The organism is Ruegeria sediminis (assembly GCF_005938215.1).
Taxonomy (GTDB): domain Bacteria; phylum Pseudomonadota; class Alphaproteobacteria; order Rhodobacterales; family Rhodobacteraceae; genus Ruegeria; species Ruegeria sediminis.
The window spans coordinates 1-115343 of record NZ_VCPD01000003.1 but is presented as its reverse complement, the minus strand read 5'-3'; the positions used below and the strand labels follow the sequence as shown (position 1 = coordinate 115343).

Genomic DNA, 115343 nt, shown 5'->3' with positions numbered 1-115343 from the left:
GTCGGCGACTCGGTCGTCGTCACCCTGATCCGCGCCTGCGGCTCGTGCCCGTCCTGCGCCGGAGGCAAGCCGACGATCTGCGAAACCCCCTATGACACGGTCAAGGGGCCGCTGCGCACCGCCGATGGCGGGCCGCTGGAACAGGCAATGGCCTGCGGCGCCTTTGCGGAAAAGGTGGTCGTCAGCCATCGCCAGATCGTGAAGATCCCAGACACCATGGCCAAGGACGTGGCGAGCCTGCTGTCCTGCGGCGTGATCACCGGCGTCGGCGCGGCGGTCAACGCGGCGGGCCTGCGCCCGGGACAGGACGTGGTGGTGATCGGCGCGGGCGGCGTCGGGCTGAACGCGATCCAGGGCGCGCGGCTGGCCGGGGCGCGCCGCATCGTGGCGGTGGACATGACCGAGGAAAAGCTGGAGATCGCCAAGGAGTTCGGCGCCACCCACGGCGTGCTTGCGACGGCGAAAGAGCCGTGGAAGGCGTCCTACAAGGCGCTTGGCGGGCGCGGCGCCGATGCGGTGCTGATCACCGTCGGCGCCATCCCGGCCTACGAGCAGGCGCCGCGATACCTGGGCCGCGGCGGCAAGGCGATCATGATCGGCATGCCCCATTCCGGCGCGCAGGCGAGCTATGAGCCGGTGATACTGGCCGCCATCGGCCAGGGGCTGATCGGGTCCAAGATGGGCGACGTGGTGATCCAGCGCGACATCCCGTGGATGATCGACCTTTACCAGCAGGGCCGCCTGAAACTGGACGAGCTGATCTCGGGCCGCTGGACGCTGGAGCAGATCAACGAGGCGATCGAGGACACCAAGACCGGCAGCGCCAAGCGCAACGTGATCCTGTTCGATCGCGGCGCGGCGGCCGGGTGATCGCGGAACGGAGGACTACGGATGAAACTGCAGGATCTCGACATCATCGTCACCGCGCCGCCCGCACCGGGCTGGGGCGGGCGCTACTGGATACTGGTCAAGGTGACGACAGATACCGGCATCACCGGCTGGGGCGAATGTTATGCCTCGTCGGTGGGACCGGAAGCGATGAAACATGTGATCCGCGACGTGTTCGAGCGGCACATGGCGGGCGAGAACCCCGAGAACATCGAGCTGATGTTCCGCCGCGCCTATTCCAGCGGCTTCACCCAGCGACCCGACCTGACGGTCATGGGCGCGTTTTCCGGGCTTGAGATCGCCTGCTGGGACATTCTGGGCAAGGACCGCGGCCGCCCGGTTCATGCGCTGATCGGCGGGCGGATGAATGACCGCATCCGCGCCTACACCTACCTCTACCCGCTGCCGCAGCACAACCTGAACGACTTCTGGACCTCGGCCGAGCAGGCCGGGGAATGCGCGGCCGAGATGGTCCGGCAGGGCTATACGGCGGTCAAGTTCGACCCCGCCGGCCCCTACACGATCCGCGGCGGCCACATGCCGGCGATGACCGACATCTCGCTCTCGGTCGCTTTCTGCAAGGCGATCCGCGAGGCGGTGGGCGACAAGGCCGACCTGCTGTTCGGCACGCACGGCCAGTTCAACACCGCCGGCGCCATCCGGCTGGGCCAGGCGCTGGAGCCCTACTCGCCCCTCTGGTTCGAGGAGCCCACGCCGCCCGACATGATCGAGGACATGGCCCGCGTCGCCCGCAACGTCCGCATCCCCGTCGCCACCGGCGAACGGATGACCACCAAGGCCGAGTTCGGGGCGGTCCTGCGCGCCGGTGCGGCGGAAATCCTGCAGCCCGCGCTGGGCCGCGCCGGCGGCATCTGGGAGATGAAGAAGGTCGCCGCGATGGCCGAGGTGTTCAACGCCCAGATGGCGCCGCATCTCTATGCCGGACCGGTCGAATGGACCGCCAACATCCATCTGGCGGCGTCGATCCCGAACATCCTGCTGCTGGAAAGCATCGAAACCCAGTTCCACGACCAGCTCATCAAGGGGTCGATCCGGGTCGAGGGCGGGTTCGTCACCCCGCCGGACGCCCCCGGCCTGGGCATCGAGGTGGACGAGGAGCTGGCCCGCGCGCATCCCTACACCGGCGACGGGCTGCATCTGCAGATGCAGGAAGCGCCCTGCGACTACGTGAACGGAAACGCTTTCCAGGGGGGCGCACCGGCACGGGAGGGGTGACATCACAGGCGGATCTGGGGCATATTTGTACCTACCCTGAGTTGCAAACGAGTGAACCGTGACGAGTCAACCGACTGTTTTCCAATCATTGTCGCCCGCCACCGCCGACGACATGAAGCGCAGCGCCTGCGAGGCCGCGGCCTTTCTCAAGACGCTTGCGCATGAAGGCCGGCTGATGATCCTGTGCCATCTCGGCGGCGGAGAAAAATCGGTCGGAGAACTGGAAAGCCTGCTGGACATGCGGCAGGCGGCGGTCAGCCAGATGCTGGCGCGGCTGCGCGAGGAAGGGCTGGTCAGCACCCGGCGCGAGGGCAAGACGATCTACTATTCGCTGACCGACGGAAGGGCCGCCGAAGTGATCGAGTTGCTGTACCGGCAGTTCTGCAGCCCGGAAATGTGACCGGCGTCAGTTCGACACGTAGCCCGCGACGACCTGCAGCAGCTTGAACGCCGTCGCGGCGTCGTTTTCCACCACCGCCAGGAATTCCTCTTCGCCGATGCGCAGGCAGGTCAGGTCGGTTTCGGCGATCATGCTCAGCGCCCTCGGTTCCTTGCGGATCAGGCCCAGCTCGCCCACCAGCGTGCCCGGCCCGACTCGGGCCACCAGTTGGTCCTCTTCGTCCTCCTTGGGCAGGTACAGCCCGGCCTCGCCCTCGATGATCATGTAGGCGCCGTCGGTCGGCTGATCGTCCTTGAGGAACACCACCTCGCCCGCCTTGGCGTTGTACCAACGCGCGCCGAAGGCCAGGAGCCGCAGCTGCCGCCGGTCCAACCCCGAAAACAGCGGCGTCTGTTCCAGCGACCGCAACTTGCGTGCCAGGTCGGCCGAGGCGGCGCTGTCTTCCTCGAATTCCATGGGAGCCTCCTCGCTCACGATCCTGCCCTGCCGGATCTCGATGTGCAAATCGAAGGCCTCGGGGGCCTGGAACTGATCGTTTATGTAGATCACCGTGGTGTCCGGCAGCAATTCGCGCAGGTTCTTGTAGACCGCGACCTGGGTCTTCATGTCGAAGCTGGCGAGCGCGGAATCCAGGATCAGGATGTCGGGCTTCTTGATCGTCGCGCGGGTGAAGGACAGGGGTTCCGCGAAGACGGCGGGCAGGTTCTGGCCGCCCAGCGCGACCGGCACGTCGTAGATCAGTTCGACCACGTAGGGACGCGCGCCCTGTTCCGACAGGATGTTGACAATGAGCTTGCGCAATTCGTCGGTGCGGGCGCCGCCGACCTGGCTGACCTTGCCGAAAAGCGCGTTTTCGAGAACCGTCAGCCCGGGCGCGAAATCGCCGGGCTCAAGCGGCGCGAAGACATCGTGCAGGCTTTCCAGCAGCTTCTTGGAATGGCTGTGGCGCAGTTCGAGTATCCGGCACTTGAGCTGGGCGGAGAAGGCCGGCCCGATCTGTTCGGCCGAAATCACGAAGGGCACGGCCAGGAAGCTGGCCAGTTCGGTGTCGTCCAGCGCGGAAGCGCCCTCGCTGCGGGTCTTCTCGACCAGTTCGACGGCTGTCTCGTAGGTCTTGGCCTCGAGTCCCAGCTTACGGAACAGCGGGTGATCGGTGCCGTCCAGGCCGAAGATCTGCCGCAGCATGTCGATCACGTCGCGGGTCAGGCCAACCAAAGTCTCGTCCAGCCCCAGTTCCCGCAACTGCGCCAGAAACACGGTCTGCTTCGCCAGCAGCTCCTGCGTCACCGGCACGCGCGGCGTGGCGAAGAGCAGGTTTTCCGCCACCGGCAGCGCGGGGTTGTAGGTGTCCCAGTCGAAGATGTAGGCCTGCTTGTCGAGACCGGCCTTGCGCACCTCGTCCTGCACCAGCGGGCGCAGTTCGACCAGCTTGGCGGCCAGTTGCGGATACTTGTCGGCGTCGAAGACCTGATCCGCGCCGCGCCGCAACAGCGCGGCCCCCGAGCCCATGCCCTCGATCAGGCGCAGCCACCAGTTGCGCAACTCCGACACGTCCTCGAAGCCGGCGAGCGAAGGGTCGAGCCATTCGGCGTGGAACGGGTCGGAACTGTTGCCCGCGCGCAGGGTCTCGTGGAAGAACGGGTCGTCGGGCGGCTCTTGCAACGGCTTGTAGCGCATCGGCATCATCACGTTGTCGCCCAGGGTGCCCTGGAACATCACGGGGCGCGAGCTTGCATAGCCGATCCGCGAGGCAAGGACGGCCTGATGCACGCCGGACAGGTCGGTTTCCCCGATCCTCACCTTGCCGGCACTGGGCAGAACCTCGCGCCGCAGCAGGTCGGCAATGGCGCGGCGGTCTTCCTCGCTGGGGGCGGAAATGCCGATCATGCCGCCGCCGGGCAGCGTGATGTCGAGATCGTCAAGCACATGGTTGCCGTCGGCGTCGCGCACCGAGACGTGGTCCAGCACGATGTCGCCGTTCAGGCGCGGGCGTTCCTTGGGCTCGCCCTCGAACAGCGCATCGTCGATCATGCCGGGCGGCGCGAAGCGTTCGATCACCACGTCCCACCGCAGCGACATGTCCTGCGTCTGGTTGTAATAGGCGAGCAGTTCCTTCCACGGCGAGCTGAGATCCTTGTAAGCCGCCAGCGCCGCCACCAAGGCCCCCAGCGAAACCTGTCCGCGCAGCACCAGAAAGCCGCCGACCGAATAGAACAGGAAGGGCGTCAGCTGCGAGATGAAGTTGTTGAGGAACTTCATGAAGAACTTTTTCTGGTAGATGTCGAAGCGGATGTCGAACAGCCGGCCCAGCTGATGCGACACCATCGCGCTGCGATAGCGCCAGCCGGCATTGCCGCGCAGCGTCGATGCCCCGGCCGCGTTCTCGCCGATCTGGGCCGCCAGGACCCGCACCTCTTGAATGCGCTTCTTGTTGAGCAGGTTGATCTGGCGCTGCAGTTTCGGGATCAGCCACGCCTGCAGCGGAATCAGCGCCACCGCCGCCAACCCGAACCAGACGCTTTGCAGAAACAGGAAGGACAGGATCGTCAGCATCTGCCCGGCCTGCAGCACCGGCTGGCTCAGCGCGTCGCCCATCAGCCCGCCCATCGGTTCGCTTTCGGCGGTCACCATCGAGACCAGCTCGCCCTGGCTGACCCGTTCGAAATAGGGCTGCGGAAACCGCAGGATGCGGCTGATCAGCTGGTAGCGGAACCGGCGCAGCATCCTTTCGCTGAGGACGCCCTTCATCGTGTTGATGCGCATCTTCATCAGCCCGTGCGCGAGCACGGCCAGAAGGAAGGCGAAGCAGAGGATCATCAGGAAGGTGGTCCGGTCGAGCGAATAGCCCAGAACCTCGACGGTCGCGCTGGTGGCGCCGATCGCGTCGTTGATGATCCGCTTGGGCAGTTCCAGCGTCAGGTACAGCAGCGGAAACAGCGTCGACGTCACCGCCAGCAGGATCAGTTGATCGCGTTTCGAGTATTTCCAGATGAAGCGGAAAATCGTGCGTTCGATAGGACCGGCCCCTAATGATTAACCTTGTTGAACCATCCTGCATTTCCGCCACGGATCTTCGCGGTATTCAGGTTATCGCATCCGTGTCGCGCGAGGCAAATGGAATCCCCGTGTGCGGTTCTTCGCGCTGTGTGACCAAGTTCATTTGCGCCAAGCGAAATATCCCCCTAGTCTGAACCCAGGACGATATCGGGAGGAACGCCTTGCCTGCACCGCTTGGCACCGTATTTCTGTTGCTCTGCCTGTTGCAGATCAAGCATATGTTTGCCGATTACTACTTGCAGACCCCCAAGATGTTGGCGGGCCGCGGCGAGTATTTCCACGTTGGCCGGGCGCAGCACGCCGGCGTGCACGTGATCGGATCGGCCCTCGTCTTCCTGATCGTCGGAACGCCGCTGCTGTTCATCCTGGTGATCGGCGTGCTGGAATGGGTGATCCATTTCAACATCGATTTCGCCAAGGCCCACTATTCCGACAAGAAGCAGTTGCAGCCCAATCAGGCCGCCTTCTGGCGGGCGGCGGGGCTGGACCAGCTGCTGCACAACCTGACCTACATCGCCATGGCCTGGGCCTGGCTCGTATTCGCGCAATAGGCGGGCGCGGCTTTCAGAGTTCGACGGGGCGGTTGCGCTTGATCGTCCGCAGCACGACGTTTGTCTGGGCGCTGGCGACGGCGGGCAGCCGGAACAGGAACCCTTCGAGAAACCGGTTGTAGGCGGTCAGGTCGGCGCAGAGCACGCGCAGGTGGTAATCCGCCTGCCCCGTCGTCGCGTAGCATTCCTGTACCTCGGCGCAGTTCTCGACGGCTCGAATGAACTCGACGATCCCGTCCGGGTCATGGCGGGTCAGGTGGACATGCACGATCGCCTGGAATTGCAGGCCCATCGCCGAGGGGCTGACCACCGCGCCGTACCTTTCGATCACCCCCGCCTCTTCCAGGCTGCGCACCCGCCGCCAGAGCGCCGACGGAGACATGCCGACCGCCTCGGCCAGATCGGCGTTCGAGATTCGGCTGTCCTGCTGCAGCAGGGTCAGGATGCGGCGGTCGCGTGCGTCCAGCTGGATGGTACCGGTCAAGATTTCCCTCCGACGGTCTGATTCTGGTCATTTTCACCACGAACGTGCTGCGCCGCAACCCAAATTGGATCCATTTTCCAAACTGGCCGGTTTAAAGTTCCGCTTCAGACGCGCGCACGAAAAGGATTGACCAGATGACCCGCCATTCCTCCGAGTTCAAGACCTACCAGTTGGAGGATCGCTACCTTCTCGACCAGGGCCGGGTGTTCCTGACCGGAACGCAGGCGCTTGCCCGGATCATGATGGACCAGGCCCGCCGCGACCGCGAGGCCGGGCTGAACACCGCGGGCTTCGTCTCGGGCTATCGCGGCTCGCCGCTGGGCGGTCTGGACCTGGAGTTGTGGCGGGCGCGGGAGCGGCTGAAGGAGGACCGGATCACCTTCATGCCCGCGGTGAACGAGGACCTCGGCGCGACCGCCGTGCTGGGCGCGCAGCAGGCCTCGCTGGACCCGCATTGCGAGGTCGAGGGCGTGTTTTCGATGTGGTACGGCAAGGGGCCGGGGGTGGACCGCTCGGGCGATGCGCTGAAACATGGCAACGCCTATGGCTCGGCGCCGAAGGGCGGCGTTCTGGTGGTTGCGGGCGACGACCACGGTTGCGTCAGCTCGTCCATGCCGCACCAGTCGGACGTGGCCTTCATGACGTGGTTCATGCCGACGCTGAACCCGGCCTCGGTCGAGGAATACCTGGAATTCGGCGAATACGGCTTTGCGCTGTCGCGCTTTTCCGGCACCTGGGTCGGGTTCAAGGCGATTTCGGAAACCGTCGAAAGCGCGCGTTCGGTCGATCTGCGCCCGGACCGCCCCTTCACCCTGCCCGAGATCGACCTGCCTGCTGGCGGGTTGCACGTGCGGTCGGCCGACCTGCCCTCGCCCGAGATCGAGACCCGCATCCAGCACAAGCTGCGCGCCGTGCGCGCCTTTGCCGAGGCCAACCCGATCGACCGGCGCATCTACGGCATCGACAAGGCCAAGTTCGGTTTCGTCACCACCGGCAAGGGCCACCTGGACCTGATGGAGGCGCTGCGCCTGCTGGGTCTGGACGAGGCCAAGTGCCGCGAGCTGGGCATCGACATCTACAAGGTCGGCATGGTCTGGCCGCTGGCCCGCCGCAACGCGCTGCGCTTCGTGCGCGGCAAGGCCGAGGTGCTGGTCGTCGAGGAAAAGCGCGGCATCATCGAAAGCCAGTTCAAGGAATATTTCTACGACTGGCCCGGCGACAAGCCGCACAAGATGGTCGGCAAATACGACAGCCACGGCGAGCCGCTGATCCCGTGGACCGGCGAACTCAGCCCGCTGATGCTGGCCCCGATCGTGGCGGCGCGGCTGGACAAGTTCTTCCCCGAGGAAGGTCTGCCCGCCAAAGCCAAGGCTTTGACCGATCACCCGCCGCAGCTGATCAACGTGCCCGGCGCGACGCGGACCCCCTATTTCTGCTCGGGCTGCCCGCACAACACCTCGACCAAGGTGCCCGAAGGCTCGATGGCGGCCAGCGGCATCGGCTGTCACGTCATGGCGTCGTGGATGGACCGGCAGACGGTCGGATATGCCCAGATGGGCGGCGAGGGCGTGCCGCATGTGGTGGCGTCGAAATTCAACGGCGGCAAGCACATCTTCCAGAATCTCGGAGAGGGAACCTGGTACCATTCCGGCTCGCTGGCGATCCGGCAGGCCGTCGCCGCCGGCACCAACATCACCTACAAGATCCTCTACAACGACGCCGTGGCGATGACCGGGGGTCAGCCGGTGGACGGGCCGATCAGCGTCTCGGGCATCGCCCAGACCTGCCGCGCCGAGGGGGTCGAGCGGATCGCCGTCGTCTCGGACGACATCTCGAAGTTTCATCATGCGGATTTCCCATCGCAGACCTCGTTCCACGATCGGGCGGAACTGGACGCGGTGCAGCGGGAGATGCGCGAGATCCCGGGCGTCACCGTCCTGATCTATGAACAGACCTGCGCCACGGAAAAGCGCCGCCGCCGCAAGCGCGGCACGATGATGGACCCCAAGCGGTTCGTCTGGATCAACGATCTGGTCTGCGAAGGCTGCGGCGACTGCTCGGTCGAGTCGAACTGCCTGAGCGTCGAGCCGCGCGAGACGCCGTTCGGACGCAAGCGCAAGATCAACCTGTCCACCTGCAACAAGGACTATTCCTGCCTGAACGGCTTTTGCCCCAGCTTCGTCACCGTCGAGGGCGCCACCCGGCGCAAGCGCGCGGTCAAGCTGAACCTGGACACGCTCGAGGCCGGCCTGCCGACCCCGGAGCAGCCGTCGCTGGCCGAGCCGTTCGACCTGCTGGTCACCGGCGTGGGCGGCACCGGCGTCGTCACCGTCGGCGCGCTGATCACCATGGCGGCGCATCTCGAGGGCAAGGGGTCCTCGGTTCTGGATTTCACCGGCTTCGCGCAGAAATTCGGCACCGTTCTCAGCTACATCCGCCTTGGCACCGCGCCCGAGGCGCTGTACCAGGTGCGGATCGATCAGGGCGCGGCGGATGCGGTGATCGGTTGCGACGTGGTGGTCAGCTCGGCGCCCAAGGCCTCGGCCCACTACCGAAAGGGCACGCAGGTCGTGTTGAACCGCGCCGAGATGCCGACCGGCGATCTGGTGCTGCGCCGCGACGCGCAGCTGAAGGTCGATGAGCGCGAAGAGGCCATCGCACGCGCCGTAGGCCGCGAGAACGTGACCGGCTTCGATGCGAACGCCGCCGCCGAGGCGCTGATGGGCGACGCCGTGTTCGCCAATGTCATGATGCTGGGCTATGCTTGGCAGAAAGGGCTGGTGCCGGTGTCCGACGCGGCCCTGGGGCAGGCGATCCTGCTCAACGGAGTCGCGGTCGAGAAGAACCGGCTGGCCTTCGCCATCGGCCGCTGCATGGCCGCCGACCCGGCGCGGTTGGACGGGTACAGGGACCCGCGGCCGGAAGCGGAAACGCTGGACCAGATGATCGCCCGGCGCGCCGAATTCCTGACCGGGTATCAGGACGCGGCCTATGCCCGGCGCTACACCGACCGCATCGCCGCCTTCCGCGCCGCCCTGCCGGACGCGCCCGAAGATCTGGTCCGCACCGCAGCGCGCAACCTGTTCAAGCTGATGGCCTACAAGGACGAGTTCGAGGTGGCACGCCTGATGACCGGCGACGCCTTTGCCAAGGAGCTGGCGGAGCAGTTCGAAGGCGACTTCCGGATCAAGTACCACATGGCGCCGCCGGTCCTGAACTGGCGCAAGGATGCCCGCGGCCGTCCGGCCAAACGCGCCTTCGGAGCATGGCTGCGGCCCGTGCTGGGCAATCTGGCCCGGTTCCGGTCGATGCGCGGTTCGGCCCTGAACCCGTTCGGATATCACGGCGAGGCACGGATGCACCGCCAAACCCTTGCCTGGTACGAGGCGCTGCTGGACCGCGCGCAGCAGGAGTTCACCGCCGACAGTCAGGAAAAATGGCTGGCCGCTCTTGCCGCTGCGAACGAGATCCGCGGCTATGGCCCGGTTCGGGAAGAGGCCGTGAAAAAGACCCGCGCGAGCGTGGAAAAGGCCCTGTCCTAACCCAGGACCGAGAAGCTGCTTTCCTCGTTGACGGGCCGTTTGCGGGAATAGAAGCCCGCGTCGATGGTGCGCCCGATATAGGGCAGGTCGAATTGCAGGGGCCGGGCGTCGTGATCGGCCCCGCCCTCGCAATAGGCCACCAGCGCGGCCATCAGCTTGCCGGCGATGGGCGCGTTCTTGTACTGGTTGCCGCTAGTGCCGCAGGCCATGTAGAACCCCGGCAGGCTGGACTTGTCGTAGATCGGGATCCAGTCGGTCGAGGCGTCGTAAAGGTCGACGACGCCACGCATTCTGGACGGGATGCCCAGGGACGGCACCCGTTGCGCATAGCGCATCGCCTGCGTCGTCCACTGGTCGGTGAAGTCGCGGTCGTAGTGCATGTCGTCCTCGCACCATTGATGCGGGTCGCATTCGGGGTCTTCCGAGCCGATCAGGATGTGGTTGCCGTGCTCGGGCCGGCAATAGCAGGCGATGTCGCTGTCCGAGACGATGGTGCCCAGCGTCTCGAAATCGAAGCCTTCGGGCGCGGGGACATGCACCACCTCTTGCCGCAGCGGGCGGGTTTCGATGGTCATGTCGTCCAGCACCCCGGCCATGCGGTTGATGATCGATGATCCCGGCCCCGCCACGTTGATGACCACCAGCGCACGGATCTCCTCGCCCGAGGCCAGCTTCACGCCCTGCACGCGGCCATCGGCCTGCAGTATTTCGACAACCTCGGCCCCGGTCCGGACCGCGGCGCCATGCCGTTTCGCGGCGTCCAGCAGGTTCTGCGCCGACAGCGCCGGATCGGTGACGTATCCGGCCTGCGGCCAGAAGACCGCGCCTCCCATCCGCCTGCCGTTCGGCTTGCCGAAATCAGGATCGTCGAGGCGTTTCGCCGGGGCGAAACTGTCGAGCGCGTAGATCGGCAGGCGGTCCTGAACCTGTTCGGCGGACCATTCCTCGTACGGGCAGTTCAACTCGGCGCTGTATTTCATGTGTTTTTCGAGATGCCCGTTCGCCTCGGTCTTCATGACCAGGCAGCCGGTCTGGCGGAACTGCGCCAGATCCGCGTCCTTGGGCAGCCCCAGGTAATCGGCCCAGTCGTGCCAGTAGTGATAGCCCTCCCAAGCGAAGGCGGTGCCGTCGAAGGTGGAATAGTGCATCCGGATGATCGCGCAGGACCCGGCGGTCGAGCCGTGGCCCACCTGCGCGTTCCGGTCCAGCGACAGGGTCTTCCATCCCGCCTTGGCCATTTCAAAGGCGATGGCGGCACCGATCACGCCGGTCCCGATGATGATTGCGTCCGGATTGCTCATGTCGCCTCTCCTTCCCAGAACCGTCTGGCGTAGGCGCTGAATTCCTCGATCTCTTCGGCGCGCGCCTCGACGCCGGTGAAAACCAGCAGGTAATAGGGCAGCAGCTTGAGCCGGAACTTCACCGGCTCGTTCAGCTGCGCCAGATCGTACCCGATCTGCATGTAATACAGCACGCGGGCGCGGGTCACCGCCTCGACCTCCTCGTAGCCGTAGCGCATGAACATGGCCTGCAGCGCCTCGAGGCGGTGGGCGTCGGACTGGTCCAGCATCCGCCGCACCTTGCCGGACCGGCGCGCCCAGTCGCGCACCGCGAAATCCAGCGCGGTGTCGAAGAGGCCGGAATTGACCACGCAGCGATGCACGTTGCAGACCGCCGCGGTGATCGTGTCCGCCGGCGTCTCGGCCTGCGCGATCAGCGCGGCGGTGTTGGTCGCCTGCCAGCGCGCCAGCAGCGCATCGAGCAGTTCCTGGCGCGACTTGAAGTACCAGTAGAAGGACGAGCGCGACACCGCCATGCGTTCGGCCAGGTTCAGCACCTTGACCTGCTCGACCCCGTCCGAGATCAGCACGTCCATCGCCACGTTCAGCCAATCGTCGCGGGTGACCTTGACGTTGCCCACCAGGGGTTCTGCATCCGGGTCGTCGCGGTGAAGGATGGGTTTGGTGCTCACGCGTTCCTCATTTTCAGCTTTCCGGCGGCGCGCCGCCTTCGGCGGTTCGCCGCGCGATGTAGTCCCGCAGCCCGTCGATCCGGTCAGGGTCGTGCGCGGGCGGCTCGAAATTGGCGACGATGTTCTGCCAGATGCCCGTGGCCCGGTGATTGGCGTCGAAGGCGCCGCGCTCGGTCCAGGTGCCGAAATTCGACCAGTCGCCCACGAGCGGTTCGTAGAATTGCGTCTGGTACCGCTCCATCGTGTGCGCCGCCCCGAAGAAATGTCCCGAAGGCGCCACTTCGCGCAGCGCGTCCAGCGCGATGTCCGCGTCGGTGGCGGGGGTTCCGGCGCATAGCTCGGCCACCATCTGCAGCACTTCCAGATCGGTGATGATCTTTTCGAAGGACACGGTCAGCCCGCCTTCGAGCCACCCGGCCGAGTGGATGATCACGCTCGCCCCCGCCAGCAGGCAGCCCCAGAGGCCGAACTGGCTTTCGTTGGCGGCCTGTGCGTCGTTGATGTTGGCGGCGCTGCCGCCGGCGCACCGCCAGGGCAGGCCCAGCTTGCGGGCCAGCTGCCCGGCGACCAGCGAGGCGGTGAAATGTTCCGGCGTGCCGAAGGCGGGCGCGCCCGATTTCATGTCCACGTTGCTGGTGAAGGTGCCGTAGCAGACCGGCGCGCCCGGCCGGGCCAGCTGCGTCAGGGTGATCGCCGCCAGCGCCTCGGCATGGCTCAGCGTCATGGCCCCGGCCACCGTGATCGGGGCCATCGCCCCCATCAGCGTGAACGGCGTCACGATCGACATCTGCCCGGCCCGGGCAAAGTCGATCAGCCCCTGCGCCATCGGCATGTCGATCACCCGCGGCGAGTTGGTGTTGATGATGGTGTAGCACCAGGACTGGGCGTGGAACTCGTCATCCGACAAGCCGCGGAAGTCGCGGATCATCTCGAACCCGTCCCGCACCTGCGGCGTGCCGCGGGAATAGACGAAGGGCACCTTGTCGCTTTGCGTCAGCACCGCCTCGGTCATCGCGTAGTGGCGCAGGTGCATGGGTATGTCCTGCGGCTCGACCAGGGGCGGCACCATGTGCAGCACGTCGAAGGACTGGGTGATCTGCACCATCTCGCGGAAATCGCCCAGCGTTCCCGGGCGGCGTCCGCGCACCAGATCGGTGGCGTGCGGCGCACCGGCGCCGGGCTGGAACACCAGCCGGCCAAGCTCCAGCAGGATGTCCTTGTCGGGGCGCGCGCCCTTGACCGTGAAGGATGGCGGCGCGGATGCCAGCGCCGCCTCGACCGTCTCGCGCCCGATATGGACCATCTCGCCCTCGACCCGCGCACCGCCCTGCCGGAACAGCTTGCGGGCCTCGGGCAGAAGCACCTTGATCCCGATCTCCTCGAGCACCGTCAGAGACGCCTGGTGCAGCGCCTCGATCCGGTCTTCGGTGAAGGCGTTCATGGCGGGGAACGGGTTGCGCAGATCGTGGTAGTTCACCTTGCGCCGCGGCGCGTCGGCGGCGCCTGTGCGCCCCCGCCGCCCGCGCCTTTCGATCCGTGTCATGCCCGCATCGCCTTTCCCTCCGGATCGTGGGGCGACGGCGCGATCACCCGCGCCGGGCGCTCGACCCCGACGACGTGAACCGACAATTCGGTGCCCACGGCGGCCTTGTCGCGATCGACCAGCGCCATCGCCAGCGACTTGCCGGTATAGTGCCCGTACCCGCCGGAGGTGACGAACCCGACGCGTTCACCATTGGCCCAGACCGGCTCGTAGCCGCTGGCATCGGCGTCCAGCGCGTCCACCTCGAGCGTGACCTGGATCTGGTCCGGGCCGTTGCCGTCGCGCTCGGCCAGGGCCGCCTGCTTGCCGACGAAATCCTTGTCCCAGTCGATCCAGCGATCCATGCCGGTCATGCCGGGGGTATAGAGCTGGGTGAACTCGGCGGACCAGATGCCGAAACTTTTCTCCAGGCGGGTCGAGAGCATGGCGTTGAAGCCGCATTCGCGGATGCCGACATCGGCCCCGGCGTCCAGCAGCATCCGGCGCAGCTTGACATGATCGCCCATGCGGCAGTTGATCTCGTATCCCTTTTCGCCGGTGACCGACATGCGCGCGACGCGGGCGCGTACGAGGCCGATGTCGAAATCTCCGCAGCCCATGAATTTCAGGCCCGAGATGTCCTGCTCGGCCAGCTTTTCGACCACCGCCTGCGATTTCGGGCCGACCACGGCGAAGCCGCAATATTCCTCGCCCAGATCGCGGATGCTGACGCCCTCCATCATGTGATCGTCGAACCAGCGCATGTGCCAGGCGCGCAGGTAGTAGCTGCCCATGATCCACCACGTGTCGTCGCCCCAGTTGAGCACGGTCAGGTCGCCCTTGAGACGCCCGGTCTCGGCCAGCATCGGCGCCAGCCTGGCGCGGCCCGTTGCGGGTAGCCTGGAGGCCATGATGCGGTCGAGCCAGGTCTCGGCATTGGGGCCGGTCACCTCGTAGCGGGAGAAGCCGGTGATGTCCAACAGGCCGGCGCCTTCGCGGATCACCTTGCATTCCTCGGCCACGATGTCGTGGGCGTTGGAACGCTTGAGCGTCGGCGTTTCCTCGAACCCCTTGGGCGCGAAGTAGAGCGGCACCTCGAGATCCCAGCTGACGCCCCATTTGCACCCGGCCTCGGTCATCGCATCATGCGCCGGGGCCATCTTGAGCGGACGGCCGGCGGGCAGCTGTTCGTTGGGATAGGTCATCACGAAGCGGCGCGAATAGAACTGGCCGGTGGTCTCGCGGATGTAGCGTTTGTTTTCCGCGTACTTGCCGTAGCGCGCCACGTCCATCGGCCAGGCGTCGGCCTCGGGCTCGCCGTGGATCATCCATTCGGCCAGCGTCTTGCCGACGCCGCCGCCCTGCAGGAACCCCGCCATGACCGCGCAGGCGCACCAGTAGCCGCGCTTGCCGGGGACCGGACCCACCAGCGGATTGCCGTCGGGCGAGAAGGTGAAGGCGCCGTTGACCCAGGTCTTGATGCCGACGTCCTGGATCGACGGGTAGCGTTCGAAGCCCAGCGTCAGTTCGTTTTCGATCCGGTCGAGCTGTTCCTGGAACAGTTCCTCGCCATAGTTCCACGGTGCGCCGTCCATCGCCCAATGCTCGTGGTTGACCTCGTAGATGCCGACCAGAATGCCCTTCTGGTCCTGGCGCATGTAGGTGAAGCCTTCCAGATCGACGGTCATCGGCATCTCGAAATCCGCCGCGGCGACTTCGGGCACGGTGTCGGTGATCAGGTAGTGATGCTTGAGCGGCGAGACCGGAAGCTCGATCCCGGCCATGCGGCCCACCTGCTTGGCCCAGAGGCCGGCGGCATTGACCACATGTTCGCAGGTGATCGTGCCCTTGTCGGTGACGACCTGCCAGCCATCGGCGGTCTGGATCAGATCCTCGACCTTGGTGTCCTCGTAATATTCCGCGCCGCGTTTCCTGGCGGCCGTTGCATAGGCCTGCACGGTGCCGGTGGTGTCGATATAGCCTTCGCGGTCGGCCCACATGGCGCCCAGCACACCGTCGGTGGACATGATCGGGCAGCGTTTCTGCGCCTCTTGCGGGGTCAGAAGCTCGCAGTCGTCGATGCCGATCGACTGGAAGATGCGGTAATTCGCCTGCAGCCATTCCCAGCGTTCGGGCGTCCCGGCCAGCGTCAGCCCGCCCGTCATGTGCAGCCCGATGTTCTGGCCCGACTCCTTCTCGATCTCGCTCAGCAGGTCGATGGTATAGGCCTGCAGCGCCGCCATGTTCGGATCGGCATTCAGGGCGTGGATCCCGCCGGCGGCATGCCAGGACGATCCCGACGCCAACCGCCGCCGTTCCAGCATGACCACATCGGTCCAGCCGAACTTGGCCAGATGATACAGAACCGAGGTGCCGACCACGCCACCGCCGATGACCACAACGCGATAATGGGATTTCATCCGTTCCTCCTAGGATGGCTCGGAGGGGACGCTAAATCCGCTGGTCACATCTGTCTAGACATAATTGTACATTGCTGCGGCGCAGCTTGGCCGGGCGCGGTTACAGGTTGGCGCTGGGGCGTTCCCGGATGGCCTCGAACCAGCCCCTGGTGGCGGTGTTTTCTTCGGGAATGCGCAGTTTTACGACACGGGCGAAGTCCACGAACACGAAGGTCGAGATATCCGCCAGGGTGAAGTGATCGCAGGCGACATGGGCGCTTTCCCGCAACCGGTCCTCGAGCAGCTGGAAAAACCGCCTGGCGCGATCGAGGCCGCGCTCTGCCAGTTCGGGCACCTGTTCATAATTCACCGGCCCCGGAATCGCCCGGTCCTTGAAGGCCGGGTGCGCGTTGCGCAGGGCCTCGGCGATCGGCGCCCCGCCCTGCTGCTCGACGATGGCGTTCCACATCAGGACCAGGCCCTTTTCGTCGGGCGTGCGGCCCATCAGCGGCGGTTCGGGAAAGCGCGCCTCGAGATAGGCCGCGATGCCCATGTTCTCGGTCAGAACCGTGCCTTCCTCGGTCACCAGAACCGGAATGGTCGCGCGCGGGTTGACCGCCCGGAACCCATCGTCCAACTGCTCGCCCTTGGCGATCGAGATGTCGCGCGTTTCGATCTTTAGCTCCTTTTCCGCAATGAACATCCGCGCGCGGCGGGGGTTGGGGGCGGTCGAGCAGTCGTAGAACAGCATTTCCGGGGCCTTTCCTGTGAACCTGCCGCAAGGTTATGCCCGTTGCGGCAGCCCTGACGAGTCCCCGGCCGCTTGACCTTGCGGCAGAACCGCCGGCCCGGTGCGATGGCCCGTCAGCGGCGATAGACGAAGCAGCGCCCTTCGACGGCGCCTTCGGGCACGGGCAACTCGGTCAGCGTGTCGAAATACATCCGGTCGCTCGACACCATCAGCCCCCCCGTCGCCAGAAGCGGTTCGACCAGGGGCGAGATCAGACGGGCGAAGGCGTCGTTCTTTTCCAGATTGTGCCCGCCGAGATCGGCATGGATCAGGCTGGCCGAGGGTCCGAAGCGGTCCAGCGACGCGGGCAGCGTTTCCCGGACGTCGCCGAGGATCAGCATCTCGTCCGGCGGGGTGGAGTCGGGATGCGACGCCATCTTGCGCTCGAACACGTGGATCGGCCGGCCCGAAATCCGCTGGCGCATGTGGTGGTAGGTCCGCCCGTTGCCCAGCCCCAGTTCGAAGACCGGGCCGGTCATCGCGGCCGTTTCGGCAATCGCGAAATCGAGGCAGGCGCGCTGCGACACCATCCGGTCGATGAACAGATCGAGGCGGCTTTGATCGTCGGACACTGGTGGATTCTCCTTCAGAAAAAACGGCTGCCGGATCGTGGCCGGCCCCGCACTCATGCCAAATCCTCAAGAACTTGTGTAGTCACGGAAGGAGGAATTTCATGATTTCCGCGACGTTTAGACCGAAGAACGGGTTTGACTAGACGGGTCCCGGCAGGTGAAACTGCCACTAAAAATCAGGGAGTTCCGAAGACCGATGTCGACCCACGGCCAGCCGGGTGGAAAGCCCGCATGACGCCCCTATTGTCCGTCAAAGATCTGAGCATCGGCTTTGGCGGGGCGGAGCCCGTCGTGCAGGACGTCAATTTTGACGTGATGCCCGGCCAAACGCTTGCTTTGGTGGGCGAATCCGGCTCGGGCAAGACCATCACCTGCCGCGCGGTCCTGCGCATCCTGCCGCGCACAGCGCAGTTCCGCAGCGGCGTGATCACCTTTTCCGGCGAAGACGGGCAGCTGGTTCTGTCGCAACTGACCGAGCGGCAGATGCGGAACGTCCGGGGCGACAGCATCTCGATGATCTTCCAGGAACCGATGCGGTCGCTGTCGCCGCTGCACAAGATCGGCAACCAGGTCAGCGAGGTTCTGTGGCTGCACGGCGGGGTTTCGGAACGGCAGGCCAGGCGCACGGTACTGGAACAGTTCGACCGGGTCGGGTTTCCGGATCCCGAACGGGCCTACGATTCCTACCCGTTCGAGTTGTCGGGCGGTATGCGCCAGCGGGCGATGATCGCCATGGCGATGGTGTCGAAACCCGAACTGCTGATCGCGGACGAGCCGACGACGGCGCTGGACGTCACCACCCAGGCGCAGGTTCTGGGGCTGATCAAGGACCTGCAGCAGGAAACCGGCATGGCGCTGATCCTGGTGACGCACGATCTGGGCGTGGTGGCCAACATGGCCGAACAGGTCGTGGTGATGCACAAGGGGCGCGTGATGGAATCGGGTCCGGCCCACCTGATCCTCGAAGAACCGGCGCATCCCTACACGCAGCAGCTTTTCAACGCCGCCCCGGCCATCCCCGATCAGCAGACCGTCGGGCTGCCAATGCCGGCGGAAGACCTGATCCTCGACATGCGGCAGGTCTCGAAGACCTACACGATGCGCTCGGGCCGGGGGTGGAAGGCGGAAAAGCTGATCTACGCCTGCCGCGGCGTCGACTTCAAGCTGGCGCGCGGCAAGACCCTGGCCATCGTCGGCGAAAGCGGCTCGGGCAAGACCACCGCCGCCCGCATCGCGCTGGGGGCCGAGCCGCCCGACCCCGGCGGCGAAGTCCTGTTCTGGGCCGACCCGGATGCCAAGCCGACCACGGTGCACAAGATGACCAAGGCCGAGCGTACGGCCTTTCAGCGGCAGGCGCAGATGGTGTTCCAGGATCCCTACAGTTCGCTCAGCCCCAGGATGCGCATCCAGGACGCCATGACCGAACCGCTCGAGATACACGGGATCGGCACCCCGGCCGAACAGCGCGACCAGGCGGCCGCGATGCTGCAGCGCGTGGGGCTGAACGCCGACATGCTCAAACGCTACCCGCACGCCTTCTCGGGCGGGCAGCGCCAGCGCCTGTCGATCGCCCGTGCGATGATGCTGGACCCGAGCCTCATCGTCTGCGACGAGCCCACCTCGGCGCTCGACGTGTCGGTGCAGGATCAGATCCTGACCCTGCTGGAAGACCTGCAGGACGGCCACAACCTGTCCTATCTCTTCATCTCGCACGACCTGGCCGTCGTCGCCCGCATCGCGGACGAGGTCGCGGTGATGCGGCAGGGCCTCGTCGTCGAGCAGGGGCCGCCGGACACGCTGTTCTACAACCCTCAACATCCCTACACGAAAGCGCTGATCGCCGCGCAGCCGGAACCCGACATCAATCGCCCGATAAACCTGAAACTGGTGGCTTTGGGCGCGGGATCGCCGGACAGTTGGTCCGAAGCCTTTCGTTTCACCGACTCCATGATACCCTCACTCGTGGAGCTGGAACCTGGCCATAAGGTACGTTGTCATGTTTAAGACCACCCGCAAATCCATTCTCCTCGCCGTCTCGATGGCCCTGGCGGCCACGATGGCGGCCGGATCCGAGCCGTTGCCTCCCCTGCAGGAAAGCAGCTTCTGGAAACAGGAAGTCGACCTGGGCCACCTGCCCCCGGTGGCCGAACGGATTCCCGAGAACCCGCTGGTCGTCGACCTTGCCGCCAAGGGGCGCGAATTCGGCAATCAGGGCGGCACGCTGCGCACGATGGTCACCCGGTCCAAAGACATCCGGCAGATGGTGGTCTACGGCTACGCGCGGCTGGTGGGCTACAACGAGAACTATGAACTGGTCCCCGACCTGCTGGCCGACTACGAGAACGAGGACAACAGGAAATTCACCCTGCAGCTTCGCAAGGGACACAAGTGGTCCGACGGATCGCCCTTCACCTCGGCCGATTTCGAATACTGGTGGAAGGACGTCGCCAACAACGATCTGCTCAGCCCCACCGGCCCGCCCGATTTCCTGCGGGTGAACGGCGAACTGCCCGAGGTCTCGTTCCCGGACGAGACCACCGTCATCTTCGAGTGGAAAGAGCCCAATCCGAACTTCCTGCAGAGCCTGGCGCAGGCCCGCCCGCCGTTCATCTACCGGCCGGCTGCCTTCCTGAAGCAGTACCACGCCGACTATGCCGACACCGAGGAACTGAAGGCGCTTGTCGACGATGCCCGCGTCAAAAGCTGGGCCGCGCTGCACAACAAGCTCGACAACATGTACAAATACGACAACCACGAGCTGCCCACGCTGCAGCCGTGGCTGAACGCGAGCTCGGGCAAGAAGATCCGTCACAACTTCGTCCGCAACCCCTACTACCACCGCATCGACGCCAAGGGCGTTCAGCTGCCCTATATCGACATCGTCGAGATGGAGATCGTGGCGCCCGGCCTGGTGGCCGCCAAATCCAATGCCGGCGAGGCCGATCTGCAGGGGCGCGGGCTGGATTTCCGCGACGCTTCGATCCTGAAAAAGGGCGAGGCCCAGGGCGGCTACAAGACCTATCTCTGGGACACCGGCGTCGCCTCGCAGATCGCGATCTATCCGAACCTGAACTATTCCGACGACGCCTGGCGCGAAGTCCTGCGGGATGTCCGCGTCCGCCGGGCGCTGTCGCTGGCGATCGATCGCGACACGATCAACCAGGCGCTCTACTTCAAGCTGGGCAAACCGGGGGCGATGACCGTCCTGCCGTCTTCGCCCTTTTTCGACGAAAAGAACCTCAAAGCCTGGTCCGACTATGACGTGGAACAGGCCAACAGGCTGCTGGACGAGGCGGGGCTAGAAAAGCGCGGCGGCGACGGCATCCGGCTGCTGCCGGACGGACGGCCGATGGAGCTGATCATCGAGACCGCGGGCGAGCGGCAGGAAGTTGAAAACGCCCTGCAGATCGTGACCGACAACTGGCGCGACATCGGCGTCAAGCTGGTCATGCGCCCGCTCGACCGCGACATCCTGCGCAACCGGGTCTTTGCCGGCAACACAATGGCGTCGGTCTGGTTCGGTTGGGACAACGGCATCCCGCAGGTCTATACCTCGCCGGCCTATCTGGCGCCGACCGACCAGGTCTTTCTGGCATGGCCGAAATGGGGTCAGCACTACCAGACAGGCGGTGACGCCGGCGAGGCGCCGGACATGCCCGAAGCGCAGCGCCTGATGGAACTGGCGCATGCCTGGGACACGGCGACCACCGACGAAGAGCGGTCGGCCGCCTGGAAGGAGATGCTTGCGATCCACGCCGATCAGATCTTCGGCATCGGCATTCTGGCCGGCGCTCCGCAGCCCATCGTGGTCTCGAACCGGCTGCGCAACGTGCCTGAAAAGGGCATCTGGGCGTGGGATCCGGGGGCGCATTTCGGGATACACCGCATCGACGAGTTCTTCTTTGCCGACTGACGGGGGCAGTTGAATGCTACTGCTGCGCTACACGGCCTATCGCCTGTTCACCATGCTGCTCACGCTGCTGGTGGTGTCGGCGATGGTCTTCGTGATCATCAACCTGCCGCCCGGCGACTATCTGAGCAACCAGATCGCCGAGTTGCAGGCCTCGGGCCAGTCGGCCGGCGTGGCAAAGGCCGAGTTCCTGCGCAAGGAATACGCGCTCGACAGCCCGTTGTGGGAACAGTACATGATCTGGATGGGGTTCATGCCGGGGCCCCACGGGTTTTCCGGCCTGATCCAGGGCAATTTCGGATGGTCCTTCGAATTCGACCGCCCCGTCTCGGAAATCGTCGGCGAAAGCCTGTGGCTGACGGTGGTGGTGAACCTCGCCGCGGTCCTGTTCGTCTACGCGGTTGCGCTGCCGCTGGGCGTGCTTGCCGCCGCCCGGTCGCGGACCTGGGTCGACTATACTTCGGCCTTCATCGGCTATCTCGGGCTGGCGACGCCGAACTTTCTGCTGGCGCTGATCCTGTTCTACTACGGGCACCGCTATTTCGACATTCCCATCGGCGGCCTGATGGACCCCCGGTTCGAGGGACAGCCGTTGACCTGGGACAAGATGAAGTCGATCCTGGTTCACCTGATCGTGCCGACCTTCGTCATCGGCACGTCGGGCGCCTCGGCGATGATGCAGCGGCTGCGTGCAAACATGCTGGACGAGTTGGGCAAGCCCTATGTGGAGACCGCGATCGCCAAGGGCATGTCGCCCTCGCGCATGTTGGCGAAATACCCGCTGCGCGTGGCCTTCAACCCTTTCGTGGCCGATATCGGCAACCTGCTGCCGTCGATGGTCTCGGGCTCGGTTCTGGTGTCGGTGGTGCTGGGTCTGCAGACCATCGGCCCCACCCTGCTGACCGCGCTCAAGACGCAGGATCAGTTCCTGTCCGGCTTCGTGCTGATGTTCGTCGCCCTGCTTACGCTCGTGGGCACCATGATTTCCGATGTGCTGCTGGTCATGCTTGATCCGCGCATCCGCTACGAGGGGCGCGAGACATGACCAAACTGCCCGATGGCCGCTACGTCGACGACGCCCCCTATGACCCGCAGGCTTCGATCCAGCAACTCGAACGCCGTGATCTGGATGCGCCGAACTGGCTGCTGGTCTGGCGCAAGTTCAAGACACACAAGCTGGGCCTGGTCTCGGGCATCTTCCTGCTGATCGCCTATGGTCTGATCCCGTTCGCCGGGTTCATCGCGCCCTACGGACCCAACGAGCGGTTCTCGGACCATCTCTATTCGCCGCCGCAGTCGATCAAGTTCTTCCACGAGGGCGAGTTCCTGGGCCCCTTCGTCTATCCGATGACCTCGGAGGCCAACCTGGAAACCTTTCAGTGGGAGTTCAAACCGGACACGTCGCGCCCATTGAGGCTGAAGTTCTTCTGCGAAGGCAGCACCTACCAGCTGGCCGGGTTCATCGAGTCGAACCGCCACCTGTTCTGCGCGCATGACGACGCGACGATCTTCATCATGGGCTCCGACCGCCTGGGCCGGGACGTGTTCAGCCGCGTTTCCTACGGGGCGCAGCTGTCGCTGACGGTGGGCCTGATCGGCATCACGGTCTCGTTCATTCTGGGCATCTTCTTCGGCAGCGTCGCCGGCTATTTCGGCGGCAAGATCGACTGGGTGATCAACCGCGTGATCGAGATCCTGCGGTCGCTGCCGGAACTGCCTCTGTGGCTGGCGCTGTCGGCGGCGGTGCCGTCGAACTGGAGCCCGGTCGCGGTGTTCTTCATCATCTCGGTGATCCTCGGGATCCTGGACTGGCCCGGCCTCGCGCGGTCGGTGCGGGCCAAGTTCCTGTCCCTGCGCGAAGAGGAATACGTGCGGGCGGCCGAGATGATGGGCGCGACCTCGGGGCGGGTGATCCGCAAGCACCTGCTGCCCAACTTCATGTCGCACCTGATCGCCTCGGCGACGCTGTCGATCCCGGCGATGATCCTGGGGGAAACCGCGCTCAGCTTCCTCGGTCTCGGCCTGCGCGCCCCGGCGGTCAGCTGGGGGGTGATGCTGAACGACGCCCAGAACCTCGCCTCGATCGAGATCTACCCGTGGACGGCGATCCCGATGCTGCCGATCATCATCGTGGTTCTGGCCTTCAACTTCCTTGGCGACGGGTTGCGCGACAGCCTCGACCCCTATCAGCAATGAGCCTGCTGACCGGACTTGCCGATACCGGCGCCTTTCGCGTGACGGGCTCGGGCCACCGGCCCAGCGCCTTCGCCGTGTCGGAACTGGCCACCGCGTCCTTCGCGGCGGTCGGGCAGCAGATGGCGGCGCTGATGGCGGCGCTCGGCCTGGTTCAGGAACCGCCCGAGGTGACGGTCGATCATCGCCTCGCCTCGCTCTGGTATGGCTTTTCCTTCCGGCCCGACGGATGGGACATGCCGAACCTGTGGGACCCGATCGCCGGGGACTATCCGACCGCGGACGGCTGGATCAGGCTGCACACGAACCTGCCACATCACCGCGCGGCCGCCTTGCGCGTGCTCAAGACCGATGCCGATCGCGCGGCGGTGGCAAAGGCCGTCGCCGGCTGGCGGTCCAATGCGCTTGAGACTGCCATCGTCGCGGAAGGCGGCGTCGCCGCGGCGATGCGCAGCCAGGCCGAGTGGCAGGCGCATCCGCAGGGGCAGGCGGTGGCGGCGGATCCGCTGATCGGCTGGCGCGCGCCGCGCCGCGTCGAACTGAGGCACCGCGCAGACGCGACGCCCGAGCGCCCGCTGACCGGGCTGCGGGTTCTGGACCTGACGCGGGTTCTGGCCGGTCCGGTCTCGACCCGCACGCTTGCCGGATTCGGGGCGGAGGTGCTGCGGATCGACCCGCCCGGATGGGACGAGCCGGGCGTGATACCCGACATTTCCCTTGGCAAGCGGTGCGCCTATCTGGATCTGCGCGCGCCGGAGGGGCTGGGCCGGCTGAAGGACCTGCTGGCACAGGCCGACGTGCTGGTCCACGGCTATCGTCCCGGTGCGCTCGACGGGCTGGGGCTGGACCGCGCCACCCGCGACGCCATCGCGCCGAACCGGATCGAGGTCACGCTGAACGCCTATGGCTGGCAGGGACCCTGGGCCGGGCGGCGCGGGTTCGACAGCCTGGTGCAGATGAGCGCGGGAATCGCCGATGCCGGGCGGATCTGGGCCGGGGCCGACAAGCCCACGCCGCTGCCGGTGCAGGCGCTGGATCACGCGACCGGGTATCTGATGGCGGCGGCGGTTCTGTCCGCGATGACGCGGGCGGCCAGAGGGTTGGAGATCGCGGACGCGCATCTGTCGCTGGCCCGGACTGCCGAGTTGCTGGCCGGCCTGGAGATGTCCGCCGACGGGGACGAGATCCTGGCCGCGGAACAGGCGGACCATGCACCCGTTCCCGAACCGTCAGGGTGGGGGCCGGGCCGCCGCCTGCTGCCGGCCCTGCGTGTCGGAAAGGCGGAAATGAAATGGGCCCTGCCCGCCAACCCGGTCGGCACCAGCCCGGCCGAGTGGCCCCGCGCCAAGTCCTGAGCGCGCCTCAGCGGTCGTCGTCGCCCGGGCCTATGTCGTCCAGGTATTCCTCGTCGATCGCGGCCTGAACCGCGCCGGTCACGGCTTCGCGCTGTTTCGGGGTCAGATCGTTGGGATCCTTCTCGTCGGCCAGTCTGACCGTCACTTCGCGGTGGGCGAACTTGATGCCCTCGCGGGCGAAAAGTTCGCGAATCTCCTGGTAGACCTTCTTGCGCACCAGCCACTGATCGCCCGGCTTGGTCATGAACTTGACCCGGATGATCATGGCCGAATCCTGCATCTCGATCACGCCCTGGCTTTTCAGCGGCTGGATGAAATTTTCCCCGATCACCGGGTCGCTCAGCAGTTCCTGGCCTAGCTTCTTGATCAGCTTGCGCACCTTTTCGACATCGGTGTCATAGGTCACTCGCAGCGGCAGTTTCATGATCACCCAGTCGCGCGAATAGTTGGTCAGCACCTTGATTTCGCCGAAGGGAATGGTGTTGAGCGCGCCCAGGTGGTGACGCAGCTGCATCGAGCGGACCGAGATCTTTTCGACGGTGCCCTTCACCTCGCCGATATCGATGTATTCGCCCTTGCGGAAAGCGTCGTCGATAAGGAAGAACGCCCCCGAGAAGATGTCCCGCACCAGCGTCTGCGCGCCAAAGCCCACGGCGAGGCCCACGACACCGGCGCCGGCGAACAGCGGGCTGACGTTGATCCCCAGTTCCATCAGCGCGATGAGCGCGATCGAGACGACAACGACCGCAAGGATCGCGCCCCGGAACAGCGGCAGCAGCGTGGCCAGGCGGCTCTGCCCGCTTTCGCCGCCCTCGTCGCCCATCTCGGCCTCGGCCGCGCCGTCGTCGGTTTCCTCGGCGATCTTGCTGTCGATCCAGATCCGGAAGAAGTGGAACAGGATATAGCCGATGAACAGGATCACCATGACGTCGAGGCCGCGTTCCACCGGCAGGTCATCGGCCCAGTTCGCTTTGGGATACCAGATCTCGACCAGCGCATAGGCGCCGACGACAAAGGCCAGGATGCCCGCCACCCGCCGCGCCAGGTCTTCGTAGGTCGCGATCTTGTAGTGAGGCACTTCCGGCTTATCCAGCGGAATGCCGTCTTCGTCCACCGCCTCTTCGGCGGCTTCGGCGTTGATTTCCTCGATCTGGCGGTAGCGGTCGAAATAGCGTTCGAGCAGATAGTTCATCGCGCCATAGGCGACGACCACCGACATGAAGACGGCATAGGTTCCTACCACCAGCGGGATCGAGACCGGGTTCTCAAGCACCAGGTCGAGGGCCAGTTCGAACCAGCTGAAAAGGACGTAGACGATCAGAACCGGCGCCCAGGCGAAGGAGACGAAGCGCAGGATCCACGATACCTGATCCGCCGATCTGCCGCCCCGGATCGCATTGGAGATCGCGCGCGCGTTGAACAGCACCATGAGGATGTTGCCGCAGGCCCCGATCAGCGTCAGGCCGCCATAGACCAGCGCGTAGACGTTGTAGTTGAGCCCGAAATCGGCCACCCAGGTCGAGAACAGGACCACGACGATTTCATAGGTCGCCAGCGCCGCGGCCCAGAAATACAGGCGCTTGGCGTCCTTGTCCGAGAAGGGCGGCAGGCGGTACTGGCTGAGGAAGGGCGACAGCACCATCCGCCACAGGTCCGAAACCGTACGGGCCAGGAAAAACGCGGTGAAGATCGCGGTCACGGTGAACTGGATCGAGATGTCCTCGGCCCGGCCGAAGATGAGGTACCCGACGATCAGCGCCATCAGCATCGCAAAGACGGTCGCGCCGATCCCCATCAGGAAGCGGAACACGAGGAACGGCATCTTTTCGCGATAGCCGACCGGGTCTTCCTTGATCCGCGCCACGACGAACCGCTTGGCGAAACGCTTGCCGTATAGCTCGACCGACAGCCAGCGTCCGAGCAGCAGCAGCAGGATATTCCAGAACAGCACCTCGACATAGGTCTGGATGCGCCCGTCCGGGCTGGTCTGGCGCAGAATGTACTGAACCTCGAACACGGAATGGGGCCACGCTTCGAGCCGGGCTTCCAGCCGCTCGCGGAATTGCGAAAGCTGCTCCTGCGCCTTCATCAGTTGCGAACCTTCCGACATCGCGTCGGCACCGCCGCCTTCGCCGGTGGCGCCGGAGACGGGCGCGTCGGACACGAGCTTGCCGGCGCTGTCGATCACGATGACGCTGGCGCCGGCTTCGGTGGCCTTGCGGATCGCCTCGGCCAATTCGCCGTCCGTGCCTGCCGCGGATGTTTCGGCCGCGTTGCCGGAGGTACCGCCGGGCAACAGTGCCGTCTGGGCGTCCGCGACCTGCGCGAGCGCCATGACCGCGACCCATAATGCCAGGGCGAGTCTGAAAAGAAACGTTTGCTTCATAGGGCCTTGCGTCCGGTTCGAGTGGTAATTGCAACGCTACAGGAGTGGCGGATGCGGATCAAACCACTACGATTTGGCATCGCAGGAACGTGTCGGTGCGTGTTCTTGTTGCCCTGCGTCCCAGAAGGGTGTTTCCAACCCTGCCGGTTTTGAATATGACCGCAGCACATGGCCCGGCAGGGGAACGGGCGCGAAATGCAACGACGCGGCGGCAAATCCAGGCTTGCCCGCAGGACCGGAACGGGAATTCGCGATGGCGCGCCGAGAGGTGACAGCATCCGCGGCCGGCGAAAGCGCAGGACGCACGCGGCCCCGGCAGGGCGACGGCGCGGTCGGCAAGCCTGTTGCCCATTCGCAATGCCGCGCGTTCACGGGCGCGATTTCCGCAGCGTTTGGCATTCAAACGGAAAGAAAATACGATAACAGGGATCATCGCGCGGACCCTGTATCGGAACCGAACTCACGGGCGGAGGCATGAGCCTGACAAGCAACCTGAACCACTCTGGCCGCGCACCGCGCATTCTTTTCTACAGTCACGACACGTTCGGGCTGGGTCACCTGCGGCGCTCGCGTGCGCTGGCATCGGCCATCACCGAGGCGGATCCGACCGCTTCGGCGCTGATCCTCACCGGCTCGCCGGTCGCGGGCCGCTTCACCTTTCCGCGCCGTGTCGACCACGTGCGCCTGCCCGGCGTCACAAAACGCGCCGACGGGTCCTACGTGGCGCAGACCATCGGCATGGGGATCGAAGAGGTCACCGAACTGCGCTCGAGCCTGATCCGCACGGCGGTCGAGCAGTACCATCCCGACGTTCTGATCGTCGACAAGGAACCGACCGGATTTCGCGGCGAACTGCTGCCGACGCTGGACTTCCTGCTCAGGCAGGGCAAGACCAAGCTTGTGCTGGGGCTTCGCGACGTACTGGACGAGCCCGAAGTGCTGGCCGCCGAATGGGCGCGAAAGGGCGCGGTTGAGGCAACCGAGCGGTTCTATCACGAAATCTGGGTCTATGGTTTGCGCTCGATCTACGATCCCACGTCGGGATTGCCGCTGAGTCCGGGGGCGCAGGCCCGGATGCACTGGACGGGGTATCTGCGCCGCGATCTGGGGCCGGTCGGGAAACCGCCGGAACAGCCGTACATCCTGATAACGCCGGGCGGCGGCGGCGATGGCCGCGCGATGGTGGACCTGGTCCTGTCCGCCTACGAGATGGACCCCGAACTGGAGCCGCGCGCGGTGCTGGTCTATGGGCCGTTCCTGTCGGGCGAGTTGCGCGCCGAATTCGAGACGCGGGTCGCCGCACTGGGCGGCAGGGTCACGGCAGTGGGCTTCGAATCGCAGATCGAGACGCTGTTCGCCGGGGCCGCCGGCGTCGTCTGCATGGGCGGCTACAACACGTTTTGCGAGGTCCTGTCCTTCGACAAGCGCGCGGTGATCGTGCCGCGCACCGTGCCGCGGCTGGAACAATGGATCCGCGCCTCGCGGGCCGAGGAACTGGGGCTGGTCCGGATGTTGGACGAATACCGCGACGGGCTGACGGCGGGCTCCATGATCGAAGCGATCCGCGCCCTGCCCAGCCAGCCTCTGCCGTCGCAGGCGATCGGCGCGGGGCTACTGGACGGTCTGGATTACGTGACGCAGCGGATCAGCTTGATGTTGGGCGAGGACAGGGAACGGGCCACCGGATGAACGGAAAGGCGCCGAAACTGGCGGTGCTGGTCAAGGGGTGGCCGCGCCTGTCCGAGACTTTCATCGCGCAGGAACTCGTCGCGCTGGAAGAGGCCGGCCACCGGTTCGACATCTGGTCGCTGCGGCATCCGACCGACACCAAGCGGCATCCCCTGCATGACCGGCTCAGGGCCAGGGTCCACTACCTGCCCGAATACCTCTACGAGGAACCCGGCCGCGTCTGGCGCGCCCGCGCGGCGGCGCAGCGCCTGCCCGGCTATGCCCGGGCCTACGAGGTCTGGCGCGCGGATTTGCGGCGCGACCGGACGCCCAACCGGATCCGCCGTTTCGGGCAGGCCTGCGTGCTGGCTGCGGAACTGCCCGCGGAAACCCGTGCGCTGTATGCTCATTTCATGCACACGCCCTCGTCCGTTGCGCGCTACACGGCCATCATGCGCGGCCTGCCCTGGAGCTTTTCCGCCCACGCCAAGGACATCTGGACCTCGCCCGAATGGGAAAAGCGGGAGAAGTTGCAGGCCGCGACCCACGGGGCGGTCTTCGGCGCGACATGCACCGGCATCGGGGCGCGGCATCTGCGGGAACTGGCGGACGACCCGGCACGGATCGACTTGATCTATCACGGGCTGGACCTTTCGCGGTTTCCCCTGCCCCCGGAACGCGCGCCGCGCGCGCCGCAGGATCCGTTTCACATGCTGTCGGTCGGCCGGCTGGTCGAGAAGAAGGGCTTTGACCGGCTGATCGAGGCGTTCAGCCGCCTGCCGAGCGGCCTGGACTGGCGCTGGACCCATATCGGCGGCGGCGGCTTGCGCGACCGATTGCAGGCGCAGGCCGAAGCCGCCGGGGTGGCCGACCGGATCACGTGGCGCGGCGCCTGCGATCAGCCCGAAGTGATCGCCGAAATGCGGCAGGCGGACCTGTTCGTGCTGCCCAGCCGGATCGCCTCGGACGGGGATCGCGACGGGTTGCCGAACGTGCTGATGGAGGCCGCGTCGCAACTGCTGCCGATCCTGGCGACCCCGGTCTCGGCCATTCCGGAATTCGTCGAGCACGGTCGGCACGGAACCCTCTGCGACGACGCGCCCGACGCCCTGGCCCGGGCGATCGCCTCGATCGCCCGGGACCCCGGCGGTGCGGCATCAATGGCGCAGGCGGCCCGATCCCGCCTTGTCTCCGAGTTCCGCATGGCCCCCGGCATCGCGCGCCTGTCCGGGCGCCTGCACGATTTGTGCTGCGGTTGACGGTCATGACGCGCGTCGCCTTCTACGCCCCCATGAAGTCCCCCCACAGCCCGGTCCCGTCGGGCGACCGGGAAATGGCGCGCAACCTGATGGCCGCGATCCGGGCGGACGGGGCGCAGGTGGACCTGGTGTCGGAGTTGCGGATCTACGACAAGTCCGGGGATGCAGGGCTTCAGGCCCGGCTGCGGGAGGCCGCCGAAACCGAGGCGCAGCGGCTGATCGACACCTTGCCCGACGATTTCGGCCTTTGGGTCACCTATCACAACTACTACAAGGCGCCCGATCTGCTTGGCCCCGCCGTCTGCGGCGCCCGCGGGATCCCCTATGTCCAACTGGAAAGCACCCGCGCCACCAGCCGGCTTGACGGACCGTGGGCCGGTTTCGCCAAGGCCGCGCATGACGCCTGCGATGCGGCCCGCGTGATCTTCTACCACACGGCCAACGACCTGATCACGCTGAAGCGGGAGCGGTTCGGCGATCAGTCCCTCGTCCATCTCACCCCGTTCCTGCCGGCTTCCGGCCTGCCCGAAGCCTCGGATTGCGAGGGGCCGATGCTGGCGGCGGGGATGATGCGGGCGGGCGACAAGCTGAGTTCCTACCGGATCATCGCCCAGACCCTGGGCCACCTGGCAGACGACTGGACGCTGGAAATCGCCGGGGACGGCCCGGCGCGCGCCGAGGTCGAGGCGCTGTTGGCCCCCTTTGGCGATCGCGTCCGGTTCCTGGGCCAACTGGACCGGGATGCGTTGCAGGCGGCCTATGCCCGCGCCTCGCTGTTCTTCTGGCCCGGCGTCAACGAAGCCTTCGGCATGGTCTATCTCGAGGCGCAGGCCGTGGGACTGCCGGTCGTGGCGCAGGACCGGCCCGGCGTGCGCGACGTTCTGCTGCCGGCCCGCTACCCGTCCGTCGAGGATGGTCCCGCCGCGCTGGCCCGCGCCATAGACCGGTTGCGCGCCGATCCCGGCCTGCGTCGCGCCACGGGGGCCAAGGCGCGCGCCCGCATCGCCGAACGGCACCTGATCCCATCCGCCACCCGCACCTTCTGGACCGCGGTGAACCCGTTGCTGGAGGGCGCGACATGACCCGCCTCGCCCTGCTGCGCCACGGCCATACCGACTGGAACCGCGCCGGCCGGATCCAGGGGCGCAGCGACATACCGCTCGACACCGAGGCCCGGGCGGACCTGGCGGGCTACGGCCTGCCCGAACCCTGGGACAAGGCCGAACTCTGGTCCAGCCCGCTGGCGCGGGCGCGGGAAACGGCAAGGCTCGTGGCACGGCGCGAACCCCGCCTCGCTGCCGAACTGATCGAAATGAACTGGGGCGAATGGGAAGGTCAGCGCGGCCTGAACTTGATCGCCGAACCGGAGAGCGGCTACCGGCATATCGAGGACTGGAGCTGGGATTTCCGCCCCCCCGCCGGCGAAAGCCCGGCCGAGGTCTGGCTGCGCCTGCGGCCGTGGCTGGAGGGGCTGTCCGCGGATACGCTGGCGGTCTGCCATATCGGCATCATGCGGGTGATCCTGGCAAAAGCCTGGGGATGGGACTTCGATGGCCCCGCCCCATTCCGGATCAAGCGCAACCGTCTCTATGTCATCGACCTCGACCACATGCGGCCCGCGCCGGAACCGGTGCGGCTGCCGCGCAAGGAGGGTGCCGCATGAAAGTGATGATCGTCGTCACGCATCTGTTGGGCACCGGCCATCTGAGCCGGGCACTGACGCTGGGGCACGCGTTCCGGAAAGCCGGTCACGAGGTTTTGCTGGTGTCGGGCGGAATGCCCGCCCCACAGCTGAGCGCCGTCGGCATCGAGATGCTCGGGCTGCCGCCGCTGCGCTCGGACGGAACCGACTTCACCCGTTTGCTGACCGAGACCGGCGAGGTCGCGGATCCGGCTTACCTGCAGTCCCGCGCCGACGCTCTTGCCGGCGCCGTAACCCGGTTCGCGCCGGATGTGTTGCTGACAGAGCTGTTCCCCTTCGGCCGCAGGGTCCTGTCGTCGGAATTCGAGACGCTGCTTGATGCGGCGCACACCTTGACGCCGCGCCCGGTCGTGTTGAGTTCGATCCGGGACATCCTTGCGCCGCCTTCGAAGCCGTCCAAGGTCGCGCGCACCGAGGCGGTCGTCGCGCGCCATTATGACGGCGTGCTGGTGCATTCCGACCCCCAAGGCACGCGGCTGGAAACCAGCTGGCCGGTCTCAGATACCCTGGCGGAGCGGCTGCACTATACCGGCTATGTCGCCCCGGCCCCGGCGGCACCGCATCCCGAAAACCTCGGGGCGGGTGAAATCCTGGTCAGCGCCGGGGGCGGGTCGGTGGGCGATCCGATCTTCCGCGCCGCCGTCGAGGCCGCCGGCAGGATCACCGACCGGCGCTGGCGGCTGCTGGTGGGCGGGCGCGATGCCGCGGACCGCATCCGCGAACTGGAGCGGCTGGCCGGCGACACGCCCATCCTGATCGAGCCCACGCGTCCCGACTTTCGGCAGATGTTGCCGCTTGCCGCCGCATCGGTCAGCATGTGCGGCTACAACACCGCACTCGACCTGCTGCAAGGCGGCACTCCGGCCGTTTTCATCCCGTTCGACGACGGCAAGGAGGTCGAACAGGGCCTGCGGGCCCAGAGCCTTGCGCACCTGTCCGCCATCGAGGTGCTGGCAAGCGCGGACCTGACCGGCGCCACTCTGGCCGATGCTGTCGGCCGGGTGATTACCGCCGGTCCCCGCCCGGACCTGGCCCTGTCCTTCGACGGCGCGGCGCGCTCGGTCGCGATCACCGAATCCCTGGTCGGGGCGCTGCGATGATACCCGACTGGACGCCGCTGGACCGCGAACTGGAGCTTTGGCAACAAGAGGGGCTGATCCTGCCCCTCTGGTGGCGCGACGACGACGCGGTCGCCCCGACGCCGGAACTCGACCGGTTGTCGGACCTGTCCGAACGCATCGGCCTGCCCGTGCATCTGGCCGTCATACCGCAACCTGCCGATATTGAATTGGCGGGATACCTGCAGCCGCGGCCGCATCTGATCCCTGTCGTTCACGGCTGGGCGCACCGGAACCATGCCCCGGCAGGCGAAAAGAAGGCCGAATTCCGGCTGCATCGCCCGTTGGAGGCGATTCTGGCGGATGCCGAGGCGGGGCTGGCGCGGCTGACCGCGCTGTTCGGCCCGGCCCTGCGACCGATCTTCGTGCCGCCGTGGAACCGGATCGCGCCCGAGGTCGTGGCCAGACTGCCTGAATTGGGGTTTCGCGTTCTCTCAACGGCCACACCCCGCACCGCGCGTCTGGCGGTGCCGGGGCTGGAGCAGGTCAACACCCATCTCGACCCGATCGACTGGCGCGGGACTAGGGGGCTGACGAACCCGGAGATTCTGGTTGCGCGGCTCGCATCCCTGTTGCAGCAGCGCCGCGAGGGCTGGGCGGACAATGCCGAGCCGTTCGGGCTGTTGACGCATCACCTGGTCCATGATCAAGACATCTGGAACTTTACCGGGGCGCTGATCCGCCGCCTCATGGCCGGGCCCGTGCGCGTCTGGACCGCGCCGGCGGACCGAACCTGAAGGGATTGCCGATGAGCCGACTGGATTCCATGCTGCGCCGCCTGACCGCCCAGAGGGACGGTCTGAACTGGGCCGCGGCGCAGATCGCGGATCACGAGGGCGACGTGCTGGACATGGGCCTCGGCAATGGTCGCACCTATGACCATCTGCGCGAAATCCTGCCCGACCGCCGAATCTGGGTGATGGACCGGGTGCTGCAATGCCATCCGTCCTGCGAACCGCCCGAAGAGGATTTCCTGCAGGGCGAGGCCGAACCGATGCTGGAACGGTTGGCAAGGGACGGGCATCGGATCGCCCTGGCGCATTACGATTTCGGCATGGGAATCAAGGAGGACGACGTGGCCGAGGCCGCGCGGCTCAGCCCGCTGATCGCAAGGGTGATGCAGGCCGGCGGGCTGTTGATTTCGGGACAGCCGCTGGTGGGGTTCGAGCGGATCACCGGCCCGGACAGCATCGCGCCGGACCGCTACCTGTTCTACCGCGCCTGATCCGGCCACCGGAGGGCGATGTGAACTTCGAAAGATACGCGATCTACTTCGCCGCGCCGGCGGACGAAGACTGGGCCAGGTTCGCAACGGCCTGGTTGGGATGGGACATGGACTCCGGGGCGGAGATCGCGCACCCGCACATGGACGGGCTTGACGTTGCCGCGATCACCGAGACGCCGCGCAGATACGGCCTGCATGCGACGCTGAAACCGCCGTTCCGCCTGGCCGACGGGCAAAGCCCGGACGCGCTGCTGAAAGCTTGCGCGGATCTTGCGGCGCGCCTGCCGCCGGTCACGCTGGACGGGCTGCAGATCGCCCGGCTTGGCCGTTTCCTGGCGCTGCGTCCGCTTGGCGACGCCTCGGCGCTCGACGAACTGGCGGCCGCCTGTGTCCGCGACCTTGACGGGTTTCGCGCCCCGACGCCGGATGCGGAACTGACCCGCCGCCGCGCCAACGGCCTGAGCGCGGCGCAGGAGGCGAACCTCGTGAACTGGGGCTACCCGTATGTCCTGGACGAATTCCGGTTTCACATCACGCTGACCGGCAGGCTGGACAAACCGACGATGGCCGCGGTTCAAGCCGCGCTCGACCGCCGGCTGGGCCCGCTGCTGCCCGCGCCCTTCGTCATCCGCGATCTGGGCCTGGTAGGCGAAGCCGGGGACGGACGCTTTCACCTGATCCGCCGGCTCGGGCTTTCCGGATGAGGCTCAGAGCCGCGACAGGCGCAGCAGCAGGGCGCCGGTCAGGGTCAGGGCGGTGGCCAGCACCTTTGCAAGGTCCAGCCGTTCGCGCAGCACCGTCACGCCGATGACCAGCGCGAAAATGATCGAGGTTTCGCGCAGCGCCGTCACCAAGGCGATCGGCGCCTGGGTGAAGGCCCAGACCACCAGCACATAGGCGGTGAACGAGGCGCCGCCGCCGAGAAACAGATGCTTCTTCAGCGCCAGCGCCCGCCCCAGCATTCCCGGCCGGATCAGGTGCGCGCAGAGGCCGAAGACCACCGCATCAAGCGCCGCCAGAACCCCGAAAAAGCCCAGCGCCGTACCGCCGATGCGCGCGCCCTGCCCGTCAACCAGCGAATAGGAGGCGATGAACATGCCGGTAATCAGCGCCAGCCCTGCGGCCTTGGCCTGAAACACGCCGTCTGCCCGGCGCACCAGGCTGATCGATGCGATCCCGATCGAGATCATCGCCATCGCCGCGACCTCGAGCCCCGTGAATTCGGCCCCCAGAACGACCACCGATCCCAAAGCGACCAGAAGGGGCGAGACGCCGCGGGCGATCGGGTAGACCTGGGTCAGGTCGCCGAACCGGTAGGACTGGATCAGGAAAAGCTGGTAGCCCAGATGCAACCCCAGCCCGGCCAGCAGGTAGGGCCAGCAGGCTGGGTCGAGCGGCGGCGCAAAGGGCAGCAGGGCCGCCCCGGCAAGGCCCTGGCCGATCACCACCGCGACCATGGCGGCGGCCTTGTCGGCCCCGCCCTTGACCAGAGCGTTCCATGACGCATGAAGCGCCGCGGCGCAGAGGACGACGAAAAAGACGGTGCCGCTCATGCCGAGGCCGCCGAATACCCAGCCGCCGGGGTGCCTGCCATCTGGTCCTCCACCGCCCGCGCCGTCGGAGCGTTCAACCTGTCCGGGCAAGTGTTAGCCGGGCAGGGCGAGGCCGACAATAGGCCCCACGGGTCAGGCGTCCTGCCCCTACCGTTCCGGCGCCAGAGCGGGTATACGCGCAGCGACTCGGCAAAACACAGGTGGGCCCATGAGCTTTGACCGCAAGATCAAGATCGCTCCGTCGATCCTCTCGGCGGATTTCGCCAATTTCGGGCAGGAGATCCAGGCCATCGAGGCGCAGGGGGCCGATTGGGTCCATGTGGACGTGATGGACGGGCATTTCGTGCCGAACCTCACCTTCGGTCCGCCGGCGGTCAAGGCGTTCCGCCCGCATGTGAAGACGGTGATGGACGTGCACCTGATGATCACGCCCGTGGACCCCTACATCGACGCCTATGCCGAGGCCGGGGCCGACATCCTGACCGCCCATGTCGAGGCCGGGCCGCATATCCACCGCACGTTGCAGGCCATTCGCGCGGCCGGGATGAAGGCCGGCGTCGCACTGAACCCGGGCACGCCGGCCGAGGCCGTGGAACATGTGCTGGACCTGGCCGATCTGGTCTGCGTCATGACCGTGAACCCCGGCTTCGGCGGTCAGAAGTTCATCGACATGACCGCGAAGATCCGCCGCCTGCGCCAGATGATCGGGGACCGCCCGGTGCATATCGAGATCGACGGCGGCGTCGATCCCGGGACCGCGCCGCTGGTGGCCGAAGCCGGCGCCGACGTGCTGGTCGCCGGATCGGCGGTGTTCAAGGGCGGCTCGGTCTCGGCACCGGAAGTCTATGGGCAGAACATGCGGGCGATCCGCGCCGCGGTCGAGGGCGTCCTGGTCTGACGCATCCGCCGGGGCGGCGGGCCTCAGCTCAGACGGTCGGCGAAATGGTCCAGCAACCTGTGCTTCAGGATCTTGCCGGTCGGCGCGGCGGGCAATTCGGTCGCGACGATGATCTGGCTGGGCCGCTTGTACCCTGCCAGCCGCCGAGCCGCGAAGTCGCGTAGCTCCTCCGGCGTCGGTTCATCCCCCGGCGCCGCCTGCACGAAGGCGACCACCTTTTCATCACCGTCCACCACGCGCCCGACGACCGCGGCCTGGATCACCTTGGGATGACCGTTCAGCGCCGCTTCGACTTCCGGAGGATAGACGTTGAAGCCGCCGTGAATGATGAGCTCCTTGCAGCGCCCCGCGATATGCAAGTGCCCCCGGTCGTCGAAAAAGCCCAGATCACCCGTCCGAAGCCAGCCATCCGCAAACGCGGCAGCCGTGGCTTCGGGGTTCCGATAATATCCCTTCATCACCTGCGGACCGCGGGTCAGTATCTCTCCGACCCTATCGCCGCCGCCTGCGGCCGTTTCGTCGATGCGCACCTCGACCTCCGGCAGGGGCGGTCCGACCGAGATGTCGGGATCGCCGATCCGGTTGCGCGAGGCGCATACACCCGCCGTGCTTTCGGTCAGGCCATAGCCGTTCTGGATTGCGATGCCATAGAAAGCCTCCGCCTGCCGCTTCCACGCCGGGTCCAGTGGCGCGGCGCCCGAGGAGGTATAGCGCAGCGTGCCGCCCGGCAGCCGCGAGAATCCCTGTTCCTTCGTGTATTGCATCAGCAGCGCGTGCATCTGCGGGACGGCAGAGAACAGCGTGATACCGGAGGTCAGGGTCGCATAGGTCCGCGCCGCCGTGAACCGCGCGTCGAGCCGCACAGGCGCTCCTACGTAGGTCGCCGCCGTCACAACCGAGGCAAGGCCGAAGACATGGGTGATCGGCAGGACACCGTAGATCACATCCGCGTGCGTCATTTCCCTGAGCCGGGCAGAGGACCGGCCGGCGAACAGCAGGTTGCCATGCGTCAGCATCACCCCCTTGGGCGTTCCCGTTGTTCCTGTGGTAAACAGCATCACCGCGACATCCTCAAGCACCGGGTCGGGATCGCTGGGAAACGGCAGGGCCAGGTGAAGCCGTCCGAACGCGCCCGAGATCTCGCTGGCCTCGAGATGCCCGGCATGGGCGCTGGCGTCCGGTGACGCCGCCGCGGTAATAAGCATTGCCGCGGGCCGCGCGTGATCGACGACCCTCTGCACCTCGGCCTCGGTCTGGCGCGCGTTGACCGGTACCGCGCAGGCCCCGATCCGGGAACAGGCGAACACGGCCGCCACCGCCGCGCAGCAGTTTTCGGCCAGGATCAGAACGCGGTCGCAGGGTTGGACACCGGTCTCGGTCAACACGAGTGACAGTTCCGCAATCGCTGCACCCAGATCGCCATAGGTCCATATAGTTCCCCCATCGTCCTTGAATGCGGGCGCATCCGGGCGTTGCGCGATCTGCGTATCCGGGTAGTCGTGCCATTTGCTCATCCGCCGAGCCCTCCCCTGCCTGAGCATGGTGCCCGCGTCACCTCGTCAGCCGGTGACGCTTGAAAACGCCCGCCGCGGTGGCGATCAGGGTTCCGTCCTCGTGGTGCAACTCGCCGTTCACATAGGCCAGTTTGCTGCCGCCGCCCGCGGGCCGTCCGATCGCCGTGACGCGCCCCTGGCGCACCGCCGAAACATAGCTTGTGTTGAGCGAGATGGTCAGGACCACGGGATGTTCTTCCCGGTCGAAAAAGGCCGAGGCGGCATTGCCGCAGGCCACGTCCAGCAGCATGGCGATGACGCCGCCGTGCAGAACGTCCTGGCTGTTGAGATGGCCGGGGCCGATGTCCAGATGGCAACGTGCGAATCCGTCCGGATCGCACAGGTCGATTTCATACCCGACCGCGTTCTGGCAGCCCGAGCGTTTCACCGCGGGCCGACCGTCTTCAGGCCGCGCCGAGGGCAATGAATCGCTCCAGGTGGTAATCCGCGTCTCCGAACCGGTGTTCGGCCATCACGATGCGCTTGGCGATATGGGCCAGTTCGTATTCCTGCGTCATCGCGATACCGCCATGCATCTGGATGGTCTCTTCCGCCACCAGCCTGCCTGCGCGCGAGATCAGGTTGCGGGCGGCGGCGTTCTGGCGGTCGCGGTCCGCCGTTTCCAGATGACCTGCGGCATTGATGACGGCCGAGCGCGCCTGCTCCAGCTCGATCAGCATGTCCGCGAAACGGTGCTGAAGGGCCTGGAACGTGCCGATTGGCCGACCAAATTGATGTCGGGTCAGCAGGTACTGGCGGGTCAGTTCGACAGCGGTTTCCATCGCCCCCAGCGTTTCAGCGGCCAGCGCCACATGCGCGGCGCCCAGCGCATCCATCAGGGGGCCGAACCCCTTCCCGGCCTCGCCCAGCCGCGCCGACACGGGCAGGCGCACCTCGTCCAGCGTGACCTCGGCGGCCCGCCCGCCAGCCAGCATGGGATAGCCCCGCAGGCTGAGGCCCGCGCTGTCGGCGGGAACCAGGAACAGAGAGATCCCGTCCAGATCGAAGAACCCGCCGCTTTCCCTTGCGGAGACGATGAGGAACCCGGCCGCCTCGGCATTGACCACGACCGCCTTGCGCCCGTTCAGGACGATATCGCCCGCCTCCGCCCGCGCCGTGGTTTCGACCCGGCTCAGGTCGTATCGGCTGGCCGGTTCCCCGTGCGCCAGCGCCAGATGCAGATCGCCCGCAATGACCCTTTCCAGCAACGGCTTCTGTTCCGGGTTCCCCAGCGCCGCCAGCAACCTGCCGCCGAGGATGGCGGTGTCCAGGAAAGGCTCGACCACGCCCGCGCGCCCCAGTTCCTCGAACACGGTCGCGATGTCGAACCCCGCCCCGCCGAAGCCGCCATCGGTCTCGGAGAACAGCGCGCCGACCAGCCCAAGCTCGGCCAGTTCGCGCCAGATGTCGGGGCTGAACCCCGTGTCGCCGGCCAGTATCCCGTTGCGGACGGACGTCGTGTAGCGATCCGCCAGATAGCGCCGCAGCGTGTCCTGCAGCATCTGGCGTTCTTCGGTCAGCGTGAAATCCATGCCCTCAGCCCCCCATCCTGACTTTGGCGATGATCCCGCGCTGGATCTCGTTCGAGCCGCCGAAAATCGACAGCTTGCGGTTGTTGAAATACTGCGCCGCCACCGGTCCGGCATAGTCGGGCCCGATGGGGTCGTTGTCGCCTTCGACGGCTTCCGAGGCAAACGGCATCGCGTAGGGACCCACTGCGCGCCGGGCCAGGTCGTTGATCTCCTGCCGGATGATCGTGCCCTTGACCTTCAGCATCGAGCTTTCGACGCCCGGCGCCTGACCGGCTGCGGCCCTCGAGATGATGCGCATGTTGGTCGTCGCCATCGCCATCAGGTCGATCTCGACCCGCGCCAGTCGCGCGGCGAAATGCGGGTTTTCGGCAAGCGGCCGGCCATTCGCGCATTCGACCCGCGCGATGCGCTTGACCGCGTCAAGCCCGGCCTGGCTGAACCCGACCCCGGCGATGTTGGTCCGCTCGTGGGTCAGCAGGTATTTCGCATAGGTCCAGCCCTTGTTCTCTTCGCCCACCAGGTTCTCGACAGGCACCCGTACGTCGTCGAAGAACACCTCGTTCACTTCCGGGGTGCCATCGAGCAGCACGATGGGCCGCACTTCGATCCCCGGAGTGTCCATGTCGATCAGCAGGAACGAAATCCCCTCCTGCTGCTTGGCAGCGGGGTCGGTGCGCACCAGGCAGAAGATCCAGTTGGCGTATTGGCCCAGCGTGGTCCAGGTCTTTTGGCCGTTCACCACGTAATGATCGCCGTCGCGCACCGCGCGGGTCTTGAGCGAGGCAAGGTCGGACCCCGCCCCCGGTTCGGAATAGCCCTGGCACCACCAGTGCGCGCCGTTCAGGATGCGCGGCAGGAAAAAATCCTGCTGCGTCTTTGAGCCGAATTTCTGCAGGACCGGCCCCAGCATCGACAGGCCGAAGGGCACGATGCGCGGAGCATGGGCCATCGCGCATTCCTCTTCGAAGATGTGGCGCTGCACCGCGTTCCATTCGGCGCCGCCGAATTCCCTGGGCCAGTTGTAGTTGAGCCAGCCCTTTTCGTTCAGCGTCGCGTGCCAGCGTTCGTGACCTTCCTTGCCTAGGCTGATGCCGGCCCGCACCTTGTCCGAGACCTCCTTTGGCAGTTTCTCGGCCAGAAAGGCGCGCACTTCCTCGCGGAACGCCTTTTCCTCGTCCGTGTAGTTCAGATCCATTGCCGCTCTCCTCCCCAAACTGCGGGCACGGTCCCGTTCAGTAGATCTCGAACAGGCCCGCCGCGCCCATGCCGCCGCCGATGCACATTGTCACGACGCCCAGCTTGGCCCCGCGCCGCTTGCCCTCGCGCATCATGTGGCCGACCATCCGCGCCCCGGTCATGCCGAACGGGTGGCCGATGGCGATCGAACCGCCGTTGATGTTGCATTTTTCGTCGTCGATGCCCAACCGGTTGCGGCAATAGAGAGCCTGGCTGGCAAACGCCTCGTTCAGCTCCCACAGGTCGATGTCGTCCACCTTGAGCCCGTGCCGTTCCAGCAGCCGCGGCACCGCGAAAACGGGGCCGATGCCCATTTCGTCCGGTTCGCATCCGGCGACGCAGAACCCCTTGAACGCGCCCATTGGTTCCAGCCCGCGCCTTCCTGCCTCGGCGCTGTCCATCAGCACCACCGCCGCCGCCCCGTCGGACAATTGGCTGGCGTTGCCGGCGGTGATGAAATTGCCTTCTCCGCGCACCGGCTCGAGCCCGGCCAGACCTTCGAGCGTGGTGTTCGGACGATTGCATTCGTCCCGGTCCACGGTGACGTCCTTGTAGGAAATGTCGCCGGTTTCCTTGTCCTTCACCATCATCGTCGCCTGCATCGGCACGATCTCGTCATCGAACTTGCCCGATTGCTGCGCCGCCGCGATCCGCTGCTGCGAGCGCAGGCCGTACGCGTCCTGTTCCTCGCGGGTGATGCCGTAGCGTTGCGCAACGATGTCCGCGGTTTCGATCATGGTCATGTAGATCGCCGGCTTGTGATCCTGGATCCACGCCTCGGGCGCGGGCCGCGTCCTGGGCTGCACCATCGAGATGCTTTCGACGCCCCCCGCGACCATCGGCCCTGAGCCGCCTTCGGTGATTGCCTGCGCGGCCATGGCGACGGTCTGCAGCCCCGACGAGCAGAACCGGTTCACCGTCATCCCCGACGCCGTCACCGGCAGTCCGGCGCGGATGGCGATCTGGCGGCCGATGTTGCCGCCTGTCTCGCCCTCGGGGAAGCCGCAGCCGATGATGCAATCCTCGATTTCCGAGCCGTCCAATCCGGCGCGTTCCACGGCGGCCTTCACTGCATGACCGCCCATGGTGGCGCCGTGGGTGACGTTGAACGACCCCCGGAACGACTTGGCGAGGCCCGTGCGGGCGGCGGATACGATGACGGCTTGTTTCATCACGAGGCTTCCTTGTTCAGATCGTCGAATGTGCGGCCCTCGGCCACCAGTTGCTCCAGCAGCGGCGCGGGCTGCCAGAAATAGGCGTCTTCCGCCGCCCATTTCCTGATGTCGTCCAGCAACCCGGGCAGGCCCTGCAGATCCGCCCATTTCAGCGGCCCGCCGCGGTAGCGCGGGAATCCGTAGCCGTAGAGCAGCGTCACGTCCACGTCGAGCGGCCGGCGCGCGATCCCCTCGCCCACCACCTTGGCCGCCTCGTTGACCATCGCCGCCATGTAACGGCGGACGATCTCTTCATCCGAGAATTCGCGCGGCGAGATCCCCTGTTCGGCGCGCTCGGCCTCGATCAGCGGCAGCACCTCGGGGTTCGGCACGCCGCCGCGCTTGCCGGCCTCGTAGACGTAGTAACCCTTGCCGGTCTTCTGGCCGAAATGACCGGCCTCGCACAGCTTGTCGGCGTAGGAACTGTCGCGGGCGCGCGGGTCCAGCCCTTCGGCCCGCTTGCGCTTGCGCACCGCCCAGCCGATGTCGAGCCCGGCCAGATCGGCGACCGCGAACGGCCCCATGGCAAAACCGAAATCGGTCAGCGCCTTGTCGATCTGAAAGGGGCTGGCGCCGTCCAGGATCATGTGATCGGCGCAGGTGCGGTAGGTGCTGAGGATGCGGTTTCCGATGAACCCGTCGCAGACGCCGGCGCGCACCGTCACCTTCTTGAGCCTGTGACCGAGCGCGAAGCCGGTCGCCACCACGTTTGGCGCGGTCTTGTCGGCAACCACGACCTCGAGCAGTTTCATCACGTGGGCGGGCGAGAAGAAGTGCAGTCCGATCACGTCCTCGGGCCGTTTCGTGGCCGCCGCGATCTCGTTGATGTCCAGGTACGAGGTGTTCGACGCCAGAACCGCGCCCGGCTTGCAGATCTCGTCCAGTTTGGCGAAGACCTGTTTCTTGATGTCCATGTCCTCGAACACCGCTTCGATCACCAGGTCCACGTTGCTCAGCGCGCCATAGCCGGTCGCCAGCTTCAGGTCGCTGCCCATGATTTCGGCATACCGCGCCTGGCTCAGCTTGCCGCGCTTCACCGCGCCGCTGAGATTGGCTTCGATCCTGCCCTTGGCCGCATGCGCCGCCTCGGGCGACATTTCCAGAAGCACGACAGGCAGGCCCGAAAGCAGCGCCGCCGTCGCGATCCCCGCCCCCATGGTGCCGCCGCCGATCACGCCGATCTGATGCAGCATCCGGGGCTCGACCCCCTGCAATTCGGGCAGCTTGCCCACCGCGCGCTCGGCGAAGAAGGCATGGATCAGCCCCTTGCGCTGATCCGAGGCCATCAGGTCCATGAACAGTTCGCGTTCGCGTTTCATGCCGGCATCGAAACTTTCGGATTCGCAGGCCGCCTGCACCGCGCGAACGGCGGTGGCGGGCGAAATCTGGCCGCGGCCCTTCCTGAGAACCTCGTCGTAGACCGCATCGAAATTCACCTGCTCGGGCGCCGGCATCTCGCTGACGGGCCGCCGGGACGCGCCGCTTTCCAGCAGTTCGCGCGTATAGTTCAGCCCGACCTCGTGCGGGTCGCCGTCGGCGACCTCGTCGATCACGCCCAGCACCAGCGCCTCGTCCGCGCGCACGTGACGGCCGGTGGTGATCATGTCGAGCGCCGCCTCGGTCCCGGCCACCCGCGGCAGGCGCTGTGTGCCGCCCGCGCCGGGAAGGATGCCCAGATGCACTTCGGGCAGGCCGACCCTGGCAGATGGCAGGGCCACGCGGTAATGGGTGGCCAATGCCACCTCGAGCCCGCCGCCCAGCGCCGTTCCGTGGATCGACGAGACCACCAGCAGCGGCGACGCCTCGATCCGCGCGCAAAGTTCGGGCAGCCACGGGTCCTGCGGCGGCTTGCCGAATTCGCGGATATCCGCGCCCGCAAAGTAAGTCCGGCCCTTGCCGTAGATCAGCACCGCCCTGGCGCCCTCGGCCTCGGCCCGTTCGATGCCCGCAAGCAGCCCCCGGCGTACGTCCACGCCCAGCGCGTTCACCGGCGGGTTGTTGGCGGCCAGCACCGCGATGTCACCAATCCGTTCGTATTCGATGGCCTCTGGCATGCGGCCCGTCCTCCCTTGTCTGACCTGCGGTCCGGCGACTCGGCCGTGTCCGCCCTTCAAAGACTAGACGCCGTGACATCGCAGGCGCAGGAAACCTTGCGTCACCGGCGCAGGCTGCGGGCATCCATTCCGCTTTGCGAAATCCTGTTTCACGCGGAAAAGGTGGCCCGGACACCCAAGGATGGCAAGCGGAATTCACCCCCGCGACGCAGCGTCCGTACCCTTCGTTCTGCCATGAACGCGCCGGCCGGGAAACCTTGGACAGATGAGGCGCCGCGACGATGTTCGCGCCGGCGGGAAACCCCGGATCATGCAGACCGATCGAATCTGGCGGAATCGTGTTAGTCTCGGTCCGAGGCAGGCGCATTCGGGCCCTAACCGGCAGCGGGAAAAAGCAATTGGGAGCAATGGAATGTGCGATATTTGCGTGATGAATGCCGTCAAGGAGCGGATGCTGTCGCGGCGGTCCTTCTTCAAGGCCGGCGCCGCCGCGGTTGCGGGAACCGCGCTTGGGTCCGGTCTGACCACCCCGGCCATGGCCATGGGCCACGGCGAGGTCGTTGACATGACCCATGTCTACGACGCCGAGTTTCCCACCTATTTCGGGGCACCCGGAATCGAGGCGACGCAGGCGTTCAATTTCAAGGAAAACGGCTTCAACCTGTTCAATCTCGCGGTGAACGAGCACACGGGCACGCATGTCGATGCCCCGCTGCATTTTTCGGCGGACGGTCAGGCGGTGGACGAAATTCCGGTTTCGAACCTGTTCTGTCCGCTTTGCGTGATCGACATCGCCGCACGCGCGGCCGAGGATGCTGATGCGCAGGTGACCCCCGACGACCTGAAGGCGTGGATCGACGCCAACGGGCCGATTCCGGACGGTGCCTGCGTCGCGATGCATTCCGGTTGGGCCGGCAAGACCGGAAGCGACGAGTTCCGCAACGCGGACGCCGAGGGCAAGATGCATTTCCCCGGCTTCCACGTCGAAGCCGCTCAGATGCTGCTCGAACAGTCCGGCGCGGTGGCCTTGGCCGTCGATACCCTGTCGTTGGATCACGGGCCCTCGGCCGATTTCGTCACGCATTACGCCTGGCTGCCGACCAACCGCTACGGGATCGAGAACCTCGCCAACCTGGACAAGGTGCCGGCCAGCGGAGCGACGCTGGTCGTCGGCGCGCCCGCCCATCGCGGCGGGTCGGGCGGCCCCGCGCGCATTTTCGCGATGGTGTGAGCATGGCGACGGTACCACTGCTGTCGGACGAGGAGGCCAGCGCCGAGGCGCTGGCCGTCTTCGATGACATAAGGACGGTGCGCGGCACCGACTATGTCAACAACTTCTGGCGGGCGCTGGCCCACGACCCCGCTCTGCTCAAGGCCACCTGGGAGCGGTTGAAACAGGTGATGGGGCCGGGCGCTCTGGATCCGCTGGTCAAGGAGATGATCTATGTCGCGGTCTCGACGGCCAATGGCTGCGAATATTGCGTGCATTCCCACACCGCCGCCGCAAGGGCCAAGGGCATGACCACCGCCCAGCATGGCGAACTGCTGGCCGTGATCGGAATGGCGATGCAGACGAACGGGATCGTCACCGCGTTGCAGGTGCCTGTCGATGATGCGTTCCGGGCCTGACCCGGTTCAGGGGTCCGGCAGCGGCGGCAAGGTGCGGACATACATCACCAGCGCATCCAGATCCTCGCCCGTCAACCGCGCGAAATAGGGATAGGGCATGGGCGGCAGCATCCGGCTGCCGTCCGGCCTTTCGCCCCTGGCCACCATGGTCTTGATCTCGTCGTCGGAAAAACCCGACAGACCGTCCTCGTGACTTGTAATGTTGGGTCCGACGACCGTGCCCCAGGGGCCCACGAATTCGTAGCCACCGGCCCCAAGGTGCGCGGCATCCAACATCGGGCCTTCCGGCCCGATCGGCGAGTGGCATTCGACGCAATGCGCGATGCTGCTGGCGAGATAGGCGCCATATTCCACCGACACCGCGCGTTCGGGTGCGGTGACGCTGCCGACGGGTGGCCCGTAGGCGGGCGGCAGGGGCATCTTGTAGGTGGATTGGCCCGGATCGTTCTCGACCGGCGGAACCGTGCGCAGATACATCACCACCGAAGCCAGGTCTTCGTCGCCCAATCCGCGATAGACGAGGCAGGGCATCGGCGGCCCGATCACCGTTCCGTCCGGCCGGATGCATTCTCGGATCGCGCGGCCCAGTTCCTCGTCGCTCCAGTCCGAAACCCGCCCGGCCGGCGTTATGTTGGCTGAAATCGCGATGAAATGCTCGGTCTCCTCGACCTCGCGGCCGGCCAGATCCCGGCTCATGTCCAGCCCTTTGGCCCCGAACGGCGTGTGGCAATTGCCGCAGCCCATCGGGCCCTGCACCAGGTATTCTCCTCGCTCGACGCTGGGTTCCGCACAGGCAAACCCTGCGCCGGCAACCAGCACCGCAGCGGCGTGCGCTACGTTCTTCATTGACTTCCCCCCAAAAACACGTGCCGCGCATCACCCCCGCGCGGCACAGTGAAAACATAAGTGCATCAGAGACTTATGCAGAAAATGTATATCATGAATGCATAAATTGGTAAACGGTTCGCATTCGCCGCAACTGCACATGAACCCGGCGGTTTGCACCGAGTTTCGTTCGCGTGGCACGACACGGAAAAGAAACAATTTCCCTGCAGATTTGCAACGAATGCACGGCAGCTATTCGCAGGCCGCCCTACCCAATGCTGCAAATGCAGCATAAATCCGGTCGAACCTTTCATTCGCCAGAGGACGAGTCAGACATGGCACATTCGACCGCACAACCCGCCTCGCTGCCTGCCCTTCTGAAGGTCGCCGGCGACATTCTGGCCGGCATCTGGGATGCGCTTACCCGCATTGGCGAGGCAACCGCCAAGGTCCGCCGCATCAACGCCTACAGCGCGATGTCCGACACGGAACTGGCGGCACGGGGGTTCCAGCGCGAGGACATCATCCGACTGGTGATGGCGGACGCGATCTGACGCACCGCCCTGCCGCGCAAGGCTCGCGCCGGTCAGCGCCGAAGCGGACCCGGCTCCGTCCGGCCTAGGTTTGCGCGATAGCTTCGGCGGCTCTTTCATAGGCCGCCTGGCAAAGCTCGAAATCCTCTTCGGTCAGCGCCAGCGACGGGTATGTCTTGCCGGGGGACTTGAACATGCCGTTCTGCATCAGGACCGCGTTGAACCTGGCCGCCTTGGCGGTATCCGACCCGAATACATCGCGGTAATCCCGAATCTCGCCGGTCGTGAACACGATCTCGAACAGGGTCGGGTCACCGACGATCCGATGCGCGATGCCCTGCGCATCCAGCGCCGCCTTCGCCATGTTCATCAGGCGGCGTCCGTTGGCGCGCAGCCTGTCATATTGTCCGTCGCGGCGCAGCACCTCCATCGTTTTCAGCCCCGCCACCGCGGCCACCGGGTTGCCCGACAGCGTGCCCAGCTGCATCAGCCATTTTTCCGCCCCGACCGCTGCCTTGTCAAAATGCGCCATGATGTCCGCGCGGCCAGCGATCGCGGCCAGAGGGAAACCACCGCCGATGATCTTGCCCAGCGTGGCGATGTCCGGCGTCACGCCGTAAAGCTCCTGCGCGCCGCCATAGGAAAAGCGGAACCCGGTCACCACCTCGTCGAAGATCAACACGATGCCGTATTTGTCGGCCTCGTCCCGCAGCAGTTGCAGGAAACCGGGCACGGGCGGGATGATCCGCTGCAGCGGCTCGACGATGATCGCGGCCACGTCCCTGCCATGCTCGGCCAGCAGCGACCGGATGTAATCCGGATCGTTGAACGGCGCGATCAGCATCTCGGCGCGGACGCTTTCGGGGATGCCGGCGCTGTCCGGCACCGCCTGCGGAAAGTTCACCATCCTGGTCGGCGCCAGGCTCATCTGTGCTTCGGCGCACATGCCGTGATAGCCGCCTTCGAATTTGACGATCCGGTCGCGCCCGGTGAAGGCGCGGGCCAGCCGGATCGCGTACATGTCCGCCTCGCCGCCTGACGAGACGTAGCGCACCTGATCCGCACAGGCCACGGCCGAACAGATTTCCTCGGCCAGTTCCACGGCGCGGGCGTTGTTGGCAAAAAACGTCATGCCTTTGGGCAGCTGCTCCAGCACCGCCTCCATCACTTCCGGGTGCCCGTGGCCCAGCAACATCGGCCCCGAGCCGATGAGGAAATCGACATATTCCTTGCCGTCCTCGTCCCAGACCCGGCTGCCGCTGCCCTCGCGGATGAACTTGGTGGGGTCGAAATTGCCGAAGCCGCCGCCGGGCAGCACCGCCTTGGCACGTTCGATCCAATCGGCCTGGCTGAGTTTCGTGAGCATGATGGCCTCCTAGTCCAAAATCAGATCCGGCTCGCCCAGATCGTCGCGGTCCGGCGCGACCCCGAGACCGGCGCCGTCGGGCGGCGCGATGCGTCCAGCCTTGCGCACCGGCCCTTCGGGCGCAAGCCGCGGCGCGACATAGCCGGACAGGTCGCAGACGTTCATCAGCCGCGCGGGATCCGTCGTCGCGCCCAGATGCAGCAGCGCCGCGGTGGTGATGTCCGAGCCCCAGGTGTCCTCGATGCACATCTTGGCCCCCAGATGCAGGCACAGGTCGCGCGCCCGCCGCGCCGCGGACAGGCCGCCGAATTTCGACAGCTTGATCGCGACCGCATCCATGCAGCCGTGCGCGTGCCCTGCAAGCAGGCTGGCCGTGTCATGGGCGCTTTCGTCCAGTTTCATCGGCAGGTTCGTGGCGGCGCGCACCCGCGCGCAATCCTCGATGGTGGCGCAGGGCTGTTCAAGCATCACGTCCAGATCGGCGACCGCACGCCCTACCCGCGTCGCGTCCAGCGAGGATGCGCCGCAATTCCAGTCGCCATAAACAAGCGGCCCGTCGCCCACCGCCTCGCGCACCATCTGCAGGCGGGCGACATCGGCCTGCCAGTCCCTGTCCGCGCCCAGCTTGACCTGGAACTGGGTCAGGCCCTGGTTCTTCGCCTCGCGCGCGATGCGCGCCATTTCGTCGGGCGCGACGCAGGTGATCGAATGATAGAGCGGCATGGTCTCGGCCCGCCGCCCGCCCAGCAGCGCAAAAAGCGGCAGGCCCGCCACCTGCCCGGTCAGATCCCAGAGCGCGATGTCCAGCGCCGATTTGGCATAGACATGCCCCTGCAGATGCCGGTCGAGCCGCGCCATCAAGGCCTCGGGGCCGACCGGATCGGCGCCCAGCAGCACCGGGGCCAGTTCCTGCAGCGCCGGGGCCACGCCGCGCGCGTAGGCCGGCAGGTAATGCGGGATGGGACAAACCTCGCCCCAGCCGGTCAGCCCGTCATCGGTGTCGAGCGCCAGCACGACCGTTTCCACCGTGTCGCAAGTCTTGCCGTCGGCCATGTAATAAGCCTCGTGGCTGGTCAGCGGCATGTGCCACAGCGATATGCGAACGATCCGCGTCATTGATAAACCGCCATAGGTTTGCCCAGCGCCTCCTCATCAGGGGCGACGCCCAGACCGGGCGCTTCGGGCAGGTTCAGGTATCCGTCCGCGTTGCGCGGGCCACGACCGCCGGCAATGTCCAGCGTCAGCATGTCCTGACAGGCCCAGATCCCCAGCAAATTGTGATCGGGGATGGTGGCGGCCAGGTGCAGCGCCTCGGCATCGGCCAGGACCGACCCGCCGGTCGCCATCACGAACATGTCGATGCCATGCGCCAACGCGATGTCGCGCATCCGCGCGGCCTTGGTCAGACCGCCGACACGGTTCAGCTTGATGCCGAACACCTCGGCCAGACCGTCGCGCGCGACACGGGTCGCATCCTGCAGGGTGACAAGGCATTCATCCACGCTGACCGGGGCCGAATGCAGCGCCCGGATCGCCGCGATGTCGTCCAGCGTTTCGCCCGGCTGCTCGAACATCACGCTCAGATCCTCGGTCGCCTTCATCACCCGCAGCGCCTGCTGTCGGGTCCAGGCGCGGTTCACGTCATAGAGGATGCGCTCGCCGCGCGGCCGGTGCGCCTCGACGTCGCGGATGCGTTCGATGTCGCGCTCCACGTCGCCGCCCACCTTGACCGAATGCACGTGGTAGCCGCGGGCGCGGTAGCGGTCCATGACTTCGCGCGTCTCCTCCACCGTCTTGGCTCCGACCGACGAGGCGATGGGCGCGGGCGTCCGCGAACCGCCGCCCATCAGGTCGGCGATCGGCAGATCCGCCGCCTGACTGGCGATGTCCCAGCAGGCCATGTCGATCGGGGATTTGGCGTAGAGATGCCCGGGCAAGGCCAGATCCATCGCCCGCTCGACTTCCAGCACCTTGCGCGGATCCAGTCCCAGCACGAAGCGGGCCATGGTCTCGATGCCGGCGCGGATGCCGGGGCCGTGCGCAGGCACATAGGTGTGCCCCCAGGGCGTGCCTTCGCCCCAGCCGGTCAATCCCTCGTCGGTCTCCAGCTTGACGAAGGTCGCGTCCAGCACCTCGAACTTCAGCCGCCCGCCGGACAGCCAGTAGGGATGCTCGAGCGGCAGATCGACATGGTAGACCGAGATGCGGGTGATCTTCATGCGGCGTCCATTTTAGGCAGATCGGCCATGCCTTCGCCGCGCCAGAGCACGAAAGTCAGGATCGGCTGCTCGGTGGTGATCATCGCATGGCTCTGCCAACTGGCATGGGCGCGGGTCTGGCCGGGACCGACATGGGCCTCGTCGCCGTCGACCTTGAACAGCGCGCCGCCGCCGAGGGTCAGGTAAAGTTCTTCCGCCTGGTGGCTGTGCCAGTCATAGGACAGCCCCTCGCCCCAATAGGCGACATAGCCGCGCAGCTGGTTCGAGTGGAAATGTCCGGTCGGGCCGAACAGCTCGAAATAGCCGTAGCGATTGCGGAAATCCGCGCCGACCTCTTCTTCGGTATAAGTGCGTTTCCATTCCGCCAGATGCGCCGTGGCCCTGACCGCGTCGATCAAGGCATTGGTCAGCGGCGTGCCGGAATGGGCGAAAGCCGCCACCAGATCCGTCGCCGGGATCGGGCGGGGCTGCAGGCCGCTCGGGGTCAGGTCCCTGGGCCAGGGCGCGAAGGCAGCGAGGTCGGGATGCGCCGCATGCAGCAGGCGCGCGGCTTCGAGAACGTCTTCGAGTGTCGTCATGGGATCACCACGATGTTGCCGGTATGGGTCTTGTCGATGAAGGCTTGCTGCGCCTCGCGCAGCTCGCGCAGGGGATAGGTCGCGGCCAGAACCGGCTGCAGCCTTCCTTGCTCGATGTGGCGCACGATGTTCTCGAACACCTGCGGCGACAGAACCGTCGAGCCGGTGAAGGTCAGGTCGCGCAGGTAGAATGTACGCAAATCGAACTCGACGATCGGGCCCGCGATGGCGCCGGAACAGGTGTAGCGCCCGCCGCGTTCGAGGATGTCGATCAGCCTGGGCCAACAAGGCCCGCCGACTACATCCGCGACGACGGTGACCTTCTCGTCGCCAAGCGCCGCCCGCAGGTCCGCCGGCGCGCGAGGCAGGATGCGGTCCGGGCCGAGCTTCGCCACCTCGTCATGCTTGGCCTCGGAGGCCATGGCAATGACCCGCGCGCCGCGCAGTTTCGCCAGCTGCACCAACGCGCCGCCGACGCCGCCCGAGGCGCCCGGCACCAGCACCGTGTCGCCCGCACCTACGTTGGCGCGGGACAGCATCCCTTCGGCCGTCGAGTAGGAGCACGCGAACGTGGCGAGGGCCGCATCCGACAGGTCGGAGTCGACCGGCACCACGTTGCGCGCATCGGCGGTGGCGAACTCGGCGAAGCCGCCGTCGCATTCCGAACCGTAGTAGCCCGTCTTGTCCATGTTGTCCGGATCGTCCCAGTCGCGCAGCCAGCCGTTGACCATGACGCGCCTGCCGATCAGCGTCGCATCCGCGCCTTCGCCGACAGCCACGACGATGCCGACCACGTCCGCCCCCTGGATGCGGGGAAAGGTCAGCGGGCGGCCGCCCCAGGTCGGATCCTCTTCGGCCACGTCCGCATAGGCGCCGCCGGTCGTGGCCTCGCTCACCGCCTTGGAATACCAGCCGGTGCGCGTGTTCACGTCGGTGTTGTTCAGACCGCAGGCCCCGACCCGGATCAGGACTTCCATCGGCCCCGGCGAGGGTGTCAGCCAATCCTCGTGCCATTCGTACTTGTCGAGACCGCCATGCCCCATGAGGACCATGGCCTTCATTTTCGGCGGGATGGTCATACCGCCGCCTCCATCACCGCGTCGGCTCGGGGCCGAAGGCCTTGCGGATCGTAGGCGGGTTCACCAAGGATGCGGCCCTTGCGGGGCTTGCCCGCGATGATCACCTCGACCTCGGTACCCGGCATGTTGACGTGCGGCTTGACGTAGGCGAAGGCCAGGATCTTGCCGACCGTGTGGCCAAAGGCGACCGAGGCCGTCGAGCCGACGACCTTGCCGCCCAGCCGGATCGCCTCGCCGCCGTGGCCATCCTCGACCCCGTTGGGCTCGATCTCCAGATAGGCGCAGATCCATGGCAGATCGGTGTTCAGGGTCCGGTCCTTGCCGAGATACTCCTTGTCGGTGCGGGCAAAGCGCAGCACATCCGCCTCGGCCAGCGTGACTTCGTTGGTCAGTTCGCCGGCCCCCTTGAACGCCTTTTCCATGCGCAGCGCGTTCATCGCGAAAGAGCCGTAGTCGGAAATGCCATGCGCCCCGCCCGCGGCCCAAAGGGCGTCATAGACGGCGAGCGTGCTTTCGCGGGGAATATGCAACTCCCACCCCAACTCTCCCGCATAGGACATGCGGAAGGCCCAGAGCTTGTGGCCCGCCACGTCGATCTGCTGCGCGGTCAGCCATTTGAAGCCCGCATTCGACAGGTCGGCCTCGGTGCAGGCGGCCAGAACCTCGCGGGCCCTGGGACCGTTGAGAGCAAGCGCGGCCCAGTCGTTCGAGCGGAGGATGATGTTGACCTCCTCGCCCGCGAGGTTCTTGTTCAGGTGATCCAGCAGCCGCTGTTCGAAGAAGGCGGCGCAGACGAGGTAGTAGCGGCCCTCGCCCAGCTTGACCACGGTGGTCTCCAACTCGATCCGGCCACGGCGGTTCAGCATGTGGGTCAGCGCGATGCCCCCGACCTTTTGCGGCAGGCGGTTGGCGACCAGCCGGTCCAGAAGCGTTTCGGCGTCCGGCCCTTCAACCTCGACCTTGGTGAAGGCCGAGATGTCCATGATGCCCACGCGTTCGCGCACGGCCTTGCACTCGGCGGCCACCATGTCATGCACGACGGTGCGCTTGAAGGAATAGTGGTCGCGCTGCTCGACCCCGTTCTTCGCGAACCAGCGCGGGCGCTCGTGGCCATAGACCTCCTCATAGACCGCGCCCTTGTCCATGAGCCGGTCGTAGAGCGGCGACGGCTTGACCGGCCGGCCGTCCAGTCGGTTGAAATGCGGGAACGGGATTTCGTGGCGCAGGCAGTAATCCTCCTTGGCCTTGACCACCTGCCAGTCCTTGGTGGCGTAGGATCCGAACCGGCGCGGATCGAAGTCGCGCATCGAGATGTCGGCGGCGCCATGCACCATCCAGCGCGCCAGTTCGCGGGTCAGGCCGGGGCCCCAGCCTATGCCGATCTGGGTGCCGCAGCAGCACCAGTAGTTGCGCACGCCCGGCGCCGGGCCGATCAGCGGGTTGCCGTCGGGCGGGTGCGAGATGGCGCCATGCACGTCGCGCGAAATGCCCAGTTCGGCAAAGATCGGCATGCGGTTCAGGCTTTCCTCGAGCCACGGCATCACCCGGTCGTAGTCGGCATCGAACAGCCAGTTCTCGTAGTCCCACGGGCATTCGTCGATCCACACCGCGTTGGGGTTGGTCTTTTCGTAGATGCCGATCAGGCCGCGCTTCTGCTCCATGCGGATGTAGCCCGAGACCTTGCGGTCGTCCCGGATCACCGGCAGTTCGGTTTCCAGGTCCTTGAACTCGGGCACCGGGTCAGTGACGAAATAATGATGCGTCATCGAGGTCATCGGCAGTTGCAGCCCCGACCATTCGCCCATCTGGCGGGCATAGGTGCCGCCGGCATTGACCACGTGTTCGCAGGTGATGGTGCCGAGTTCCGACTCGACCACCCATTCGCCGTTCGCCCGCTGCGTGATGTTGGTGGCGCGGCAGCGGCGGATGATCCGGACGCCCAGAGCCCGCGCCCCGGCGGCCATCGCCATGGTGACGTTGGTCGGGTCGACATGGCCGTCATCCGGGGTATGCAACGCGCCCAGCACCCCGTCCAGATTGTAGAACGGATGCAACTCGGCAATCCGGCCGGGGCCGACCAATTCGATGTTGAAGCCCAGGGAACGGCCCACCGACAGGGTGTGGCGCAGCCAGTCCATCTCGTCCTCGGTATAGGCCAGCCGGAACGAGCCGCAGCCGTGCCAGGTCACCGCCTGCCCGGTCTCGGCCTCGAGCTTTCCGGAATAGAGGCCGATGTTGTAGTCCACGCATTTGCCCAGGCCGAAGGAACTGGTCGAATGGGTGATCTGGCCGGCCGCGTGCCAAGTGCTGCCGCTGGTCAGCTCGGCCTTTTCCAGCAGGACGACATCGGTCCAACCCTCATGCGCCAGGTGATAGGCCAGACCCACCCCCATGACGCCTCCGCCGACGATCACCACGCGGGCATGGGCAGGCAGCTTTTGCGCTGAGTTTTCCTGGGACATGATTTTTCCACTTCACGAGTCGCGTTTCTGCTCGACACGCTAATTCCACAAATGTACCATCGTCAATCATGAATGACACAAATGTATCATCAACTGTTCTGGACCGCCTCGCCGAAGAATGGGACGCGCTGACGCCCGAGGCGCAGAAAGCGGCGCGCTACGTGCTGGAAAATCCTGCGGATGTAGGGGTTTCCACCGTGCGCGAGATCGCCGAGGCGGCCAATGTCAAGCCCAACACCTTCGTCCGCATGGCCCGCCAGGTCGGCTTCGAGGGATACGAGGATTTCCGCGCACCCTTCCGCGAAGCGATCCGGCGCGGCGCGGTATCGTTTCCGGACCGCGCCCGGTGGCTCCAGGATACGGCCAAGTCGGGCGAGCTTGGCGGGCTCTATGCCGACATGGTGGGCGCGGCGATCCGCAATATCGAAGAGACCTTTGCCGGGATCAGCGCCGAACGGTTGCAGTCGGCAGCCCACGTGATCTGGAACAGCCGGCAGGTCTTCACCCTCGGCGTCGGCGTCAACAACGCCAACGCGCGCAACTTCACCTATCTCGCATCGACGGGGATGAAGCAGTTCCACGCCATCCCCCGCCCCGGCTCGACCCCGGTGGACGATCTGGCCTGGGCCGACGGGCAGGACGTGCTGATCGCCATGACCTGCAAACCCTACCGAACGGAAGTCATCGAGGCGGTGAAGCTGGCCCGCGAACAGGGGCTGACCGTCGTGGGCATCTCGGACAGCCCCGCCAGCCCGGTCGTCCTGAACGCCCATCTCGGTTTCGTCGTCGCCGCCGACACGCCGCAGTTCTTCCCGTCGTCCGTCTCGACCATCGCCTTTCTGGAAACGCTGCTGTCCTTCGTGATCGCGGTGAGCAGCGACGAGATCGTCGAGCGGGTCGAACGGTTTCATCAACGCAGACATCAACTTGGCCTCTACGTGGAGGAGCCCGAATGAATGCCCCCCTGACCCATTCGCTGGACGCGCGGTATTACACCGACCCGGCGATCTTCGAGAACGAGATGAACGGGTTGCTGTCGCGCACCTGGCAGTTCGCCGGGCATGTCAGCCAGATCCCGAACGTGGGCGACTATTTCGCCTTCGAGATCGCGCGGCAGAGCCTGTTCTGCATCCGGGGCCGCGACGAGGTGGTGCGCACCTTCTACAACGTCTGCCAGCACCGGGCGCATGAGATGGTGACCGGCACCGGCAACACCCGCGTCGTGGTCTGCCCCTACCACGCCTGGACCTACGAACTGACGGGCCATCTGCGCGCCGGGCCGAACATCAAGGCGGTGCCCGGTTTCGACCGTTCCGGGATCTGCCTGACCGAAGTCCGCACCGAGGATTTCAACGGCTTCATCTTCGTCAATCTCGACGACGCCGCCGCGCCCATGGACGACTGGTTTCCTGGCGTCCGCGAGGAACTGCGCGACTACGTGCCCAACATCGACAGGCTGGCGCCGCTGGAATGGGTCGAGGTGCCCGAGAGCTGCAACTGGAAGGTCTCGGTCGAGAACTATTCCGAATGCTACCACTGTCCCACCAACCACCCGACCTTCGCCGAAGGCGTGATCAAGCCCGAAACCTACGACATCCAGCCGGACAAGACCGGCGGTTACGTGCTGCGCCATACCACCGAATGCCAGTCGCTGGACAAGATGACCTATCCGATCGACCTTGCGTCGAACGAACATGCGGGCGACTACCGGTCGTGGTTCCTGTGGCCGATGTTCAGCTTCCAGTGCTATCCGGGCAACGTGCTGAACACCTATCACTGGCGCGCCCGCGACGTGGACAGTTGCACCGTCTGGCGCGGCTGGTACACCGAGGACGGCGCCGAAAGCGACGTGATCCGCAACCTCGCGGTTCAGGACCGGCAGACCACGGTCGAAGAGGACATCCGCCTGGTCGAAAGCGTGCATCGCGGCCTCAAGTCCAGGGGATACAGGCCCGGCCCGCTGGTGCTCGACCCCGGCTGCGGGGTGATGTCCGAGCATTCGATCGCGACATTGCAGAAATGGATGCGGGAGGCGGTCGATGGCTGACATGTTCGACGAAGACCTGTTCCTGAAGGGGCTGGCGCAGCGCAAGGCGACGCTGGGGGCGGATTACGTCGCCAAGAACCTTGCCGCCGCCGACGACTTCACCCGCCCCTTCCAGGAGGCGATGACCGCCTGGTGCTGGGGCTTCGGCTGGGGCGACGAGGTGATCGATCCGAAAACGCGGTCGATGATGAACCTCGCCATGATCGGCGCCCTGGGCAAGATGCATGAATGGGAGATCCATTGCCGCGGCGCCCTGAACAACGGGGTCAGCAAAGAGGAAATCCGCGCGATCATCCATGTGGTCGGCATCTATTGCGGCGTACCGCAGGCGCTGGAATGCTTCCGTGTCGCCCGCAAGGTTCTGTCCGAGGCCGGGCAGCTTTGATTTCATGGCGTTTTGCCGTGCACCAAGCCCGCCACCCGGCGGGCTTTTTGCTTTGCCGGAAAGGAAACATGTTACGAAAAATGGAAAACGCGCACGATTGCGTTACATTTTGCTTGCCGCGAATCGCTTCTGGCCGTATTACCCGACCAAGCGGTCACTTAATGACGCCCCACGCAAGACCGGAGTTTCTGACGCATGGACGCTTTCATCTGCGACGCTCAACGCACCCCGATCGGACGCTACGGCGGTGCGCTGTCCCAGGTCCGCACCGACGACCTGGCCGCCATCCCCCTCGCCGCGCTGAAAGAGCGCAATCCGCAGGTTGACTGGGCCAGCCTCGATGACGTGATCCTCGGCGATGCCAACCAGGCAGGTGAAAGCAACCGCAACGTGGCGCGGATGGCCGCGCTGCTCGCAGGGCTGCCGGTCGAGGTGCCCGGCACCACGATCAACCGTCTCTGCGCCAGCGGCATGGACGCGGTCGGAATGGCGGCCCGTGCGATCAAGGCGGGCGACTATGACATGGCGATCGCCGGCGGCGTCGAAAGCATGTCGCGTGCGCCCTTCGTGATGCCCAAGGCGACCAGCGCCTTTTCCCGCGCCAACGCGGTCTACGACACCACCATCGGCTGGCGCTTCGTGAATCCGAAGATGGAAAAGATGTACGGCACCGACTCGATGCCGCAGACCGCCGACAACGTGGCCGAGGACTACAACATCGGCCGCGCCGATCAGGACGCCTTCGCCGCGCGCAGCCAGGCCCGCTGGGCCGCCGCGCACGAGGCCGGCGTGTTCGCGGACGAAATCACCCCCGTCACCATCCCGCAGCGCAAGGGCGATCCGATCGTCGTCGATACCGACGAACATCCCCGCCCCGGCACCACCGCCGAGAAACTGGCCAGCCTGCATGGCGTCAACGGCCCGCACAAGACGGTGACCGCCGGCAACGCCTCGGGCGTCAACGACGGCGCGGCGGCGATCCTGCTCGCCAGCGAGGCGGCGGCGAAACAGAACGGCCTGACGCCGATCGCCCGGGTCGTCGGCATGTCGGTCGCAGGCGTCAAGCCGCGCGTCATGGGCATCGGCCCGGTGCCGGCCAGCCGCAAGGTGCTGGAGCGCGCGGGCCTCACCATCGACCAGATGGATGTGATAGAATTGAACGAAGCCTTCGCCTCGCAGGGTCTGGCCACGTTGCGGGAACTTGGCGTCGCCGACGATGCGCCCCATGTCAATCCCAACGGCGGCGCCATCGCCATAGGTCACCCGCTGGGCATGTCCGGCGCGCGGCTGGTCATGACCGCCGCCTATCAGTTGAGACGCACGGGCGGGCGCTATGCGCTCTGCACCATGTGCGTCGGAGTTGGTCAGGGCGCGGCCCTGATCCTGGAACGCGTGTAAGGGAGGAGACCCCACATGTATGCACAGATGATCAAGACAGCCGGAACCGGCGTCAAATCCCGCGAGGAAATGACCGAGCAGGAGCGCGCCTTTCAGGACAAGATCGACGCCGACATCAAGATCGAACCCAAGGACTGGATGCCGGACGACTACCGCGCGACGCTGATCCGCCAGATCGGCCAACACGCGCATTCTGAGATCGTCGGCCAGCTGCCCGAGGGCAACTGGATCACCCGCGCCCCGACGCTGGAACGCAAGGCGATCCTGCTGGCCAAGGTGCAGGACGAGGCGGGGCATGGTCTGTATCTCTACTGCGCCGCCGAAACGCTGGGCGTCTCGCGCGACGAGATCACCGAGATGCTGCTGGACGGGCGCATGAAATACTCGTCCATCTTCAACTACCCGACGCTGAACTGGGCCGATATCGGCGCGGTCGGCTGGCTGGTCGACGGCGCCGCGATCATGAACCAGGTGCCGCTGCAGCGCACCTCGTTCGGCCCTTATTCCCGCGCCATGATCCGCATCTGCAAGGAAGAGTCGTTCCACCAGCGCCAGGGCTATGACGCGATCCGCAAGATGGCCGAGGGTACGCCGGAACAGAAGAAGATGGCGCAGGACGCGCTGAACCGGCTTTGGTACCCGTCGCTGATGATGTTCGGCCCGTCCGACAAGGACTCGGTGCATTCGGCGCAGTCGATGGCGTGGAAGATCAAGATCAACACCAATGACGAGCTGCGGCAGAAATTCGTCGACCAGACCGTGCCGCAGGCCGAGTATCTGGGGCTGACCATCCCCGACCCGGACCTGAAATGGAACGAAGAGCGCGGGCACTACGATTTCACCGACCCCGACTGGTCGGAGTTCTATGACGTGGTCAAGGGCAACGGCCCCTGCAACGTCGACCGCCTCGCCGCGCGCAACAAGGCGTGGGACGACGGCGCATGGGTCCGCGACGGCCTGCTGGCCCATGCCCGCAAGAAAGCCGCCGCCAAGGTGGCGGCCGAGTAAGACACGTGTGATCTGCTGCGCGAGGCACCGGGGTTCGGCCACCGGTTTCAGCACCCGCGCCTAGCCAGGAGGAGAACTGAGCTATGAAAAACGAATGGCCCCTGTGGGAAATCTTCATCCGCGGCCAGCATGGCATGAGCCACCGCCATGTCGGCTCGCTGCATGCGCCGGACGCCGAGATGGCGATCAAGAATGCCCGCGACGTCTACACCCGCCGCAACGAGGGCGTGTCGATCTGGGTGGTCGAGGCCCGGCACATCGCCGCCAGCTCGCCCAGCGACAAGGGCCCGCTCTACGAGCCGTCGGAATCCAAAGTCTACCGCCACCCGACCTTCTTCGACATTCCCGACGAAGTGGGGGCGATGTGATGACCCGCGACGAAGCCTTTCTGCAATTCCTGCTGCGGATGGGGGACAACACCCTGATCCTCGGCCACCGGGTCAGCGAGTGGTGCGGCCACGCGCCGGTGCTGGAAGAGGACATCGCGCTGGCCAACACCGCGCTGGACCTGATCGGCCAGACCCAGATGTGGCTGGGCCTTGCCGGCGAGGTGCAGGGCGAGGGCAAAAGCGCCGACGACCTGGCCTTTCTGCGCGACGTCTGGGATTTCCGCAACGTGCTGCTGGTCGAGGTGCCGAACGGAGATTTCGGCCGCACCCTGATGCGCCAGTTCCTGTTCGACGCCTGGCATTCGATCATGCTGGGCCGCCTGATGACATCGTCTGACGACCGGGTGGCGGCGATCGCCGCCAAAGCCAGCAAGGAAGTGGCCTATCACCTGGAGCGCTCCGGCGACACCGTGGTCGGCCTGGGCGACGGCACCGAGGAAAGCCACCGCCGCATGCAGGAGGCGCTGGATTATCTCTGGCCCTATGTCGGCGAGATGTTCGCCAGCGACGAGGTCGATGCCGAGATGGCCGCCGCCGGGATCGCCCCCGATCCGGCAAGCCTGCGCGAGGAATATGACGCGCTGGTCGGGCGGGTTCTGCGCAAGGCCACGCTGACGATCCCGGACAGCCGCTTTGCCCACAAGGGCGGCCGCAATGGGCGCATGCATACCGAGCACCTGGGTCACCTGCTGACGCAGATGCAGTGGCTGCAGCGCGCCTATCCGGGCGCAACCTGGTAAGACGCCATGACTCGCGCCTCCGTAGAACAGGTCTGGGAATGGCTCGACGCCGTACCCGACCCCGAGATCCCGGTGATCTCGGTCGTCGATCTCGGCATCGTCCGTGACGTCGCCTGGACCGGGGACACGCTGACGGTCGCCGTGACGCCGACCTATTCGGGCTGTCCGGCGACATCCGTCATCGCGATGGACATCGAGACCGCGCTGCGCGAGCACGGCATCGACAAGATCAGGCTCGAGACACGGATCTCGCCCGCCTGGACGACGGACTGGCTCAGCGACAAGGGCCGCGCGAAGCTCGAGGAATACGGCATCGCGCCGCCCCAGCCCGCGGGCGGCCCCGACCGCTGCCCGCATTGCGGCAGCAAGGCGGTTGAAAAGGTCAGCCAGTTCGGCTCGACCCCCTGCAAGGCGCATTGGCGCTGCAAGGACTGCCTGGAACCTTTCGACTATTTCAAGTGCATCTGAGGAGGACCGGATGGCACGCTTTCACGATCTGGAAGTCACCGACATCCAAAAGACCATCCGCGACGCCGTTGTGGTGACGCTCAAGCCGGCGAACGGCTCGGCCGCGGAATTCGATTTCATCCAGGGCCAGTACCTGACGTTCCGCCACGACTTCGACGGCGAGGAACTGCGCCGTTCCTACTCGATCTGCGCGGGCAAGGACGACGGCGTTCTGCAGGTGGGCATCAAGCGCGTCGATGGCGGCGCGTTCTCGACCTGGGCCAACGAAGAGCTGAAGGTGGGCGACACGCTGCAGGCGATGCCGCCGATGGGCGGGTTCCACACGCCGCTCGACCCGAAGGCCGAAAAACAGTACCTGGGCTTCGCCGGCGGCTCCGGCATCACGCCGGTCCTGTCCATCCTCAAGACCACGCTGGCGCGCGAACCAAAATCGCAGTTCACGCTGGTCTACGCCAACAAGGGCGTGAACACGATCATGTTCCGGGAGGAACTTGAGGATCTCAAGAACCTCTACATGGGCCGCCTGAACGTGATCCACGTGCTGGAAACCGACGCGCAGGAAATCGACCTGTTCACCGGTCTCGTGACCAGGGAAAAGTGTGCCGAGTTGTTCAGGCACTGGATCGACATCGAGAATATCGACGCGGCCTTCATCTGCGGCCCCGAGCCGATGATGCTGGGCATCGCGGCGGCGCTGCGGGAACACGGGCTGGATGACAGCCAGATCAAGTTCGAACTGTTCGCCAGCGCCCAGCCCGGCCGGGCCAAGCGCAAGGCCGTGTCGGCCGACGCCGCGACCAGCGCCAACCAGACCAAGGCGTCGATCACGCTCGACGGCTCGACCCAAACCATCACCATGCCCAAGGATCTTTCGATCCTCGACGCGGCCCTGGAGAACGCGATGGACGCGCCCTATGCTTGCAAGGCCGGTGTCTGTTCGACCTGCCGCTGCAAGGTGATCGAGGGCGAGGTCGAGATGGTCGCCAACCACGCGCTCGAGGATTACGAGGTCGAGAAAGGCTATGTGCTGAGCTGCCAGGCCTTCCCGCTGACCGACAATGTCGTCGTCGATTACGATCAGTAAGGGAGAGGGACAATGGCCGAAGACATGACGATCGAAAGCTACCTGGCCGCCGGCGGCGTGCTGACCAACCCGACGAACGTGCCGCCGCGCTATCGCGGGGAACTGATGAAGCTTATGGCCACCTTCGTCGACAGCGAACTGGCCGGTGCCGCCGGGTTCGCCGACATCATCAACCAGGGCCCGGGCATCAAGGAGCGCATCGCCGCCGCCAAGATCGTTCTGGAAAAGACCGACAATGCCGACCGCGTCCTGCGGATCATGGGAGAGTTCGGGGCGAACACGGAACGCTACGTGACCCATCACCCCTGGACCGCGCGGCTGGAACGGTCCGCCGACATCGGCGCGACCCGTTCCGAACATGACATGCGCCTTGCCGTCTTCAACTATCCGATCGAAGGCTGGGTGGACGCGGTGACGATGAACCTGCTGATGAGCCGGGCGGTCGTGGTGCAACTGGCCGAGTTCTCGATGATCTCCTACCAGCCGCTGGCCGAGGCGTTCCGTGCCATCGCGCCGATCGAGGCTCATCACGGCGAACTGGCGCTGGAAGGGTCGGTCAAGCTGATCGAACAGGGCCGCGCCGACGAGATGCAGGCTTCGGTCGACTACTGGTGGCCGCGCGTGGCGGCGAGCTTTGGCTCGGCGACATCGCAGAAATTCGAGGGACTCAAGGCAATGGGCCTGCGCCGGACGACCAACGCCGCCCTCAAGACCCGTTGGGAGGCCGAATCCGGCGCGATGCTCGACAATCTCGGCCTCAAGCGGCCCTGATCCGGGACAAAAGACGGCAGGCGCGGCCTGCCGTCGCCCAATAACCCGCTGGCATCACCCCCGGGGCCGGCTGATCAATCCGTATTTCAACGCCAGAGACCTGAAAGACCAGCGCCGCCGGACCCCGAGCCGATTGACCGGTTTCTGCAGCGCGCCGCCGGAGCGGTTTAACTCGTAGACGTCGATCACCTTTTCGGCGCAGCCGCATGCCTCGCCCAGCCCGACCTTGGTGTAGTAGAATCTTTCGAAACTCTCGCGGCTCCGCATGATCGTCCTCCCTGTTTCAATGAAGCAGGAAGGGCGCCGCTGCCCAAGCGGTTTCCGCCCCGATCAGGCGATTGTGAGGGGGTTCACAGCCCTTTCAGCCCATGCAGCGTCAGGTTGCTGACCAGCCGGGCATAATCCTCGCGGGCCTCGGCATCCGCGCCCGAATTCCACATGTAGTACCAGTTGAGCATGCCGAAGACCGACATCGTCGCCGACCGCAGCTTGGCCGGGTCGCCGTCGAACACCTCCGGAGCGTTTTCCGAGATGATCCGGCTCACGAACTCCACCATGTCGCGCTGGTAGCGGCGCAGAAGCCGCTGCTGATCCTCGGGCAGGGCCGACATGCCGCTGGTCTGCACCCGGTGTTCGTCATCGACCCCCTGATAGGCCAGCAGGATCTCGGCCACCACCCTGTGCAGACGTTCCGCCGCGCCGACGCCGTCGAACTCGATGCCGCAGATCAGGTCCCGCAATTCGCGCAGATAGGTTTCGAGGATGTCGAACAGGATCGCATCCTTGCTGTCGTAGTAGTGGTAGATGTTGGCCTTGGAGATCCCGCATTCGCGGGCCAGCTGGGTCATCGACGCGCGGTCGAACCCTTCCCTGGCGAAGACGCGCGCGGCAGATTTCAGGATCTGCGCGCGCTTCTGGTCATGGTCTTTGGCAATGGTACGGGCCAAGCCTCACTCCTTGTCTCGGTTGTCGACAACGCGCTTGGCCTTGCCCTGGCTGCGTTCGACGTCGCCGGGATTGCCTACGATAATCTCGGTGGAAACGCCAACAATGTCCTTGATCCGCTTGGTCAGCATCCGCGCCGCGGCGGTCTTGCTCAACTCGTCCGCCGCATCGGGCATCGCTTCGACGAAGACCCGCATCGCGTCCATGCGGCCGGACTTGTAAAGCTCGATCTGGTAGTGCGGGGCGATGCCGCCGGTGGCCATCACCTGCTCTTCGATCTGGCTGGGGAAGACGTTGACGCCGCGCAGGATCATCATGTCGTCCGAGCGGCCGGTGATCTTTTCCATCCGGCGCATCGACCGCGCGGTTCCGGGCAGCAGCCGCGTCAGGTCGCGGGTGCGGTAACGGATCATCGGCAGGCCTTCCTTGGTCAGCGTGGTGAAGACCAGTTCGCCCATCTCGCCGTCGGGCAGCACCTCGCCCGTGACCGGATCGATGATTTCCGGCAGGAAATGGTCCTCCCAGATCACCGGGCCGTCCTTGGTCTCGACGCATTCGTTGGCGACGCCCGGCCCCATGATCTCGCTGAGGCCGTAGATATCCACCGCGTGCATGTCAAAGGCCTGCTCGACCTCCTTGCGCATCGCGTCCGTCCAGGGCTCGGCCCCGAACACGCCCACGGACAGCGAGCTTTGCCTGGGGTCGAGGCCCACCTTGCGATACTGCTCGAGGATGTTGAGCATGTAGGACGGCGTCACCATGATCCCGTCGGGTTTGAAATCGGTGATCAGACCCACTTGTTTCTCGGTCTGCCCGCCCGACATCGGCACCACGGTCGCGCCCAGGCGCTCGATCCCGTAATGCGCGCCCAAGCCCCCGGTGAACAGGCCGTAGCCATAGGCGTTGTGGATCATGTCGCCCCTGCGCAGGCCCGAGGCGCGCAGCGACCGCGCCACCAGATCGGCCCAGTTGTCGATATCGGTCTTGGTGTAGCCCACGACGGTCGGCTTGCCGGTCGTGCCGGACGAGGCGTGCAGGCGGATGATCTGCTCGCGCGGCACGGCGAACAGACCAAAGGGGTAATGGTCGCGCAGGTCGTTCTTGTAGGTGAACGGGAACTTCGCCAGATCGCTCAGGCTCTGCAGGTCGTCAGGGTGCACGCCCGCCTCGTCGAAGCGCGCCTTGTACATCGGCACGTTGTCATAGGCATGGCGCACCGACCATTTCAGCCGCTCCAGCTGCAGGCTGCGGATCTCGTCGATCGAGGCGATCTCGATCGGGTCCAGGTCTTGTCTGTTGGGGGTCAGGTCCTTCATGGCGTCCTCCTCGCCTCAATTCTCGTCAAACAGGGTGCCGTTGATCGCCCGCGAGAACCCGCGGAACTCGGCGATCTTGCGGCCGTCCTGATTGGTTACGGTGACATCGTAGATCCCGCTGCGCCCGGTCAGGCTGAGTTCGCTGGCGGTCGCGATCAGCCGGTCGCCAAGCTGCCCCGGCGCGACGAAGCTGATCACGTTGTGCTGCGCGACCGTGGACTGGTTGCGGCTGTTGCAGGCAAAGGCAAAGGCGCTGTCGGCCAGCATGAAGGTCACGCCGCCATGACAGATGCCATGGCCGTTGCAATGGTGCGGTTCGACGGTCATTTCCAGCGTCGCCGTGCCCTCGTCGACAAGGGTGATCGCCATTCCGGCCCATTTTGAGGCATTGTCCCCGGCCCACATGGCCGCGGCGGCCTTTTCCGCTCGTTCCTTTGGCGTCATGGTCATTTGCCCCGGAAATTTGGCGCGCGCTTTTCGAGAAAGGCCGTCACCCCCTCGGCATAATCCGCGCTTTCGCCGCATGTCTTCATGGCGTCGGCCTCAAGCTCCAGATGATCCGTCAGCGTGTTGACCGCCGCCGCCTGGATGCTCTGCTTGGTCAGGCCAAGGCCCAGGGTCGGACCGTTGGCGAACTGCTCCGCCATGGCGCGGGCCTCGCCCATCAGCTTGTCATCCGGCAGCGCCTTCCAGATCAGCCCCCATTCCTCGGCCTGCTTCGCAGGCAGCGGCTGCGCGGTCAGCGCCAGACCCTTGGCGCGGGCCTCGCCCAGAAGGCGCGGCAGGTGCCAGCTGCCGCCGGTGTCGGGTATCAGCCCGACCTTGGAAAAGGATTGGATGAACTTGGCCGACTCCCCCGCCAGCACGATGTCGCAGGCCAGCGCAAGATTGGCACCCGCCCCGGCGGCGACGCCGTTCACCGCGCAGATCACGGGAAACTCCAGCGACCGGATCAGGCGCACGAGCGGCGCATAAAAGGTCCGCACCGTCTTGCCCAGATCGGGCGGGCCGTCCATTTTCGACGGGTCCCGGTCGCCCAGATCCTGACCGGCGCAAAAACCGCGGCCGGCGCCCGTCAGCAGCACCGCGCGGGCGCCTTCGTCGCGCGCCTTTTCCAGCGCGGCGCGCAGGGCATAGTGCATCTCATCCGTGAAACTGTTCAGCCGGTCCGGGCGGTTGAGGGTGATTTCCACCCAATTCCCATGGCTTTGCGCAAGAATCGTATCGGTCATATCCAGCCCGCTTTGCGAAAGTTACAACATTGTTCTTGCATAAACCGAACGGTTGGTCAATAAATTCCTCGCAAATCGATTCCCGAGCATTTGGGGGGCAGACACATGGCAAAAGACACGGTGGTTTCCGTTGCACGAGAAGGCGACATCGCCTGGGTTGAGATCGACAATCCGCCGGTGAACGCCACCTCTACCGCCGTGCGCGCGGGCCTGGCCCGGGCCGTCGCCGAGGTGCAGGGCGCGCGCGCCGCGATCCTGGTCTGCGCAGGCCGCACCTTCGTCGCCGGCGGCGACATGTCGGAATTCGACCGTCCCGCCGAAGAACCGCACCTGCCCGACGTGGTGCGGATGCTCGAGGACAGCGAAACCCCCTTTATCGCCGCCATGCACGGAACCGTTCTGGGCGGCGGCTTTGAGATCGCCCTCGGCTGCGCCTGGCGCATCGCGCTGTCGGGCACGAAGTTCGGCCTGCCCGAGGTCAATGTCGGCCTCATTCCCGGCGCAGGCGGCACCCAACGCGCGCCGCGCCTGATCGGGATGCAGGCCGCAATCGACATGGCCTGTTCCGGAAAACTGCTCGACGCCACCGAGATGGAGCGGCTGGGCGGGATCGACATGATCGTGACCGGCGATCTCAGGTCGGCGGCGCTGGCCTTCGCGCGGGACTTGCCGCCGCGCCCGGAAAAGCTACGCGACCGGAGGGCCGAGGCTCTGGACGGCGAAGCCTATTCGGCCATCGCAGCCGATCTGCGCAAACGCGCCAAGGGGCAACAATCTCCGCTCCATAATCTCGAGGCGCTGCAGTGGTCCGCCCTGCCCTTTGCCGAAGGTCAGCCGAAAGAACGCGCGCTCCATGTGGAACTGCGCCAATCCGCCGAAAGCAGGGCCCTGCGCTACGCTTTTTTCGCGGAACGGGTCGTCAGCAAGCCCAAGGCGATCCAAGACATCGCCCCGCGCGATCTGAACCGGGTCGCCATCGTCGGCGGCGGCCTGATGGGCGCGGGCATCGCCATGGCCTGCCTGAGCGGCGGCCTGTCCGTGACGCTGATCGAGCGCGACGCCGAGGCGGCCGACAACGCCCGCGACCGCGTTGCCGGCCTGATCAACAGCAGCGTCAAGCGCGGCAAGATCAGCAAGGCGGCAAAGGCCGAGATGCTGGCCCGGCTGACACCCACCGACAGCTACGCCGACGCCGCGACCGCCGACCTGGCCATCGAAGCCGTCTTCGAGGATCTCGACGTCAAAAAAGACGTTTTCGCCCGGCTGGCCCAGGTGATGTCGCCGGACGCGATCCTGGCGACCAACACCTCCTACCTTGACCCGACCCTGATCTTCGAGGGCATCGCCAATCCGTCCCGCTGCCTCGGCCTGCACTTTTTCAGCCCGGCGCATGTGATGAAACTGCTGGAAATCGTCAGGACGCCCGACACATCTGCCGAAGTTCTGGCGACCGGCTTCGCGCTTGGCAAACGGTTGCGCAAGGTTTCGGTGCTGTCCGGGATCTGCGACGGCTTCATCGGCAACCGGATGCTGGCCGCCTACCGGCGCGAAGCGGAATACCTGCTGGCCGATGGCGCCCTGCCGCACGAGATCGACGCGGCAATGCGCGCCGAGGGTCTGCCCATGGGGCCGTTCGAACTGCAGGATCTCACCGGCCTGCAGATCGCCTGGGCCAACCGCCAGCGGCAGGCCGCCACCCGCGCGCCCGGCGAACGGTACGAACGCATCGCCGACACGCTCTGCGAAATGGGCCGCCTGGGACAACGCAGCGGCAAGGGCTGGTACAAATACACCCCGGGCGCGCGCACTCCGGAACGCGACCCCGAAGTGGAAGGGCTGATCGAAGACTACTCGGCCAGTCGCGGCATCAAGCGGCACGGCTACACCGCCCGTCAGATCGCCGACCGCCTGCTCGCCGTGCTCGCCAACGAAGGCGCGCGCATCGTCGAGGAGGGAATCGCCGAGCGCCCCGAGGACGTCGACATGGTCCAGTTGCACGGCTACGGATTTCCGCGCTGGCGCGGCGGGCCGATGCACCTGGCCGATGCGCAAGGCTGGGAAAACATCATGAAAACCATGCACTTGGTCGCGGATGAAAGCCCGGACTCATGGGTTCTGGCGGATCGGGCCAAGGCGCTTGCACCCTGTTGATGGTTACAAAAAGGACCATTAACGCATCAATGACTCACGTTTTGGAGGAGGATATCCAGTCATGAAAATCACCAAACTGACCACCCTATTGGCTTCGGCGGCGCTGGCCGTCAGCGGCACCGTGGCGATGGCGGCGGACTACACGCTGACCATCTCCAGCTGGGCGCCGCCGACCCATGGCATAAACGACAAGATGTGGCCCAAGTTCGTCGAGATGATCGAAGAGGCCACCGACGGTCAGGTGACTGCGGAACTCAAGCTGGGCATCGCCCCGCCGCCGGCGCAGATGGACCTGATCATGGACGGCGCGGCCGACGCCTCGATCATCTTCCACGGCTACCAGCCCGGCCGTTTCGTCACCACCAAGCTGATCGAACTGCCCGGCTATGAAGGCTCGGCCGAGGCCGCCTCGGTCGCCTACTGGCGCGCCTACGAGAAATACCTGAGCCAGGCCGAAGAGCATCGCGGCGTCAAGGTGATCGCGCTTCACACCCACGGCCCGGCGCAGCTGCATTCCGGTGCCGCGGTGACCGACCTGGGCCAGATCTCGGGCCTCAAGGTCCGCATCCCCGGCGGGGTCGGCGGCGACGTGGGCACCGCCCTGGGCGCGACCGGCATCCAGGTTCCCGCCCCCAAGGTCTATGAAACGCTGGCCTCCAAGGCGGCGGACGGCGTGGTCATGCCCTTTGAATCCCGCAAGGGCTTCAAGCTGACCGAAGTGGCGCAGAACGTCTACGAGATGCCGGGCGGCCTCTACCGCGGGTCCTTCGCCTTCATCATGAACGAGGACACCTTCGCCGACCTGCCCGAAGACATCCAGAAGGCGCTGGATGAGAAGGTCTTCGGCGAACCGCTGAGCCGCGAGATCGGCAAGATCTGGGACGAGATCGACACGATCGGCCGCGAGGAAACCCAGGCCGCCGAGGGCAACGCCATCAACGCGGCCACCGACGCCGACCTCGAGAAGTTCGGTGCCATCGCCGCCGACATCCGCGAACAGGTCATCGCCGAAGTCGCCGCCACGGGCGTCGATGCCCAGGCCGCCTACGACATGATCAAGTCGGAAATGGCGTCGAACTAAGTCCGTTCCGGGGGCGGCGGCGTGCCGCCGCCCCCACGTCGGAACCCGCGGGAGGAGCCGCATGACATCTCTCATCCACCTCGTGCGCCGCGTCAGCATCCTGCCTGTCGTCGTGGCCTGCATCGCCCTGTTCATCCTGATGGTGATGACCTTCTGTGACGTGATCCTGCGGTCGGTCTTCAATTCTCCGATCGAGGCCGCGACCGAATTGACCCGCATCCTGATGGCCATTCTGGTCTTTTCAGTCCTGCCGATCATCTCGGTCACCGACGGTCAGATCGCCGTGGACCTGACCGACGGCATCTTCCACCGCCTGCGGCTAAACCGGCTCCGCGACGCGGTCATCTACCTGGTGAGCGGCGCCATGCTGTTCTGGCCCGTCCAGCAGGTCTGGGTCCTGTCCGAACGCTCGCGCGAATACGGCGACGTCACCGAATACTTGGCGATCCCCACCTATTACGTGGGCTGGTTCATCGCGATCTCCGTGGCGATCACCGCCGTCGCGATGATCATCACCGGCCTACTGCACCTCTTTGCCCCCCACGCCCTGTCGGAGCATGCCAAATGACCGCCGCCCTGATCGGATTCGCCCTTGTCCTGATACTGGTGCTGATGCGCCTGCCCATCGTGTTCGCAATGGGCCTCGTCGGCACGCTGGGCTTCGCCTATGAACGCGGCGGCTCGATCTTCGACGAGCGCGGGCTGAAGGCCGCGATGTCGATGGTGGGCCGCCAGATCATGGATACGGCGCAGGACTACGGCCTGTCGGTCGTGCCGCTTTTCATTCTCATGGGACTTTTCGTGAACAAGGGCGGCATGGCGCGCGAACTGTACGCCGTGTCCAACGCCTTTCTCGGCCACCTGCGCGGCGGCATCGCGATGGCGACCGTCGCCGCCTGCGGCGGCTTTTCGGCCATCTGCGGCTCGTCACTTGCCACCGCGGCCACCATGTCCAAGGTCGCCATGCCGCAGATGCGCCGCTATGGCTATTCCGACGAGCTTTCCACCGCCTCGATCGCCGCGGGCGGCACGCTGGGCATCCTGATCCCGCCCTCGGTGATCCTGGTGATCTACGGCCTGCTGACCGAAACCTCGATCGGCAAGCTGTTCATGGCCGGGATCATCCCGGGCCTGCTCGGCATCCTGTTCTACCTCTTCGCCGTGCGCTGGACCGTCTGGCGCAACCCCGAGGCCGGTCCCGCCGGCGAACGCGCGGACTGGGGCGAACGGTTCCGGGCACTTGGCTCGGTCTGGGCGGTGCTGCTGCTGTTCTTCCTGGTCATCGGCGGGCTTTACGGCGCCTTCGATTTCCACCCGCTGAACCTGACCTTCTCGCCCACCGAGGCGGCGGGCATGGGCGCGGCCGGCGCCTTCCTGATCGCGCTGATGCGCGGCGGTCTGACCCTGGGTTCGACCTTCGAGGTGCTGAAAGAGACCACGTTCACCGCCGCTGCGCTGTTCGCGGTGCTGATCGGGGCGCAGATCTTTTCCAACTTCATCAACCTCGCCGGGCTGCCCGAGGCGCTGATCACGATGGTGACAGCCTATGACGTGGCGCCCTTCGTGGTGATCCTGATGATCCTCGGCATCTACATCATCCTCGGCTGCGTGTTCGAATCGCTGTCGATGCTGCTGCTGACGGTGCCGATCTTCTTTCCGCTCGTCACCTCGCTGGGCTACGATCCGATCTGGTTCGGCATCGTCGTCGTCGTGGTGACCGAGATCTCGCTGATCACCCCGCCCGTGGGCCTGAACGTCTTCATCCTCAAGGGCGTGGTCGGCGACGTCTCGACCGGAACCATCTTCCGCGGCGTGACCCCGTTCTGGGTCGCCGACATCTTCCGCCTTGCCCTGATCGTGCTGGTGCCGATCGTGGTACTCTACCTGCCAGAGCAAATGGGAGCGCTGGGTCACTGACCCGCGGCGCCCTGCCTCAACCGACCCGGAAAGGGGACTGACATGAGCCTTCTCGAGATCTCCAGCTTTGCCGCCGGAACCTGGATCGCCCCCGGCGCCGGCGCCCGCACCATCGCCTCGGCCATCACCGGCGAGCCTTTCGCGACTGCCGGCAACTCGGCGCTCGACGTGCAGGCGATGCTGGACTTCGCCCGCAACACCGGCGGCCCGGCGCTGCGCAAGCTGACCTTCCACGAGCGCGCCAAGATGCTCAAGGCGCTGGCGCAGGCGCTGAACGCGCAGAAACAGGCGCTCTACGACCTCAGCTTCAACACCGGCGCCACCCAAAGCGATCACCTGATCGACATCGACGGCGGCGTCGGCACCATGTTCGTCTTCGCCTCGAAAGGCCGCCGCGAAATGCCCGACGGCCATGTCTATCTGGACGGCGATGTCGAGCAGCTGTCGCGTCACGGCACCTTCCTGGGCCAGCACGTCTGCACGCCCCTCCAGGGCGTCGCGGTCCATATCAACGCCTTCAACTTCCCGGTCTGGGGAATGCTGGAGAAGCTGGCCCCGACCCTGCTTGCGGGCGTTCCGGCCATCGTGAAACCGGCCACCAACAGCTGCTACGTCACCGAACTGGCGGTTCGCATCATGCTCGACAGCGGCATCCTGCCCGCGGGCGCGCTACAGCTGGTCTCGGGCGGCTTGGGCGACATGCTGGACCGCCTCACCTGCCAGGACGTGGTCAGCTTCACCGGCTCGGCGGACACCGCCATGAAACTGCGGCAGAACCCCGTGATCCTGCGGAACTCGGTGCGCTTCGTGGCCGAGCAGGACAGCCTCAACGCCTCGATCCTCGGCCCCGACGCCGAACCGGGTACGCCTGAATTCGACCTCTTCGTCAAGGAAGTCAGCCGCGAGATGACCACCAAGGCGGGACAGAAATGCACCGCCATCCGCCGCATCATCGCGCCGCAGACGCGCGTCGAGGCGGTGATCGAGGTGCTCTCGGACCGGCTCGCCAAAACCGTGATCGGCGATCCCCGGCTGGAAACCACCCGCATGGGCGCGCTGGTCTCGAACGGGCAGAAGGCCGACGTTCTGGCCAAGGCCGGGATCATCGGACAGGAGGCCGAGCGCGTCTTCGGCGACCCCGACGCCTTCGAGGTGCAGGGCGCCGACGCGGGCAAGGGCGCTTTCGTGCCGCCGATGCTGTTCCATTGCGCCGACCCGGACAAGGCCCAGCGGGTGCACGACACCGAAGCCTTCGGCCCCGTGTCCACCATCATGGGCTACCGGGACCTGGATCACGCCATCGCCATAGCCAACCGCGGGCAAGGCTCACTGGTCACTTCGGTCATCACCCATGACCCGACCGTCGCCCGCGACGTGGTGCTGGGCGCGGGCGCCTATCACGGGCGCATCTACATCAACGATCGCACGTCGATGAAGGAATCCACCGGCCACGGCTCGCCCCTGCCGCACATGGTCCACGGCGGCCCCGGCCGCGCCGGTGGCGGCGAGGAAATGGGCGGCGTGCGCGGCGTGAAACACTACATGCAGCGCACCGCGGTGCAGGGCTCGCCGGAAATGCTGGCCGCCATCGGCGGGACATGGGTGCCCGGCGCGCCGGAAAACACCGGCCCGGCCCACCCCTTCACCCGCCGGTTCGGAGAGCTGGCGATCGGCGAGACGCTGCACACCGCCCCGCGCACGGTCACGCTGGACGACATCGAGCAGTTCGCCCATTTCACCGGCGACACCTTCTATGCCCACATGGACGACGCCGCCGCCAGGCGGAACCCGTTCTTCCCGGGCCGCGTGGCGCATGGTTACCTGCTGCTGTCCTTCGCCGCCGGCCTTTTCGTCGAACCGAACGAAGGGCCGGTGCTGGCCAATACCGGCCTCGACGGGCTGCGCTTCATGAAGCCGGTCAGCGCGGGAGACAGCATCAAGGTGCGCCTGACGGTCAAGAAAAAGACCCGGCGCACCGACGACTACGGCGAGGTGCGCTGGCACGTCACCCTGACCAACCAGGACGACGAGATGGTGGCGGAATACGAGCTGTTGACCATGAACGCCTACTAGGCCCCGCATTGTTGTGGCCTTGTGGACAATTCTGATTTCCTTATCGGTCATGGGGCCTTAGACTGGTCCCATGACCAATGAATTTACCTGGTTCGACGCGGCGGTGGCCGAGTTGGCCGACCCTCAGAACCAACGCGTCTGGTCGATCATCGTGTCGCTGTTCGGCGACCTGGCGCAGGATCGCGGGGCCAAGATTTCCGGCGGCGCGCTGACCCGCATCATCGAACCCATGGGGATCAAGCCCGAAGCCATGCGCGTCGCCCTGCACCGGCTGCGCAAGGACGGCTGGATCGAAAGCACCCGCAGCGGCCGTGCCTCGATGCATTTCCTGACCGAATACGGCCGCGAACAATCCGCGCGCGTCACGCCGCGCATCTACGACCGCGACCCGGTGACGCCCGAAAACTGGCATCTGCTGATCGCCGAGGACGGGCCGGGCATCCACACGCTCGACGATCTCATGCTCACCCGGCACTATACCGCCATCGGGCGCAACGTGGCGCTCGGCGCCGGGCCGCTGCCCCGGAACTGCGACGACCTCGTTGCCTTCGAGGTCACCGCGCGCTCGGCGCCCGCCTGGCTGCAGAACCGGCTGTGCCCGCCAGAGCTGCGCGAGGCTTGCAGCAGCCTGCGAGACGCCGCCCGCCATGCCCACGAGACCCGCCCCGCGAACTGGCAGCCCTCGCCGCTGCAGACCGCCACGCTGCGCACCCTGATCGTGCACCGGTGGCGCCGGGTCGTGTTGCGCCACCCGGACCTGCCGCCGGTGTTCTTCCCGCCGGACTGGGCCGGAACGGCCTGCCGGGCCGAGGTGTTCCGCCTGCTGGACACACTGCCCCGACCGGACCTGGCGCAGGTCAACAGCGCCGACTGACCCGCCCGGAGTCCAAACATGTCCATGATCCTGACAGTCCTCGCCGTCCTCGCTCTGCTGACCGCCGCGATCCTCGCGGGCTTTCACCTGCAGACACGCAGGCTGACGAAACAGGGCGCGGAACTGGTGCCGCAGATCGGCAAGGTCCAACCCGTCGCCGGCGGCGCCATCCACTACGTCGAGGCGGGCGATCCCGAGCGCCAGACCCTGGTGCTGATCCACGGACTGTCGGGCCAACTGCAGCACTATACCTATGCGCTGATGCCCGAACTGTCGCGGGATTTCCACGTCCTGGCCCTCGACCGCTCCGGCTGCGGCTATTCCGTGCGCGACAGCGCGGAGCTGGGCGCCCTGACCGAACAGGCGCGCATGATCCGCGAGTTTCTGGATGCCCAGGGCGTCACGAACCCGGTGCTGGTCGGCCATTCGCTGGGCGGGGCCGTGGCGCTGGCCATGGCCCTCGACTGCCCGCACAAGACTGCCGCGCTGGCCCTGCTCTCGCCTCTGACCCACCCGACGCCCGGAACTCCGCCAGCGTTCAAGGCGCTCGAGATCCGGACGGGCTGGCTGCGCAACCTCATCGGGCACACCCTGGCGGTCCCGATGGCGCGCAAGACGGCGCCGCAGGTTCTGAAAGCCGTCTTCGCGCCCGAGCCCATTCCGACCGATTTCCTGGAAAGGGCCGGCGGCGCGTTGGGCCTGCGCCCCTCGGCCTTCATCACCGCGTCGCAGGACGTGGTCGCGGCCAATGCCGGCATCGGGCCGCTGGCCGCGCGCTATCCGCAACTCGCCGTCGGCGGCGCGATCCTGTTCGGCGCCGAGGACCCGATCGTGTCGCCCGCCTCGCAGGGCCTGCCGATGCGAGCCTACGGGTTGGAGGTCGAGCAACTGGCCGGACGCGGCCACATGATTCCGATCACCGCGCCGGACGACTGCGCAGCCTTCATCCGCAAGGTTGCGGCCACCACCCGGCAGCCGAAGATCCCCGCAGTCTGACCGCCGCGACCATCGCCATGCACCGGGAACCCGAAGCCGCAAGAAACATTCCCGAAACCATCCATTTCCCTCTTGACCCTCCCCACCCCCTCCCTTAAATCGCCTCTCACTCGTGGCGGAGTAGCTCAGTTGGTTAGAGCAGCGGAATCATAATCCGCGTGTCGGGGGTTCAAGTCCCTCCTCCGCTACCAAATTTCCAAAGCAAAGCTTCGCATTCTGGCCCAGCGAAATGAGATGGTCAGGCGACCCCTGCACGTCAGTCCGATGAAGCCGGTACTGGAGCACCAATAGCCCGCGGTCCCGATGTTTGGAATCTACCTCAATCTAGTCGCAGCAGTTACTCAAACTCGCGGCCACGATGGAGCATGTCGGACGGTCTGACTCCGACTGTTCGCGGGCGTTCCTTTTCTGCAAATCACAGTCATTGCCTAATTTACTGAAGCGCAGGTAGACCGCTCCGTTTCGCGCTAGACGATGAAGGCTCCGAAGAGAGCTTTGTGAATCTGGCGTTACGCATGATGATCTGGGTGAGGCATTGGTGAGCGCGGCGCCGAAACTCAAATGGATACTCGCTTTAGGCCACATATGCGACGATCAACCATTGGGAATTTACCTTCCTTTCTTGACAGCTTAGCGGTGAGTATCCATGTTCGCTTCAGTCATTGACATCCTCCATTCCACCAAAATTGCCAGCTGACACGAGATATCCTGTTGCCACTGTTTGCCCACTCTCGCCCTGGTCAGCCCGTAGAGCGATGGGAATTGCTAACCGACCACCTGTTCAATGTCGGTGTGGCCGCCGAAGCAAATGCAGATGTGATCGGCGCTGGGTCTCTGGCAAGAGCTGCTGGCCTTTTGCATGATCTCGGAAAGATCAAACCCGAGGTCCAAGCGCGCATCTCCGGCAGCCCCGAGCGCGTTCCGCACAGCGGTGAAGGCGCTCGGTACGCAGATGACAAATTCGGGCCGCTTGGGCGGTTGATGGCCTATTGCATCGCCGGGCACCACGCTGGGCTGGCCAACGGGTTAGAAATATCCAATGGGCACCCGCCAACGCCGCTAGCGGAACGGTTGGCCCAGACAAAGCCGGTCGAATTGCCCGATTGGTTGGAACTGCCCGCCCTCGAGCTGCCGGCCCCGTTGGCAGGTTTTGGTAAGCCAATTCCGCATTTCGAAGTGCAGTTCTTCGTTCGCATGCTGTTTTCCGCGCTTGTCGACGCTGATTTTGTCGAAACCGAGCGGTTCTACTCGCCCGACGCCCCTCGCGGCTGGGCGGGTTCGCTGAACGACCTCCGCGGTGCACTTGGCAACCACCTGTCGCGCTTCGGCCCGCCCGAAGGTGCCGTCAACCAACTGCGCGGAGAGGTGTTGGAAGGCGCGGGGCACGCCGCCGCCGAGCGGCCCGGGCTGTTTTCTCTGACCGTGCCCACTGGCGGGGGCAAGACACTGAGTTCACTGCGCTTTGCGTTGGACCACGTGCAGCAACACGGGTTGCGTCGGGTGATCTACGTCGTGCCCTATACCTCGATCATCGAGCAGACGGCGGATGTGTTCCGCGCGGCTCTGGACGATGCCGACGCAGTGCTGGAGCATCACTCGGCCTTCGACTTCCAAGACATGGAGGACGAAACCGAGGCCGAGCGGATCAAGCTGGCGGCACAGAACTGGGACCGGCCGGTGGTGGTGACCACGGCCGTGCAGTTCTTCGAAAGTCTCTTTGCCAACCGCACCTCCAAATGCAGAAAGCTGCACAATATCGCCTGTTCGGTCATTGTGCTCGACGAGGCGCAATCGCTGCCAATCCCGTTCCTGCGCCCTTGCCTCGCGGCGATCAAGGAACTGACCCGCGGCTATGGCTGCTCCGCCGTCCTATGCACAGCGACCCAGCCAGCAATCTACAAGGAGGACGGGCTGAAGGCGCCAGAGGCGCTCCTGCGCGGCGAGACCCGCGAAATCGCCCCCGATCCGTCACGGCTTTACGACCACCTCAAGCGGGTCGAGGTCGTGAAATTGGGTCGACTGACCAATGCCGAGCTAGCACAGCGCGTGCGTGGCCGATCGGCGCTGGTGATCGTCAACAACAAGCGTCAGGCGCGGGCGTTGTATGACGATTTGCGCGGCGATGGCGTCTTCCACTTGACCACCAACATGACCGCTAGCCACCGCGCCACTGTTCTGGGCGAGGTGCGCAGGCGCCTGCAAGAACGCCCAGTGCTGCTGATCGCCACCGCGTTGGTCGAAGCCGGGGTCGACCTCGATTTCCCCGAAGTCTGGCGTGCGGTGGCCGGGATCGACTCCATCACCCAGGCGGCGGGTCGCTGCAACCGCAACGGTAAGTTGGAACGAGGGCAGGTCTTTGTCTTCAAACCGGAAGAGGGCTACCCGCCTCCACGGGAATTGCAAAGAAACGCCGAGATTGCCTGCCGAATCATGGCGGAGTACGCCGACCCATTGTCACCGGACGCGGTCAACGCCTATTTCAGGGCGCTCTACTGGAGCAGCAGCGCCGATCTCGACAGCCGGAGGATCATGGGACGGATTGGAGAAAGCGGTAACCAACTCGAATATCCCTTTGCCGACATCGCTGCCGATTTCTCTCTGATTGAGGACTACAACAAGCCGCTGATCCTAGGCTCGGGCCCTTGGGGCATGGACGAGGACGCGCAGCGGCTCCTCAGCCACAGCACCCATGCCGGCGCTATCGCTCACGCGCTGCAGCGCTACACGGTTGGGGTATCGCCAAAGATCCTGGGCGATCTGATTCAGATCAAGGCGGCCAGCGCCGTCAGGCAGGACGAATTCGGTGAGCAATTCGTGGTTCTGGACAATGTACGCCTCTACGATAACGAGGCCGGGTTTTCGCCGGAGGACCCAGAATACCTAGGGTTCCTAGAAATCTGAAGGAGACGGACTTGAGCTTTGGAATAAAACTCCACGTCTGGGGCGACTATGCCTGTTTTACACGCCCGGAAATGAAGGTGGAGCGGGTCTCCTATGACGCGATGACCCCCTCGGCCGCGCGGGGCATTCTGGAGGCGATCCACTGGAAGCCGGCTATCCGCTGGGTCGTGGACCGCATCCATGTTCTGAAGCCGGTGAAGTTCGAGAACATCCGCCGTAACGAGGTGGGCGCAAAGATTTCGGCCCGCAATGCCATGACTGCGATGGCGGCGGGCGACCTGACCGGGCTGCATATGTGCGTCGATGAAAATCGCCAGCAGCGCGCCACAATGGCCCTGCGCGACGTGGCCTACGGGATCGAGGCGCATTTCGAGATGACCGACAATGCAGGTAACGAGACCGCGGCCAAGCATATCGATATCTTCCGCCGACGCGCCGAGAAGGGCCAATGCTTTCACCGCCCCTGTCTCGGCGTGCGTGAGTTCATCGCCGACTTCGAATGGGTCGAGAACTTCCCCTCGTCGCAACTCAGCGGCACGCAGGATTTGGGTTGGATGCTCTATGACATCGACTTTGCCAATGGCCGCACGCCAAAGTTCTTCCGCGCAGAAATGCGCGACGGAGTGATCGACGTGGCAGCCGCCCGGGCGGAGGGAATGGTGCGGTGACGATTCTGACCTCGCTAACCCGGCTATATGAGCGGATGCTGGAGGCGGGCGAGGCCCCGTGCCCGGGTTTTTCCACCGAAAAGATCAGCTTTGAAATGGTGATCTCCGCCGTCGGGCATCCGCTTTATCTGAATGACCTGCGCAGCCATGCTGGCAAAAGGCCGGCCCCAGTGCAAATGGAGGTTCCCCAGACAGTTAAGCGATCCTCAGGCATTAAGCCTAACCTCTTTTGGGACAAGACGGCCTACGTGTTGGGCGTGACCGCTGTGGAGGACTCCGACGGGCAGCTTACGCCAGGACAAGGTAAACGCACGGCCGACGAGCACGCGGCCTTCGCCGCTATGCATTGTGAGCTTCTGGAGGGGATAGACGACGATGGACTGCGGGCGCTTCTTGCCTTTCTAGACAAGTGGAAACCAGAGTTCTTTGCGGCCCGCGGCTTCCCCGTCGAGGCGTTAGATCAGAACATCGTTTTTCGACTGGACGGCGATACCGGCCCCAACGGTGCTCCGCGCTTTCTTCATCAGCGGTCGTCGGTTCTGCCGCTTCTGGTGATATCTGATCAGCGTGACAGCGCGCTCTGTCTCGTGACTGGAAAGGAGGCGCCGCTTGCGCGGCTCCACCCGTCGATCAAGGGGGTGATGGGGGCGCAGAGTTCTGGCGCATCGCTGGTGTCATTCAACGATCAGGCCTACGAATCCTTCGGCAAATCCCAAGGCGAAAACGCGCCGGTGTCGGAACAAGCCGCCTTTGCCTACGGGACTGCGCTAAACCGGCTGCTCGCAAAGGACTCCACCCGCAACTTGCGCGTTGGCGACACGACGATTGCATTCTGGGCCGAGGCCGAAACGCCCGAGGCTGCCGGTTTCAGCGAAATGCTGATGAGCAACGCCTTCAGCCCGCCCGACGAAGCGGCCGAGGCGAACATGCTGCGCGCCCATGTCAGGAAAATCGCCGAGGGCCGTGCCGGCGGTGATCCGAAGTTCGACCCGTCAACCCGTGTCTACCTGCTGGGTCTCGCGCCCAACGCCGCGCGGTTGTCGGTTCGGTTCTGGCATCCCGGCAGCTTCGGCGATTTCGCCCGCAATGTGGCGCGGTTCTGGGACGATCTGACAATCGAACCGGCCGGTTGGAAAGGCCCGCCCGCAGCTTGGTCGCTACTCTACGAGACCGCGATACATGTCGGCGGCAAGGCCAGGGCTGACACCATTCCGCCGCTTCTGGGGGGTAACGTGATGCGCTCGGTACTGACCGGTCAGCCCTTGCCGCGCACGCTTCTCTCCGCTGTTGTCGGACGAATCCGCGCCGACGGTCACGTTAACGGCCGCCGCGCCGCCGTCTGCAAGGCTGTGGTCAACCGCATTTCAACGAAGGAGGAAATTCCCGTGAGCCTCGATCCCGACAACACGAACCCTGCCTATCGGCTGGGGCGCCTCTTTGCGGTGCTCGAACGAGCCCAGGAAGCGGCTCTACCCAGTCTGAACGCTACAATCAAGGATCGCTACTTCGCCGCTGCGTCCGCCACGCCCGCGCGAGTGTTCCCGCTTCTGGTCAAGAACGCCAATCACCACTTGTCGCTTGTGAAGAAGGGCGAGAGCGGCGGCTTGGGGCGGTGGCTCGAAAAGCAGCTCGGCTTGATCTGGCTGGGGCTCGAAGCCGATTTGCCGCGCGCGCTTGCGCTCGAAGATCAGGGACGATTCATTGCGGGCTATTATCACCAACGTTGGACCAAATCCGAAAAGAATGGGGAAGATCAATGACTACTCTTGCAAACCGCTACGATTTCGTCTTTTTCTTCGACGTAGCCAATGGCAACCCCAATGGTGACCCTGACGCGGGCAACCTGCCGCGGATGGACCCCGAGACCAATCAGGGACTTGTGTCAGATGTGTCGCTGAAACGGAAGGTTCGCAACTATGTGGCGGCGGCGCACGAGGGCGCCCAAGGTCACGAAATCTACATGACCGAACGCGCGGTCCTGAACGATCAGCACGCCAAGGCCTACCAGGCGACCGGGCTCACGCAGACCGCCAAGAAGCTCCCCAAAAAGGACGAGGAAGCGCGCCAACTTACCGACTGGATGTGCGCCAATTTCTTCGACATCCGCACATTCGGCGCCGTCATGACAACTGAGGTGAATTGTGGTCAGGTTCGTGGCCCTGTCCAGCTTTCCTTTGCCCGCTCCGAAGAGCCGGTTCTACCGCTGGAGATCTCCATCACGCGTTCTTCGGTTACCAACGAAAAGGACCGCGACAAGGAACGGACCATGGGGCGCAAACATATCGTACCCTACGGGCTCTACCGGGCTCACGGGTTCATCAATGCGAAGCTCGCACAAAAGACGGGCTTCACCGAGGCCGATCTCGATACGGTCTGGACCGCCTTCCGCGATATGTTCGATCTGGATCGCTCCGCCGCGCGCGGTGAAATGTCGTCGCGCCGCCTGATCGCGTTCCGCCACGACAGTGCGCTTGGTAATGCGCAGGCGTACAAGCTGTTCGATCGCGTCACGGTCTCGCGCGTTTCGGGCGATGACCACATCCCCGTGGGCGACCAGCGCACCCACAACTTACCCCCGGCCCGATCCTTTGGCGACTATGCCATCCACATTGACGAAGGCGCCCTGCCCGAAGGCATCGAGATCATTGAACCATTCTGAGGAGATCCCCCTCTCGGCCCTGCAGCACTGGATCTTTTGTTCGCGCCAATACGCGCTAATCCATATCGAGCGGCTTTGGGCCGAGAACCGGTTTACCGCCGAAGGCCGTGTGCTGCACGATCGAGTCGATGGCGGCGGCGTCGAATCGCGCTCCGGTGTCCGCATCCTGCGCGCAGTCCACGTGCATTCGGACCGGCACCGGCTACATGGCGTGGCGGATGTCGTCGAACTGCGAGGCGGCATACCCTACCCGGTGGAATACAAGCGCGGGCGACCCAAGGCGCATCGCGCCGATGAGGTGCAGCTTTGCGCGCAGGTTCTATGCCTCGAAGAGATGTTCGGCTGCACGATCCCCGAAGGCGCGCTGTTTTACGGCAAGACCCGACGCCGCCAGACCGTTGCACTCGACGACACACTGCGCAAATTGACCCTTGACACCGCGGCGGGCATCCGGGCTTGCCTCGACTCCGGAAGGCTGCCACAGCCTACCTATGACCCGGCCCGATGTGACTGTTGCTCGCTTATCGCGCCGTGCCAGCCGCGCCTGCCTGGCGCCTCGCAGGATGTCAAAAACTGGCTTGCGCGCGCCGTCGCCAACCCCGGAGCCCCGGAATGAAGAAGCTTCTGAACACGCTCTATGTCACTTCCGAAGGCGCCTGGGCGCGCAAGAACGGGGCGAACGTGGTGGTGCAGGTCGATGGCCAAGAGCGTGGCCGCGCGCCATTGCACCTTCTGGACGGGATCATCTGTTTCGGCCCGGTCGGGCTGTCGCCTCAGCTAATGCACGCCTGTTCCGAAGCGGGTGTCACCGTTACTTATCTGAGCCCAACTGGCAAGTTCCTAGCGCGTGTCGAGGGCCCCATGTCGGGAAACGTGCTCCTGCGCCGCGCGCAGCACGAACAATCCCGCGACGCGCCCATGCTCGTTGCCCGCGCTATCGTCGCTGCCAAATGCGCCAACCAGCGCAGCCTAATCAGGCGCTATCTGCGCGATCACGGTGATGGCAGCGGGCAACTGGGCGCGGCCGAGCGACGGCTCTCCGACGCCGCCCGGCTGGCCTTAACCGCCACCGACGGCGAAACTTTGCGCGGCCTCGAAGGCGAAGGGGCCAACGCCTTTTTCTCAGTGTTCGACCAGATGATCCGCGTGCCGGAACCGCGGTTCTCGGGCCGCTCCCGCCGCCCGCCGCTCGACCCGCCCAACGCGATCCTCTCCTTCCTGTACGTGCTCCTAGCCGCTGATTGCCGAGGCGCCCTCGAAGCTGTGGGACTCGACCCGCAGATGGGCTTTCTACACCGCGACCGCCCCGGACGGGCGAGCCTCGCGCTTGACCTGATGGAGGAGTTCCGCGCACCGCTCGCCGACCGGCTGTGCCTGTCGCTCCTGAACCGCCGGCAGCTCGGCAAGCGCGATTTCCGCACCGAGGAGACCGGCGGCGTGTTTCTGACCGATAAGGGCCGCAAGATCGTGCTGACCGCCTGGCAGGAGCGCAAACGTGGCGCCGTTATCCATCCGTTCCTGAACGAGAAGCTGCCCATTGGGCTTTTCCCACATGTTCAGGCCCGCCTGTTGGCCCGGCACCTCCGGAGTGACCTTGACGGCTACCCTGCCTTTATCTGGAAGTGACCCGCGATGTTGGTGCTGATCACCTATGACGTGAAGACTGAAACCTCGCAGGGGCGGAAGCGTCTGCGCCGCATAGCCCGCGCCTGTCAGGACTTCGGGCAGCGTGTTCAGTATTCGGTCTTCGAATGCGAAGTAAACCCGGCACAATGGACCGCCTTGCGCGCCCGGCTGCTGTCTGAGTATGAAGAGTCCGAGGACAGCCTGCGTTTCTACTTTCTGGGCACGAATTGGAAGCGCCGCATCGAGCATTGCGGCGCCCGCCCCGCCACCGATTTCGACGATGTCTTGATCGTCTAGCGCGAACCCAAAGCGCCCAGCAAGTTCCCCGGAGGTTCGCGCGCAGCACAACTCCTTGATATCGTGGGCAAACATCGACACAGCGAAGAAGTTCTCCAGTCGAAGGCAGCTGCGCCCACTCACATTCGCACCAAACAGGGTATTCTCCTCCGGAACTCAATACCTTAGCTTAACACAGTCGCCCCCACACGGGGGCGTGGATTGAAACGCGATAGATCAAGTATGCAGCGCAAAGCGCGAAAGTCGCCCCCACACGGGGGCGTGGATTGAAACAGGTAATCCCCGATCAGCAACTGCTGCGTTGCGGGTCGCCCCCACACGGGGGCGTGGATTGAAACTACATGGTCGATCTGGCGGGCAACGTTGTGGTCAAGTCGCCCCCACACGGGGGCGTGGATTGAAACACGTCAAACCGGCTCAGGTCCATCAGGATTCCTCGTCGCCCCCACACGGGGGCGTGGATTGAAACCGTGCTGTCCACCCGCGTCCAGTCGCTCCACGTGTCGCCCCCACACGGGGGCGTGGATTGAAACCTCGCAGACGTAGAAGCGGAAATTCGGTGTGCCCGTCGCCCCCACACGGGGGCGTGGATTGAAACTGCACCTTGTGCGCGGCCACCACGATCACCAGGTGTCGCCCCCACACGGGGGCGTGGATTGAAACAATGGCCCCATGTGGGACGGTGACGCGATCCGGTACGTCGCCCCCACACGGGGGCGTGGATTGAAACACGCGCTCTGAAATCGCCATGTTCTTCGGCGTACCGTCGCCCCCACACGGGGGCGTGGATTGAAACGGCGTTTGGAACAAAACGGACCACAGGTTCATCGTCGCCCCCACACGGGGGCGTGGATTGAAACAAATCCGTGTGCCCAACCATGCGCGCCAATTCCAGGTCGCCCCCACACGGGGGCGTGGATTGAAACTGGTGTGCCGGCTGCGCGTTCCCGCAGGACTGGCGTCGCCCCCACACGGGGGCGTGGATTGAAACTTCAAGAACATCGTTGATACGAAGTTTCTGAGCGTCGCCCCCACACGGGGGCGTGGATTGAAACGTGTTCAACCAGTTCGACCTTGCCAGCGTCACATGGTCGCCCCCACACGGGGGCGTGGATTGAAACCAAGGCCAAGAACGGCACGTGGGAGGACACCAGCGTCGCCCCCACACGGGGGCGTGGATTGAAACTCCCTCTACCGCAAAGGCGTCGGCGCGCCCCCCGTCGCCCCCACACGGGGGCGTGGATTGAAACGCAAGTGGGGCAGCAGGTACAAAAACCGTGGAATGTCGCCCCCACACGGGGGCGTGGATTGAAACCGCAACAACCTGATTGCCTATGACCAGCTAGGCGTCGCCCCCACACGGGGGCGTGGATTGAAACTGGGCATGGGGGACCGCGTGATGGCTCTCCTCATGTCGCCCCCACACGGGGGCGTGGATTGAAACAGCACGGCAGGGCTTGAGCTGGTATCCAGCCACCAGTCGCCCCCACACGGGGGCGTGGATTGAAACACCACCAATGTCGGGCTGGTCGATACCGCCAAGGGTCGCCCCCACACGGGGGCGTGGATTGAAACGAGTTCGATCACGATGACGTTGACGTGTCGGTGAAGGTCGCCCCCACACGGGGGCGTGGATTGAAACCCCTTCGGATCCGCCGGCGCCAGCGCCTTCGGCCGTCGCCCCCACACGGGGGCGTGGATTGAAACGCGTGAACAATGAGCGGATATTTCTGGATGAGTGTCGCCCCCACACGGGGGCGTGGATTGAAACTGGTGTGCCGGCTGCGCGTTCCCGCAGGACTGGCGTCGCCCCCACACGGGGGCGTGGATTGAAACATGCACTCGACCGACGGCTCCTGGCAGGGCGCACGTCGCCCCCACACGGGGGCGTGGATTGAAACGTGCCCTTCCTGGCGTTTGAACGCTTTGAAGGCGTCGCCCCCACACGGGGGCGTGGATTGAAACGACGGGGTGGATGACTACCTCGTGACCACGGCCGTCGCCCCCACACGGGGGCGTGGATTTAAACTCCCGTATCAGGTCAAGGGTTCGGCGGTATTCGCGTCGCCCCCACACGGGGGCGTGGATTGAAACAGGATCGGCAGCATGTCGGTATCCCCGATCAGGGTCGCCCCCACACGGGGGCGTGGATTGAAACCATCCGCCCGCGCTGGTAATCCACCGGGCGGCGGTCGCCCCCACACGGGGCGTGGATTGAAACTACAACCGCCTTGCGGGCATGGCCGGGGTCGGGCAGACCGCCACGGTCGCCCCCACACGGGGGCGTGGATTGAAACCACCATTGGGCTGCGGCCAACGTGGAGTCGCACTCGTCGCCCCCACACGGGGGCGTGGATTGAAACACGCAGGACGCCATGCCAGCGGTCAACTTCTCGCGTCGCCCCCACACGGGGGCGTGGATTGAAACCGGGGCTATGCGCCGCGCCGGAATGGTTGGATCAGGTCGCCCCCACACGGGGGCGTGGATTGAAACACCACGTCCGCAGTCGTCGCCCGCCACGTGCCCAGGTCGCCCCCACACGGGGGCGTGGATTGAAACATCAAGCGCGCGGACCAATACGTGAGGCAGGGCCGTCGCCCCCACACGGGGGCGTGGATTGAAACCCGTCAAAGGCGGAAGTTGCCGCCCGTCGCAAGGTCGCCCCCACACGGGGGCGTGGATTGAAACGGCATGATGGCTCTGTTGCTTTCTTCGGTCTCGGCGTCGCCCCCACACGGGGGCGTGGATTGAAACGGGATGAAACCGGGTCCGACATCTTGCCCACGGCCGTCGCCCCCACACGGGGGCGTGGATTGAAACGAGTTCGACGGAGGCGTTGAAGCCCTGCGCCTGGTCGCCCCCACACGGGGGCGTGGATTGAAACGTCAGCCTGCGCCATCATTTCCAGCGCCACCGCGGTCGCCCCCACACGGGGGCGTGGATTGAAACGCTGGTTGTGTGGCGAGGCCGCGCAATGTGTGGCTGTCGCCCCCACACGGGGGCGTGGATTGAAACCACGGCAGACGCATCCAACTGGAGGCCCACGGAATGTCGCCCCCACACGGGGGCGTGGATTGAAACACCTCGAAGTTGGTGGACTAGAGTCGGGCCAAACGTCGCCCCCACACGGGGGCGTGGATTGAAATTCGGCATGGACGCCATCTGGCGCGTTGAGGAGGCGTCGCCCCCACACGGGGGCGTGGATTGAAACTATGTCGCCTGCATCGACATGTGCCGCCAGGTGGCGGTCGCCCCCACACGGGGGCGTGGATTGAAACGCGTGGGGCAACCATCACAAGACCCCCCCCCTGCCCGGTCGCCCCCACACGGGGGCGTGGATTGAAACATCACGCTCGATGGCGACCGGAACCGCCGGGGAACGTCGCCCCCACACGGGGGCGTGTATTGAAACGCCTGCAAATACTGCGACGCTGCGATTGCCCTGCTGTCGCCCCCACACGGCGGCGCGGATTGAAACAGGCGCTTGTCTCCGGAAGCTGCGCGCACGAACGAATATTCCTGCGTAGCGAGCATCAGAAGTCGCCTTTGTTCCATACCAAGCGCATCCGCCAGTTCCGGGAACGCCGCGCATTTGTTTGCCTCTACAAGGATCCACACAGATTTTGGGTTTCTGCGGCGGGACATCCCATTATTCGGACTGTCCTTTTCTAGGACTTCGTACAATCGTTCGCGAAGAACAGCGCCAAAGTGATGTGATCAGTGCACCTGCGCCGATTTAAGATAGTATTAAGTATCAAAGTTGATACCATAATTATTGTTGAGATTCCACAAACTCAGTACTACCTCCAATGCCAGGTACTGAAAGGGTCGCTATATGAAGAACGCATCCAATGACATCAACCAATTGTTCCACGAAAGGTGGCTCGATTTCACCTATAGCTTTGGAAATGACGGGTTCTTCGAGAACGGAGTGGAACGCTCGATGAGAGCAATCGCAGAAATTTGTGCGATCTTCTTCGGTGAGGAACACGCCGCCGCGGGACTCAACAAAATGGTTCGCGGCCCATTTCCAAATTGGAAAGAATCCGACAAATGGGACCACATTCTTGAAGAAGAATTCACGAGTATTCACGCCGAAACAGCGATAGGTCAGCTGCTGCACGACCTGACGGCCTATGCCAATTTCGGCATTGTGGTCGCTCCTGCACGAGATGCTCGCCAGCGCGAAACACTGCTGGCCAATCAGTTGGAGACTGCCGAACGCCTCTTGCAACTATTGCCCACCGATCTCTGGGACCTTGAGAGCGAACACCTCGTGACGCTGGTCCAGAAGGCGTTGGCACGGTGGAAGCTGGACTGCGGCCAGTACGTTAATGCGACGGAACTTGCGCTCCTTTCAGGGAAGGCTTTGCAGACTATTAAGAACAAGCTTGCAGGCAAACCTGCAGAAATCGTCGGCAACCAGAACCGGATCGATGCAAGAGAAGCATTGGGTTGGTTGCAGACCCTACGGGACTTCAAACCTTCCATCTGGCGCGAACAAGACGATAGTGAGGCCTTGGCTACTATCGACCGCGGCCTCGCCGAGGTGCTGTTTCTGCCAGTAGCAAAGGATGGCAGCGTTTTTCACCCTGGCGTCCAGAGGGACGGCAAATACCTCATCGATGGTGAGGGCGTCGAGCGTGAGGTAAATGACTTCGCTGAAGCGCTCCAGAATCTACAGCTGATGACATTCCCACAGTGGAGGCGTCCTACACCCGAGGGCGTTTGGACAAGGGTCCGGGCCACTGAGTGGCGTAGGTATTCCGCTGATGAAATAGAAATGATGTCAGCGGCAAGCTGAGCTTCCGTCCAAGAAACCACGACGCTCCCAAATACGCAAGACGACTGACGCGGCTACAGCCGCGAACAGAGAGGAACTGTCCATTCCGCCGCAATGCACCGACCGATACGTCGAAATCCAGCCATTTCCAAAGCCACAAACCGGAGGCTTTAGGCGCAACTTGACCCGGAACAGGAGACCCCAATGATCAACGGCGCAACTTACCCCTTCCCGCTTTTCGAACTGGACAATAGGCGGCTCAACCGCATCAGCGATGATGGCAAGCAGTGGGTGATCGAAACCCGTACAGGCGCAGGGTTTCGCCCTGTGTATGAAACGTCGCCTCTCGGGTACCCTCGCGTCTCCACGGACAAATCCCAGTTACTATTGTGCATTCGCGAGGAATGCATTCCGACAAATGTACGCGCACGCCGCCACTTGGCGGTATTCTGGAACGACTATGCCATCTACCGGAAGTGCATCGCCAGAGATGGGATTGAAACCGCGCTGAGCAATTTCTGTCGGCTTGCACGCCTTTCCGAACCGATCAACGAAGTATATGTCGAGCCCCGGGTGCATCTCCCTCACTCGTATAGAGCCCAATATAGGTACCTGAGGGAGCCAAATCGCGGCCGGAGTATAATGCGTTCTTGCCAAAAGCTCTCCAGGAGCGATGCAAAACGCAGCGAATAGACCACTTCGGCGATCTACGCTCGGCTCCGCGAAAGACTTGAAGCTCCAACGCACCGCCTTGGCGCCCGCATGTTCGGAAACCCTCACCTTCCTGATCTAATTCACCCACAATACCACGGATCTCCGTGAATGAAGGAGCATCGCCAGTGCCGGTTCCAATTCATCCTGTTGTCTACTTAAACTGCAACCAGTCGGTCAGGCTGAGCCATGACGGGTTGCAGTGGATCCTGGAGAAAGGCGCACCCGCCCGTCATGCCGAGAAATCAGACTCCGGGTTCCGGGGAAAGTCCTACGTGCGTTCCTCTAAGGACGTGCTCCTACGCTGTATCAGGGAGAAAGGCCTTGAAGTCGATCTGGAAGGGCGTCGGCTACTCGCCGCGTTGCCAGCGACATACAAGTCTTTCCGCAAAATGGTCGAGAAGTCTAGCCTGACTAGGACAAGGCGCAAGATTGAGCTAATCGCTCGGACCTGCCCACCTGTTCCCAAGCGCTCCGTCGAAGATCGGGCCAAGCGCCTGAAACTCTGTCTGGCACGCAGACAGAGTTGCCACCGCAGATCCCAACCGAGGGTTGGAATTCAAGCAGACGGAACACCAGGATCGGTTGCTCCCGCTCAAGACGCGATTGCGAGTGTTGCCTGATCACCCAGGCGAGGCGGGCGGCACTCGCCTCATGTTCCATGAAAGCTTTACGGCACCCAGCATTGGTGCCTTCGCAGCATCCACGCTCCGGAAGTCGCCGCATTGCGATTACCGGAGCGGCCCCATGGCCTTCAAGCATTTCCACAGTCACGAGAGACACCGTGCAGACAATCGAAGTACCTTTGGTTTTCCGTCATCATCCGGAATGGGCATCTGTCGGATCGATAACGTCGAACTACCTCCCGCAGACCTATTCAGCCCTCAACGGACAGAGGACACAGCCCATCCTGCAGGGCCGGACCATTCTCCGCCCTGCTATCGATCTGAACCGTTTTCGGTGCGTGGCGATCATCGACTGGCTGGAGTTGTACCTTCAAACCGAGGCCAACCACCAAGCGACAAACATTCAGAAGTGGCTTGCAAATCAGATGCGTGCCTGCGGTTCACGCTCAAGCGTCTTCGTCAGTGGCCCTAATAGCGAACACCGCCATATAGGCAACTTCTTCCGGGTGCGCCTGCAACAACCTGATCCTGCCGACCTCGCAGCGGTCTTATTGCGGCTGCAGACACAGTTCGGATCTCAACCTTTTACACTAACTGAATACCGGATCGCTGGTATCGAAGTGTCGGTCGACTTCTTCCCTAAAACCCATTTCGGCGACGACCAGCGCGCGTCCGATCTCATGCGCTGGCACATGGTTGACACCTTGCGCAGGCATCTGCGTCCACACCCGGCCCTGACCGAGGCCACACTCTGCCAACCTCGGTCCTATGGTGGGAAGTATGGCGGTGGCGGAGCGACCTACTTTGTCGCCCAAAAGCTCTCGGCAGCAGCAAAAACCCTGACACGTGAAGCGCGTCGCTTGGAAATTGACCCCGGCATGCTGGCACCCTTGAGTCTGCAATCTCACCACCAACCACCAGTAGATCTGACCAGCTACATCGGAGCCAAGGACCACGTTGTCGCGCTCAGGATCATGGACAAGGTCACGGATCGTAGGGATCCAAACCGGAACAAAGTAGACGCTCTCGATTCCAAGCACTGGCGCGCACGTATCGAAGTTACGCTTACAGGCCACCACCGAGAAGATGGCGGGCACGGTGCCGCAGGTTTGAGAACGACAGGTGACTTGTTCGAGTTCAATTTCCAGTCGCTCCGACCCAGCATGTTCGAGTTCTTCCTGCCAACGACGGAAGTTCCGGGTGGCACCGGTTCGCTTGGGTTTCGGCACAGCGTGGACGAAGTGTCGATCTTCGCGCGCAGCGGTGTTTACGGACTGGACCGGTTCCACCGTGCCATCGAGGTCGTCGAACAAAAGCGATTCGCCAAAGGAGAGCTTGCTGGCCGCCCGACTCGCCTGGGCAAGAAAGGGCGGCTGGTGTCGTGGACGGAAATGAACCAGAAGGTTGACCGTGCCCTGCACGGGCTGTCCAAAGACTGGAGATCCGCGCGGTAGCTTGGCAGGCGGCAAATTCTTGACCTGAAAACGTCACGGATCGGCAGTCGCTGATAGAACTAGAAATCCCTCAAGGGCTTTTCTGAAATGGCCCTTGACCTCGATCCGGCCACGGATGTTCGCCTTTCTAAATGTGTTCAGGGCGTCAGTTTCGGCGTCGGCCATCCGCCTCCCGAGGTTCTCACCCAGAACCTCGCTGATACCAGGATGGTATTCCTGAATCGCAACCGCGAGAAACTCCCGCTCATCCATGCTCAAGGTCCGGGCCAGTTGCGGTATGCTGTCGAGAGGGACCCGTGTAATGCCTTGACTGATCATTTTGATGACACTGGATTTGCCGATGCCGGCCCGTTCGGCAATTTCCGCCGTGGAAAGACCCGAAGCTTCGATGGCCTTGGCGAGCATGATTGCGGTCGGGCTGGAAGTCATGAGAATACTCCTGTACGTGACTTGCTGTTTGCAAGCACGTACTAGCCCCAACAAACTCATCCGCGCTTCGGTCTGCTCTGCGTCGCCTCTCCAAGGATCGGCGTTACATTTGGTTTTGGGCGGCGGGACTACCTTGTAACAGGTCAGGTGTCATCTAGGACTTCCAACCAGTGTATTTGATGTTCGGCTTGCAAGAACAGGAACGTTCCCTAGTCGACCAACGGCAATCACGCGCGAAATCGCTATCCCCCCAATCCCGGCCCGGCTCAACAATTTGTGGGACCTGCTGTCCATTTGGCGCCGCCAGAAAGGCCCCAAAGTGCTGGATTTGCACGGGGAAATTGCGTGGTTAAAACGGGGATCTTCCAATCTGCTGGAGATCCGGAGTGGTGCCCGTTAAGCATTCACCTAAGAATAAGAGCACTTATGCCACCAATGCGGTTCGAATACTGGATGGTTGGCCCGGCAATGGTGAACGCATTGCAACGACTTGACGAATACCTGTGCTCCGACGCCAGTCCTGAGACATCCTTTGGCCTGTCCGATCTCGACGGATTTCTTGTCGGCGCGATCTGCACGCCAGAAGAGATCTCATTCGAAACCTGTCTCAACGTTGTCTTGGGAAACACTGAAACCGTTCCGGCAGACATCAAAGACCTCATCAGGCAGCGACATGACGAGATATATGACGGTTTCGCTACCGGACAGCTTCTGGAGCCCCTGTTCTGGCAGTCGGCGGAAGGTCACGTCATCGCGATGGACTGGTGCGATGGCTTCATGGACGCGGTCAAGAGATGGCCCGCCGCATGGCAGCGCATCATGAAGACCGAGAGCGGAGCTCAGCTGATGATCCCGATTTTGGTCCATTTAGTCGACTACGAAGGGAACTCAAACTTTGGCATTGCGCCAGAAGATCTCGATGCCGCTCTTGATGACGCGGCCGACCGTGTTGCCGCATGCGTGGGCAAGCTCTACCAGATGCTCAGAACATCGGCCTAAATGCATTGATCGCGATTTCGTCCAAGTATGTACCTGAGAAACTCAAACCAGGTCATTGTACGCGCCCCAGCCCTTCAAGCCATCATGACAACCCCAGCCTTGCGATCGTCACGACCTAGGTGCTTCGACACACGATTTTCCAGACGAGCTATTGCAGGCCCCAGTCCGGTCACAGACTTGACGACGGCACGCAAACTTATTTCAACCAATCCCTGACTTGCATTGCCCTCTCCGTCTGAGGCAGGAAATCCGGCCTGGCCAACCTGGCATGAACGGTCTTGTATCGCCTGCGATGGCAAAGGTCCTGGCCCAAAGCGTTCCCTAATAACTGAACTATGTCTCTAGTACCTGAAGCCGACCAATTTGGAATTTCAAGAATCTTCAGGCGTAGGCGAATGCTTGGATCCGTTGATGCTGTCTCCCTGTAAGAACGATGGTTTCATCGGATTGTATTTGAAGAGAGTTCAGTTCTAGATCTTCAAACCCTTATACATGCATGTCTGACGTCAGCACCCATCGGACAGATTTAGGGGTTTGAGCAACGGAGGATCTCTGGTTCATCGAAGCCATCAAGGAGCGAAGATGAACAAGAAATCCGGAACAAGCAAAGATGCCGCTGAGAAGCTGGTCAGAGGCATCAAACGGAAGACCCGCAAACAGTATTCAGCGGAAGAGAAGATCAGGATTGTCCTGGCCGGCCTTCGCGGTGAGGAAAGCATCGCTGCACTGTGTCGCCGCGAGGGCATTGCCGAGAGCCTGTATTACTCCTGGTCGAAGGAGTTTCTCGAAGCCGGCAAACAGCGTCTCGCTGGCGACACGGCGCGGCAGGCAACGGCTCCGGAGGTGAAGGAACTGCGATCCGAGGCGGCCTCGCTCAAGGAGGTGGTCGCCGAACTGACCCTGGAGAACCGACTGCTCAAAAAAAGCATGATCGGAGATGGGGAGGACGGAGAATGAGATACCCCGCCTCTGAGAAGCTTGAGATCATCCGCACGGTGGAAGCGTCGCATCTGCCGGTGAAGCAGACATTGGCGATGCTCGGCATTCCCAGCAGCACCTATTACGATTGGTATGCCCGCTGGGTGGACGGCGGGATCGATGCTCTGGCAGATCGTTCCCCCCGGCCAAGGTCGGTGTGGAACCGCATCCCGAATGACGTCCGCGAGCACTTCGTCGAGTTTGCACTGGACCACGAGGACCTGACGCCGCGCGAGCTGGCGATAAAATACACCGATGAGAAGCAGTATTTTGTCTCGGAATCCTCGGCTTACCGCATCCTCAAGGCCGAAGACCTGATCACGGCCCCGGCCCATGTGGTGATCTGGGCAGCGGATGAGTTCCGCGACAAGACCACCCGCCCGAACGAACTGTGGCAGACCGACTTCACCTACTTGAAAGTCATCGGCTGGGGTTGGTTCTATCTCAGCACGATCCTCGACGATTACAGCCGCTACATCATCGCGTGGAAACTCTGCACGACGATGAAGGCTGGGGATGTGACGAGCACGCTGGAACTGGCGCTGGAGGTCTCGGGATGCGATCAGGCCATGGTCGTTCAGAAACCCCGGCTGCTCAGCGACAACGGCTCATCCTACGTCGCCGCCGACTTGGCGGATTATCTCGACGACAAGGGCATGGATCACGTCCGCGGCGCGCCGCATCACCCTCAGACCCAGGGCAAGATTGAGCGCTGGCATCAGACGATGAAGAACCGTGTTTTGCTGGAAAACTACTTCCTGCCGGGCGATCTCGAACGTCAGATCGGCGCCTTCGTCGACTACTACAACAACCGGCGATACCACGAGAGCCTCGGCAATCTTACACCGGCTGACGTCTATCACGGCCGGGGCGCGAAGATCCTGAAGATGAGAGAGGAGATCAAGAAACAGACAATCCGAAAACGCCGGTTGCAGCACCAATCCGCTACCGCCTAAACTGAAACAGAAATCAAGCCAGAGCCTCCGTTACGAAACTGCCCGCGCAGTCCGGAAAACTCTGACGACGGACAACATGCATACTCACGCAACTCATTGAAACGCAATCCTAGCAACACCTAACCCTCTAAAGTATCGAGTCTCTTCAAGGTTCTTCCAACATTGGCCGCAGTCCATTTACCTCCTCTCGTTGTCTTGACACCGGCGTCGTTGGCAGCCTGGGCCAGACGATTGAGTGAAACTTTCCCCTCTTCTTTCTCCAGGCTTTCTCTCAGCTTCTGTAAGCCGGCTGCCTTCTGATCAGCGCTTCTTGCTCTCGTCTCGACTGAAGCTTGCGTCGCATTCCTTGTCTGGTCCCTTCTCTCTTCGAGCGATCTTGATGGACTGGGCGGGGTTACAATCTTCAAGTACCGGCGCGGATCTGTCGTCAGCATCATCGACACATAGTTTCGACCGAGATCTCCGATATCCTTCCTCGTCTGAATGTCCCGGAAGAACCCGCCGTAGCCCATCAACCGGCTGTACAGGTCTACGCGCCTCTCACGCGGGCAATTCGAGAAGATCCGTCGGAAGTCGTCTATCATCACCGTATTGGATTGTTCACGGGCGCGCTCAAGGCTTTGCTCAAGGTTCGGCAATGCCGACAAGCTCGGCACTGTTCGTGCGTAGTCGAACACGACCGGTACATCGACCCAGTTCATGGCATCCACAAATGCTTTCAGGTTCGCCACTTGCTGCCGCGAGGCGGGGTGGTTGCGAATGTTCGTGGATCCTGGTTTCGGACCGTGGGTCAGCAGGATATATCCGATCATAGCGAGCCTTCTTCATTTACGTAGTCGCAACGTTGTTGCGAAATCCTGCGATCAACCACTGCAGCAACACAGACGATGTTTCACAATAGTCCGACAGCCATCCATCGTCCTAAGCTCATTGAGATTTCCACGACAAATCGTGGGAAAGCACCCGACGGATGTCTCCCGTTCAGCTATAATAGACGCAACATCAACACAACAAGAGGTTGCCATGAGCGGCAAGAACAAGACGGTCCGAAATGCCTGCAACGCCTGGCTGAAACAATGCGAACGCAACAATCTCGAGCGCGCGACAATTCGCAGCTACCGGGGGCACGTCGATCACCACATCGACAAGAAGATTGGTGATCTGCTGCTCGAGGATCTGTCCCGGGCCGACGTCAAGGACTTCCTCGACGAGTTGCAGGACGAAGGTCTGTCACGGGCCATGACCAAGAAGATCCTGGGAAGCCTGCGCTCGGCCCTCAGCGAAGCACTCGACCGCGAATGGATCGGCCACAACGTCGCCCGAGATGTAAAACTGCCCCGGAACCGTCGCGACGAGGAAGAGCGGACAATCCCCACCAAGGACGAGATCCGCACCATGGTCGAGAAGACACCCGAACGACACCGTCCGTTGATCGTGACGGCCATCTTCACCGGCATGCGGATCAGCGAGCTTCGGGGGCTGACCTGGGACTGTGTCGACTTCGAACGCCGGCTCATCCACGTCCAGAAACGCGCCGACCGCTTCAACACCATGGGGAAACCGAAAAGCCGAACCAGCAAGCGCAGCATCCCGATGGCGCCTATCGTCGCCAAGACGCTGGAGGACTGGCGCCCGGTCTGTCCGCCTGGCAACCTCGACCTGGTCTTTCCGAACGGCAAAGGCCGGATCGAGAACCATTCAAACATCCACAACCGGGTTCTCGTTCCATTGCTGCTCGAGAACGGCATCGTCGATGAGGCTGGCAATCCGAAGTTCAGCTTTCACGCTCTCCGCCACGCCGCAGCTTCCCTCTTCATCGAACAGAACTGGCCGCCGAAGAAGATCCAGGCTCTGCTCGGCCATTCCTCGATCAACATGACCATGGACGTCTACGGCCACCTGTTCGAAAGCCCGGAAGAGGACGTCGAACTGTTTGCCAAGCTTGAAGAGAACCTGCTTGCAGCATGAAAGGCATTTCCACAAAGCCGCTTGCGGGCGGCAAGCAAATACGATCTCGAACACCAGCACCATCTGAGCTCGGATTACCAAGGCTGTCGCAATACGGGGCTCATTTCTGTTTCTCGATGGATGACTTACTCAAGACAGGATTGCTCCCGGCCTAAGCTACGCTTAGGCTCCACCCAATGGCTGGAAGGTGAAACTTCGATGGATTTCAAGGATCTGTTGAGAGCCCACGGTTTCGATCCCGATGCGCGGGAACGCATCGTCTTGCTGCGCCATCACCCTTTTGAGCCCCGGCTCGCCCGCGCCATACCGTGGATCATCACGGAACATCCCGAGCTTTTCGAAGCTTATCAGTCCGTTCCAGGCCGGCCGGCAACGGCTATTCGTCGAGCCGAGTTCGTGGCGAGTTTCCTCGGCCTCGTTCCCGGAAAGGCCCATTTCATCGGCTTCTACCGTGTTATTGGAAGCCGAGCGCTTGACTTTGCCACCTTCTGGCAAATTGCGGAGAACCAGACACTCAGAGACATGGGTTATGAGGGCCTCACGGCGGAGAGGGTCGAGCAGGTTGGCACGGAGATGCAGTTCGATTTGGAAAGGTTGCCTTTCTACAGCGACTGGCGCGGCCGGCTTGTCATCGACTATCCGCCACCCGAACGCTCTTGGTTCCGCTGGGTGGACCGTGGCAGTTTCCCTGTCCACGCGATCCTCGAGGAAAGCGCATTTGCCGCTCCGCCGCCAGACTGGAGAGAGATCGATCTGACATTTGCTGAACTCGCGAACCTTCCAGCCTCCTGGCGTGCGCGGCTCGCAGAATGGCGCGGGATCTACCTCATCTTCGACGAAGAGGATCGACGGGCCTACGTTGGCTCGGCGTACGGTCGCGACAATATCCTCGGGCGTTGGCAGGCCTATGCCCGCGACGGCCACGGCGGGAATCGCGAGCTTCGCGACCGCAATCCTCGAAACTTCCGGTTTAGCATTCTAGAGCGTCTCGCCCCGGATCTGCCGCCCGAGGACGTCATCGCCCGAGAAAACAGCTGGAAGCAGAGGCTTCACTCTCGCCAACCATTCGGGCTGAACGCCAACTGAATAGTCCGACGGCTGATCAACTGCGGTATAGTGACGAAATTCCCCAGAGCGCGTCCAATGTCACGTCGATATGAAGTGAGCGCCCTTCTTAGCGCGTGGATGATAACAACTTCACCGGGACGCCGCGCATGCCGCGGATGACGTCAACCCTCAAGGCGGAATCACGCAAATATTCCGGGATCGACTCTGTCGACCGGCGTGATCACATCAGCGGGTATGTCCAGCCGTTTTGCTGCACGCCGAATCGACTCCTCGTCCGGGGCCTCGTACAGGCAGTATGTTTTGCGTTTGTCGGCGCTCAAGAAGGAGAATATCCACTCGATTCCCTCTTCGTCATTGATTTCCTTGATATGCAGCTTGGCGTCGTTGGAGATTTCCAGCTGCTCGGCAAATTTGCGTTCAATAATAAAGCGGGGCATGCATCTCTCCAATCTCTTGATGCAGATGGCTAATGGACCTGTCCTTGAAGCGTTGAGGTCAAAGAAATCATACCGTGTTTTGAAGCTATTTCCATCGCTTCAACTTCAAGTAGACCTGCGGCCTTGGCGTCTTCCTGTCGACCTCGACGCCGCAACGCTCGTGCAAAGGCTGCCTTGGTGTGTGCAACCCAGGGCACAGCCCGCATTCTTGTGTCAATCTCCAGCGCCATCTCGAAATGTTGCTGCGCATTTTCCCAATCTCCAAGCAGCGCTGCCAGTGAACCCAAGCGGCGGCCGGCGGCCCCATTGCATACAGTGGTAACTCCGGCCGTCACAGTGATGTCCCGATACGGCAGAAGAAGGCTATAAAGTTGTTCCGCCAGGCGATCGGCGGTGACGGCCGTACATATGTCAGAAAGATAGGCGAGCGTGGTCGAGTACAGCGCATCCATTGGCAGATCAAAGCCAGTTTCGGCAATCTCGTCCAGGATGCGGCGGGCAGCATCGAAGTGACCGAGTTCTGCCGCGATGACCCCAAAGCCAGGCTTCCATGACATGTCGCCCGGGTTGTCATCCAGAAGTTTCTTGATCACAGGGGCAACTTCTCCTAGCCGTGCTTGTTCTCGCCGCAGTGTAAACATCTGCACTCCGTAGACGCCCTCGACATGGGCGCCATGAGTCTCCCGTCCAATCCTGAGCGCCGTTTCCGCGTAGGCTCCGGCGGCGGCGAAATCCCCATCCAGAATAGCAATCAATGCGCGCCCATGTTGTTCGACCCAGTGCAGCTGCGGGTGCTGGCGAGCACGTCCGACCTTGGCCAGCCGGTTCAATGCGCGCTCAGCCATCTCCCGATCGCCCATTTCCATAGCGACGAAGAAATTGATGGATCGGTCGCGACCACGATCCACTTCACCCAGCGTATCTGCCACGGATTGCATCTCTGTCAGCCGCGCGCGCCAATTTGAAACCTCCTCGGGTTCGCGAGCAATCACCGGCGCGAAGAAGCGCGACATCATCACAGTGAACTGTGATCTAGCATCACCAGTTCTGGTTGCGAGCGCCAGAGCCTCTCGGCTGTATTCGGCGCTTTCCGCAAAGAGACCGGTATGCATGGCGCAGCGGGCTAACTGGCTCAGCAGACGGCATCGCATCCTTTCATTGTCTCCAGGGAGCATCTCTATCGCTTCACAGCATGTGGCGTAGGCTTCGCCTACGTTTTGGCTCGACATCAGTGAGGCATCTGCCATCCGGTATGAGGCTTCGCAAAACAGGTCTGGCAGGCCAGATTTCCGTGCTGCCCCGACGGCCTGGTCCAGAGCTTCAAGCGCCTCAGGTAGTCGGCCAATACTTTCGAAACTGCGCCCCAACAACGTGCGCGCGATGATTTGCTCGGTTGGTGCTTCACTACTCAACTGCCCGGCAACCTTAAATGTCTCTTCGGCATTGGCCACCGCCTCTTCGCTGGCGGAACCGGCAAGCGCCTTTTCAGTCGCTGCCCGCCAATACGTAAAGGCCTCTTTTGGGCGTCCCGCTTCCGTGAAATGTCGCGCCGCCAGTTCCGGCTCTCGTTCAATGAAAGCAGGACGAAGCGTCACAAGGGCTTCCGCAGCCTTTTGGTGTCGTTCCTTCCGTGTCATCGAGACCATGGACTGATAGGCGGTATCTCTAAGAAGCGCATGGCGAAACAAATATGCGTTTCGCCTTTGACCGCTTTCGTAGATCAGGCCAGACCGGCACAAATCTTTCAGGATGTCGCTAACCTTCTCCTCGGACCAGCCCATTGCCGAAGCAAGCACGTCCGAATAAAACTCCCGGCCAAAGACCGAGGCAGTTAGCGCGGTCTGCTTGGCCTCCTCTGAGACGGCGTCAAGACGGGCCATCATGGCCCCTTGTAACGAAGATGGCACTTCACCTGTGGCCTGCGCTCCGTCCGAAGTGACCGCACGCGCTACTTCCTCCACATAGAGCGGAACGCCATCGGTGCGGGCAACGATGTCCTGAACGACCTCATCGTCCGGTACATATCCAGCAACCTGCTTAATCAATTCGATCGCCTGTTCTGTGTTTAGGCGGCGCACATTCAGAGTGGTAACGTTGTTGTGCTGCGTAGTCCAATCGCCGTTCCAGTCGGGCCGGTGCGTAAGAAGCACCATAAGGCGTATGTCCGAACAGGTGGCCACGATACGATCCAGAAGTCTTGCTGTCGAAGGATCAATCCAGTGCGCGTCCTCGACCACGAGCAGCAATGGTCGGGCAGATGCGCGATGGCGCAAAACCTCGAGCATGGTCTGGGTTACAAGATCCCTTTGCTCTGATGGCGGCAACGAGACAACCGGTTGCGCGGCTTCAACGTGAGGTGCCACCAGCGCGGCATATACTTGCAGTACATTATCGAGATTTGGAGTTTGCCGGCCTTCCAGCAGCGCGCGGAGTTTCGTGGTGACTCCGGCCGCATCATCGACCGGCAGCAGATCGGCATCCTGAGTGATGCGCTCCGCAACTGGGTGAAATGGGGTGGTTGTGAAGTATGGCGAGCAGTTCAGCCGGATGATATCAGTGCCTTCGAATTCCGCATGCTTGTCCAGGAAATCTTCAACCAAGCGCGATTTCCCGATACCCGGTTCGCCGATCAAGATTACCGCCTCGCCCGTCCCGGACCGCGCACGGGACCACGTTTGTTCCAATAACCCAAGTTCATGCTGACGCCCCACGGTTTTCAAAGCAGTATCATGGTGTGCGGCACGAAAGCGGCTTTCCGCTTTCTTTTCGCGGGCAACTTGCAGCACCGTTTGAGGTGCGTCGAAGCCTTTCAGTTGGAGGTCGCCAAGCTCTTGATATTCGAAGGCATCCCCAAGTAGCGATTTCATCTCGGCGGGGATCACAAGACTATTGGGTGGCGCCTGCGCCTGGATGCGAGCGGCGAGGTTCATGATACTGCCCGTCACTGCGCTCTCCTCTCGCGCATTCCGTCCGATCAAATCACCCACAACCACAAGCCCGCTGGCAACACCGATACGGGCGGAGAGCGGTTTTCCATCCGGCGCCTTGATCGACCCAATCCGGGTCAAGATCTCAAGTCCGGAGGCAATAGCGCGATAAGGGTGGTCTTCATAGGCGACAGGCCAGCCGAAATAGACCAGAAGCCCGTCGCCGAGGTACTTGGCTATCTTGCCACCAAATCGAGAAACTTCAGCAGCAACCGCATCTTGATAGCTTTGAAGCAAGCTGCGCATCTCTTCGGCGCCAAAACGGTTGGTCATTTCTGTGTACCCGACCAAGTCGGTAAAGAGTGCCGTAAGATGACGCCGCTCGGCAGCACGCGCCGGTTTTGGTTGCTCTGCCGGAGGTTCCGTACGACCGGCTTGGTCCGAGGACACCACCTCATCAATTGCTGCCAGCAAGATGCGTCTATGACCCAGGCTGACCCCAAGTTCTTTCAGGTCATCTTCCGTAAGATGAGGCAAGACCCGCAGATCGACGTCATTCTCACGAAACACATCAGAATATTGTTGCAGGCCCAAGTTTTGCAGCCAGCTTTCAACAGCGTCGCCCATAGTTCCATCATGCGAGGGGACACCGATTCACTCAAGCACGCATCACGTTTTCAAGTCTGCAGAGGCTTGTGTCGCGAGAATGCTCTATTGGTGCGTCGTACAGCGCCGTTGGTTACCTTAATCACTCTCCACATGCCGAACCCTTCTACCGGCGCTGTGTGCGGCTCCTGTGAACTCCAGGCCGCTGTTGATGCGCAGGATTTGCTCAGCCTCTCCAGCCGAGATGGTCCACCGCTCCAGTCGGGAATCGAGAACAGTTAAAGGTGGGCCGCTAGAAGGTCAGGGCGCGATGTTTTGATTGACCCTGAAGAGGTTGTCCGGGTCATAGGTTCGCTTGATACTCAAGAGCCTGTCGTAGTTGTCACCATAGTTTGCCCGGACGCGGTCCGTGTCGTCATCGTCCATGAAGTTAATGTAGCCACCGGCCTCCGAGTGTGGGGCCAGTGCGTCCGAGTAGTCGCGGACCCATTTTGTATTGATCTCGTCGTCGGCGGGATCGGGCGATGCAGCAATGACAACCATCGAGAAGTTTGAATCGCGATGGCCAAACGCGGTGGCATCTGATGCAACCCGATGACAGGCTCCGTTAATGGGGTAAAGGTGCATGGTTGAGCTCGCGTTTGGCGCATTTGGGCCGTGTTCGACGTGTGCCGCGATGGCTTCGTCTGTCAGTTCCTTGACGAAGTTGCCTTTCCAATACTGGCGGATTCCCGTTGGGAAGAGACCGTCGAAGGCCGCGTTAATTGCCGGATAGGGTACTGGTCCCACCATCTCGGCCTTGACCTCCGCAACTTCATGGAAAGCCTTGAACTGGCGTTCCCCTTCCGCGGGATCACCAGACCAACAGGCAACAATAGCGACAAACATGTCGCCGTGCCTGTCTTCAGGAATGAAGGGCAATGGCGGAGCGATCTGGAATGCTGGAAAAGCGCCCATCTCTTCCGGTGCATCCTTGATGTATTCCCGATAGAACTTGAAGATATTCTCCGCTTCTTCGACCTCGTAAAACATCGGGCCCCAATACACGTTTTGAACGGGGTGCAGCTTGTATTCCAAGGAGGTGCACACGCCGAAGTTTCCTCCGCCCCCGCGAATTGCCCAGAACAAGTCAGCGTTCTCATCTTCGCTTGCGAACACCATCTTGCCATCGGCGGTCACAACATCCGCAGATACCAAGTTGTCCAGCGACAATCCGACCCCGCGTGTCAGGTATCCAATTCCGCCGCCGAGCGTGAGGCCGGCAATGCCGGTTGTTGAAATAATGCCGCCGGTGGTGGCTAAGCCAAAGGCATGAGTGGCTGCGTTGAAGTCGCCCCAGGTGGTGCCACCCTCGGCTCTTGCCGTTCTTAAAGCGGGATCAACACGGACACCTCGCATCTGCGAGAAGTCAATTACAACTCCGCCATCGTTTGTGCCAAACCCGGGGCCGCTGTGACCACCGCCCCTGACCGACAATTCCAGGCCGTAATCCCGGGCGTAGTTAATAGTGGTCATCACGTCTCCGGCATTCATGACCCTGACAATCACTGCCGGGCGCCTGTCGATCATGCCGTTGTGGACGGAGCGGGCTTCCTCGTAACCGGAGTCGCCCTCGACGATCACGTCACCACGTACCAGTTCTCTGAGTTCACTAGGTGTCTTGATACTCATATCGATTCCCCCCTGAATTGCTTGTGTGGCAACGCGGCAAACAAGTGACCATTCCGAGATACCGGCTCTAGCGCCGACAGAGACCTACAGCTCGCAACCAAATCTTGAACGCGCCGGTCAGTTCCGCGTGTCTTTCCCACGCGCGCATATTAACACACTCCGCTTTCGGGGACGGTTGGGTTCTGACCATAATTATTCCGCGATCTGGAAAGCGACGAGCCGGCCCGCATGAGCATATCATCTGGGCACCACTAGTTGTCCGATGGAGCCAGATTTAGCACCGCAATGTAGGTGTTTCAGGGTTTGCCGCAGATCATTGGCTCCACCGCTTCAGCTGCATTGGCGTCGTGCCGGTCAGGCGGCGGACGGCACGGACAAGTGCCGGCGAGGAGGAATAACCAAGACGATCCGTGATTTCTGACAGACCGGAATCTTCTCTCCCGATCAATTGAAGCGCCAACCTGCGGCGCACGAGGTCGAGTTGGTCGGAAAACGATGTCCCTTCCTGTGACAGGCGCCGTTGCATTGTGCGAACTGTCATACCTCCGGCCCGGGCTACCCTGGCAATGGTCGGGGCGCTGTCGTGCAGCATGGCGTCCATCAGGGGACGAACGGATCCGGCCAAGGTCCGGTCTTCGGCCAAGGGCGGGATGCTGCGGATGTCGACGGTCCGCGAGCGGTCACGAGCGACTATGCGGAACGGATTTCTCGCTACTTCGTCTCTGATCCAAAGGCGCCCGCTTGGCCTTTTGGACGGCACGACCTGGGCGTCGAACAACTCCTCGACATCACCCAGGCCGGTCACAGGATGAGGCACAGCCTCGATTCTTGAGAAAAACGGTGGCCGCATTGCCGTGAACCTGCACAATTGCTGAATCAGCGAAAAGAACATGACCTGAACGGCGTGAAGGCTTTCAGCGTCAACATTCAAGTGGAGGTTTTGTTCCACGACCAGATGGTCGTCTTGTTGTTCGACCAGAATCTGTTCATGCGAGGAATGAAGCGGCAGCGCAAAACTCACGCGCTGCAGCGCCTCGGCCGGAGTGCGGCTGCCGAGCGCGACACCCCCGATGAACGCCAGTTCCGCAACGGTCCCCTGACTGACGATGCTGGACCCAACGTCGGAGCCATGATCGCGGGAGAGATCGCGCAACAGCTGAATTCCGTTCCGAAGTGGCACCGGGCTGAGCGGCTCCAAGTGAAACCAATAGGTCAGATCTGCGCCTTCCAGGTATGCATCGACGGGAAGCCTGTTCGCCTCCATGAAGCGGACGATGGGCAGGATGTTGGCGGCCCGGATGAGAGGGATCGTCTTTGACACTCAACGTCTTCCTGGCTTCGAAGGTCCGGGATTTCGAAAGTAGGACGGGTCGATGAGAGGATCAAGCAGATCAATAGATCGCACCCGGCGAGCGCCGGGGTCCTGATTGAATCATAGGCGGAAGTGGCCGGCCTAGAAGGTCCAGCGTGTGCGGAAGCCGAAAAGCCACGCATCCGTCTGCGACGGGTTGGCGGCCGGATTGCGCACATATTGCACTGATGGCGTGAATGCCAGGCGCTGCGCAAGCTGGAAGCGGTAGAACAGCTCCGCCGTGGTCTGGTCCTGCAGCGCCGCATTCGATGGATCGCCCCAACTGACCGCCAACCCGATCAGGTCGCTGGCCGCGCGGTGCTTGGTATCCAAACCTATTCCAAGGCCAGCGATCACGTCCTTCTTGAAGGTCGACGCTTTACCGTTGGATATGCCGGCGACAACGAACGGGTAGTAGCGATCCTGAAACAGATGGCTGGCGGTGAAAGTGGCCCCGTAGCCGGCAGGCGTTCCCGAGGCGGTCTTGGGATCCTGGTACCAGAATTGCAGGCGCACCTGGTCGTATCGCCATCGATCCGGCGTGGTCGGATAGTATCTGAATTCCACGGAGCTGTAGAATTCCTTCTCGCCAATCGTGTCAAACGGGTTCTCGTCCGTCTTGGCATTGGCATCGTGGATGCCGGCGACCATCACGAAATGTGGTGTGAATTCATAGCCGAACCCGGCGCCGATACCCCGTCCCGGAGCCGGCTTCGACAAGCTGCTTTGCAGCGCGGTATTCTGGAAGCCGCGCATCGATGAGGACATCGCGTGCACGTTATACCAGGAAATCGCACTGATCTTGCCGACGATGAACCTGAACTTTCCGTCCATCAGGGATTGCCGCCAGGCCAATTCGGTCAACACTGTGCCGAAATCACTGAACCCCGTGCCCGACGGAGCGATGCTTCCGAACTGAAAGGCCAACTGGCTGGGCGGAATGGCGCTGTTGATGGTGTGACGGTTCTCCAGGCGAAAGGTCAGCCTGCCTTCATTCTCACCGCCGCGGTTTAACAGCGTCCACGAGCCCTGGATCTGTCCCCTGCCGGCAAAGGCATCCTCGTAGGTGACCGGCTCGTCGGTGCGTTGATAGAGCGTCTGATAGCTGAATTGCAGCTTCAGCCCGGTGTTCTCGTTCAGTCGCTTCTTCCAATCGAAGAACGGCTGAAAGAACTTCTCGATCTTGGGAAAGCTCAGCACCGGATCGAGCTTGGTATCGTCGATCGATAGATCCTGGACAACACTGTCGCCACCTTCGAGGCTGTTGGAAGGCGGATATCCCGAATAGGTTTGGGTTTGGCTGCTGCCGGAACCCGAGGATTGTGCCCAGGCGTCGTCTCCAGCGCTGAGAGCGGCGCCGAAGAGGATCAGAACGGCAAGAAATGTTCTCCGCATGCCCGATTCTTTCTGTTCATCCCAATCGACATCGTTCATCCGCCGTCTCTCTCCTCAAGAGAGTAATACTGGTGCATGTCATCGCCGACCATCTTGTTCGGTCGATCCCCTTTCTGGATGATCACCATTTCTTCGTCGAGGATGCGACTGCGGAAGGTCCATCCCTCAGCCGGCTTCAACTGCTTTTCCAGATTGGAGGGGTCGCCGTTTTCAACCTGAGCACCGTAGGCATTCAAAACGTAGGCGTTGCCATCCTTGTCGACCAATTCATAAACTGGCTTACCGGCGTGGTAGACCATCTTTTGTTCCTTTTGGGTCACATAGGGCGCGTAGGGATCCGCCCCTTCGCCAGAGCCCAAGGATGCAAGCGGAAGGGTGGCCGCATAGCGCGCCTCGATCCCGCCGAAAGTCTTGGTTTCGCCCAGTCCAAGCGTCTGCTCGTCCATGATCCAGTATTTCGGCCCGTTGAGTTGCGCCTGCTTGGCGCCGTGTTCCGTTGCGATGTCAGCCGGGTCGAGCTGGCTGAACGTGTCTAGATCACATTCTCCATTGGCCGACGTATTGTAGATCGTGACATCCTTGTCGGTGATCAGCAGGAATTCGCAAAACACCATGCCACGAATGTCTGTGAGGGTGACGTTCTCGGCCTGCTGTTGGCCAGGCGCCTGACTGGCGCATAGGACGCTGAATACCGCGCCGATCAAGAACCTGGTTGGCCTCGAATTCCTGTGCATGACGTTTCTCCCATAGTTTTGTTGGTCTTCCTAGCAGTTCCCGTCTGCGCAATTCCGCACCGCGACCCCGGCCCACCCGGCCGCGCCCGGACCACGCGCTCCGACACCAACGCCGTGAAACCCGGCGCCAACCCCGCCGCCAGGACCAAACGTGTCAATGAACAACGACGTGGCGCCGCCGCTCTCGGGCATGTCACCGTCGATAAGCTTGTAGGTGTAGACCAGATCGTTGCCGTCCTTCACCGGCTCGAACAGCTCGACCACGACAAGCGCATTGTCCTCGCCGCCCGGCTCATAGACCGACAGTGCGGCGTTGGGCGGGTTCTGCGCGAAACTGTCATCCCCCTTGCTCCACCCGTTCACGAACTTGTCGAGGTGGATATGTCCGGCAACACGCTCCGGGCGATCTGAGAAATAGACCGTCTGGTTGCCGACATTGATCAGGCGCAACTGTAACTTCTCCCGGTCGGCTGCCATTTCGGATGCCGTCTGAACGAAGAGCAGGCTGATTTCGTGTTTCTCATCTGCGATCGCCACTGCGGCGGACAAGGCTATCGCGGCAAGACCGATTAACAACGTGACCTTGTGTTTCATGGTGTGTCCTTTCGGTATCTCTGGGACGTGAAGGCGCAAGACCCTGTCACTTCTCGCGTTTCGGCATGGGCTGCATGACGATGAAGCCATTCTCCCACATGTAGTAAAAACGCCCGCCGTACCCCGGCGACAACAGCGTGTTGAAGTTCATCGGCTCGAAGTAGTCGGACTCGGCGAGCAGCCGACCCGTCTTGGCATCCAGCCAGATCGCCTGCTGGCGATAGGGCGGGTTCGAGGTCTGATTGAGCGCGTCGAGCGTTGTTCCGGGCTCGGCTCTTGCGGTTCCCAGAACCCTCTGATCCGCCGGACCGTAGAGTGCCTGCAAGGCTGTGGTGGCGCCGTCGAGGGTCCACGCCACGGTCATGTCGCCGGTCGCCTGATCGAAGTCCAGTGCGCCGATCTTCATCATGTTCTGATCCGCGGAGAACACCATGCTGTTCTCTTCGTCGATTGCCGCCTTAGGAGGTGCCCAGCTCATTCCAGTTGGAATGTCCTTGCCGAACGGATAGGCGCGCGTGACCGTTTGGGGGTCACTTTGGCTGATGGCCACGATGGACGAAGCCGCCTTGGCCGTCGGCAGCCCATTGACCTGAATGACAACCCAATCGCCCAAAACCCCCGGCGCGTCGCCAGCGGTCTGGCCCTCCGCGAGGTAATTGTCGATCACCCAATCCGTGTCCTGCGACAGTTTCCTGGTCTCTGGATCCCAGTGGAACCGGTAGACCTTGAGGATCGTTGGCGCATAGATCGCGATCTTGCCGTCATGTTCAGTGATCGTATGCGGTGTTACTGCGTTCTCGGGCACGCTCACGCGATCGTAGATCTCGAACGTCTCGGCGTCGATGGCCAGGATCGTCGAGCCCGGCGAGGCCGCAGCACCGCCAGGGCACTGGAACGCCGCCAATGTCCCTTGAATAGTGCAAGGCGTTGCACGTGTCTGGTTCTTGACGATGATCGTGCCGTCCGGCGCGATGGTAAGGTGCTTGAAATTGCTGCCCTCGGGCGGCGCATCGGCCGGAAGTTCGACATGTTGGAGAATGCGGCCCGTGTCACCATCCAGCTTGACGAGGTTGTTGCCAAAGGCGATCGGTATGTTGCCGTCCGGCAGGATGTTGAGGTTGGCCGCCCCGACCCAGTTGCCCGAGACGTTGCCGTTCTCGAGCACGGTGCGCCAGATCTCTCTTCCGGTTGTGGCGTCCACTTTGGCCACGAACGGCCCCGGCGGCACAAGCCCCTGCGCTGGCGGGTTGTTCCCGCCGGTGAGATACAACTCTCCCGGATAGCGGTTGTTCATGAACAGAACGCCCTGATAGGCGTCGGCGCTGTGCCAGGCATAGACCTCGTTTTCTCCGGTCATGGACCCCAGGAAACTCGCGCACTCGTAGGTCTGGCTGCGTTTGGAGTCGCTGACTTCGGCGCCGTTCAGGGAGCGGAAATACCCTGGCGTCTCTCGGGCCTGTGCACAGCCCCATTCGCGCTGCATCGCCGACAGATCGCCCGGAAAGGGTCCATTGGCCGCGGAGGAATTACTGGGGTCGCTGGCCGATCCGGTTGTCGACTGGGCCGACGCGCTTGAAGTGGCGAAAGTTGCAACCGCCAGAAGAATGCGGACAGAAGTCGATGCGTTCATTTGATCTATTGACCCTTTCAGTACAATCCACACTGCAGATTGTACCTTCGGATTCCCGGCCCCAATTAACTTTTCGCGCCAAAAGAGCTGAGTCTAACAGCGTTCTTGCACGTCCACACGATGCGACCAGGGAACAGACGGATGGAAGGACACATCCATTTCGCCTGCGTATCCAGATCAGCATCGCAGCGGCCCAAATGCAACCGCGTAGCCACAACGTAAATGGTAACACTCTCTGCGGTCCAAATACTTGTGGGATAATCATAATCCGCGTGTCGGGGGTTCAAGTCCCTCCTCCGCTACCACCGAACCCCCCACCTGAGATCTTGGGTTTGAAACGAAGGCGCTAATGCGTCCTCTGACTTCGACTGGAATACCGTCATCTTCTGCGGGAGAAACGATGATCTCCGAGACGAGTGCTCTCACCGTATCGCGCGCCTTAGTATTGGTTTTTTCTTTCGGTCCGGTCATCGAAGCTACGAGGCTTTGAATCGCGTGCACGTATCGTTCTGGGGTCGCTGGATCAAAGGAGATCTCGTGCGCATTGACGGACACACGTGACGCGCTTTGGCTGACACAGCCGAGTGGTGTCTACCTCGGCACGGAAAAGCCTCTCCTGGCTTTCGATCCAATCCGATGGCGTGGGCAACTCTATTCCTTGGCTCTTCCGGAGCCTCGTTTTCCCGGTCGCGCACCATGCCTTGAGATCCACGTGCGGGGGCACAGCGAGCCGATCAGCTCCTTGGATCTCACGCCGACGCTTTTTGAGTATCTGGTTCGCGTCTCGCATGGTGCCCTACCGACGAGCTTCACGAACCAGTGCTACCAAGACCTGAGAAACTTCCAGATACGATCCGTAGGCGCGATCCTAAAGCTTGAGTTGGAAGCCGGCGCGCCGTTGATCCTGAAGGCCGTCGACACGACCGGGGCCGAGCTGACAGCAAGGCCCATTGATCTCTTGGAGGAAGCTCTATGAACGAGATCACGCCCAAACCTTTCGAAGATGCGTCTCGCCCAAGCGAGAAACCCGAGATGTGGGTCCAAGAGGCGATCTTCGGTCACCGCTTCATCGAAGAGCAAAAGCCCTACATGCTTGTGCTGGAAGTGCTTTCCGTATGCGGGTCCGTACTCAGAAGCGGCACAAGTCTGTTCTCGCATGGATTGGTGGACGCCACGCGCAGCGAGGCGATCACTGTGTCGATCGCCAAGCGAGCACAGCTTCGCTACCTTCTCTTTGAAGACACGGCTCTGGACAAGATCCGTCTCAACGAAACCCTGACCGACGACGAAAAGCTTGATCGTTTTGTGAACGAGCTGAACAAGGGCTTCCGTGGCAGAACGAAGGTCGACAATGCCTTCTGCTACCTTGGCGAGCGATTTCGTGGCCGGTTCTCGTCGCTTGCGCAAGCGATCGACATCCTTCGGAACATGGAAATTGACGCGTTATCGTCGCGTCGATGGACGTCCCGCTTTCTCGCGCCACGTGGACCAAAGCTCTTGATTTCGGACATTGGCAACTCTTTTTCCTCCGACCGGCGTTTCTTCGGTCGCGGGGGGGAGCTGATGTATCTCATGCTAAGCCGGTCCAACCGCGCCTCAGAAGCCGCGCAGCTGATCCAGGATCATTTCTTCTCAACAAGCGATCCGATGGATCGACTTCTTTCCGAGATTGATCCGGAAAGCGAAGAGCGCACGGGTGACGCCCCATTAGGGTATCTTCCGCTTAGTCATCACCATTCTTACGATCGATTGGCCAACGACTGGATTACTGTCCTCAGTTTGGCCGGGTTGCCGTCTCCACAGAAGTTTGAGCCACTTTTCCGCCTTTCGGCGCTGAATCTCGTGCGCTACTTCATGGAGCGTGCTGCGGAAGTCGGCGGACTTTGCGATGCCGATGGGCGACCGAGCGCAGAGCCGATCATTCTCGATGTGTCCGGCGGAGCGATTGGCGACATGCGACAGCGCGCGGCGAGCCACCTGAAGCGTGTTCGCGAAACCATCGACGAGGCCGTCGAGGCTTACATCCAAGGCAAAATAGAAAAGAACACGAAGTGGTCCAAGGCAAGGGGCCACAGTGATCCCGACTTGCGATTCAAGCTTGCCGTTGAGGCAATTCACGAGACATTCCACACAGGCATTTTCGACAAGGAAAAGTTGTCGCGTAGGTCACCAGAAGCTTGTCTGTCCTTTTTTGTGAAGCGAGCGACATCGCGTTCACGGAACAATATTTCGACGCTCATCGAACCTTTGGGAAAGAACGCGGGGTTCATCACGGCCCGTCCACGAGCGGGAACCTGGTTCGACGGGTCAGACGAATTTCTTGAGGCGCTTGTCATGAGCAACACCGGGAGCGAAGCCATCACGGTCGACAAGTTCTTGCACAAAATCTACGAAAAGTACCGGATCGTCATCGGCCCAAACGAGGCAGGTAGGGCCTTCGCCAAACGAACATTCGATCCGTCGTCGTTCGAAGAAAACATGAGATTTTTTGAGCAACGGCTCACGGGTTTGGGATATGTACGCCGACTGTCGGACGATTGTGCCTTCGTGTCGAACCCTTACGCAATATGAGAAAGCAGCAGTGATGGTTTCACAAAGCCAAGTGGCGCAAAACGGGTGTGAGCACCAAGCCGAAGACGACGCGGATCGGCGGGCAAATCTTGTCGGACGGATGGTGTGGCGAATCGTTGATGCCGAGGCACCGCAGTCCGGACGTTCCATTTTTCTCCTGACAGGTCTCGAGCCTCGTCATCTTGCTGGGGTGTCGAGGACACGTCCAACACTCGATAGCCGGACACTTAAGCTGGCAATCAGCCCGAGGATCGATCCAGACCTTTTGTCGGATCTCGAACCCTGCCACCTTTCGGATGATCCGCCAGTCAGCTTCAGGAACTCCGACGGTGCGGACGTGGTGGTCCTTGCCGTTCCGGATTCGGAGCGCGATGCGGTCGGGTCGAGCCTGGGAGACTTGGTGCGGATCGATCGATCGAGACTGCAATCTGAGATCGGACACTGGTGCGACGAGATCAAGGTCGGGATCAACGCGGAAGATCTGCCGCGGGGTAAAACCGCCTGGCTTGAGGCGATGATTCGAGGCCTCGATATGTCCTGCGCCACGAACGAACTCGACCAATTTGCTGAGTTCGTCGATCGATTTATTGCTTTTCCTGACGGTTGGTTGTTCACCGAACGACTTCGTCAGTTGGGTCCAGTTCTTGCCTTACCCAGAGGCACTTTCGATTCAATTCCTCCTGAGACCCCGGGAAAGTCGGTGAAAGCCGAAGACTTCAGGAGGATGTTCAGGGACGCGCGGGACAAGTACGCCGGCATCGCTTACCTGCGGAGTCCGGATGACAAGCGCTTGGACGCTGACAGCATCATGGAGCGGGTTCGACACTTCCAGGGCCGGCTCGAAGATGGCGCGAGCCATCTCGATGACCCAAGCGCCAACCTTCTCGATGCGATCGAAGATCTGGTGAATGCACAAAGCCGTCTACGTCAAGGCGACTGGTTGGACTGTCAAGCGGAATTGTGCGAGCAGTTGGATTGGAGCCAAGATGGCGAGAAGATCTTCGGTGTTCGAAATCGCAAGAAGGCACTCAGTCTTGCGGAAAAAACGCTCGAGCATTTTGAGCGCGACTACGATAAGCGCCTACCGGACGTGAAAGACTTTCTTGAAGACTTTAAGGATCCCACGAAGCCTCAGAGCGACGAAGTGAAGGAAGCGTTCTTCGATGAAAACGAAGACGCAATTCGGACCAACAAGCGTCTTTATGAGGAGTGGCGCAGGCACCTATTCGCTTCAACGGTTAATGACCAGCAAGATCTTCTCGCGGCAGTCCTCGATGGCGTGCAGGCCGTTTTTGTGAAGAACACGGAGGCAAATCACGACATTGGGGATGACCTTCGGTTTTTTGTCGCGGTCAAGGATTGCGAAAAAGCGTCGACTTGGGAAAGCCTCGATCGAAGAACGTATACTCTCTTTCGGCAAGAGGGGCGTCTAATTTCACAGGCCTTGGGGAACAAAATCGAGTTCCGCTTCGGAAAATGGCTCGATGAGAACGCAATAAAGCAGGCAGAAGACCAGACCCGAAAAGAGCTACGCGCCATTGAGCTTGAGGTGGGAATTGCCAAGGCTGATCGCAGCGAGGAATCCCGTTTTCAGCGAGTTCGTGTTTTCTGGCGACCATCCGAGAACGGCAAAGACAGCATTGCCCTCGCTTGGCCTGAAGACATTGAGGGATTAGTTGCCGGTATGTCTGAGAACAGGGTTGCGGTTCCAAGGGAGAAGATCGCGCCGCGCGGCACAAGCGCATCTCGCCACCTCCCAATGTCGATCCACGACACGTCGTCGTTCTCTGATGCGGCTCAGGGAGAGAAGGGTCGCACGACCGATCCTGCCGGTAAGCCGCTGGACGAGGACATCTTCGAGATCATTCCGAGACAGCTTGGCGATTTCGTAGATCGCAACATCATCGCGGATGCCGTGCGGGACGACCTCCTACAGGCTCTCGAGCAGTTTCGAGAAGCGTTTTCAAAAACGCTGTCTGCCTTTTGGGAGACGCCGGAACAGGTGTACGCGTCCGCGTTGATCCGCACACAAGCCGACCTGTTCGGGGAACTCTGTTCGAAGGCCAGATCGCTGCTCTCCGACGTGACGGAAAGGGTGTTCTGATTCAGAACCTGTTGCTGCAACTCATCGCGTTCAATAGCCCCGAAGACCTCAAGTTGTACGTTATCGATCCAAAACTTGGAGCTGACTTCTTCTGGATCTCCGAGGCGCCTCATCTCGTCGGGGGGATCACTGCGACCCAGGAAGATGCCGAAGTCGTACTCGATGACCTGGTGACGGAGATGGAACGCCGCTATGCGCTCATTTCTGCCGCCCGGACACCGAACATCGCCGAGTACAACAAGAAGGTATCTTCTTCAGAGCGCCTTGCGCGTATCGTCGTGTTCCATGACGAAATGGCGGATTGGATGGTGGACTCCGAGGATTACCGGAAAATGATCCAAGCCAAAATGACGCGAATCGCCTCGAAGGCACGTGCATGCGGAATGAACATCTTCCTCATCACCCAGCGGGCCTCGCAGGATGCGATTCCTGTGGGTATTCGCGATAACCTGAACAACCGCCTCTGCTTGAAAGTGGCTTCAAAGGCCGGATCCGAAATTGCCCTCAAGGAATCTGGCGCCGAAAAGCTCTTGGGTCGCGGCCATCTCGCCGCCAGTCTGAGTGGGGACCGCCCGCCGACAGGCAGCTACTTCACGGCACAGGTACCTTTTGCGACCACCGGGCAGCTCGAAGCCCTTGGTCGTGCGGCCATCGCGACTTGGAAAGGTTGAAGGCGCATCCGCCGCCCTTCGCCATCGGGCTTAGAAAATTCGATGGTCTTCAGACCGTCAATTGGGTGGCTACCATCAACTCCTGGGCGGATGCGGGGTTTGGACAGGCGTTGTTACCCGAAACTTTCCCCGGCAATCGCCCAATAGCCCCGCCGCCCTACGTGTTAGGCTTTCCGTTTCCTCCGGGAAGATCTCGGAACCTTTGTTTTACAGAGAGTTACTATTTGGGGTTTGTGTCCAAAACGGACCTCCGCTACCAGAACTTCCTACGAATATCATGTAGATGCGCAAAACAATCGCGTTGCTCGCGCGTACTCCAAATGTGCGTTGGGTAGCAATTCGGGCAATAGCCGACGAATTTCGACGCCGAAATGAGTTGGAAATCGTCACGGAGGGCTGTGAACTGTCCTTCGCCATGATCTGAAAAGCGACTGCACCGCGCAACAGAGCCGCCTTGTTTGCTGCCATTGCCCAATTCGGTACGCCCGAGCAGCAAGCTCTCGGGCGTACCGAATTGAACTTTGCTTCCCTGCGGACGAAAAAAGCTCGCCGCAGTTCAAGGTGAAAACTGGCTGGATCACTCCTCCGCCGGTGGCACAGCCCGCTGATAGAGATGCCATGTGGCGTGGCCAAGGATCGGCAGGGTGAAGATCAGGCCCAGAAACGCCGGAACCAGCGACAGCAGCATGGTGA

General features: G+C 63.5%; 93 protein-coding genes, 1 tRNA gene, 1 pseudogene and 2 CRISPR repeat arrays (1 of these 97 running past the window's edge). Of the genes and pseudogenes, 56 read left to right on the top strand and 39 right to left on the bottom strand.

The features are described from left to right. From FGK63_RS09055 to FGK63_RS09045, 3 genes are all read left to right on the top strand, one after another. Positions 1 to 870 carry the 3' portion of a Zn-dependent alcohol dehydrogenase gene (locus tag FGK63_RS09055; RefSeq protein WP_138841382.1) on the top strand. Its footprint begins 237 nt before the window's first position, so 870 of the gene's 1107 nt are visible here — the last part of the coding sequence; its start codon lies off the left edge, out of view; its stop codon occupies positions 868 to 870. Positions 871 to 891: 21 nt separating this feature from the next. After that, entirely contained in the window at positions 892 to 2124 is a 1233-nt protein-coding gene (locus tag FGK63_RS09050; RefSeq protein ID WP_138841380.1) for a mandelate racemase/muconate lactonizing enzyme family protein, read from the top strand. A 112-nt stretch (positions 2125 to 2236) separates the two neighbouring features. After that, positions 2237 to 2524 carry an ArsR/SmtB family transcription factor gene (locus tag FGK63_RS09045; protein ID WP_138842296.1) on the top strand — a complete coding sequence of 96 codons (288 nt, stop codon included), beginning with the start codon at positions 2237 to 2239 and terminating at the stop codon, positions 2522 to 2524. Between the two features lie 6 nt (positions 2525 to 2530). Here the strand turns inward: FGK63_RS09045 and FGK63_RS09040 are convergent, their stop codons facing one another. Beyond that, positions 2531 to 5527, bottom strand: coding sequence for a cyclic nucleotide-binding domain-containing protein (locus FGK63_RS09040; RefSeq protein WP_138841378.1), 2997 nt, complete (start codon positions 5525 to 5527; stop codon positions 2531 to 2533). A gap of 215 nt (positions 5528 to 5742) precedes the next feature. Between FGK63_RS09040 and FGK63_RS09035 the strand changes: the two genes are divergently transcribed. Further along, positions 5743 to 6132: a DUF3307 domain-containing protein gene (locus FGK63_RS09035; protein WP_138841376.1), complete on the top strand. Its 390-nt coding sequence runs from the start codon at positions 5743 to 5745 to the stop codon at positions 6130 to 6132. Positions 6133 to 6145: 13 nt separating this feature from the next. Here the strand turns inward: FGK63_RS09035 and FGK63_RS09030 are convergent, their stop codons facing one another. Next, positions 6146 to 6604 (bottom strand): Lrp/AsnC family transcriptional regulator, encoded by a 459-nt coding sequence (locus FGK63_RS09030; protein WP_138842294.1) that lies wholly within the window; start codon positions 6602 to 6604, stop codon positions 6146 to 6148. Positions 6605 to 6750: 146 nt separating this feature from the next. On the opposite strand from FGK63_RS09030, the gene FGK63_RS09025 reads away from it, so the two are divergent. Next, positions 6751 to 10158 (top strand): indolepyruvate ferredoxin oxidoreductase family protein, encoded by a 3408-nt coding sequence (locus FGK63_RS09025; protein WP_138841374.1) that lies wholly within the window; start codon positions 6751 to 6753, stop codon positions 10156 to 10158. Here the strand turns inward: FGK63_RS09025 and FGK63_RS09020 are convergent. The 6 genes from FGK63_RS09020 to FGK63_RS08995 all read right to left on the bottom strand — a co-directional run bounded on the left by FGK63_RS09020 (position 10155) and on the right by FGK63_RS08995 (position 17413). Beyond that, a complete protein-coding gene (locus FGK63_RS09020) occupies positions 10155 to 11459 on the bottom strand; it encodes an NAD(P)/FAD-dependent oxidoreductase (protein ID WP_138841372.1) in 1305 nt (434 codons plus the stop codon). The genes FGK63_RS09025 and FGK63_RS09020 overlap by 4 nt on opposite strands. Beyond that, the gene (locus FGK63_RS09015) at positions 11456 to 12130 is read right to left on the bottom strand and encodes a TetR/AcrR family transcriptional regulator (RefSeq protein ID WP_138841370.1); all 675 of its coding nucleotides are present in this window, start codon (positions 12128 to 12130) and stop codon (positions 11456 to 11458) included. Before FGK63_RS09015 ends, FGK63_RS09020 begins: the two co-directional genes overlap by 4 nt. A 13-nt stretch (positions 12131 to 12143) precedes the next feature. Continuing rightward, complete coding sequence (locus FGK63_RS09010; RefSeq protein ID WP_138841368.1) at positions 12144 to 13673, bottom strand: trimethylamine methyltransferase family protein; 1530 nt, start codon at positions 13671 to 13673, stop codon at positions 12144 to 12146. Next, positions 13670 to 16072 (bottom strand): GcvT family protein, encoded by a 2403-nt coding sequence (locus FGK63_RS09005; protein ID WP_138841367.1) that lies wholly within the window; start codon positions 16070 to 16072, stop codon positions 13670 to 13672. Before FGK63_RS09005 ends, FGK63_RS09010 begins: the two co-directional genes overlap by 4 nt. A gap of 100 nt (positions 16073 to 16172) precedes the next feature. Next, the gene (locus FGK63_RS09000) at positions 16173 to 16802 is read right to left on the bottom strand and encodes a glutathione S-transferase (protein ID WP_138841365.1); all 630 of its coding nucleotides are present in this window, start codon (positions 16800 to 16802) and stop codon (positions 16173 to 16175) included. Positions 16803 to 16915: 113 nt separating this feature from the next. Next, on the bottom strand, positions 16916 to 17413 hold the full coding sequence (locus FGK63_RS08995) for a class I SAM-dependent methyltransferase (protein WP_281282112.1): 498 nt from the start codon (positions 17411 to 17413) through the stop codon (positions 16916 to 16918). A gap of 231 nt (positions 17414 to 17644) precedes the next feature. On the opposite strand from FGK63_RS08995, the gene FGK63_RS08990 reads away from it, so the two are divergent. Genes FGK63_RS08990 through FGK63_RS08970 form a run of 5 tightly spaced genes read left to right on the top strand, consistent with a single transcriptional unit; the run spans position 17645 to position 24871 of the window. Beyond that, positions 17645 to 19417 carry an ABC transporter ATP-binding protein gene (locus tag FGK63_RS08990; RefSeq protein WP_138841362.1) on the top strand — a complete coding sequence of 591 codons (1773 nt, stop codon included), beginning with the start codon at positions 17645 to 17647 and terminating at the stop codon, positions 19415 to 19417. Continuing rightward, on the top strand, positions 19410 to 21326 hold the full coding sequence (locus FGK63_RS08985; protein ID WP_138841360.1) for an ABC transporter substrate-binding protein: 1917 nt from the start codon (positions 19410 to 19412) through the stop codon (positions 21324 to 21326). Before FGK63_RS08990 ends, FGK63_RS08985 begins: the two co-directional genes overlap by 8 nt. A gap of 13 nt (positions 21327 to 21339) precedes the next feature. Continuing rightward, positions 21340 to 22368, top strand: coding sequence for an ABC transporter permease (locus tag FGK63_RS08980; RefSeq protein WP_138841358.1), 1029 nt, complete (start codon positions 21340 to 21342; stop codon positions 22366 to 22368). Next, positions 22365 to 23519, top strand: coding sequence for an ABC transporter permease (locus FGK63_RS08975; RefSeq protein WP_138841356.1), 1155 nt, complete (start codon positions 22365 to 22367; stop codon positions 23517 to 23519). Before FGK63_RS08980 ends, FGK63_RS08975 begins: the two co-directional genes overlap by 4 nt. Then, positions 23516 to 24871, top strand: coding sequence for a CoA transferase (locus FGK63_RS08970; RefSeq protein WP_138841354.1), 1356 nt, complete (start codon positions 23516 to 23518; stop codon positions 24869 to 24871). Before FGK63_RS08975 ends, FGK63_RS08970 begins: the two co-directional genes overlap by 4 nt. Positions 24872 to 24878: 7 nt before the next feature. Here the strand turns inward: FGK63_RS08970 and FGK63_RS08965 are convergent, their stop codons facing one another. Then, entirely contained in the window at positions 24879 to 27206 is a 2328-nt protein-coding gene (locus tag FGK63_RS08965; RefSeq protein ID WP_425471844.1) for a mechanosensitive ion channel domain-containing protein, read from the bottom strand. Between the two features lie 525 nt (positions 27207 to 27731). Between FGK63_RS08965 and FGK63_RS08960 the strand changes: the two genes are divergently transcribed. Genes FGK63_RS08960 through FGK63_RS08925 form a run of 8 tightly spaced genes read left to right on the top strand, consistent with a single transcriptional unit; the run spans position 27732 to position 34933 of the window. Then, positions 27732 to 28946 carry a glycosyltransferase family protein gene (locus FGK63_RS08960; protein ID WP_138841350.1) on the top strand — a complete coding sequence of 405 codons (1215 nt, stop codon included), beginning with the start codon at positions 27732 to 27734 and terminating at the stop codon, positions 28944 to 28946. After that, the gene (locus FGK63_RS08955) at positions 28943 to 30184 is read left to right on the top strand and encodes a glycosyltransferase family 4 protein (RefSeq protein WP_138841348.1); all 1242 of its coding nucleotides are present in this window, start codon (positions 28943 to 28945) and stop codon (positions 30182 to 30184) included. The genes FGK63_RS08960 and FGK63_RS08955 overlap by 4 nt, the downstream gene beginning before the upstream one ends. A gap of 5 nt (positions 30185 to 30189) precedes the next feature. Further along, positions 30190 to 31266: a glycosyltransferase family 4 protein gene (locus tag FGK63_RS08950; RefSeq protein WP_138841346.1), complete on the top strand. Its 1077-nt coding sequence runs from the start codon at positions 30190 to 30192 to the stop codon at positions 31264 to 31266. Further along, positions 31263 to 31847: a histidine phosphatase family protein gene (locus FGK63_RS08945; RefSeq protein WP_138841344.1), complete on the top strand. Its 585-nt coding sequence runs from the start codon at positions 31263 to 31265 to the stop codon at positions 31845 to 31847. The genes FGK63_RS08950 and FGK63_RS08945 overlap by 4 nt, the downstream gene beginning before the upstream one ends. Then, complete coding sequence (locus FGK63_RS08940; RefSeq protein WP_138841342.1) at positions 31844 to 32986, top strand: glycosyltransferase family protein; 1143 nt, start codon at positions 31844 to 31846, stop codon at positions 32984 to 32986. Before FGK63_RS08945 ends, FGK63_RS08940 begins: the two co-directional genes overlap by 4 nt. Continuing rightward, positions 32983 to 33741: a polysaccharide deacetylase family protein gene (locus FGK63_RS08935; RefSeq protein ID WP_138841340.1), complete on the top strand. Its 759-nt coding sequence runs from the start codon at positions 32983 to 32985 to the stop codon at positions 33739 to 33741. Before FGK63_RS08940 ends, FGK63_RS08935 begins: the two co-directional genes overlap by 4 nt. An 11-nt stretch (positions 33742 to 33752) precedes the next feature. Further along, entirely contained in the window at positions 33753 to 34229 is a 477-nt protein-coding gene (locus FGK63_RS08930; RefSeq protein ID WP_138841338.1) for a class I SAM-dependent methyltransferase, read from the top strand. Positions 34230 to 34249: 20 nt separating this feature from the next. Further along, on the top strand, positions 34250 to 34933 hold the full coding sequence (locus tag FGK63_RS08925) for a DUF1045 domain-containing protein (protein WP_138841335.1): 684 nt from the start codon (positions 34250 to 34252) through the stop codon (positions 34931 to 34933). A gap of 3 nt (positions 34934 to 34936) precedes the next feature. On the opposite strand, the gene FGK63_RS08920 is transcribed toward FGK63_RS08925, so the two are convergent. Then, on the bottom strand, positions 34937 to 35872 hold the full coding sequence (locus FGK63_RS08920) for a DMT family transporter (RefSeq protein WP_246043990.1): 936 nt from the start codon (positions 35870 to 35872) through the stop codon (positions 34937 to 34939). Positions 35873 to 35990: 118 nt separating this feature from the next. Here FGK63_RS08920 and rpe point away from each other — a divergent pair, with 118 nt between their 5' ends. Then, a complete protein-coding gene (gene rpe / locus FGK63_RS08915; RefSeq protein ID WP_138841333.1) occupies positions 35991 to 36680 on the top strand; it encodes a ribulose-phosphate 3-epimerase in 690 nt (229 codons plus the stop codon). A 23-nt stretch (positions 36681 to 36703) separates the two neighbouring features. Here rpe and FGK63_RS08910 read toward each other — a convergent pair whose 3' ends face one another. The 6 genes from FGK63_RS08910 to FGK63_RS08885 are packed head-to-tail and all read right to left on the bottom strand — an operon-like array spanning position 36704 to position 44269. Next, positions 36704 to 38194: a class I adenylate-forming enzyme family protein gene (locus FGK63_RS08910; RefSeq protein WP_138841331.1), complete on the bottom strand. Its 1491-nt coding sequence runs from the start codon at positions 38192 to 38194 to the stop codon at positions 36704 to 36706. Between the two features lie 37 nt (positions 38195 to 38231). Then, positions 38232 to 38621: a PaaI family thioesterase gene (locus FGK63_RS08905; protein WP_246043989.1), complete on the bottom strand. Its 390-nt coding sequence runs from the start codon at positions 38619 to 38621 to the stop codon at positions 38232 to 38234. A gap of 16 nt (positions 38622 to 38637) precedes the next feature. Beyond that, complete coding sequence (locus tag FGK63_RS08900; protein WP_138841327.1) at positions 38638 to 39765, bottom strand: acyl-CoA dehydrogenase family protein; 1128 nt, start codon at positions 39763 to 39765, stop codon at positions 38638 to 38640. 4 nt (positions 39766 to 39769) lie between these two features. Further along, positions 39770 to 40960, bottom strand: coding sequence for an acyl-CoA dehydrogenase family protein (locus FGK63_RS08895; protein WP_138841325.1), 1191 nt, complete (start codon positions 40958 to 40960; stop codon positions 39770 to 39772). 37 nt (positions 40961 to 40997) lie between these two features. Beyond that, complete coding sequence (locus tag FGK63_RS08890; protein ID WP_138841323.1) at positions 40998 to 42173, bottom strand: acetyl-CoA C-acyltransferase; 1176 nt, start codon at positions 42171 to 42173, stop codon at positions 40998 to 41000. Beyond that, positions 42173 to 44269 (bottom strand): 3-hydroxyacyl-CoA dehydrogenase NAD-binding domain-containing protein, encoded by a 2097-nt coding sequence (locus tag FGK63_RS08885; RefSeq protein WP_138841321.1) that lies wholly within the window; start codon positions 44267 to 44269, stop codon positions 42173 to 42175. Before FGK63_RS08885 ends, FGK63_RS08890 begins: the two co-directional genes overlap by 1 nt. A 412-nt stretch (positions 44270 to 44681) precedes the next feature. Here FGK63_RS08885 and FGK63_RS08880 point away from each other — a divergent pair, with 412 nt between their 5' ends. Both FGK63_RS08880 and FGK63_RS08875 read left to right on the top strand, forming a co-directional pair. Next, complete coding sequence (locus tag FGK63_RS08880; protein ID WP_138841319.1) at positions 44682 to 45500, top strand: cyclase family protein; 819 nt, start codon at positions 44682 to 44684, stop codon at positions 45498 to 45500. A gap of 2 nt (positions 45501 to 45502) precedes the next feature. After that, a complete protein-coding gene (locus tag FGK63_RS08875) occupies positions 45503 to 45898 on the top strand; it encodes a carboxymuconolactone decarboxylase family protein (protein WP_138841316.1) in 396 nt (131 codons plus the stop codon). Between the two features lie 6 nt (positions 45899 to 45904). On the opposite strand, the gene FGK63_RS08870 is transcribed toward FGK63_RS08875, so the two are convergent. Next, a complete protein-coding gene (locus FGK63_RS08870; RefSeq protein ID WP_138841314.1) occupies positions 45905 to 46744 on the bottom strand; it encodes a c-type cytochrome in 840 nt (279 codons plus the stop codon). A gap of 314 nt (positions 46745 to 47058) precedes the next feature. Between FGK63_RS08870 and FGK63_RS08865 the strand changes: the two genes are divergently transcribed. Beyond that, entirely contained in the window at positions 47059 to 47277 is a 219-nt protein-coding gene (locus FGK63_RS08865) for a hypothetical protein (RefSeq protein ID WP_138841312.1), read from the top strand. A 64-nt stretch (positions 47278 to 47341) separates the two neighbouring features. Here FGK63_RS08865 and FGK63_RS08860 read toward each other — a convergent pair whose 3' ends face one another. From FGK63_RS08860 to FGK63_RS08835, 6 genes are read right to left on the bottom strand one after another with little or no spacing between them, the layout of a single operon-like run. Then, positions 47342 to 48622, bottom strand: a complete 1281-nt coding sequence (locus tag FGK63_RS08860; RefSeq protein ID WP_138841310.1) for an aspartate aminotransferase family protein — start codon at positions 48620 to 48622, stop codon at positions 47342 to 47344. Positions 48623 to 48631: 9 nt separating this feature from the next. Further along, positions 48632 to 49738 (bottom strand): mandelate racemase/muconate lactonizing enzyme family protein, encoded by a 1107-nt coding sequence (locus FGK63_RS08855; protein WP_138841308.1) that lies wholly within the window; start codon positions 49736 to 49738, stop codon positions 48632 to 48634. Further along, the gene (locus FGK63_RS08850) at positions 49735 to 50841 is read right to left on the bottom strand and encodes a mandelate racemase/muconate lactonizing enzyme family protein (RefSeq protein ID WP_138841307.1); all 1107 of its coding nucleotides are present in this window, start codon (positions 50839 to 50841) and stop codon (positions 49735 to 49737) included. Before FGK63_RS08850 ends, FGK63_RS08855 begins: the two co-directional genes overlap by 4 nt. Further along, complete coding sequence (locus tag FGK63_RS08845) at positions 50838 to 51419, bottom strand: dimethylsulfonioproprionate lyase family protein (RefSeq protein ID WP_138841305.1); 582 nt, start codon at positions 51417 to 51419, stop codon at positions 50838 to 50840. Before FGK63_RS08845 ends, FGK63_RS08850 begins: the two co-directional genes overlap by 4 nt. Beyond that, entirely contained in the window at positions 51416 to 52498 is a 1083-nt protein-coding gene (locus tag FGK63_RS08840) for an alcohol dehydrogenase family protein (protein WP_218961126.1), read from the bottom strand. The genes FGK63_RS08845 and FGK63_RS08840 overlap by 4 nt, the downstream gene beginning before the upstream one ends. Further along, positions 52495 to 54960, bottom strand: a complete 2466-nt coding sequence (locus FGK63_RS08835) for an FAD-dependent oxidoreductase (RefSeq protein WP_138841303.1) — start codon at positions 54958 to 54960, stop codon at positions 52495 to 52497. Before FGK63_RS08835 ends, FGK63_RS08840 begins: the two co-directional genes overlap by 4 nt. Before the next feature lie 68 nt (positions 54961 to 55028). Here FGK63_RS08835 and FGK63_RS08830 point away from each other — a divergent pair, with 68 nt between their 5' ends. From FGK63_RS08830 to FGK63_RS08785, 10 genes are all read left to right on the top strand, one after another. Beyond that, positions 55029 to 55916 (top strand): MurR/RpiR family transcriptional regulator, encoded by an 888-nt coding sequence (locus tag FGK63_RS08830; protein WP_138841301.1) that lies wholly within the window; start codon positions 55029 to 55031, stop codon positions 55914 to 55916. After that, positions 55913 to 57007: an aromatic ring-hydroxylating oxygenase subunit alpha gene (locus FGK63_RS08825; RefSeq protein WP_138841299.1), complete on the top strand. Its 1095-nt coding sequence runs from the start codon at positions 55913 to 55915 to the stop codon at positions 57005 to 57007. The genes FGK63_RS08830 and FGK63_RS08825 overlap by 4 nt, the downstream gene beginning before the upstream one ends. Then, positions 57000 to 57392, top strand: a complete 393-nt coding sequence (locus tag FGK63_RS08820) for a carboxymuconolactone decarboxylase family protein (RefSeq protein WP_138841297.1) — start codon at positions 57000 to 57002, stop codon at positions 57390 to 57392. Before FGK63_RS08825 ends, FGK63_RS08820 begins: the two co-directional genes overlap by 8 nt. A gap of 195 nt (positions 57393 to 57587) precedes the next feature. After that, the gene (gene pcaF / locus FGK63_RS08815) at positions 57588 to 58790 is read left to right on the top strand and encodes a 3-oxoadipyl-CoA thiolase (RefSeq protein ID WP_138841295.1); all 1203 of its coding nucleotides are present in this window, start codon (positions 57588 to 57590) and stop codon (positions 58788 to 58790) included. A 15-nt stretch (positions 58791 to 58805) separates the two neighbouring features. Next, complete coding sequence (paaA, locus tag FGK63_RS08810) at positions 58806 to 59798, top strand: 1,2-phenylacetyl-CoA epoxidase subunit PaaA (RefSeq protein WP_138841293.1); 993 nt, start codon at positions 58806 to 58808, stop codon at positions 59796 to 59798. A gap of 83 nt (positions 59799 to 59881) precedes the next feature. Continuing rightward, entirely contained in the window at positions 59882 to 60166 is a 285-nt protein-coding gene (gene paaB, locus FGK63_RS08805; protein ID WP_138841291.1) for a 1,2-phenylacetyl-CoA epoxidase subunit PaaB, read from the top strand. Then, on the top strand, positions 60166 to 60927 hold the full coding sequence (gene paaC, locus FGK63_RS08800; RefSeq protein WP_138841289.1) for a 1,2-phenylacetyl-CoA epoxidase subunit PaaC: 762 nt from the start codon (positions 60166 to 60168) through the stop codon (positions 60925 to 60927). Before paaB ends, paaC begins: the two co-directional genes overlap by 1 nt. A 6-nt stretch (positions 60928 to 60933) precedes the next feature. Beyond that, the gene (paaD, locus tag FGK63_RS08795; RefSeq protein WP_138841287.1) at positions 60934 to 61395 is read left to right on the top strand and encodes a 1,2-phenylacetyl-CoA epoxidase subunit PaaD; all 462 of its coding nucleotides are present in this window, start codon (positions 60934 to 60936) and stop codon (positions 61393 to 61395) included. Positions 61396 to 61405: 10 nt separating this feature from the next. Beyond that, complete coding sequence (gene paaE, locus FGK63_RS08790) at positions 61406 to 62479, top strand: 1,2-phenylacetyl-CoA epoxidase subunit PaaE (RefSeq protein WP_138841286.1); 1074 nt, start codon at positions 61406 to 61408, stop codon at positions 62477 to 62479. Positions 62480 to 62491: 12 nt separating this feature from the next. Further along, a complete protein-coding gene (locus tag FGK63_RS08785; RefSeq protein WP_138841284.1) occupies positions 62492 to 63250 on the top strand; it encodes a Phenylacetic acid catabolic protein in 759 nt (252 codons plus the stop codon). A 54-nt stretch (positions 63251 to 63304) separates the two neighbouring features. Here the strand turns inward: FGK63_RS08785 and FGK63_RS08780 are convergent, their stop codons facing one another. The 5 genes from FGK63_RS08780 to paaG form a co-directional block, all read right to left on the bottom strand. Next, entirely contained in the window at positions 63305 to 63517 is a 213-nt protein-coding gene (locus tag FGK63_RS08780) for a hypothetical protein (protein ID WP_138841283.1), read from the bottom strand. An 83-nt stretch (positions 63518 to 63600) separates the two neighbouring features. Next, positions 63601 to 64197, bottom strand: a complete 597-nt coding sequence (locus FGK63_RS08775; protein WP_138841281.1) for a TetR/AcrR family transcriptional regulator — start codon at positions 64195 to 64197, stop codon at positions 63601 to 63603. A gap of 3 nt (positions 64198 to 64200) precedes the next feature. After that, entirely contained in the window at positions 64201 to 65511 is a 1311-nt protein-coding gene (gene paaK, locus FGK63_RS08770) for a phenylacetate--CoA ligase PaaK (protein WP_138841279.1), read from the bottom strand. Positions 65512 to 65526: 15 nt separating this feature from the next. After that, positions 65527 to 65955, bottom strand: a complete 429-nt coding sequence (gene paaI / locus FGK63_RS08765; RefSeq protein WP_138841277.1) for a hydroxyphenylacetyl-CoA thioesterase PaaI — start codon at positions 65953 to 65955, stop codon at positions 65527 to 65529. 2 nt (positions 65956 to 65957) lie between these two features. After that, positions 65958 to 66743, bottom strand: coding sequence for a 2-(1,2-epoxy-1,2-dihydrophenyl)acetyl-CoA isomerase PaaG (paaG, locus tag FGK63_RS08760; RefSeq protein WP_138841275.1), 786 nt, complete (start codon positions 66741 to 66743; stop codon positions 65958 to 65960). 105 nt (positions 66744 to 66848) lie between these two features. Here paaG and FGK63_RS08755 point away from each other — a divergent pair, with 105 nt between their 5' ends. The 17 genes from FGK63_RS08755 to FGK63_RS08675 all read left to right on the top strand — a co-directional run bounded on the left by FGK63_RS08755 (position 66849) and on the right by FGK63_RS08675 (position 91561). Then, positions 66849 to 68894, top strand: coding sequence for an FAD-dependent oxidoreductase (locus FGK63_RS08755; RefSeq protein ID WP_138841273.1), 2046 nt, complete (start codon positions 66849 to 66851; stop codon positions 68892 to 68894). Positions 68895 to 68955: 61 nt separating this feature from the next. Next, positions 68956 to 69975, top strand: coding sequence for a TRAP transporter substrate-binding protein (locus tag FGK63_RS08750; protein WP_138841271.1), 1020 nt, complete (start codon positions 68956 to 68958; stop codon positions 69973 to 69975). Between the two features lie 61 nt (positions 69976 to 70036). Further along, complete coding sequence (locus FGK63_RS08745; RefSeq protein ID WP_138841269.1) at positions 70037 to 70543, top strand: TRAP transporter small permease; 507 nt, start codon at positions 70037 to 70039, stop codon at positions 70541 to 70543. After that, entirely contained in the window at positions 70540 to 71892 is a 1353-nt protein-coding gene (locus FGK63_RS08740) for a TRAP transporter large permease (protein ID WP_138841267.1), read from the top strand. The genes FGK63_RS08745 and FGK63_RS08740 overlap by 4 nt, the downstream gene beginning before the upstream one ends. Positions 71893 to 71934: 42 nt before the next feature. Then, positions 71935 to 73965 (top strand): phenylacetic acid degradation bifunctional protein PaaZ, encoded by a 2031-nt coding sequence (gene paaZ / locus FGK63_RS08735; protein ID WP_138841265.1) that lies wholly within the window; start codon positions 71935 to 71937, stop codon positions 73963 to 73965. Between the two features lie 70 nt (positions 73966 to 74035). Then, positions 74036 to 74839, top strand: coding sequence for a PaaX family transcriptional regulator C-terminal domain-containing protein (locus tag FGK63_RS08730; protein WP_138841263.1), 804 nt, complete (start codon positions 74036 to 74038; stop codon positions 74837 to 74839). 18 nt (positions 74840 to 74857) lie between these two features. After that, positions 74858 to 75835, top strand: coding sequence for an alpha/beta fold hydrolase (locus FGK63_RS08725; protein WP_138841261.1), 978 nt, complete (start codon positions 74858 to 74860; stop codon positions 75833 to 75835). Between the two features lie 114 nt (positions 75836 to 75949). Then, positions 75950 to 76026, top strand: a tRNA-Met gene (locus FGK63_RS08720). Positions 76027 to 76546: 520 nt separating this feature from the next. After that, on the top strand, positions 76547 to 78736 hold the full coding sequence (gene cas3, locus FGK63_RS08715; RefSeq protein ID WP_171052612.1) for a CRISPR-associated helicase Cas3': 2190 nt from the start codon (positions 76547 to 76549) through the stop codon (positions 78734 to 78736). Between the two features lie 11 nt (positions 78737 to 78747). Continuing rightward, positions 78748 to 79404: a type I-C CRISPR-associated protein Cas5c gene (gene cas5c, locus FGK63_RS08710; protein WP_138841257.1), complete on the top strand. Its 657-nt coding sequence runs from the start codon at positions 78748 to 78750 to the stop codon at positions 79402 to 79404. Then, entirely contained in the window at positions 79401 to 81164 is a 1764-nt protein-coding gene (gene cas8c / locus FGK63_RS08705; protein ID WP_218961125.1) for a type I-C CRISPR-associated protein Cas8c/Csd1, read from the top strand. Before cas5c ends, cas8c begins: the two co-directional genes overlap by 4 nt. Then, positions 81161 to 82063 (top strand): type I-C CRISPR-associated protein Cas7/Csd2, encoded by a 903-nt coding sequence (cas7c, locus tag FGK63_RS08700; protein ID WP_138841254.1) that lies wholly within the window; start codon positions 81161 to 81163, stop codon positions 82061 to 82063. The genes cas8c and cas7c overlap by 4 nt, the downstream gene beginning before the upstream one ends. Next, a complete protein-coding gene (gene cas4 / locus FGK63_RS08695) occupies positions 82050 to 82679 on the top strand; it encodes a CRISPR-associated protein Cas4 (RefSeq protein WP_246043988.1) in 630 nt (209 codons plus the stop codon). Before cas7c ends, cas4 begins: the two co-directional genes overlap by 14 nt. Next, the gene (gene cas1c / locus FGK63_RS08690) at positions 82676 to 83689 is read left to right on the top strand and encodes a type I-C CRISPR-associated endonuclease Cas1c (RefSeq protein WP_138841251.1); all 1014 of its coding nucleotides are present in this window, start codon (positions 82676 to 82678) and stop codon (positions 83687 to 83689) included. The genes cas4 and cas1c overlap by 4 nt, the downstream gene beginning before the upstream one ends. Positions 83690 to 83695: 6 nt before the next feature. After that, on the top strand, positions 83696 to 83986 hold the full coding sequence (gene cas2 / locus FGK63_RS08685; RefSeq protein ID WP_138841248.1) for a CRISPR-associated endonuclease Cas2: 291 nt from the start codon (positions 83696 to 83698) through the stop codon (positions 83984 to 83986). A gap of 177 nt (positions 83987 to 84163) precedes the next feature. Then, positions 84164 to 86144: direct repeats of the CRISPR family, unit length 31 nt; unit sequence GTCGCCCCCACACGGGGGCGTGGATTGAAAC. Positions 86145 to 86251: 107 nt separating this feature from the next. Next, positions 86252 to 87465: direct repeats of the CRISPR family, unit length 31 nt; unit sequence GTCGCCCCCACACGGGGGCGTGGATTGAAAC. Positions 87466 to 87822: 357 nt separating this feature from the next. Beyond that, on the top strand, positions 87823 to 88791 hold the full coding sequence (locus FGK63_RS08680) for a hypothetical protein (protein WP_138841246.1): 969 nt from the start codon (positions 87823 to 87825) through the stop codon (positions 88789 to 88791). A gap of 1474 nt (positions 88792 to 90265) precedes the next feature. Continuing rightward, positions 90266 to 91561 carry a hypothetical protein gene (locus tag FGK63_RS08675; RefSeq protein ID WP_138841244.1) on the top strand — a complete coding sequence of 432 codons (1296 nt, stop codon included), beginning with the start codon at positions 90266 to 90268 and terminating at the stop codon, positions 91559 to 91561. 33 nt (positions 91562 to 91594) lie between these two features. Here FGK63_RS08675 and FGK63_RS08670 read toward each other — a convergent pair whose 3' ends face one another. Beyond that, positions 91595 to 91990, bottom strand: a complete 396-nt coding sequence (locus tag FGK63_RS08670; protein ID WP_138841242.1) for a helix-turn-helix domain-containing protein — start codon at positions 91988 to 91990, stop codon at positions 91595 to 91597. A 435-nt stretch (positions 91991 to 92425) separates the two neighbouring features. Here FGK63_RS08670 and FGK63_RS08665 point away from each other — a divergent pair, with 435 nt between their 5' ends. Continuing rightward, the gene (locus FGK63_RS08665; RefSeq protein ID WP_171052611.1) at positions 92426 to 92989 is read left to right on the top strand and encodes a UPF0149 family protein; all 564 of its coding nucleotides are present in this window, start codon (positions 92426 to 92428) and stop codon (positions 92987 to 92989) included. A gap of 582 nt (positions 92990 to 93571) precedes the next feature. Further along, positions 93572 to 94923, top strand: a protein-coding gene (locus FGK63_RS08660) for an IS3 family transposase (protein ID WP_138841238.1) whose coding sequence is annotated in 2 segments (ribosomal slippage) — positions 93572 to 93908 and positions 93908 to 94923 — 1353 coding nt in all. Because the reading frame shifts where the segments join, the coding sequence is not laid out codon by codon here. A 119-nt stretch (positions 94924 to 95042) separates the two neighbouring features. On the opposite strand, the gene FGK63_RS08655 is transcribed toward FGK63_RS08660, so the two are convergent. Then, on the bottom strand, positions 95043 to 95735 hold the full coding sequence (locus FGK63_RS08655) for a hypothetical protein (RefSeq protein WP_138841236.1): 693 nt from the start codon (positions 95733 to 95735) through the stop codon (positions 95043 to 95045). Between the two features lie 211 nt (positions 95736 to 95946). On the opposite strand from FGK63_RS08655, the gene FGK63_RS08650 reads away from it, so the two are divergent. After that, a complete protein-coding gene (locus FGK63_RS08650; RefSeq protein WP_138841235.1) occupies positions 95947 to 96891 on the top strand; it encodes a tyrosine-type recombinase/integrase in 945 nt (314 codons plus the stop codon). Between the two features lie 198 nt (positions 96892 to 97089). Next, complete coding sequence (locus FGK63_RS08645) at positions 97090 to 97977, top strand: GIY-YIG nuclease family protein (RefSeq protein ID WP_171052610.1); 888 nt, start codon at positions 97090 to 97092, stop codon at positions 97975 to 97977. Positions 97978 to 98138: 161 nt separating this feature from the next. Here the strand turns inward: FGK63_RS08645 and FGK63_RS08640 are convergent, their stop codons facing one another. The 8 genes from FGK63_RS08640 to FGK63_RS08605 form a co-directional block, all read right to left on the bottom strand. Continuing rightward, positions 98139 to 98396 (bottom strand): DUF4242 domain-containing protein, encoded by a 258-nt coding sequence (locus tag FGK63_RS08640; protein WP_138841231.1) that lies wholly within the window; start codon positions 98394 to 98396, stop codon positions 98139 to 98141. Between the two features lie 29 nt (positions 98397 to 98425). Further along, a complete protein-coding gene (locus FGK63_RS08635) occupies positions 98426 to 101950 on the bottom strand; it encodes an ATP-binding protein (protein WP_138841229.1) in 3525 nt (1174 codons plus the stop codon). Positions 101951 to 102229: 279 nt separating this feature from the next. Further along, positions 102230 to 103600: an FAD-binding oxidoreductase gene (locus tag FGK63_RS08630; RefSeq protein WP_138841227.1), complete on the bottom strand. Its 1371-nt coding sequence runs from the start codon at positions 103598 to 103600 to the stop codon at positions 102230 to 102232. 313 nt (positions 103601 to 103913) lie between these two features. Next, positions 103914 to 104921 (bottom strand): helix-turn-helix transcriptional regulator, encoded by a 1008-nt coding sequence (locus FGK63_RS08625; RefSeq protein WP_138841226.1) that lies wholly within the window; start codon positions 104919 to 104921, stop codon positions 103914 to 103916. A 132-nt stretch (positions 104922 to 105053) separates the two neighbouring features. Next, complete coding sequence (locus FGK63_RS08620; RefSeq protein WP_138841225.1) at positions 105054 to 106385, bottom strand: carbohydrate porin; 1332 nt, start codon at positions 106383 to 106385, stop codon at positions 105054 to 105056. Then, positions 106382 to 107050 (bottom strand): hypothetical protein, encoded by a 669-nt coding sequence (locus FGK63_RS08615; protein WP_138841224.1) that lies wholly within the window; start codon positions 107048 to 107050, stop codon positions 106382 to 106384. The genes FGK63_RS08620 and FGK63_RS08615 overlap by 4 nt, the downstream gene beginning before the upstream one ends. A gap of 60 nt (positions 107051 to 107110) precedes the next feature. Then, the gene (locus tag FGK63_RS08610) at positions 107111 to 107674 is read right to left on the bottom strand and encodes a hypothetical protein (protein WP_138841223.1); all 564 of its coding nucleotides are present in this window, start codon (positions 107672 to 107674) and stop codon (positions 107111 to 107113) included. A gap of 46 nt (positions 107675 to 107720) precedes the next feature. Further along, positions 107721 to 109304 carry a hypothetical protein gene (locus FGK63_RS08605; RefSeq protein WP_138841222.1) on the bottom strand — a complete coding sequence of 528 codons (1584 nt, stop codon included), beginning with the start codon at positions 109302 to 109304 and terminating at the stop codon, positions 107721 to 107723. A 972-nt stretch (positions 109305 to 110276) separates the two neighbouring features. On the opposite strand from FGK63_RS08605, the gene FGK63_RS08600 reads away from it, so the two are divergent. From FGK63_RS08600 to FGK63_RS08595, 3 genes are read left to right on the top strand one after another with little or no spacing between them, the layout of a single operon-like run. Continuing rightward, a complete protein-coding gene (locus tag FGK63_RS08600; RefSeq protein ID WP_138841221.1) occupies positions 110277 to 111875 on the top strand; it encodes a hypothetical protein in 1599 nt (532 codons plus the stop codon). 13 nt (positions 111876 to 111888) lie between these two features. Continuing rightward, the gene (locus FGK63_RS20705; protein WP_171052609.1) at positions 111889 to 113979 is read left to right on the top strand and encodes a hypothetical protein; all 2091 of its coding nucleotides are present in this window, start codon (positions 111889 to 111891) and stop codon (positions 113977 to 113979) included. A gap of 11 nt (positions 113980 to 113990) precedes the next feature. After that, positions 113991 to 114650 (top strand): FtsK/SpoIIIE domain-containing protein, encoded by a 660-nt coding sequence (locus tag FGK63_RS08595; protein ID WP_171052608.1) that lies wholly within the window; start codon positions 113991 to 113993, stop codon positions 114648 to 114650. Between the two features lie 577 nt (positions 114651 to 115227). Here FGK63_RS08595 and FGK63_RS21200 read toward each other — a convergent pair. Then, a pseudogene (locus tag FGK63_RS21200) lies at positions 115228 to 115343 on the bottom strand (DUF2189 domain-containing protein); the annotation flags it as partial.

Excerpts from the sequence above, each read along its gene's own strand:
- FGK63_RS09050 (WP_138841380.1), top strand. The coding sequence starts at position 892 with ATGAAACTGCAGGATCTCGACATCATCGTCACCGCGCCGCCCGCACCG.
- FGK63_RS09045 (WP_138842296.1), top strand. The coding sequence starts at position 2,237 with ATGAAGCGCAGCGCCTGCGAGGCCGCGGCCTTTCTCAAGACGCTTGCG.
- FGK63_RS09025 (WP_138841374.1), top strand. The coding sequence starts at position 6,751 with ATGACCCGCCATTCCTCCGAGTTCAAGACCTACCAGTTGGAGGATCGC.
- FGK63_RS09020 (WP_138841372.1), bottom strand. The coding sequence starts at position 11,459 with ATGAGCAATCCGGACGCAATCATCATCGGGACCGGCGTGATCGGTGCC.
- FGK63_RS09010 (WP_138841368.1), bottom strand. The coding sequence starts at position 13,673 with ATGACACGGATCGAAAGGCGCGGGCGGCGGGGGCGCACAGGCGCCGCC.
- FGK63_RS09005 (WP_138841367.1), bottom strand. The coding sequence starts at position 16,072 with ATGAAATCCCATTATCGCGTTGTGGTCATCGGCGGTGGCGTGGTCGGC.
- FGK63_RS09000 (WP_138841365.1), bottom strand. The coding sequence starts at position 16,802 with ATGCTGTTCTACGACTGCTCGACCGCCCCCAACCCCCGCCGCGCGCGG.
- FGK63_RS08990 (WP_138841362.1), top strand. The coding sequence starts at position 17,645 with ATGACGCCCCTATTGTCCGTCAAAGATCTGAGCATCGGCTTTGGCGGG.
- FGK63_RS08985 (WP_138841360.1), top strand. The coding sequence starts at position 19,410 with ATGTTTAAGACCACCCGCAAATCCATTCTCCTCGCCGTCTCGATGGCC.
- FGK63_RS08980 (WP_138841358.1), top strand. The coding sequence starts at position 21,340 with ATGCTACTGCTGCGCTACACGGCCTATCGCCTGTTCACCATGCTGCTC.
- FGK63_RS08975 (WP_138841356.1), top strand. The coding sequence starts at position 22,365 with ATGACCAAACTGCCCGATGGCCGCTACGTCGACGACGCCCCCTATGAC.
- FGK63_RS08970 (WP_138841354.1), top strand. The coding sequence starts at position 23,516 with ATGAGCCTGCTGACCGGACTTGCCGATACCGGCGCCTTTCGCGTGACG.
- FGK63_RS08965 (WP_425471844.1), bottom strand. The coding sequence starts at position 27,206 with ATGGCGCTCGCGCAGGTCGCGGACGCCCAGACGGCACTGTTGCCCGGC.
- FGK63_RS08960 (WP_138841350.1), top strand. The coding sequence starts at position 27,732 with ATGAGCCTGACAAGCAACCTGAACCACTCTGGCCGCGCACCGCGCATT.
- FGK63_RS08955 (WP_138841348.1), top strand. The coding sequence starts at position 28,943 with ATGAACGGAAAGGCGCCGAAACTGGCGGTGCTGGTCAAGGGGTGGCCG.
- FGK63_RS08950 (WP_138841346.1), top strand. The coding sequence starts at position 30,190 with ATGACGCGCGTCGCCTTCTACGCCCCCATGAAGTCCCCCCACAGCCCG.
- FGK63_RS08945 (WP_138841344.1), top strand. The coding sequence starts at position 31,263 with ATGACCCGCCTCGCCCTGCTGCGCCACGGCCATACCGACTGGAACCGC.
- FGK63_RS08940 (WP_138841342.1), top strand. The coding sequence starts at position 31,844 with ATGAAAGTGATGATCGTCGTCACGCATCTGTTGGGCACCGGCCATCTG.
- FGK63_RS08935 (WP_138841340.1), top strand. The coding sequence starts at position 32,983 with ATGATACCCGACTGGACGCCGCTGGACCGCGAACTGGAGCTTTGGCAA.
- FGK63_RS08930 (WP_138841338.1), top strand. The coding sequence starts at position 33,753 with ATGAGCCGACTGGATTCCATGCTGCGCCGCCTGACCGCCCAGAGGGAC.
- rpe (WP_138841333.1), top strand. The coding sequence starts at position 35,991 with ATGAGCTTTGACCGCAAGATCAAGATCGCTCCGTCGATCCTCTCGGCG.
- FGK63_RS08910 (WP_138841331.1), bottom strand. The coding sequence starts at position 38,194 with ATGAGCAAATGGCACGACTACCCGGATACGCAGATCGCGCAACGCCCG.
- FGK63_RS08900 (WP_138841327.1), bottom strand. The coding sequence starts at position 39,765 with ATGGATTTCACGCTGACCGAAGAACGCCAGATGCTGCAGGACACGCTG.
- FGK63_RS08895 (WP_138841325.1), bottom strand. The coding sequence starts at position 40,960 with ATGGATCTGAACTACACGGACGAGGAAAAGGCGTTCCGCGAGGAAGTG.
- FGK63_RS08890 (WP_138841323.1), bottom strand. The coding sequence starts at position 42,173 with ATGAAACAAGCCGTCATCGTATCCGCCGCCCGCACGGGCCTCGCCAAG.
- FGK63_RS08885 (WP_138841321.1), bottom strand. The coding sequence starts at position 44,269 with ATGCCAGAGGCCATCGAATACGAACGGATTGGTGACATCGCGGTGCTG.
- FGK63_RS08880 (WP_138841319.1), top strand. The coding sequence starts at position 44,682 with ATGTGCGATATTTGCGTGATGAATGCCGTCAAGGAGCGGATGCTGTCG.
- FGK63_RS08875 (WP_138841316.1), top strand. The coding sequence starts at position 45,503 with ATGGCGACGGTACCACTGCTGTCGGACGAGGAGGCCAGCGCCGAGGCG.
- FGK63_RS08870 (WP_138841314.1), bottom strand. The coding sequence starts at position 46,744 with ATGAAGAACGTAGCGCACGCCGCTGCGGTGCTGGTTGCCGGCGCAGGG.
- FGK63_RS08865 (WP_138841312.1), top strand. The coding sequence starts at position 47,059 with ATGGCACATTCGACCGCACAACCCGCCTCGCTGCCTGCCCTTCTGAAG.
- FGK63_RS08860 (WP_138841310.1), bottom strand. The coding sequence starts at position 48,622 with ATGCTCACGAAACTCAGCCAGGCCGATTGGATCGAACGTGCCAAGGCG.
- FGK63_RS08855 (WP_138841308.1), bottom strand. The coding sequence starts at position 49,738 with ATGACGCGGATCGTTCGCATATCGCTGTGGCACATGCCGCTGACCAGC.
- FGK63_RS08850 (WP_138841307.1), bottom strand. The coding sequence starts at position 50,841 with ATGAAGATCACCCGCATCTCGGTCTACCATGTCGATCTGCCGCTCGAG.
- FGK63_RS08845 (WP_138841305.1), bottom strand. The coding sequence starts at position 51,419 with ATGACGACACTCGAAGACGTTCTCGAAGCCGCGCGCCTGCTGCATGCG.
- FGK63_RS08840 (WP_218961126.1), bottom strand. The coding sequence starts at position 52,498 with ATGACCATCCCGCCGAAAATGAAGGCCATGGTCCTCATGGGGCATGGC.
- FGK63_RS08835 (WP_138841303.1), bottom strand. The coding sequence starts at position 54,960 with ATGTCCCAGGAAAACTCAGCGCAAAAGCTGCCTGCCCATGCCCGCGTG.
- FGK63_RS08830 (WP_138841301.1), top strand. The coding sequence starts at position 55,029 with ATGAATGACACAAATGTATCATCAACTGTTCTGGACCGCCTCGCCGAA.
- FGK63_RS08825 (WP_138841299.1), top strand. The coding sequence starts at position 55,913 with ATGAATGCCCCCCTGACCCATTCGCTGGACGCGCGGTATTACACCGAC.
- FGK63_RS08820 (WP_138841297.1), top strand. The coding sequence starts at position 57,000 with ATGGCTGACATGTTCGACGAAGACCTGTTCCTGAAGGGGCTGGCGCAG.
- pcaF (WP_138841295.1), top strand. The coding sequence starts at position 57,588 with ATGGACGCTTTCATCTGCGACGCTCAACGCACCCCGATCGGACGCTAC.
- paaA (WP_138841293.1), top strand. The coding sequence starts at position 58,806 with ATGTATGCACAGATGATCAAGACAGCCGGAACCGGCGTCAAATCCCGC.
- paaB (WP_138841291.1), top strand. The coding sequence starts at position 59,882 with ATGAAAAACGAATGGCCCCTGTGGGAAATCTTCATCCGCGGCCAGCAT.
- paaC (WP_138841289.1), top strand. The coding sequence starts at position 60,166 with ATGACCCGCGACGAAGCCTTTCTGCAATTCCTGCTGCGGATGGGGGAC.
- paaD (WP_138841287.1), top strand. The coding sequence starts at position 60,934 with ATGACTCGCGCCTCCGTAGAACAGGTCTGGGAATGGCTCGACGCCGTA.
- paaE (WP_138841286.1), top strand. The coding sequence starts at position 61,406 with ATGGCACGCTTTCACGATCTGGAAGTCACCGACATCCAAAAGACCATC.
- FGK63_RS08785 (WP_138841284.1), top strand. The coding sequence starts at position 62,492 with ATGGCCGAAGACATGACGATCGAAAGCTACCTGGCCGCCGGCGGCGTG.
- FGK63_RS08780 (WP_138841283.1), bottom strand. The coding sequence starts at position 63,517 with ATGCGGAGCCGCGAGAGTTTCGAAAGATTCTACTACACCAAGGTCGGG.
- paaK (WP_138841279.1), bottom strand. The coding sequence starts at position 65,511 with ATGAAGGACCTGACCCCCAACAGACAAGACCTGGACCCGATCGAGATC.
- paaI (WP_138841277.1), bottom strand. The coding sequence starts at position 65,955 with ATGACGCCAAAGGAACGAGCGGAAAAGGCCGCCGCGGCCATGTGGGCC.
- paaG (WP_138841275.1), bottom strand. The coding sequence starts at position 66,743 with ATGACCGATACGATTCTTGCGCAAAGCCATGGGAATTGGGTGGAAATC.
- FGK63_RS08755 (WP_138841273.1), top strand. The coding sequence starts at position 66,849 with ATGGCAAAAGACACGGTGGTTTCCGTTGCACGAGAAGGCGACATCGCC.
- FGK63_RS08750 (WP_138841271.1), top strand. The coding sequence starts at position 68,956 with ATGAAAATCACCAAACTGACCACCCTATTGGCTTCGGCGGCGCTGGCC.
- FGK63_RS08745 (WP_138841269.1), top strand. The coding sequence starts at position 70,037 with ATGACATCTCTCATCCACCTCGTGCGCCGCGTCAGCATCCTGCCTGTC.
- FGK63_RS08740 (WP_138841267.1), top strand. The coding sequence starts at position 70,540 with ATGACCGCCGCCCTGATCGGATTCGCCCTTGTCCTGATACTGGTGCTG.
- paaZ (WP_138841265.1), top strand. The coding sequence starts at position 71,935 with ATGAGCCTTCTCGAGATCTCCAGCTTTGCCGCCGGAACCTGGATCGCC.
- FGK63_RS08730 (WP_138841263.1), top strand. The coding sequence starts at position 74,036 with ATGACCAATGAATTTACCTGGTTCGACGCGGCGGTGGCCGAGTTGGCC.
- FGK63_RS08725 (WP_138841261.1), top strand. The coding sequence starts at position 74,858 with ATGTCCATGATCCTGACAGTCCTCGCCGTCCTCGCTCTGCTGACCGCC.
- cas7c (WP_138841254.1), top strand. The coding sequence starts at position 81,161 with ATGACTACTCTTGCAAACCGCTACGATTTCGTCTTTTTCTTCGACGTA.
- cas1c (WP_138841251.1), top strand. The coding sequence starts at position 82,676 with ATGAAGAAGCTTCTGAACACGCTCTATGTCACTTCCGAAGGCGCCTGG.
- cas2 (WP_138841248.1), top strand. The coding sequence starts at position 83,696 with ATGTTGGTGCTGATCACCTATGACGTGAAGACTGAAACCTCGCAGGGG.
- FGK63_RS08680 (WP_138841246.1), top strand. The coding sequence starts at position 87,823 with ATGAAGAACGCATCCAATGACATCAACCAATTGTTCCACGAAAGGTGG.
- FGK63_RS08670 (WP_138841242.1), bottom strand. The coding sequence starts at position 91,990 with ATGACTTCCAGCCCGACCGCAATCATGCTCGCCAAGGCCATCGAAGCT.
- FGK63_RS08665 (WP_171052611.1), top strand. The coding sequence starts at position 92,426 with ATGCGGTTCGAATACTGGATGGTTGGCCCGGCAATGGTGAACGCATTG.
- FGK63_RS08655 (WP_138841236.1), bottom strand. The coding sequence starts at position 95,735 with ATGATCGGATATATCCTGCTGACCCACGGTCCGAAACCAGGATCCACG.
- FGK63_RS08650 (WP_138841235.1), top strand. The coding sequence starts at position 95,947 with ATGAGCGGCAAGAACAAGACGGTCCGAAATGCCTGCAACGCCTGGCTG.
- FGK63_RS08645 (WP_171052610.1), top strand. The coding sequence starts at position 97,090 with ATGGATTTCAAGGATCTGTTGAGAGCCCACGGTTTCGATCCCGATGCG.
- FGK63_RS08640 (WP_138841231.1), bottom strand. The coding sequence starts at position 98,396 with ATGCCCCGCTTTATTATTGAACGCAAATTTGCCGAGCAGCTGGAAATC.
- FGK63_RS08635 (WP_138841229.1), bottom strand. The coding sequence starts at position 101,950 with ATGGGCGACGCTGTTGAAAGCTGGCTGCAAAACTTGGGCCTGCAACAA.
- FGK63_RS08630 (WP_138841227.1), bottom strand. The coding sequence starts at position 103,600 with ATGAGTATCAAGACACCTAGTGAACTCAGAGAACTGGTACGTGGTGAC.
- FGK63_RS08620 (WP_138841225.1), bottom strand. The coding sequence starts at position 106,385 with ATGAACGATGTCGATTGGGATGAACAGAAAGAATCGGGCATGCGGAGA.
- FGK63_RS08610 (WP_138841223.1), bottom strand. The coding sequence starts at position 107,674 with ATGAAACACAAGGTCACGTTGTTAATCGGTCTTGCCGCGATAGCCTTG.
- FGK63_RS08605 (WP_138841222.1), bottom strand. The coding sequence starts at position 109,304 with ATGAACGCATCGACTTCTGTCCGCATTCTTCTGGCGGTTGCAACTTTC.
- FGK63_RS08600 (WP_138841221.1), top strand. The coding sequence starts at position 110,277 with ATGAACGAGATCACGCCCAAACCTTTCGAAGATGCGTCTCGCCCAAGC.
- FGK63_RS20705 (WP_171052609.1), top strand. The coding sequence starts at position 111,889 with ATGGTTTCACAAAGCCAAGTGGCGCAAAACGGGTGTGAGCACCAAGCC.